Here is a 109,602-nt window from a genome sequence, read left to right on the forward strand (position 1 = left end):
GTCGGGGCCGGAGCCACACCCGCGGCATGGCTGATCAGGGCGCTTGGCAGCCAGAACACCGCCGCCCCAACCACTGCAACCGCCAGCGTGACATACAAGATCCCCCGCAGCCGTCCGGGATGGGGCATGCGCGAGGCAATCACATGATGCACCCGCTCGATGGCCTCGACCAATGTGTCGTCGTCAATCTCCAGCCGCTCTTCGGTGTCTTCGGTGGGCGCGTAAAGGGCAGGGCGCTTGCCGGGGTTGAGCCGGACCACAGCGGGCAGGGACCAATGCGCGATAAAGCGGGAGTCCTTGATATCCGAAAGTACGATCGAGGCACGCCCGAAGGACACCACGACTTCTTGCGCGGGCGCATCGGAGGTTTGCATCCAGCGGCCAGTGGCCTCCAGGCGATCATATTTCGGTAGGGAAACCATCTGCTACGTTTCTGTTTTTGTCATTTTGTCCGAAGATAAACGAAAGGGATGCAGGGTCAATCGAATGCAGCTCTGGGCTGTGTTCGAACTGTCTTGGGCGGGCGGATGGAAATCCGATTGCTGGGAGGGGGCAGTTTGCGCCATTATGCAGGGATGATCGTTTCACATGGCCGCCGCTATATTTTCGTGCATATCCCCAAGACCGGCGGCACGGCGCTGGCCTTGGCGCTTGAGGCGCGGGCGATGGCGCAGGATCTGATGCTGGGGGATACGCCCAAAGCGCAGAGGCGGCGCAAACGTCTTGCCGGTATTCCCACTGCGGGCCGCAAGTGGAAACATACGACGCTGGCGGACGGGATCGGCCTTTATACAGCGCAGCAGGCGCACAGCTATTTCACCTTCACGCTGGTGCGCAATCCGTGGGACCGGCTGGTGAGCTATTACCACTGGCTACAGGATCAGGCGTTCGCGCATCCGGCGGTGCAATCGGCGCAGCAGCATGATTTCCGCAGTTTCCTGTCCTTGCCGCATATCCAGCGCAGCCTGTCCGCGCATCCCTATACAAGCTATATGCAGTTGCCGGATGGCGAGGTCTGTTGTCGGGCATTTCTGCGGCTCGAGCATCTTGCCGAGGATATCGCCCCTCTGGAGGCGCATCTGGGATTTGCCCTCAGCCCGTTGCCCGTGGCCAACTCCTCGCGGCGGCGACGCGATTACCGCAGCTATTACGACAGCGCGCTGGCCGAATTGGTCGGGCAGGTCTGCGCGGCGGATATCGCGCGCTTCGGCTATCGCTTCGAGGATTAGCCACATGCCGGTCGCGGGCAAGTAGCAGGCAGGCGGTTGGCATAATCTGACACTGTCGCTGCCCTTAATTAACCTTAATTGCGCCCCTGATTTTCCATCACGGCAGGGTGAACTGGGCTGGCTCCCTCTTGGTCGGGGCGGTCTTGCGATGGAGATGGTTGTGTTTGGCTTGAAAGCGCGTCGGAATGAGAAAAGCTCTGTGCTGCGGTCTGGCATCGACACCCGCCCCAGTCTGCGACAGATGGTGCCGGTGCCGCAGGATGGCAGAACCGAAGGCATCTGTGCCGGAACGCTGATCCTGACAGAGCTGGGCTGGCGCACGGTGGAATCCCTGCAGGCCGGAGATGCGGTCATGACCTTCGATCACGGCTATCGCCCGGTGCGCAAGATCGCGCGGGGGCTGTCTCTGGCAGGGGGGGCGGACTGTCCGGATCACGGGCATGTCATGCATGTTCCGGTGGCGGCTCTGGGCAATCATAATCCGATGGTGCTGCAACCCGACCAGCATGTGATGATTGAAAGCGATCTGGCCGAAGAGGCGTTTGGCGACCCTTTCGTGCTGGTGCCTGCTGCCGCGCTAGAGGGCTATCGCGGCATCAGTGCCGCGCAAAGCGCCCAGAGGCTGTCGGTTTATACGGTGCAATTTGCCGATGACGAGGTGATCTATGTCAACGGGGCGGGGCTTGTGCATTGTGGGGGGCTGTCCAAGATCGGGCTGGAGCAGATGATCGGGGACAGCCTGCCGTCCTACATCTCGCTGCCGGTGCTGGCGGCGCGCGCCGTGGTCGATGCGCTGAAGGAGGCGGACGAGCAGTCCGCGCTTCTGGTCTAACACCCGGCACCGCCCCGCCGTCTTACAGCCGGTCTGCCGGAGATCCGGGCATCATGTCATAGGGATGCGCCCAGCCGGGCAGGGCGCTGATCCGGTCCAGCCAGCGCGCGATTGCGGGGTGGGTCTGGGCGCTATAGCCGAAGCCCTCGGGGTAATAGAGATAGGCGCAGCACGCGAAATCCGCGATGGAGGCGCTGCCGCCCACCAGCCAGTCCGATTTGGACAGATGGGTTTCCAGTGTCTGAAGCGCGGCCTGCACCCGCCCCGACAGCCAGTCGATGGCCGCATGCGGGCGTTTTTCTGCCGGAAGGAAATGCATCATAAAGCGCAGCGCCCCGAACTGGCTGGAGCCTTTGTGGTTATCCCAGAACAGCCAGCGCAGCACCTCGTCGCGGTTTTCGCCGCCGAAGCGTCCGGTCTGTTCGGCAATGCGGAGCTGCATCACCCCCGATTGTGCCAGAATTTCGCCCTCCAGATCGAGCACGGGGCATTCGCCCATCTCGTTCAGGGCGCGAAATTCGGGGCGACGGGTCTCGCCGTTGAAGAAATCCACATAGACCGGTTCCCAGTCGAAACCGGAAAGGGTCATCGTCAATGCGGCTTTATAGGCGTTTCCGGATTCCCCGAAACAATAGAGCTTTGCGGTCATGGCATCCTCTGGCCTGCTGGAACGGGTCCAGTATGCGCCCGAATGCCGCGAAGGTCACGCTTTGCGATCTGCCAGTTCGGCTTTGAACAGGCTCAGGCGCGCGGCAAGATTGTCGTCACGAAAGACCGAGCTGAAATTCTCGAAGAGGAAGGTCAGGGCCTCGTCTTGCGACAGCTCCGCGTCCTGCGCAAATCGCTGCAGGCGGCGATAGGCGTCATTGGTCATGGCAACGGGAAAGCGGCGGGTCAGTCGGAGACGTTTGGGCATGGAGATCCTGCGGTTTTCTTCCTTCTAGAGGCAGAATATGGCGGGATTTTGAAGCGCTGGAAGAACGACAACAGGGGGGCTGAGTTTTTGCCAAGAGTGGATTGGCCAAAGCCCCCCTGAGAACAGGCTGCCATGAAAAGGTGGCCGTTTGTCGGAATGGGTTACGAAAGGGATTGCATGAATGGTCAGGCGGCCGAACTTTCGGCGCGACGCGCCTCAAGCCGGTTTTCCCCTGACTCGATCTCTGCACTCAGCTCGTCAATAGCGGTTACAAGATCGTCGCGTTGCTGCTGCATTTCTTCAAGCCGGTTGCGCGCCAGTTTGAGCGTTTCGGTCAGCTGCGTCACCTGATTATCGCCAACGCTGTAAAGATCCAGAAGCTGGCGGATATCTTCGAGACTGAACCCGAACCGTTTGCCGCGCAAGATCAGCTTGAGTCGCGCGCGGTCGCGGCGGGTGAACAGTCGCTTTTGACCCTCTCGTATCGGGAACAGGAGTTCCTTACTTTCGTAGAACCGCAATGTGCGCGGGGTCACCTCGAAGGCGTCGCACATCTCGCGGATCGTCATCACTTCATTTTCCATCCGTGCCTCACACAGTTAATGCACAGGCAGCAGATGAATTTCCACCTATGCGATACTCGATATTTCAAAAGCAGCGCTGGTGGTGCAGCGCAACAATGCCCGACAAGATCGGTAGTAGGTATACATGAAAGGCTTTTTAAAAGGGGTAGATACGGACAAACTACCTATCCGCGATATGCATTCCCAAGCGTAAAAGATCAAGTTGCTTATATGTTACTGGCTCATGGCAAGCGCTTGTTCGCGCAAGTTGCGCAATTCCGATATAGTTTTGTCCAATTCGGCGCGTTGTTTCTCTAATGTGGCTAATTGCCGTTCCGACAGGTCCAAAAACACGCGTAATTGTTCTTCCGTGCCCTCGGTGTCGTAGATCTCCAGCCACTGGCGGAGTTCCTCCAGAGAAAAGCCAAATCTTTTGCCGCGCAGAATGATCGTCATCCGCGCGATTTCTCTTGGGCCATAAAAACGTTTTCGCCCCTCACGTGTGGGGGCGAGCAATTCGATATATTCGTAATATCGCAGGGTCCGAGGGGTGACTTCGAACTTTGCGCACATTTCCTTTAGGTTGAGCATTCGCCTTGCCATTCTTCTTTTCGGCGATACGCTAACAGCAATGGCCAGTATTTCAACCGCAATCAATGCGGGAATTCGTTGGGTGCGGCACTTGTGCTGCGGTGACGGCAGGCAGATAGTGTTAGCGTAGAAAGTCGGAGTTAGCACGTGAACACCACAAATAATCTAACAAATGACACGAAAAACGACAGTTTTCTGATGAAATCGTTTTTGGAAGGCCTGCCGCATTGCCGATCTTTGAATATGAAAGTCGTCGATGTGTCCTCGGGTAAGGCCCGTATGGTCTTGCCATATAACGAAAAGTTGATAGGAGATCCCGAAACCGGCGTCATTCATGGCGGGGCTGTTTCGGTGTTGATGGACACCTGCTGTGCCACGGCTGTCATGGCGCATCCCTCGCAGCCCCGAAGCACCGCAACGCTGGATCTGCGGATCGATTATATGCGTCCGGCCAAGCCGGGACAGAGCATTGTTGCCTCTGCAGAGGTCTATCATATCTCGCGCAGCATCGCCTTCGTGCGGGCCGTGGCGCATGACGAAAGCGACGCGTCGGGCGGTGTGCCGGTGGCGCAGGCCACGGCCGCCTTTACCGTCTATCTGCCCGAGGAGGCCAAAGCATGAAAACCCGTCTGTCTCCGGAACCTGTGCAGGTCATCAAGAAACGGCGCGACGAGGCGCTGCGGCAACTGGTGGCGGCGATCCCCTATATCAACTTCCTCGGGGTGGAATTCGACCGTCGTGGCGACGAGCTGACCGCGATCCTGCCGTTCAAGGAAAGCCTGATCGGCGATGCGTCGGTGCCGGCGCTGCATGGCGGGGCAACGGCGGCCTTCATGGAGATTACCGCGATTGTCGGTCTAAGCTGGTCCACCCTCTGGCCGGATTTCGAAACCGGAAAAGTGGCGCTGGACGGGCTGCCCCCCACGCCGAAGACCATCGATATCACGATGGATTATCTGCGTCCGGGCCTGCCGCGCGACGCCTATGCACGCGCCAAGATCACCCGTTCGGGGCGGCGGTATGCCAGTGTGTTTGTCGAAGCTTGGCAGGACAACCGCTTGCGGCCTATCGCGCAGGCGACGGGACATTTCCTAATGCCCGAACCGGCTGATCTGGCCGGCTAAAAGGAGCCTGCCCATGCCGGCTTCGCCCATCACCAACCGCCGTGTCTTGTCCATCGCCGTTCCGGTGGTGATTTCCAATGTGACGGTGCCTTTGCTGGGCCTCGTGGATACGGCGGTTGTCGGGCAGATCGGGCAGGCCGCGCCCATCGGTGCCGTGGGGGTGGGGGCGGTGATCCTGTCGTCGCTCTACTGGATCTTCGGGTTTTTGCGCATGGGTACGACAGGGCTTGTGGCGCAGGCGCATGGGCGGGGGGATGCGGTGGAAACCGCAGCCGGTCTTCTGCGGGCGCTGTTGCTGGCGCTTGTTGCGGGGGGCGGGCTCTGGATCGGGCAGCAGGCGCTGTTCGATCTGGCGTTCCGCCTTGCACCGGCCAGCGCCGAGGTCGAAAGCCTTGCCCGCACCTACCTGTCGATCCGCATCTGGGGCGCGCCTGCGACAATCGGGCTTTACGGGCTGATCGGCTGGTTGATCGCACTAGAACGCACGCGCACCGTTCTTATGATTCAGATTGTGATGAATGCGCTCAATGTGGTGCTGGATCTGGCGTTTGTTCTGGGGCTGGGCTGGGGGATCAAGGGCGTGGCCACGGCCAGCCTGATCTCCGAGATATTGGGCGCGGGGCTGGGTCTGTGGTTTGCGCGCGCAGCCTTCCTTCCCGCAGCCTGTGCGTTGGGCCGTCTGTTTGACCGTGCCGAACTGGGACGGCTGGTGCGGGTCAATACCGATATCATGATCCGCTCGGTTCTGCTGCAGGCCAGTTTCACCACCTTCCTGTTCATCTCGGCGGGGCGCGGGGATGTGGCTCTGGCGGCCAATCAGGTGCTGCTGCAATTCCTGCAGATCACCTCTTTTGCGCTGGACGGTTTTGCCTTCGCGGCAGAAAGCCTTGTGGGGCAGGCCGTCGGGGCGGGGTCGGTGGCGCGGCTACGACGGGCAGGCTGGCTGAACGGGTTCTGGAGCTTTGGTTTCGCCGTCCTTCTGGGGGTGGTCTTTGCCCTGCTCGGACCGCAGATCATCAATCTGATGGCGCGGGCCGAAGAGGTGCGTGCGCTCGCAAAACACTATCTGCCGTGGATGATGATCATGCCGCTGGCCAGCTTCGGCAGCTATATTCTGGATGGCATTTTTATCGGGGCCACACAGACCCGTGCCATGCGGGATGCGATGATTGTCTCTGTCGCCGTTTATGTGGCGGCGCTGTTCCTGATGGTGCCGCTTTGGGGCAATCATGGCCTCTGGGCGGCATTGATGGTGCTGAACCTACTGCGTGCGCTCAGCCTTGGGGCGCTTTATCCCCGCCTTGAAGCGCGCATCGTTTAGTTGACGATCTGCATGGCTTGCGCGGTGATCCACGCCACGGCGGCATAGCGGCCGGTTTTTGCCAGAAATACGATGGGCAGATAAAGCCAGAGCGACATCCGCAGGATGCCTGCGATCAGGCAGATTAGGTCTCCACCCGGGGCCCAGCTGAGAAACAGGATCCATAGGCCCCAACGGTCGAACCAGCGATGGCCGCGGTCAAGCTGCTTCTGGCTGGCGGGAAACCATTTGCGGTCACGCCAGCGGTTGACCTGCCGCCCTATGTAATAGGTGATCAGGGCGCCGAGCGTGTTGCCGATCCCCGCGATCAGGATCATCAATCCGATAGGTGCCGCCTGCGCGGTCTGCATTGCCACAAACACGATTTCGGATTGCGCGGGGATCGGAGTGGCCGCCAGAAGTCCGGAGAAGAACAGGCCGGTCAGGGAGGCGGATAGGTCGAACATAGGGGCTCCGTCGCAGGCATGGTGTGACCCTCGAAAGGGCACTCGTTGGGCCCGAAAAGCAAAACGGGCGATGACAGTAAAATGTCTCGCCCGTCGAGCCGGTTCCGTGAGTGATAAAACGGATCAGTTTGAGTCTTCTTCGCGCGGGTCGCGCGGGGGACGGCCAACGACGTCACGCAGGGCGTCAAGCTCGATGAAATTGTCGGCTTGGCGGCGCAGTTCGTCCGCGATCATCGGCGGCTGCGAGCGGATCGTGGACACGACCGATACGCGCACGCCTTGGCGTTGCAGCGCCTCGACCAGGGGCCGGAAATCGCCATCGCCGGAGAACAGGACCGCGTGATCAAGACGCGGAGCAAGCTCCATCGCATTGACGGCCAGTTCGATATCCATGTTGCCCTTCACCTTCCGGCGGCCCATGGAATCGGTGTATTCCTTGGCCGGCTTGGTGACCATCGCATACCCGTTGTAATGCAGCCAGTCGACCAGCGGACGGATCGGGGAATATTCTTCGTTCTCGAGCAGCGCGGTATAATAGAAGGCCCGAACAAGCTTGCCGCGGCGTTCAAATTCCTGACGCAACAGCTTGTAGTCGATATCGAACCCGAGCGACTTTGCCGCTGCGTAGAGGTTCGAGCCGTCAATGAACAGCGCAAGCCGTTCGTCTTTGTAGAACATGAAATCAAAATCCTTTCTATTTCACACTCGCTACAACACGGGCATCCAAAGTGGGGCCGGATGCCCAAAACTTCCCTACTCATTATTCGACGCGAGTGATACCGATCTCAGATAGCAATGCAGCTCGGTCATGGGTATCTGTCTAAATGGATAGTAACACGATTATCATCGCCTTCGGGGCCAATATGACATCCACTTTGGGTAGCCCATCTGATGCAATCAGGGAAGCCTTCAAACGGCTCTGCGTTGCGTCATTTCGTCCCGTGGCGATGTCTCGCTTTTATCGGTCGGCGGCCTATCCGGCGGGCAGCGGGCCGGATTTTGTCAACGCCTGTGGACTGTTCCGCGCTTCCGGCAGTCCTACTGACATATTGTATTTGCTGCATGAAATCGAAAGCGGTCTTGGCCGTGTGCGGCACGGGCGCTGGATGCCGCGGGTGATCGATATCGATCTGATTGATTGCGGTAACATCATTCATCCGTCCGATGTGACGTTGCGTCATTGGCGGGATTTGCCCTTCGAAGAGCAGCAAAAAGCTACTCCGGAGCAGTTGATTCTGCCGCATCCGAGGCTTGAGGATCGGGGATTCGTGCTGATTCCCATGCGGGAGATCGTCCCGAACTGGGTGCATCCGCTGACCGGACAGACACTGGAACAGCTTGTCGAGGCGCTTCCAGAATCACAAATTGCCGGGCTTTCCCCGCTTGTGGCCGACGATCTGCGCGAATGAGCGCTTGTCAACCGTGCTGTTTGTCCCTATGTAGGCAATTCAGACATTCCCCGAGATCCGACTGGAGTGACATATGGCCCGCGTGACGGTTGAAGATTGCGTTGACAAAGTCCCGAACCGTTTCGAACTGGTGATGCTTGCTGCCCATCGTGCACGCGAGATCGCCGCCGGTTCTGCCCTGACGGTTGATCGTGACAACGACAAAAATCCGGTTTGTGCGCTGCGTGAAATCGCGGATGAGACCCAATCCGCAGACGATCTGCGCGAACGTCTTATCGAGGCGAACCAGACCCAGATCGAAGTCGATGAACCCGAAGACGATCAGATGGCCCAGCTTATGGCAGGCGAGCCCGCCTCTGCCGACAAGCCGGCTGATGACGACATGAACGAAGAGCGGATGCTGCGCGCGCTGATGGAAGCGCAGGGCCGCGAATAATCTGATCTGTTGAATGGTATGCGGAACGGGCGTCAATGATCGAAGTCGAAGACCTGATCGCGCTCGTTCGCAACTACAACCCGCATACCGATGACGGGTTGATCCGTAACGCTTATGCTTACGGGCTGAAGATGCATGAAGGGCAGTTCCGCCGCTCGGGCGAGCCCTATTTCACGCATCCTGTCGCCGTTGCCGCGATCCTGACCGAGATGCGTCTGGATGATGCGACGATTGTCACGGCGCTTTTGCATGACACGATCGAAGACACCCGTGCCTCCTATGCCGAGGTCGCGGGGCTTTTCGGGGAACCTATCGCCGAGCTGGTCGATGGTGTGACCAAGCTGACCAATCTGCAACTGTCCTCATCCGAGACCAAACAGGCGGAAAATTTCCGCAAGCTGTTCATGGCGATGTCGAAGGATCTGCGGGTTATTCTGGTGAAGCTGGCGGACCGTCTGCATAACATGCGCACGATCAAGTCGATGAAGCCGGAAAAGCAGGCCCAGAAAGCCCGCGAAACCATGGAGATCTATGCGCCGCTTGCGGGCCGCATGGGGATGCAGTGGATGCGCGAGGAGCTGGAGGATCTGGCCTTCAAGGTGCTCAACCCCGAGGCGCGCACCTCGATCATCCGCCGCTTTGTCGGGCTGCAGAAAGAGACGGGGGATGTGATCCCCAAGATCTCGGGCGATATCCGTCTGCTGCTGGAAGAGGCCAAGATTGACGCCGATGTGTTCGGTCGGGCCAAGCGTCCCTATTCCATCTGGCGCAAGATGGAAGAGAAGCAGCTGGCCTTCTCGCGCCTGTCCGACATCTACGGGTTCCGCGTGATCACCAAGACCGAGGCCGAATGCTACCGTGTGCTGGGGCTGATCCACCACCGCTGGCGCGCCGTTCCGGGCCGGTTCAAGGATTACATCAGCCAGCCGAAAACCAACGGCTACCGCTCGATCCATACCACCGTGTCGGGTCGTGATGGCAAGCGCGTCGAGGTGCAGATCCGCACCCGCCAGATGCATGAGGTCGCCGAATCGGGGGTGGCCGCGCATTGGGCCTATAAGGATGGCGAGCGGTCCTCGAACCCCTTCGCGGTTGATCCGGCACAATGGATCACCACCCTGACCGAACGCTTCGGGGAGGGGGATCACGAGGAATTCCTCGAGAATGTCAAACTCGAGATGTATTCCGATCAGGTCTTCTGTTTCACGCCCAAAGGCGATGTCGTGAAGCTGCCCAAAGGGGCGACGCCGATCGATTTTGCCTATGCGATCCACACGCGGATCGGCAATTCCTGCGTCGGGGCGAAGGTGGATGGTATCCGTGTGCCGCTCTGGACAAGGCTCAAAAATGGTCAGTCCGTTCAGGTGATTACCGCTTCGGGGCAGCGGCCTCAGGCGACGTGGCTGGATATCGTGGGCACCGGTCGGGCGCGTGCGGCTATCCGCAAGTCGCTGCGCGAGGAAGACCGGACACGCTTTGTCAAACTGGGGGCCGAGCTTGCGCGTGTGGCCTTTGAACATGTCGGTCGTAAAGTCACTGATAAGGCGCTGCGCACGGCGGCACGGTCGCTCGGGCTGACCGACGAGACCGAGGTTCTGGCCCGTCTGGGTTCGGCCGAGATTGCCTCGGGCGATGTGATTGGCGTGCTCTATCCCGAGCTTGTGCACCGTCGTGAAGAAACGGTCGAACCGACGCGTGCCGTGATCGGGCTCGGGGCCGATCAGAGCTTTACCCGTGCGGGATGCTGTCAGCCACTGCCGGGCGAGCGGATCGTGGGGATTACCTATCGCGGGCGCGGGGTCGTGATCCATTCGATCGACTGCCCCGCTTTGGAAGATGTTGAAAGCGAACCCGAACGCTGGGTCGATCTGCATTGGCAGGGGGGGCAGCATCCGCCGGTCTATACGGCCTCGCTGAAGGTCACGATTTCCAATGACGCAGGGGTGCTTGGCCATATCTGCACGCTGGTTGGCCAGCAGAGGGCGAATATTTCCGATCTGAATTTTGTCGATCGGAAACCGGACTTTTACTCTTTGATTATAGAGGTGGAGTTGCGGGATATGGAACATCTGCACCGCCTGTTGACCGCGCTTGAAGCGGAAACAGATGTGGCACAGGTGGAACGTTGGCGCGATTTATCGCGCAAACCGTGACGATTGGCGGTTGCGTCTTACCTATAAGAAGGCGTTCATGGGGTCATGAGTGTCCGCATCGGGCGTTTCCCTGCGGATAGAAGGAAGTATTTCAGACGTGTTCAAGCGGCGTGAGAAAAAACCGATCCTGATCGCCGCGCGGGATGCTTTGTGGCCGCGCACGGGATGGTCCCGTGCGTTCCAGTATGTCAAGCACCGCATAAACCGTCTTCCCGACCGTCCCCAGCGCATTGCCCGCGGGATTGCGGCAGGTGTTTTCATCTCGTTTACGCCGTTTTTCGGGCTGCATTTCTTTGGGGCGGCTGCCATTGCGTGGCTGCTGCGCGGCAATATGATCGCCTCCATTCTGGGGACGTTTTTCGGCAATCCTCTGACCTTCCCGATCATCGCGGTTTTCTCGACGCAATTCGGGCGGCTGATTCTCGGGCAGGACCGTCCGCGTCAGGCTTTGGGGCAGGGCGGCTCTATCCTGACCCCCGATCCACAGGCGGCCAGCACGCTGGGCGAGGTTTTCGCGAGGGCAGGCCATGATCTGGTGCATAACTTCTGGGCGCTGTTTACACCTGCGCGACCGGAATGGGGCGGGTTGCACCAGTTTTTCTCCGATGTCTGGCTGCCCTATCTGGTTGGCGGGCTGCTGCCGGGGCTGATTGCGGCGGTGGTCATGTATTACGTCACCCTGCCGTTCATTTCGGCCTATCAGAACCGCCGCCGCGCCAAGCTGAAAGAGCGCCTTGAGCAGGCGCGTGCGAAACTGGCGGCCCGCTCGCGCGAACGCAGTGAACGGCGTGTCGCAGGGCGCACGAATGACACGGCTGCCAAGCACGAGGGCTGATCGGCCCATGTCAGATTGGGGTTCAATCTGGCGCATAGACACGCCATACTCTGCGCCGGATGATTGCCTTGAAGGTTGGCCCTGAAATGTCGAAGAAACTACGTCTTGGCGTGAATATTGATCACGTCGCTACAATCCGTAACGCGCGTGGATCGTCCTATCCCAGCCCGGTGCGGGCGGCGAAGCTGGCGGAAGCGGCGGGGGCCGACGGGATTACGGCACATCTGCGCGAAGACCGTCGCCACATCCGCGACAGTGATATCGAAGCTTTGCGGGCCGAACTGAGCACGCCGCTGAATTTCGAAATGGCGCCCACGCCCGAGATGCAGGCGATCGCGCTGCGTCATATCCCGCATGCCTGCTGCATTGTGCCCGAAAAGCGCGAAGAGGTCACCACCGAGGGCGGGCTGGATGTGGCCGCAGATCAGGCGCGGCTGACGGAATATGTGAAGCCGCTGGTCGATGCGGGGATCCGTGTGTCGATGTTTATCGGCCACGAACCCGCCCAGATCGAGGCTTCGGCCCGCATCGGCGCGCAGGTGATCGAGCTGCATACGGGCCATTACTGCGATATGCATTTCGCGGGCCGCTTTGACGAACGCGATGCCGAGCTGGAGGCGCTGGCGGCAGGGGCGGCCTATGCGGCCGAGCTGGGCCTGGAGGTGCATGCCGGCCACGGGCTGACCTATGACACGGTTTCGCCGGTGGCCGCGATCAAGCAGATCCGCGAACTGAATATCGGTCATTTCCTTATTGCCGAAGCGGTGTTTCTCGGGCTACGTCCCGCCGTTGAACATATGCGCCACCTGATGGATGCGGCGCGCGGATAAACGAGTTTTTGCGGAAATCATTCAATGAATTATCTACGTTACCTTGCCTGTTTTGTGGGCGTGTCGGTTCTGGCCTCGGTGCTGCTTGCGGTGCTTCGGACGGCTGGTGTGCCGCTTTCGGGGGCGGCTTTCGGTGCGGTGCCGATCCTGGTCGCCGCGATGGTCGAGGGGCAGGGCTTTGCGCGTAAATACCAGCGCAGTCCCCGTGCGGGCGAGGCGTGGGGTTTTGCACTGAAGGCCTTCGTTCTGGTGGCGCTTGTCGAACTGGGGCTGGGCACGCTGGCATGGTTTTTCCTGCCCGGGGCACAGGCGGGCGTTTCTGCTGGGCAACTGCCGTTGTTTCTGGCGATCATTTTCGGGCTGACGTTTCTGCTGGTGGTTCTCATCTCGCGCTTCTTCTTTAGCACCAGTGCGAAGAACTATCTGAAAGCGATGGAGAAAAAGGCGCAGAAGCTGGCCAAGAGACAGGCGAAGGCATGATTATCGGCATCGGCAGCGATCTGGCCAATATCGAGCGTATCCAGAATACGCTCGACCGTTTCGGGGACCGGTTCCGCAATCGCGTTTTTACGCCGGTAGAGCAGGCCAAGGCCGATGCGCGGGCGGATGTGGCGGGCACCTATGCCAAACGCTGGGCCGCGAAAGAGGCCTGTTCCAAGGCGCTTGGCACGGGCTTGCGCATGGGAATTTCGTGGAAGGATATGGCGGTGACAAACCTGACCACCGGCCAGCCCGTGATGGAACTGACCGGCTGGGCCGCCGAACGGCTTTTGCAGATCACGCCTGCCGGTCACGAGGCAGTGATCCATGTGACATTGACGGATGATCATCCTTGGGCGCAAGCCTTTGTTGTGATCGAGGCACGGCCTCTTTCCACCCCTTCCGGTGCTGGCCTTTCTTGACAGCGCGCGCGCATCGCGCGAAGGAAGGGCGCAACCCACAAAGGAGCAAGCCCCGAATGGCAGACAAGACGAAGTCCCAGAACGGTATCATCGAGACGATCAAGACGGTTTTCTGGGCCCTGCTCATTGCGGGCGTGTTCCGCACGCTCTTCTTCCAGCCGTTCTGGATTCCGTCGGGGTCCATGAAGGATACGCTACTGATCGGCGATTTCCTTTTCGTGAACAAGATGGCCTATGGCTATTCGCGCTATTCCTGCCCCTTCGCGGCCTGCCCGATTTCGGGGCGCATTCTGGCGCATGATCCCAAGCGCGGCGATGTGGTGGTGTTCCGTCACCCGACCAAGGGGGTCGATTTCATCAAGCGGGTGATCGGCCTGCCGGGAGACCGTATCCAGGTGCGCGAAGGTGTGCTCTATATCAACGATAAGGCCGTCAAACTGGAGAATGCACCCGATTTCACCGAGATCAAGGAACAGCAGGGTCCGCAAGGTCTGGTGCCGCGCTGTGCGAATGATCCGGTCGGGCAGGGGGGCACCTGTGTCAAAGAGCGCCAGCGCGAGACGCTGCCCAATGGCGTGACCCATGACATTCTCAATATCACAGATCAGGGCTTCTTGGATAATACCGAAGTCTTCACCGTCCCCGAAGGCGAGTATTTCTTCATGGGGGATAACCGCGACAACTCCGAAGACAGCCGTGTGCCGCTGCGCGCCGGTGGCGTGGGCTTCGTACCGGCAGAATATCTGGTGGGCCGTGCCGACCGGATCATGTTCTCTTCGGCAGGGCGGTCGCTCTTCTTCTTCTGGACCTGGCGTCCGGATCGTTTCTTCAAGGCAATCGAGTGAAACTCTCAAGCGACATCACAGACTTCATGGAGAGGCTCGGGCATCAGTTTGATAAGCCCGAGCTGATCATTCGTGCATTGACCCATGCGTCGATCTCGACCAAGACCCGCCCCGATAACCAGCGGCTGGAGTTTCTGGGCGACCGCGTTTTGGGGCTGACGATGGCCGAGGCGCTGTTTTCTGCCGATAAGGCCGCGACCGAAGGCCAGCTTGCGCCGCGTTTCAACGCGCTTGTGCGCAAGGAAGCCTGTGCTGAGGTCGCGCGCGAAATCGATCTGGGGGCGGTGCTGAAGCTGGGGCGGTCGGAAATGATGACCGGAGGCCGCCGCAAGGAGGCGCTTCTGGCCGATGCGATGGAGGCGGTGATTGCCGCCGTCTATCTGGATGCCGGTTTCGAGGTCGCCCGCGATCTGGTGCTGCGCCTTTGGGGCGAGCGGGTCGAATCCGTGGATGCCGATAGCCGCGATGCCAAGACATCCCTGCAGGAATGGGCGCAGGCCCGCCATCTTGCCCCGCCGAAATATGTGACCATCTCGCGCGACGGGCCGGACCATGCCCCCGTCTTCGAGATCGAAGCGCAACTTGAAAATGGCGAGACCGCCCGTGCCAAGGCCCGCGCAAAACGTCAGGCCGAACAGGCCGCAGCCCGAGCCCTGCTCGACCGGATGGAGAAAAAAGCATGACCGAAGAGACCCGCGCAGGCTTTGTCGCCCTGATCGGCGAGCCCAATGCCGGTAAATCGACGCTGCTGAACCGGATGGTGGGCGCGAAAGTGTCGATCGTCACGCATAAGGTGCAGACCACCCGCGCGCGTATCCGTGGTGTGGCGATGGCCGGTCAAAGCCAGATCGTCTTCGTGGATACCCCCGGTATCTTCCGCCCGCGCCGTCGTCTGGACCGCGCGATGGTGAAGGCTGCTTGGGGTGGGGCGGCAGATGCCGATGTGGTGGTTCTGCTGGTCGAGGCCCATCGTGGTTTGACCGGAGGTGTCGAGGCGATCATCGAGGCGCTGAAAGAGCGCGGTGGTGACCAGCCGGTGGCTTTGGCGATCAACAAGATCGACAAGGTGAAATCCGAGGATCTTCTGGCGCTGACCCAGAAGCTGAACGACGCTTTCCCCTTCGTGAAGACCTTCATGATCTCTGCCGAGCGTGGTCATGGCGTAGAAGACCTGCGCGAATGGCTGGCCGGCGAGGTGCCTAGCGGTCCGTGGCTCTATCCCGAGGATCAGATCGCCGATCTGCCGATGCGCATGATCGCCGCCGAGATCACCCGCGAGAAGCTGACCCTGCGTCTGCATGAGGAGCTGCCCTATCAGCTGACCGTCGAGACCGAGCACTGGACCGACCGTGAGGATGGCACCACCCGTATCGATCAGGTGATCTATGTCGCGCGTGACGGCCATAAGGGCATCGTGCTGGGCAAGGGTGGCGAAACGATCAAGGGCGTATCCACCGCGGCCCGCGCCGATCTTTGCGAATTCCTTGGCAAGACCGTGCATCTGTTCCTGCAGGTGAAAGTGCGTCCGAACTGGCTGGAAGAGCGTGACCGCTATTCCGAGATGGGTCTGGATTTCAAGGACGGCGATTGATGCTGACGGCGGAATTCTGGGTGAAGGCCTATCTCAAACGGCTCGAACTTGCGAATATTCCGGCCTATGTGACGGCGCATGGCAATGATGCCTCGGGCGCGGTGCTGGTGAAATGCACCCGCCTTGATGGCACTGCCGAGGCCTTCCAGCGCAGTTTCGATCTGATGACGGGTGCGCGCAAATGGATGTCTCTGGTGGCGGGGCCGGAGGCCGATGTCGATGCCTCGATCCGCAAACAGCGCAGCTTTGACCGTGACCTCTGGGTGATCGAGATCGAAAGCCGCGAGGGCGTGACCCTTCTGGATGAAGACGGTTTGATGGATTGAGATGGATTGGGTTGACCAAGGCACCATCCTGACCAGCCGTCCGCAGGGCGAGACCTCGCGCCTTATCGAGGTATTCACCGAAACCCATGGCCGCCACGCGGGTATCGTGCGGGGCGGGGCCTCGCGCAAGATGGCGGCGCATCTGCAACCGGGAAGCCATGTGTCCGTCCGGTGGCGGGCGCGTCTGGCCGATCAGCTTGGGGCCTTCACTGTCGAGCCGCTTAAATCGCGTGCGGGGGCGATGCAGGACAGGCTGGCGCTGCTGGGGCTGAATTCCACCTGCGCTCTGCTGGCTTTCGCATTGCCCGACCGTGAGGCGCATCCCGCCCTTTATCATCGCTCCGAGCCGCTGTTCGATGTGATCGGGCAGGCCCATGAGGGCTGGATATTGGATTACCTGCGCTGGGAGATGACCCTTCTGGAGGATCTGGGCTACGGGTTGGATCTGACGCGCTGTGCGGTGACCGGCAGTTTTGACGATCTGGCCTATGTCAGCCCCAAAACGGGTCGTGCGGTCAGCCGCGCAGGTGCGGGCGATTGGGCGCCGCGCCTTCTGCCCTTGCCGCAATTCCTGTTGGGGCAGGGGCCTGCCTCTCTGGCCGAGGTCGAAGAGGGGCTGGGGCTCACGGGCTATTTCCTGAACACCCATCTGGCCCCCACATTGGGCAACCGCCCTTTGCCTGCGGCACGGGCGCGTCTGGTCGAGGCGCTCGCGCGGCTTTAGGGCGCGGCTTCAGGGTGCGGGACGGTCGTCCAGCTTCAGCTGCAGCAGCACCAGATTGAGCCAGCGCCCGAATTTGCGCCCAACCTCGGGCATCCGGCCCGTTTCAACAAAGCCCAGCCGCTCATGCAGCTTGATTGATCCGGGGTTGTCTTCGGAAATCGCCGCCACCATCACATGTTTGCCCGCATCCCGCGCATGGGCAATCACCGCCTCAAGCAGCGGCGTCCCAAGCCCGCGCCCGCGCATCGACGGGTGCACATAGACCGAATGTTCGACGCTTAGCGCATAGCCGTCATGGGGGCGATAGGGGCCATAGCTGGCATAGCCCATAACCTTGCCGTCCAGCTCGGTCACAAAGACCGGAAAGCCCGCAGCCTGACGCTCGGCAATCCATGCGCGACGGTTCTCGGCATCAACCAGAACCTCGTTCCAGATGGCGGTCGTAGTCTGCACCGCGTCATTGTAGATGTCCAGAATATCTTCGGCATCACTCGCACGCGCGTCACGGATCATCGCATCCCCCTAATGTTTCCGCCCAGATTGCGCGGATTATGGGGCTATGCAATCAGAATCGGGGCCCGAAGGCCCCGATGTCGCAAGATCAGCCCAGCAGGCGGCGGGCGATCACCTGCGCCTGAATCTCGGCAGCACCTTCGAAGATATTCAGGATGCGAGCGTCACAAAGGATGCGCGAGATCTGGTATTCCAGCGCGAAACCATTGCCGCCGTGGATCTGCAACCCGTTGTCGGCGGCCGACCATGCCACGCGCGCACCCAGCAGTTTCGCCATGCCTGCCTCAAGGTCGCAGCGGTGGCCGTGGTCCTTCTCCCACGCCGAGAAATAGGTCAGCTGGCGGGCGATCATCGTCTCGGTCGCCATGATGGCCAGCTTGCCTGCCACCCGCGGGAATTCGATCAGCGATTTGCCGAACTGCTTGCGGTCGATGGCATATTGCATCGCCACCTCGCAGGCCGATTGCGCCACGCCAACGGCACGGGCCGCCGTCTGGATGCGCGCGGATTCGAAGGTCTCCATCAACTGCTTGAAGCCCTTGCCTTCCTCGCCGCCCAGAAGGTTCTCGCCCTTCACGCGGAAGCCGTCGAAGCCAAGCTCGTATTCCTTCATGCCGCGATAGCCCAAGACCTCGATCTCGCCGCCGGTCATGCCCTCGGTGGGGAAGGGGTTGTCATCGGTGCCCGGCGTCTTTTCGGCCAGAAACATCGACAGGCCCTTATAGTCGCTGGTCTCGGGATTGGTGCGCGCCAGAAGCGTCATCACATGGGTGCGCTGCGCATGGGTGATCCATGTCTTATTGCCGGTGATCACCCAATCGTCGCCCTCCTTTACCGCGCGGGTCCGCAAAGACCCCAGATCCGAGCCGGTGTTCGGTTCGGTAAAGACGGCGGTGGACAGGATCTCGCCCGAGGCCAGACCGGGCAGCCATTTCTGCTTTTGCTCTTCGGTGCCGCCGCAAAGGATCAGCTCTGCCGCGATTTCTGAGCGCGTGCCCAGCGAGCCCACGCCGATATAGCCGCGCGACAGTTCTTCGGTGACCACGGCCATCGCCGCCTTCGACATGCCGAAGCCGCCATATTCCTCGGGGATGGTCAGGCCGAAGACGCCAAGCTCGGCCAGTTCCTCGATGGTCTCCATCGGGATCAGCTCGTCCTTCAGGTGCCATTCATGGGCGAAGGGTTTCACCTTTTCCTCGGCGTAGCGGTAGAATTGCTCGCGCACCATCTCCAGCTCTTCGTCCAGACCGGAGGTGCCGAAGATCGAACGGCCCTGCAGCTCGCGCAACTCGGCAACCAGCATCTGGCGGGCCTCGGGGCTGTTGCCGCGGGTCATCAGTTCGCGGGCTTCTGCCGACGGGGTCCAGCTGATCTCCAGATCCGACAGGCGCGCGATCTCGCCCTGGCTCATCGGGATGCCACCCGCGATCTGGTTGAGATATTCGCCAAAGCCGATCTGCAGCAGCAGACTGTCGATCACACCCAGACCGTTCTCGCTGGAACGCAGCGCCCATGCCTGAAGCTGTTTGAGGCTTTCCTCATAGGTGGCCAGCCATGCCAGCGCATGCGCCTGAAACTGGTGCGCCTCCAGTGCGGCACCCGATACGCGCCCGTCAACGGTTACCTTGTGGCGCAGCGCCTCTTTGGCCTGCGAGACCAGTGTGGCGATCTCGGGCAGGGTTGCCCCCGTCACTGTCGTCAGATCCGCCAGAATGCCAGTCATGCTCATCTCCGCCCCATCATGCGCCATGAATCAGTCCTCCCTGAGTGGACTTCCTTGTAATCCTTTTGCGGTCGCAGCGCAATAAAAAACCAAAATAGAGTTACAATTTGATCCAATGTTACCCTTTGGAAAATATAGTCTCGACTATTCAAGCGCTTCTACGGGCTGTAAGCATGGTCACAAGATTGCGAGGAGGGGTGCAATGTTCGGGATGGAAATCTGGCAGCTTGCGGTGGCCGTCGGGGTGGCGGTGATTGCGGGCTTTGTAAAAGGTGCCATCGGCTTTGCGTTGCCGATGATCATGCTTTCGGCCTATGCCTCGATCTTCGACGCAGATACGGCGCTTGCGCTTTTGATCCTGCCGGTGACGGCCACCAATGTGGCGCAGGCGCTGCGGCAGGGCTGGCGGGCGGCTTGGGAGACGGCGGTGCAATACCGGCTGCATCTGGTCACGCTGCTGGTCTGTATCGCCATCAGCGCCAATTTCGTCACGGTGCTGCCCAAGGCGTTGGGCTATGCGCTGTTGGGCGTGCCGATCATCCTTTACACGGCGTCGGAAATTCTGGGCTACGGGCTACGCTTGCACACCCGCCATGCGAAACGCTTCGAGTTCTGGTCCAGCGTTGTGGGCGGCTTGTTTGGCGGGATCTCCGGCATCTGGGGGCCGCCGCTGATTGCCTATCTGATGTCGATGAAGGTCGAGAAGACCGAAGCCATGCGGATCATGGGCGTGTCCTTCTTTGCGGGCGGGGTGATGCTGACGGGCGCGCATCTGATGACGGGAGTGATGAATGCCCATACCTTCCCGATGTCGGCGCTTCTGGTGATTCCGTCTTTTGCTGGGCTGTGGCTGGGATTCTGGGCGCATGACCGGCTGAATGCGGTGCTGTTCCGGCGTGCGACCCTGTTTGTGTTGCTGCTGACGGGCATCAATCTGCTGCGCAAGGCGTTTATGGGCTAGTGTTGTGCCTGTGCGGCCTTCGCGCTATGCGAGGGGAAACCCCTGACAGGAGCCCAGCCCATGCCTATTGATCCCGTCGACCTCAGCGCCCAGCTGATCCGCTGCCCCTCTGTCACACCGCAGGAGGGGGGCGCTTTGGTGCTTTTGGAGGGCATGCTGAGCGAGGCGGGCTTTGCCTGCACGCGCGTGGACCGCGGCGGCGTGTCCAACCTCTTCGCCCGCTGGGGGGCGAAAAACGCGGCCAGGTCTTTCGGCTTTGGCGGCCATACCGATGTCGTGCCGGTGGGCGACGAGGCCGCTTGGACCAAGCCGCCGTTTTCCGGCCTGATCGAGGATGGGGTTCTTTGGGGGCGCGGGGCCACCGATATGAAAACCGGCGTGGCGGCCTTTGTTGCCGCTGCGGTGGATTTCGTGAAGGACACGCCACCTGATGGGGCGATTGTCTTCGTGATTACCGGCGATGAGGAAGGCCCCGCCAAGGATGGCACCGTGGCCGTTCTGGACTGGATGGAGGCTGAAGGCGAGACGATGTCGGTCTGTCTGGTGGGCGAGCCAACCTCTCCGGAAGTCTTGGGCGATATGATCAAGATCGGGCGTCGGGGCTCGGTAACGTTTGATCTTGTGGCCGAGGGCGTTCAGGGCCATGTCGCCTATCCGCATCGGGCCAAGAACCCGCTGCATGCGCTGGTGGATCTGCTGGGGCGCATGAATGCCCAGCCGCTGGACAATGGCACCGCGCATTTCGACCCGTCTTCCTTGCAGGTGACCACCATCGATTGCGGCAATACGGCCAGCAATATCGTGCCTGCTCGTGCGACGGCGCAGGTGAATATCCGCTTCAACGATGCCCATAGCGGGGCCTCGCTGACCGAATGGGCCGAAGGTCTGGTGGCAGAGGTCGCGGCAGCTACGGGTGTGAAGATCGGCCTGACGGCATCTATCTCGGGCGAAAGCTTCTATACCGCGCCGGGTCCTTTCGTCGAGCTGGTCTCTGATGCGATTGAGGCCGAATGCGGTCTCCGGCCGGAGCTCTCCACCTCGGGTGGCACTTCGGATGCGCGGTTTATCAAACACCATTGTCCGGTGCTGGAATTCGGTCTGGTCGGGAAAACCATGCATAAGGTCGACGAGCGGATCGAAACCTCTCAGATCACGCAGCTGAAGGCCGTTTATACCCGCATCCTTCAGGGCTATTTCGCATGAGAACCTGCGAAGAGGTCACTGATCTGGCGCAGGTCCACGCGCTGCGCCGCGCCGTTTTCATCGAGGAACAGGGCTATAGCGAGGCCGAGGAATTCGATGGCCGTGACGGCGACGCCCTGCAGATCCTGATGCGCGAGGGCGATCAGCCGATTGCCACCGCGCGGGTGTTTATCGAGGGCGAGACCGCCAAGATCGGGCGCATCTGCGTGGCGAAATCACATCGCGGCTTGGGGCTTGGGGCCGAGATCCTGCGCGATGCGATGACGCGGGCCAAGGCGAAGGGCTGCGCCAAGGCGATGCTTAGCGCTCAGGTGCAGGCGATCCCCTTCTATGAAAAACTGGGCTACACCGCCTATGGCGAGACCTATCCCGACGGCCATGTGCCGCATCGCGATATGGTGGCGCCGCTTTGATCTTTCCCGCGTGACGGAAATCGCGCGCCGTGATAGGCAAAAATCATGACAACACAGATTCCGTCCCGTGAGCAAATCCTCGATTGGCTCAATGATAACCCGACCACGACCTCCAAGCGTGATATTGCCCGTGCCTTCGGCATCAAGGGGCAGGCCAAGATCGAGCTGAAGCGCATCCTGCGCGAGATGGAGGACGAAGGGCTGGTCGAGCGCCGCCGCAAATCCTTCCGCGAGCCGTCCAAGCTGCCGCCGGTGACGGTGCTTGAGGTGCTGCGCCCCGACAGTATGGGCGATCTCTGGGCGAAGCCCCTGGAATGGGAAGGCGAGGGGGCCGAGCCTCTGATCCTGATGATCCCCAAGGCGGGCGAAGAGGCTTTGGGGCCGCATGACCGCGTGCTGGCGCGGCTGACCGAGACACCCGACGAGCAATATGATTACGAGGCCCGCCCCATCCGCAAGATCGGTTCGGCGGCGAAGAAGGTCGTCGTGGGTATCTTCCGCAAGACCGCCGAGGGCGGGCGGATCGTGCCGATCGACAAGGGGCAGGACAAGGAATGGCATGTGCCGCAGGCCGCCGCTATGGAGGCCCGCGACGGCGAGCTGGTCGAGGCCGAACAAAGCGCCCCGCGTGGCCGCATGGGCCTGCCGCTGGCGCGCATTATCGCGCGTTTAGGCGACCCGACCGCGCCCAAGGCCGTGTCGCTGATTGCGATCCATCAGCATGGTATCCCCGACCGTTTCCCCGATGAGGTGATCGCCGAGGCCGATGCCGCAAGGCCCGCCGGTATGGAGGGCCGTGAAGACCTGACGCATATGCCCTTTGTCACCATCGATCCGGGTGATGCGCGTGACCATGACGACGCCTGTTTCGTCGAATATGACCGCGATCCGGCCAATGAGGATGGCACGATCCTTTGGGTCGCCATTGCCGATGTCGCGCATTATGTGACGCCCAATTCCGAACTCGACCGCGAGGCGCGGATGCGCGGCAATTCGAGCTATTTCCCCGACCGCGTGGTGCCGATGCTGCCCGACCGTCTGTCGGGCGATCTATGCTCGCTGCATGAGGGTGTGTCGCGCGCGGTGCTGGTGGCGAAAATGACTATTGATGCCGATGGCAACAAGGTCCGCCACAGCTTCCACCGTGCGATGATCAAATCGGTCGCCTCGCTGGAATATGGTCAAGTGCAGCGCGCGCAGGATGGTAATCCCGACGAGCAATGCGAACCTCTGATGGAGGAGGTGATCGAGCCGCTTTACGATTGCTACGCCGCCCTTCTGCGGGCGCGGGCGCGTCGTCAGCCGCTGAACCTTGACCTGCCCGAACGCAAGATCGTGCTGTCCGACAGCGGCAAGGTGCTGTCGATCCAGTTCAAGGAACGGCTGGATGCGCATAAGCTGATCGAAGAATTCATGGTGCTGGCCAATGTGGCCGCCGCCGAGGAACTTGAACGCCTGAAACGCCCGCTTCTGTATCGCGTGCACGAAGAACCCAGTCAGGACAAGCTGGAGTCCTTGCGCGAGGTCGCGCAGGCTTCAGGCTTCAAGCTGGCCAAGGGGCAGGTTCTGCGGACCTCGCATCTGAACCACCTGCTGGAGCAGGCATTGAACAGCGATTTCAACGAGCTGATCAATATGTCTACGCTGCGGACCATGACGCAGGCCTATTACTACCCGCAGAATTTCGGGCATTTCGGTCTGGCGCTGAAATCCTATGCGCATTTCACCTCGCCGATCCGCCGCTATTCGGACCTGATCGTGCATCGGGCGCTGATCTCGGGGCATGGATGGGGCGATGATGGGCTGAGCCAATGGGATATCGAGCACCTCGAAGAGACGGCCAAGCAGATTTCCGATACCGAGCGCCGGTCGATGGCGGCGGAACGCGATACGACCGACCGCTATCTGGCGGCCTATCTGTCGGAACGTGTGGGCAACGAGTTCACGGGCCGCGTGTCGGGCGTGCAGGGCTTTGGCCTGTTCATCCGGCTGGATGAGACGGGTGCCGACGGGATGATCCCGATCCGTGCCATCGGCAACGAGTTCTTCCATTTCGACCGCGAGGCCCAGACGCTGACCGGTGCCGACACCGGCATCGAGATCACCGCAGGCATGCGGGTTCTGGTGCGTCTGGTCGAGGCCGTGCCGGTGACGGGTGGGCTGTTGCTGGATCTGTTGCAACTGGAAGGGGCCGAGCTGCCCTCGTCGCGCCGCTCGGCACGGCGCAAGGGGCGGCCCGGCACATCGGCCCCGCGCAAGATTGGCGCTCTGAAGGCCAAAACCCGCGCCAAAGCCCGTAAGGTCAAGCGCGAGCGGAAGTCAAAGTAACCACTCGATCGGCAGGAACGATCCTGCCACGATCAGGAAACGCTGCCACCACGAGGTATAGGGCTCGTGGTGCCAGATTTCCGTGCCCTGATCGGTGGTGCGTTCCCAGCGGATGCGCTTGTGTTCGCGCGTCAGTTTCCATGCCGCAGCGGGAATGACGCTTTCAAAGCCTTTATGCAGGTGCTCCGCCCAGTCCTTATCGTGGATCACGATCCCCATTTCGGTATTCAGCAGAAGCGAACGCGGATCGAAGTTGAAGGTGCCGATAAAGACCTTCTCGGTATCGACAGACAGGATCTTGGCATGCAGTTTCGTGCGCGCAAAGGGCGAGGTCCCGCGGCGGTGATGCCCGATCAGCCCACGGCGGAACTTGACATGTTCGTCATGGGCGAATTCATAGATCTCCACCCCGCCCGACAGCAGTTTGCGGCGCTGGCCCGAATAGCCGGTATGGACGATGGGCTTGTCCGAGGAGGCCAGCGAATTGGTCAGCACCCGCACCTTCACCCCTGCTTTGGCCAGTTTGATCAACTGGCGGCGGCCCGCATTGCGCGGCACGAAATAGGGCGAGATTATATCGAAACGGGTGGTAGGCGTGCCCATCGCCATATGCATATTGGGAAACAGCAGATTGCGGCGACGGGCGCGGCCCAGAACCTTTTCGGGGGCGTCATAAAGCAGCTTCACCTCGGCTTCACGCAGATTGGGGCGGCCTGCCTCCAGTTCCTCCGTGGTCGGGGTTTCGGCCAGAAGCGCCAGAAAGTTCTGCGCATCCTCACTTTTGACGCGCTCTGCATTCTGCGCCGCGCCTGTTCGGGTGTCCTCTAACAGCCGGTCGGGCAGGATGGTGTCTGCGGGCCATGTCGGTTCGGAATTCCAGTAGGTTTCGAATTCCTCGCGGGCCTCGCATGCGGCGCGGCCCATCACGAGCGCGTCGAAATCCATGAAGGTGCCCATGCGGGCGAGATCATTGTAATATTCATCCCCCACATTGCGCCCGCCAACCACGGCGGCGCGCCCATCGACCACCAGCGCCTTGTTATGCATGCGCCGGTTCAGGCGCCGGAAATCCATTGCATAGCCCAGAAGCCGCATGCCGCGCAGCGGGAAGGGGTTGAAAAGCCGCACTTCGATCCGAGGATGGGCATTCATCCACGCGATCCGCGCGTCAATCGGTTTGGTCGCGTTATCGTCGATCAGAAGGCGCACCCGCACACCGCGCTCCGCTGCTTTGTGCAGGGCCTCCAACATCAGGCTTCCGCAGGTGTCGGGACGCCAGAGATAGTATTGCACCTCGATACTATGTTCGGCCATCTCGATCAGCTTGAGGCGGGTCGCGAAGGCCTCGATGCCATCCGGAAGCGGAAGCACACCGGATATCGAGAGATCGGGCCAGATCCCTGCCAACCGCGTCTTTTCCGGCAAGGCGAGAACCTCGGGGGGCAGGTCGGGGCGTTCGGGGAGGCGCGTGCGTGTCCAGAGCCAGAGAAAAGCCATCAGGCCAAGGACGAGAATACCGAAAATCATAGGCCACCACGGTCTGTTACAGTGCAAAGCTAGCGCGTGGGGCAAAAATGGAAAGGGCCGGGAAATCCCGGCCCTTCTTAACGGTCTTCGCTCGGGGGTCAGCCGATCGCGACGGCTTTCACTTCGTCGTCGATATAGGGAACATATTGCTCGAAATTGTCCGAGAACATTTTCACCAGTTTGGCGGCCTGCGCGTCATAGGCGTTCGGGTCGACCCACGTGTCGCGCGGGTTCAGAAGCTTGGTGTCAACGCCAGCCACCAGAACCGGAACTTCGAAGCCGAAATTCGGATCTTTGCGGAACTGGACCGCATCCAGCGACCCGTCGAGTGCGGCATCTAGAAGCGCGCGGGTAGCCTTGATGGGCATACGCGAGCCTTCGCCGAACTTGCCACCGGTCCAACCGGTGTTCACCAGCCAGCAGGATGCACCATTCTTTGCGATCTTCTCGGCCAGCAGCTTGCCGTAGACTTCCGGACGACGCGGCATGAAGGGCGCACCGAAGCAGGTGGAGAAGGTCGGGATGGGCTCTACCACACCGATTTCCGTGCCCGGAGTTTTCGAGGTGAAGCCCGAAAGGAAGTGATACATGGCCTGTGCAGGGGTCAGACGTGCGATGGGCGGCAGAACGCCATAGGCATCGCAGGTCAGCATGATCACGTGTTTGGGGCTACCACCGACCGAGGTTTCCGACGCATTCGAGATGTAATGCAGCGGGTAGGCACAGCGCATGTTGTCGGTGATCGAGTTGTCTTCGAAGTTGAGATCCAGCGTCTCGGGATCGAAGGTCATGTTCTCGACCACGGTGCCGAACATCGAGCAGGTCGCGTAGATCTCGGGCTCGGCTTCGGCCGAGAGGTTGATCGTTTTCGCGTAGCAGCCGCCTTCGAAGTTGAAGATGCCCTCGTCCGACCAGCCATGCTCGTCATCGCCGATCAGCGTGCGCGACGGGCTTGCCGAAAGCGTGGTCTTGCCGGTGCCCGACAGACCGAAGAAGATGGCCGCATCATCGGGATTATCGATGGCGTGGTTGGCCGAGCAGTGCATCGGCATGATGCCATTGCCGGGCAGGATGTAGTTGAGAAGGGAGAACACGCCCTTCTTGTTTTCGCCCGCATATTCGGTGTTGCCGATGAGGATGAGCTTCTTCGAGAAGTTCAGCGCGATCACCGTTTCCGAGCGGCAGCCGTGGCGTTCGGGGTCGGCTTTGAAGCTCGGGCAGTTCACGATGGTGAATTCCGGCACAAAGCTGTCCAGCTCGGAACGCTCGGGGCGGCGCAGCATGGTGCGGATGAAGAGGTTGTGCCATGCGAGTTCGGATACCACGCGCACATCAAGACGATGCGCCGGATCGGCACCGCCGAACAGATCCTGCACGAAGTAGTCGCGGCCCGCCATATGCGCGAGCATATCGGCATGCAGCAGATCGAACTTGTCTTCGTCCATCGGATTGTTGTTTTCCCACCAGATGGTGTTCTCAACTTCGGGGGTGCGGACAACAAACTTGTCTTTGGGCGAGCGGCCGGTATGCGCACCGGTCGTGCAATAGAATGCGCCGCCCTTACCAAGGGTGCCTTCATTGCGTTTGAGCGCCTCTTCGACCAGCGCCGGCTCGATCAGGTTGTAATAGACATTGCCCAGTCCAGAAATGCCTTGATCTTCCAGGCGCTGTGCCGGGTTCACGTGTCCGATGATCATCTGTAGCTCCCGAATGCCGTCGTAGTGCGGCGGTTCAATGGAATCCTCCCGATCCATCCGGGCCTTGGACGGATCGCCTTCGGTGCCAGAAGTGCACCGGATAATCGACCATATACCACGCTAAAATCTTTAGGGAACACAGGGTGCGCTACCGTTAGCGTTATCATTTGCACTTTAGCGCAACCAAACCTGAGACATAGTGACACAATCTTGTCAGTTAACCCTAAATTGAGGCTTTTGGGATGCAATCGCAGGCGGAAACGATGCGCGTTTCAGCTTCGTGTTGATTCTTCCCCTATGGATGCCGATGATGTCGAATAACTATAACCGTCCGGAAGAATGAGGGGGCAGGCTCATGTCGCGAATTGCTTTGGTCGATGATGATCGCAATATTCTTACATCGGTAGCCATGACCCTTGAGGCGGAAGGCTTCGATGTCGAGACCTATAATGACGGTCAGGCAGCACTGGATGCGTTCAATAAACGTCTCCCCGATATGGCCGTGCTGGATATCAAGATGCCCCGTATGGACGGGATGGATCTGTTGCAGCGTCTGCGCCAGAAAACGACGATGCCCGTAATTTTCCTGACCTCGAAAGATGACGAGATCGACGAGGTTCTGGGGCTGCGTATGGGCGCGGATGACTATGTCAAAAAACCCTTCAGCCAGCGCCTTCTGGTCGAGCGGATCCGCGCGCTTTTGCGGCGTCAGGACGCGCTTGAGGGGCGGACGGAAACGGCTGTAACCGAAGAGACAAAGGTGATTACGCGTGGTGCGCTGGTGATGGACCCGCTGCGCCATTCGGTCAGCTGGAAGGGGAAGGACGTTACCCTGACCGTCACAGAATTCCTGCTGTTGCAGGCTCTGGCGCAGCGCCCGGGCTTTGTGAAATCGCGCGATCAGTTGATGGATGTGGCCTATGATGATCAGGTCTATGTCGATGACCGCACGATCGACAGCCATATCAAGCGCCTTCGCAAGAAAATGCGTAGCGTTGACGAGGATTTTTCGGCCATCGAAACGCTTTATGGCATCGGTTACCGTTATAACGAAGAATGAGCATCGCGGGACGGATCGGGTTGAGCCTTGGGATGAGTACCAAGAAACGGAACACGGAAACGACGGCGGTCGATCTGGGGGAGGACTGGGTCGCGGGCAGTGGCGCTGTCGATGATGGCATTGCCAAGCGACGCGAGAAGCGGAGCCTGATCTCGTTGAACCGCTCGCCTCTGGCGCGCAAGATCATCACCTTCAACCTTTTGGCAATGGTCGTGCTGGTGGCGGGGGTTCTGTATCTGAACCCGTTCCGTGACAGTCTCGTTGTGCAGCGCGAAAATGCGATTGTTGTCGAGGCCGAGCTGATCGCCGATGTGTTCGAGGCGAGACTGCCGAAGACTGCGCCGGTCAATCTGGCGGCGGGGGATGGTATCGATGTTGTCGATACGCTCTCAGGGGTCCAGCTTCCGGCGGGGTCTGCGCTGTATGTCTTTGATGCTGCTGGGAATCTTCTGATCAGTTCCGATGACGTGGCCACTGCGCCTGCGGCGGATGTAACGGGGCGGCGCGACGATACTCGCTCGACGCTGATCACCGATATTCTCGGGCGCGGCTGGGAGCTGGCCTCCTCGCTGATCCATCGCGGGGAGGGCGGCGCGCCGGTCAGCACGCAGGTCATCGCGCAGGATCTCAATGCCGAGCTGAGCCCCGGTGTGACCCGCATGGATACCCGTCGTGATATCAGTGGCGCGACAATTTTCTCTGTGGCAACAGGGATCTATCAGGATAACCGCATTGTGGGGTCGATCGCGCTGACCTCGGCTGCGGGCGAAATCGACCATCTGGTGCGGGTCGAGCGCGAGCAGGTTCTGCAGATGTTCGTGATCGCGATCATCGTGTCGATCGGGTTGTCTCTGGTGCTGGCGTCAACGATTGCCAACCCGATTTCCGATCTTGCCGCCGCCGCCGAGATCGGCAGCGAGCGTCATGCCCGCAAGATGAGCCCGTCGCGCGTGCGCATCCCCGATCTGTCGGCCCGCCCCGATGAGATCGGTCGCCTTTCCGGTGCGTTGCGCGGCATGGTCACGGCACTTTACGACCGTATCGACGCCAATGAACAATTCGCCGCCGATGTCAGCCACGAGATCAAGAACCCGCTTGCCAGCCTGCGCTCTGCCGTGGCGTCGCTGCGCATGGTGAAAAAGGAAGAGCATCGCGAGAAGCTTCTGGATGTGATCGACCATGACGTGCGTCGTCTGGACCGGCTGGTTTCCGATATTTCCAATGCCTCGCGCCTTGATTCCGAATTGGTGAAAGAGGAAGAAGAAGCCTTCGACCTGATTCATACGGTCGATAACCTCGCGCAGTATCTCGGGGCTCAGGCGAAGGAAAAAGGGGTTGATTTCATCACCGACCTGCCGTCGGACCCGATCATTATCAATGGTCTCGAAGGGCGTCTGGCGCAAGTCTTCGTCAACCTGATCACCAATGCGATTTCCTTCAGCGAAGAGGGGGATGCCGTGCGGGTCTGGGCGCGCAAGCGTGACAACCGCGTGCTGGTGGTGGTCGAGGATACGGGGCCGGGTATTCCGGAAGAGGCGCTGTCGAAAGTGTTCAAGCGGTTCTATTCGCAGCGGCCCGAGGGGCAATTCGGCGACCATTCCGGTCTTGGGCTGGCGATCTCGAAGCAGATCGTGGAGGCGCATGGCGGTGTGATCTGGGCCGAGAATATCCGTCCCACCGATGCCGATGTCACCTCCGAGCCTCTGGGCGCGCGCTTCGTTGTCGGCCTGCCGTTCTAAGCCCAGATGAGTGTTCGCCACAATCTGCATGCAAGCTGTGTGGCCCTTGATGCGCAGCACGCTGTGCTGATTATGGGCGCGTCCGGCAGCGGGAAATCGACGCTCGCACTGCGGCTTATGGCCTTCGGGGCACATCTTGTCGCGGATGACAGAACCGACCTCCGATGCGAATCTGGACAGATACTGGCATCGGCGCCGTTGGCGATCCGCGGGCGCATAGAGGCGCGCGGCGTCGGGATTCTATCTGCGGATGCTTTGAGTGATGCAATTCTCTCTCTGGTTGTGGATCTCGACCGGATCGAGACAGAAAGGCTTCCGCCGCAGCGCAATATCTCTCTCTACGGGGTCTCTCTGCCTCTTGTGCTGCAGGCGCAACATAGTCATCTTGATGCAGCGATCTGGCAATTTCTGAAAGCCGGGAGAGTGGCGTGACCGAAGCGGCCCATTGTGGAACAGACGAGCGAAGCCAGCGTGTTGTGCTGGTCACCGGCCCTTCGGGAGCGGGGCGCTCGACTGCGATTGCGGCGCTTGAGGATCTTGGTTACGAGACCATCGACAATCTTCCGCTTTCGATGGTGCCGCGTGTGCTGGACGGGCCGGTGCTCCAGCCGATTGCGTTGGGAATCGATGTCCGGAACCGCGAGTTCAGTGCAACCCGTTTGATCGAGCTGATCGACCGCCTGACGCGCGAACCCGAGATCCAGCTCGAAGTGCTTTACATGGATGCGGACGCAGCCGTTCTGCAGCGCCGTTACTCCGAGACGCGCCGCCGTCATCCGCTGTCGCCCGATGATGCGCCCGAAGAAGGCATCCTGCGCGAGATTGATCTGTTGGTGCCGATCCGTGTGCGGGCGGATATCCTGATCGACAGTTCCACGATGACGGTCCATGATGCCCGCGCCGAGATCAATCGCCTGTTCGATCAGCGTAAGTCGGCAGGATTGGCGGTCTCGGTGCATAGTTTCAGCTATAAGCGTGGGGTGCCGCGCGGGCTTGATGTGATGTTCGATTGCCGCTTTCTGGCCAATCCGCATTGGCAACCGGAATTGCGGCCCAAGGACGGGCGTGACCCGTCTGTGGCCGCACATGTGGCCGCAGATCCACGCTATCGTGACTTCTTCGACAAGGTGATGGGGCTTCTTCTTTTCACTTTGCCTGCCCATGTTGAGGAAGGGAAAACACATTTGGCCGTAGGCTTTGGATGTACAGGGGGCAAACACCGCTCGGTTGCCCTGACGGAAGCTGTCTCTGGTGCTCTTGCAGAGGCGGGGTGGCACGTGTCTAAACGCCACAGAGAATTGGAACGGCGGGGGGTAGAGCTGCCCGCATCTGGAACGGGAAACGGCGCTTGATCGGGATCGTGATTGTCGCTCATGGTGGATTGGCCCGCGAGTATCTCGCGGCGGTGGAGCATGTCGTGGGGCCGCAGATGGGCATCCGCGCCATCACGATCGAGGATGGCCATGACCGCGCAGAAAAGCAGATCGAGATTCGGGCTGCGGCGGATTCTGTGGATAGCGGCGACGGAGTTGTCGTGGTGACCGATATGTTCGGCGCGTCCCCGTCCAATCTGAGCCTGAAAGCCTGCGAGAATTGCGAGCGCGAGATCATTTATGGTGCCAATTTGCCACTATTGATCAAGCTTGCGAAGTCCAGAAGCCTTGGTGTGCATGCCGCTGTCGAAGCGGCTCTTGATGCAGGGCGTAAATATATCAATAGTTACTCTGCCTATGGGAGCAGGGAAGGAATGCATGGCGCATCAGGAGCTTAAGATCATAAACGAGAAGGGGCTGCATGCGCGTGCCTCTGCCAAATTCGTTGAGGTCGTTGAAAGGTTCGACGCCCGTGCCGAGGTCTCGAAAGACGGGATGAGTGTTTCGGGGGATTCTATCATGGGGCTGTTGATGCTGGCTGCTTCACGTGGAACGTCCATCGAGGTTCAGACAAGCGGACCGGAAGCCGACGCGCTGATCCAGGCGCTTTCCGCCCTTGTGGGCGACTATTTCGGCGAGGGGTTCTAGCCCGCGCGTCGCGCAGTGCAAACCAAGAGGTCTGTCATGAACCAGATGCCGCAATCTGAGTTGAAAGGGGCCGGGGTGACGGGGCAGTCTTCTGTCTTGCAGCGCGACAGGACTGCCGAAGACATCCGGACGGACGAAGGGTTCCAGACGGTTCAGAAGCCCTATGACAAGCGCCGCCTGTCCTATGCGGGCACCTTCACCAATCCGTTCAAACGTCTGGTGATCCGGCTTGTCGAGTGGGCCACAGCCAAGGTGCAGATCCTGCGTGTCATACGGCAGTTCGAAGCGCGCGGTATCCCCGCGGGGCAGGCCTTCTGGGCGCAGGCGTTGGAGATCATGGGGATTACGGTGACGACGCCCGCCGAGGAGATCGCGCGTATTCCGGCCAAGGGGCCCTTGGTGATCGTGGCCAATCATCCGCATGGTCTGGTGGACGGGATGGTGCTGGCCGAGGTGATCGGGCGGGTGCGCGGGGATTACAAGATCCTGACACGCAATTTGCTGACCGGTCTTCCCGAGATCGCGCAATTCATGATCCCCGTGCCCTTCGCCCATGAACCGAATGCGCGCGAGGAGGGGTTGAAGATGCGGGCCGACGCCATGCTCCATCTCAAGCGTGGCGGCTGTATCGTGTTGTTTCCGGCAGGGTCTGTGGCGGCCTCCGACAGTTTCTTCGGCCCGGTGGTCGAGAAAGAGTGGAACCCCTTTACCGCGAAAATGGTGGCGCGTTCGAAAGCGCAGGTGCTGCCGGTCCGTTTCCCGACGCATAATTCGCGGCTTTACCAGATTGCCAATCAGCTTTCCGCGACGTTGCGTCAGTCTTTGCTGCTTTACGAGATCCGCGCGGCGTTTCACAAGCCGCAGCGCCCTATCATCGGGCATGTCAAACAGCCCGACGAGATGGCAGAGGCGCTTGGCAATCCGCGTCAATGGCTTGCGGATATGCGCGAGGAGACGCTGTCCCTGCGCGGGTAAAAAAAGCCCGGCATGACCCGGGCTTCGTGTCAGCGTGTCGGGACCGGCGTTTCGCCGCGATAATCATAAAAACCGCGACCCGATTTGCGCCCCAGCCATCCGGCTTCGACATATTTCGTCAGCAGCGGGCAGGGGCGGTATTTGGTATCGGCCAGCCCGTCATGCAGCACGTTCATGATGGCGAGGCAGGTGTCGAGACCGATGAAATCCGCCAGCTCCAGCGGCCCCATCGGATGTGCCGCGCCCAGTTTCATCGACTGGTCGATCGAGATCACATTCCCCACGCCCTCGTAAAGCGCATAAACCGCCTCATTGATCATCGGGATCAGGATGCGGTTCACGATGAAGGCCGGGAAATCTTCGGCGCTTGCATGGGTTTTGCCAAGCTTCTCAACAACTTCCTTCAGTGCGCTGAAGGTGACATCATCGGTGGCGATGCCGCGGATCAGCTCGACAAGCTGCATCACCGGCACAGGGTTCATGAAATGGACCCCCATGAATTTCTCGGGCCGGTCGGTGCGCGAGGCGAGGCGCGTGATCGAGATCGACGAGGTGTTCGAGGCCAGAATCGTATGCGGCGCGAGATGCGGTAGCAGATCTTCGAAAATGGCGGATTTGACCGATTCGCGTTCGGTTGCGGCCTCGATGATCAGATCCATCGGCCCCAGATCGGTCAGGGTGAGCGTTGTCGAAATCTTGGACAGAGCCGCGTCGCGTTCTTCGGCCGTGATTTTTTCACGTGAAACCTGCCGGTCCAGATTCTTGCGAATCGTCGCAAGGCCCTTATCCAGCCCGTCTTGTGAAATATCGTTCAGCAGAACCTCAAACCCGGCAAGCGCGAAGACATGGGCAATCCCGTTGCCCATCTGCCCTGCACCTACGATGCCAACTGTCTGAATCGTCATGGCGATCCCCCTCTCATTTCTGCAACTGCACAGTAGGGTGCCAAAGGCTTTCGCCGCAAGGGGAAAGCTTATGGTCAATCCGGTGTGCCAAATTTTCACCTTAGTGGTTTGGTAAGGGGTTTGTAGCAGACTGCTCTCGGGTGATTAGAGACTGAGGTGGGAGATGGCCTTCGAATATCCGGGCGATGGAGCCCTTGATTACTTCCCGTGCAGATACGGAAAGTCCAAGTTGTTGTTTCGTGGGCCGCGGCGTCGGCTTGACGTTCCGTTCGTATCCGCGATTGGCGGGTCCGAAACCTATGGTAAGTTCGTAGAGACGCCTTGGCCGGAACTGGTCGAACAGAAGATCGGTATGCAGGTCGTGAATTTCGGCTACCTCAATGCCGGTATCGACGTATTTCTACACGAGCCGCAGATGACCGAAATTCTGCAAAAATCGCATGTCAGCGTGATCCAGCTGATGGGCGCGCAGAATATGTCGAACCGGTTCTACGCCGTGCATCCGCGCCGGAATGACCGTTTCTTGCGCGCTTCAAATCTGATGCGCGCGGTCTTCAACGATGTGGATTTCACCGAATTCAACTTTACGCGCCATATGCTGACAGCCCTGCAACGCCGCGCACCCGACCGGTTCGACTCGCTGGCGCAGGAATTGCAGATGGCGTGGGTCTCGCGGATGAACAAGCTGCTGGACCGCATTCCGGGACGCAAGGTGCTGCTATCGCTGCATGATTACGGCGATCCGGCACAGAATGATCCGTTGGGGCCAGAGCCGTTGATGGTGACGAAAGATATGCTGGATCAGGTGCGTGCCCGCGCCGATGTCGTGGTCGAGATCGAGCCGTCGATGCAGGCGCGCCGCTCGGGGACCGAGGGGATGCATTTCGCCGCGATGGAAGAGCCCGCAGCTCTGACCATGCCGGGACCGCAGGTGCATGACGAAATCGCCGAGGCGCTTGCCCCGGTTCTGGCAAAGATGATCTGATGCAAAAAGGGGGGCGTAAGGCCCCCCTTTCTAGCTTTCGCTGATCTAGTGGATCAGATTTTCGAGGTGAGTTCCGGAACAGCCGTGAAGAGATCCGCCACCAGACCGTAATCGGCCACTTGGAAGATCGGTGCTTCTTCGTCCTTGTTGATCGCGACGATCACCTTGGAATCCTTCATCCCCGCCAAGTGCTGGATCGCACCCGAAATACCGCAGGCGATATAAAGATCGGGGGCAACGACCTTGCCGGTCTGACCCACTTGCCAATCATTCGGCGCAAATCCCGAGTCGACGGCGGCGCGCGATGCACCAACTGCCGCGCCCAGCTTGTCGGCCAATGCGGAGATGATCGCGAAATCCTCTTCCGACCCAACGCCGCGGCCACCCGAGACCACGATTTTGGCAGAGGTCAGTTCGGGACGGTCGCTTTCGGCAACGCGGTCCTCGACCCAAGCGGACAGGGCTTTGTCGCCCGTTGCCGCACCGGCTTCGATGGCGGCTGCTCCGCCTGCCGGAGCCGCTTCGAAAGATGCGGTGCGCACGGTCAGAACTTTGGTCGCATCCTTCGACTTCACGGTCTGGATGGCGTTTCCGGCATAGACGGGGCGTTCGAACGTATCGGCATCGATAACGGCCGTCACATCCGAGAGCACCATCACGTCCAGCAGGGCCGCCACGCGCGGCAGTACGTTTTTGGCCGAGGCTGTCGAGGGCGCAACGATATGGCTGAACCCGCCCGCCATCGCGACGATCAGATCGGCCAGCGGTTCGGCGAGACCGTGGGCATAGGCCGCATCATCGACATTCACGACCTTGCTGACACCCGACAGTCCGGCCACGGTGGAGGCATCCACACCTTCACCCGCGACCAGAACGGTCACGTCGCCCAAGGCCACAGCCGCCGAAAGCGCCTTTGCGGTGGCGTCCAGCGCGACCTCTTTGCCTGCGATTTCTGCAATCAGAAGAACAGCCATTACAGAGCCCCCGCTTCTTTGAGTTTCGTCACCAGCTCGTCGACCGACCCGACCTTCACGCCTGCGGCGCGGCCTGCGGGCTCGGCAGTTTTGACGATTTCGAGACGCGGCGCGACATCGACGCCGTAATCGGCCGCGGTTTTCGCTTCCAGCGGCTTTTTCTTTGCCTTCATGATGTTGGGCAGCGACGCATAGCGCGGCTCGTTCAGGCGCAGGTCGGCGGTAATGATCGCGGGAAGCTTGACCTTGATGGTCTGCAAGCCGCCATCGACCTCGCGCGTCACCTGTGCCTCGTCACCGGTGATTTCCACCGAAGACGCGAAGGTGGCCTGCGACCAGCCCAGCAGGGCCGAAAGCATCTGGCCCGTAGCATTCATATCATTATCAATGGCTTGTTTGCCAGCAATCACCAAGCCGGGGGCCTCTTCGGCCACCACTTTGGCCAGAATTTTGGCGACAGCGAGCGGCTCGATATCGGTGTGAACATCCTCGGCGGCCTCAACAAGGATCGCACGATCCGCGCCCATGGCGAGTGCGGTGCGCAGCGTGTCCTGCGCCTGCTTGACGCCGATCGACACCACGACGATCTCCGTCGCCGCGCCCTTTTCCTTCAGGCGGATCGCCTCTTCCACGGCGATTTCGTCGAACGGGTTCATCGACATTTTCACATTCGCCAGATCGACACCGCTCCCATCCGCTTTTACACGGACTTTCACGTTATAATCGATCACGCGCTTGACGGGTACGAGGACCTTCATATGCGTGGTGCTCCCTTAGTTTTCTGGCCCTTACGGGGCTTAAATTGGAGTTCGGGGTTATTGTTACAACGCGGCGCTGCAGAGAAACAGGGGAAAACCGACCCACCTTAGTCTCGCTGCGGCATGGAGTCGCGTCTGCTATACGGAATGTTTCTGCTACCGGTTCGCGCCGGGAACCCAGAGGATATCGCTGCGCCCTTCGTCATTGGCCATCCGCGCTGCGGCAAAGAGCCAATCCGATAGACGATTGAGATATTTGACAGAATGTGGGTTGACCTGTTCCACCTCCATCAGGGCCACGGCTTCGCGTTCCGCGCGGCGGGCCACGGTGCGGGCATGGTGGAGATGCGCCGCGCAGGCCGTGCCGCCGGGGAGGATGAAGCTGCGCAGGGGCTCCAGCACGGCGGTCATTGCGTCAATTTCGGTCTCCAGCCGGTCGGTCTGGCTTTGGAGGATACGCAAGACCTCGTAGCCCGCTTGCTCATCGCGCTCCGGATCGGGCCGCGCCAGATCGGCACCGAGGTCGAACAGGTCGTTCTGGATGCGCGCAATCTGGTCCTGCAGATCGCCTTGGGCATGGAGCCGCGCCAGCCCGAGCACGGCGTTCAGCTCATCGACCGTGCCATAGCTGTTTACGCGCGCAGAGGATTTCGCGACGCGTTGCCCGTCGACCAGCGCGGTTTGTCCGCCATCGCCGGTGCGGGTGTAAATCTTGTTCAAGACGACCATCTGGTTCCTCTTTCCGAACAGGGTGTTACGTCGGGCGCATCTTAGGGCGTCAACCTTTGCTTGCAAGCCAATCAAGGGCACGCACCGGCAAAAATCGGCGGGCAATGGCCATAATATGGGTCGGAACCGTGATCGCATAGCGTGCGCGTGGATGCTGTGCGGTGAGCGCGGTCAGGATTTTCCGTGTAACGGCAGAGGCCGGAAGCTCGAATCTGTCGGGGCCCTGTTTGGGTTCATAAAGGCGTTTGAGCAGGCTCGCTTCATATTGTGCGCGGCGCGGCGAGGCGCGCCAGTCGATCCAGCGTTCGAAATGCGGGATCGAATTGGCGCGGATGCGGGAGGTAATGGGGCCGGGTTCGATCAGCACGAACTTGATGCCGGTGTCCTTCATTTCCTGCCGCATCACATCGGTCAGCCCCTCAAGGGCGAATTTTGTTGACACATAGGCCGCCCGCCAGCGCACGCCCACTAGGCCAAGCACCGAGGAACATTGCAGAATACGCCCCTCGCCATTCTCGCCCTGCTGGCGCATCACCTTGATCGCGCGGCAGGTCAGATCATGCAGGCCGAAGAGGTTGGTCTCGAAAATCTCGCGCAGTGCCCCTGCGGGCAGGTCTTCGGCGGCACCGGGGCAGGCGAAGGCCGCATTGTTGTAAAGCGCATCCAGCCGCCCGCCGGTCAGCTCCAGGGCCTGTGCGAAACCGCGTGCGATAGAGGTGGGGTCGGCCATGTCGAGTTGCACGCATTGCAGCCCCTCGGCACGCAGCCTGTCGCAGTCTTCGGGTTTGCGGGCACTGGCGATCACGGTCCAGCCTGCCGCTTTCAGCCCATGCGCCGCATCATAGCCGATGCCGGAAGAGCAGCCTGTGATCAGGATGGTTTTGGCCATGCCGGTTCTCCTTGAAATGACGGAAACTGCGTAGGCACTCCTGCACAGGGGCGCAAGAAAAAGCCGCAGCCTGTGGGACTGCGGCCTTGCGCCTGCTGTCTGGAACGGCGGATTAATTGGCGGGCGAGAGGAAGCGTTTGGACACCCATCCCTCGATGCCATCGCCTTCGATGCGGATTTTTGCCCAGCCGCCGTTCTGGGCAATCATCTGGACTTCCTCGCCGCGTGTGACCCCATCGACGCGCTGATACGAGGCCGCAGGCCCCGACCGCACATTGAGCGCGCCAGCCGTCACCCGCCAGACCTGCATATCGGCCGGAGTCTCCTGACCAAAGGTGCTGGCTGCCTCGGCGTGGAGGTCGCGATACTCGGGCGAGCTGCGCAGGGCAGGGCCGGGCATCGGTTTCGGAAAGGCGCGGGTAATGGCGGCGGATTTCGGCGTATGTACCGGCGCGGCGGCGTCTTGCGGGACCGTGGCTGCCGCCGCAGGGGTGACAAGCGCGGCATTCACCGTTTCATCGGTCAACACGGCGGCTTGGATCAGCCCGCTTGCAGCCTGCGCGCCTGTGGCCGGTGCCTTTGCCTGTGCGATCTGTGCCGGTTTGTCCTCGCGGCCCGCAATCACCATGACTAAAAAAAGAGCGACTAACGTATTGAACGTCAATTTCAACATTTAACAATTCCCCCTGTCCGCGGGTCTGGCAGGACCCACGGATGATAACATGCCCGTGATTGCGCTTTCGGGGCTAACGCGTCAAGGCCGTTCGGGTTCCGCAGCAGTTTGAAATTGCGGCTGGACCGAAAGCCGCTGCCGCTTTAGAGATTTGGCCCATGAGCGAGCATGATGATGAGATTCCTTCGGCGCTGTCCTCCGAGCCGTTAAGCCGTGCAATCGGCGACCGGTATCTGACCTATGCGCTATCCACGATCATGCACCGGGCGCTGCCCGATGCACGAGACGGGCTGAAACCCGTGCATCGCCGCATTCTTTATGCGATGCGCGAATTGAAACTGTCCTCGACGGGGGGCTTCCGGAAGTCGGCCAAGATTTCCGGTGACGTGATGGGCAACTATCACCCTCACGGCGATGCGGCGATCTATGATGCGATGGCGCGTCTGGCGCAGGATTTCGCCATGCGCTATCCGCTGGTCGACGGTCAGGGTAACTTCGGCAATATCGACGGCGATAACCCCGCCGCCTCGCGCTATACCGAGGCGCGGATGGCCAAGCCCTCGGAAAGCCTGTTGGAAGGGCTGGCCGAGAACGCCGTTGATTTTCGCCCCAATTATGACGGCACGCTGGAAGAGCCGGTGGTTCTGCCCGCCGCCTTCCCGAACCTGCTGGCCAATGGGGCTTCGGGGATTGCCGTAGGGATGGCGACCAATATCCCGCCGCATAACCTTGACGAGCTGGTCGAGGCCTGTCTGGCGATGATTGCCAAGCCCGCGATCGAGGATGACGCGCTGATCGACTTTATCCCGGGCCCGGATTTCCCGACCGGCGGCGTGATCGTCGAGCCGCGCGAGAATATCCTGACCGCTTATCGCACGGGGCGCGGCGCGTTCCGTCTGCGGGCGAAATGGGAGGTCGAGGACCTTGGTCGCGGCCAATGGCAGGTGATTGTCACCGAGATCCCCTATCAGGTGCAGAAATCCAAGCTGATCGAGCGTCTGGCCGAGGTCATCCAGACCAAGAAGGTGCCGGCGCTGGCCGATGTGCGCGATGAATCCGCCGAGGATGTGCGCATTGTGCTCGAGCCCAAGACCAAGACGGTCGCGCCCGAGATGCTGATGGGGATGCTGTTCAAGAATTCGGATCTCGAGGTCCGGTTCTCGATGAATATGAACGTGCTGATCGACGGGCGGGTGCCCAAGGTCTGCTCGCTCAAGGAGGTGCTGCGGGCGTTTCTGGATCACCGCCGCGATGTGCTGTGCCGTCGTTCGCAGCATCGTCTCGACAAGATCGCCCACCGCCTTGAGGTCCTGAACGGCTATATCATCGCCTATCTCAACCTTGACCGCGTGATCGAGATCATCCGCACCGAGGATGAGGCCAAGCCCGCGCTTATGCGCGAGAATTGGGCCGTGACCGATGGCGCGCCTGTCTTCCTGACGGAAGTGCAGGCCGAGGCGATCCTGAATATGCGCCTGCGGTCCTTGCGCCGCCTCGAAGAGATGGAGCTGCGGCAGGAACGCGATAACCTTCTGGCCGAACGGGCAGGTCTTGAAGAGCTTCTGGGCTCGGAGAAGCTGCAGTGGAAGGCCATCGGCACCGAGCTGAAGGATATGCGCAAGCAATTCGGCAAGGGGACTGCGATTGGCGCCCGCCGCACCAGCTTTGCCGATGCGGGCGAGGTCGAGGAGGTACCGATCGAAGCGATGATCGAGCGCGAGCCGATCACCGTGATCCTGTCGCAGATGGGCTGGATCCGCGCGATGCGGGGCCATAATGCGCTTGATGCCGAAGTGAAGTTCAAGGATGGCGATGGCCCGCGCTTTGCGCTGCATGCCGAGACGACCGACCGCATTGTGATGCTGGGCGCGAATGGTCGCGCCTATACCGTGCTGGGGGCCAATCTGCCCGGCGGGCGGGGTATGGGCGAGCCGGTCCGTCTGATGGCCGATATCCCGAACGAGGTGGAGATCACCCATGTTCTGGTGCCGAAAGAGGGCGAGAAATATCTGCTGGCCTCGACGGCGGGGGACGGGTTCATCTGTCCGGCAGAAGAGCTGATCGCCCAGACCAAGAGCGGCAAGCAGGTGCTGAATGTGAAAGCCCCTGACCAGACCGCGGCCTGTGTGCCGGTGTCTGGGGATATGGTGGCCGTGGTGGGCGAGAACCGCAAGGTGCTTGTCTTCCCGCTGGGCGAGCTGCCTGAAATGGCGAAGGGCAAGGGCGTGCGCCTGCAGAAATACAAGGATGGCGGCTTGTCCGACATCCGCACGTTCACAGCCGCCGAGGGCCTGAGCTGGAAGGATCCGGCAGGGCGCACCCGTACCGAGACAGATCTTTCGGAATGGGAAGCCAAACGGGCGACGGCGGGGCGTATGGCCCCGCGCGGGTTCCCGCGCGACAATAAGTTCAACTGATCGGGGAGGGGGCGTCACGGTGCCCCTTGACCGCATGAGCCATAAAAAAGGCGGCCTTTCGGGCCGCCTTTTCGTTGATGTCCGGTGGATCAGGCGGCCACGGCCAGAGGGGCAACGCCCAGCTCGGTATGGACCTTTTCGATGACGGCCTCGGGCAGACCGAGCGCATTTGCGAATTCTTCGAGGTAAGCGGTGTCTTTCGCACAGTCAGGGTCTGCGGCCATTACCGACACGGCATAGGCCTGCGGCTCCAGACCCGACGGGATCTTCGAGGTCAGGCGCTCGATATCGATAGGGGCCTCCAGCACGTGTTTGACAAAGGCGCGTTCTTCGCCATGCATGCCGTCAAGTTTGGACAGAAGTCTTTCACGCTCGGTCTGGTCGATGACCTCATCGGCCTTGGCGGATTGCAGCAGTGCTTTCACCAGAACAGCGGCCGCGACATTCTGCGCGGGGGAGGGCTTTTTCCACGGTTCTGCACCGCTGGCGAAAGCCGAGTTCAGCTCTTCACCGAAGGATCGTTCCGAGGTGACGCGCTGCGCCGGTGTCTTGCCCAGACATTCACTGCTGGTCGCATCGGAGAGCTGTTCCAGCAATTTGCCAAGCCCGCCACGCGCGCCGCACATATTGCGCGACAGTTGCGAGATCGCATCGCTCATTCCGCCACTGCCGGCAGAGCTGGAGCGATGGCGCACCAGCGAGGCGCTGCGGCCCAGACGTTCCAGCATGGCGCCCATGCTGTTGCCGCTGAACTGGCCGAGGTGATTCACTTTGCCGCCCAGCAGATTGGCAATGCGCTCTTCGCCGGTGCCGTCAACGTCACCATTCAAGAGACCACCAGAGCCACCAATCTCCCCCCTGCCCGCACGGGCAAGATTGGAGCCGCCTTTTGCTTGGGACATTCCCAAGGCAACTTTGGCGAGTGTTCCGACGAATGACATGATGGCCTCCTGCAGTATCAGATATGACGAGTGTATGACGTAGCTTACGAAAAGTCAGGGGGAGGGGTTCCTCTCCTGTGGGACTGTGACTTGCGGGCTACGCAAGAATTCGCCACTCGAGCGTATGAAATGAACAATTTGCACAAATATCATGCCGGATTTCGCATTTTGTGCAATCTTCCTGACGCAGGGTTCGGCCCTGCCGTGCGCTTTTGTCGCGCTTGGCCGATGACGGCGGACCCCGTTGGGAAGACGGCGCGGGAAGCTTCTGTATGCTCCGGCAGGAAAACTATGGCTGAAAGCAGCGCGAATGCACTTATCCCGCTTGATTTTTCTGCTGTGGGGAAATATCTAGCCCGCGATATTGTCACGGGCCTTCAGCCGGCCCCCCAAACCAGAGGCGTCCCGCGAGATGGCAAAGGAAAAGTTTGAACGTAACAAACCGCACGTCAACATCGGCACCATCGGCCACGTTGACCACGGTAAAACCACGCTGACCGCTGCAATCACCAAATATTTCGGTGACTTCAAAGCCTACGACCAGATCGACGGCGCACCGGAAGAAAAAGCACGCGGCATCACCATCTCGACCGCACACGTCGAGTACGAGTCGGAAACCCGCCACTACGCGCACGTCGACTGCCCCGGCCACGCTGACTATGTGAAAAACATGATCACCGGTGCGGCACAGATGGACGGCGCGATCCTGGTTGTGAACGCAGCTGACGGCCCGATGCCGCAGACCCGCGAGCACATCCTGCTGGGCCGTCAGGTTGGCATCCCGTACATGGTCGTTTACCTGAACAAGGTTGACCAGGTGGATGACGAAGAGCTGCTGGAACTGGTGGAAATGGAAGTTCGTGAACTTCTGTCGTCCTACGACTTCCCCGGCGACGATATTCCGATCATCAAGGGTTCGGCTCTGGCCGCTCTGGAAGGTCGCGATCCGGAAATCGGCGAGAACTCGATCCGTGAGCTGATCGCAGCTGTCGACGAATACATCCCGACCCCGGCACGTGCTGTTGACCAGCCCTTCCTGATGCCGATCGAAGACGTGTTCTCGATCTCGGGCCGTGGTACCGTTGTGACCGGTCGTGTCGAGCGCGGCGTGATCAACGTTGGCGACGAACTGGAAATCGTTGGTATCCGCGACACCAAGAAAACGACCTGCACCGGTGTGGAAATGTTCCGCAAGCTGCTGGATCGTGGTGAAGCAGGCGACAACATCGGCGCCCTGCTGCGCGGTATCGACCGTGAAGGCGTTGAGCGTGGTCAGGTTCTGTGTAAGCCGGGTTCGGTCAAGCCGCACACCAAGTTCGAAGCAGAAGCCTATATCCTCACCAAAGAGGAAGGTGGCCGTCACACGCCGTTCTTCGCGAACTACCGTCCGCAGTTCTACTTCCGCACGACCGACGTCACCGGGACCGTTACGCTGCCGGAAGGCACCGAGATGGTTATGCCGGGCGACAACCTGAAGTTCGAAGTCGAACTGATCGCACCGATCGCAATGGAAGACGGTCTGCGCTTCGCAATCCGCGAAGGCGGTCGTACCGTTGGCGCAGGCGTTGTGTCGAAAATCCTCGCATAATCCTTCGGGAGAATGCGCGATACGGAAGGGCGGCCTTTGGGCCGCCCTTTTGCTTTGCGCCCCTTGTGGTCTGGCAGGGGAGGGGCGCTGCCCCTCTTGGGGCCGGGGCGGCCCCAATTCACCCCGGGATATTTCAAGCAGCTGGAAAGGGTTGACCTGTGGCGGGGAAGAAAATGACACCGAGGGGCGATTCCTTGAAAATGTCTCTTGATTTCCCTCTTGGGGGTCTGTATCTCCCGCTCACGGCCTAGGGGTATAGCTCAGTTGGTAGAGCATCGGTCTCCAAAACCGAGGGTCGCGGGTTCGAGTCCCTCTGCCCCTGCCAGTCCTTTCCTTCGATGAAGTGCTCATGTTGGCGGGCTGGTGACGGTCGGCGCTACAGGAGTGTAGCGGCGCGTGAATGTAGCCAGCCTGTTTCGGGCGACTAGAGGAAGATGGCATAATGGCAAATCCCCTTCGGTTCTTGCAGCAGGTGCGTTCGGAAACCGGCAAGATTTCTTGGCCGTCGCGTCGCGAGGTGGTGCTGACCTCGGTTATGGTTCTCGTCTTGACGGCGCTGACGGCGTTGTTCTTCTCGGGGGTCGATTTCGTAATTCGACTGGGAGTCGGCCAGCTGATCGGCTGATCTTCCAATAGGGTGGAGCGGGCTTGAAAAAGCCCTGCGACGTCTGTATGGGAGCATGACTCTCCGGAAAAGGGCGTGCATCGATTCGGATCGTGCGCGCTCGTTTTGTTTCGGTGTCGGGGTCGGGCCGCAAGGCAACGGCGCGACAAAATGGGAATTCGCGGCGTCTTGGGCGTCGAATGAGGAAAAGGCAGGCTCGAGCATGGCGAAGCGTTGGTATTCGGTGATGGTTCTCTCGAATTTCGAGAAGAAGGTTGCCGAGCAGATCCGGCAGTCCGTTGCCGAGAAGGGCCTTGAGGACGAGATCGAAGAAGTTCTCGTTCCGACCGAAGAAGTGATCGAAGTGCGCCGTGGCAAGAAAGTCACCTCGGAGCGCCGCTTCATGCCAGGCTATGTGCTGGTGCGGATGGATATGACCGATCAGGGCTATCACCTGATCAACTCGACCAACCGTGTGACGGGCTTCCTTGGCCATCAGGGCAAGCCGATGCCGATGTCGGATGCGGAAGTGAACCGCATGCTGAACCGCGGTGGGAGCGCTTCGGCCGAGAAGGCCGAGCCGCGCAGCCTGATCACCTTCGAGGTGGGCGAGAATGTGAATGTGACCGACGGGCCCTTCGAGGGCTTCTCGGGTATGGTCGAGGAAGTTGACGACGTTGCGAGCCGCCTGAAAGTGACGGTATCGATCTTCGGTCGTCCGACCCCGGTCGAGTTGGAATTCACTCAGGTGCAGAAAATCGCCTGAGCGAGTGTGGGAGGTGTCGGGAATGAGCCCGCGCCGTGACCACTAAACTTGCCCTTCGGGGCAGAGTGATGAAGGAGCAGCCAAATGGCTAAGAAAGTGGTTGGGCAGCTGAAGCTGCAAATCGCAGCGGGTTCCGCGAACCCGTCCCCGCCCGTCGGTCCCGCACTGGGTCAGCGCGGCATCAACATCATGGAATTCTGCAAGGCGTTCAACGCCAAGACGCAGGAGATGGACAAGCAGGCGAAGATCCCGACGGTCATCACCTACTATGCCGACAAGTCGTTCACTTTCGAAGTGAAGCAACCGACCGCGTCGTTCTTCATCAAGCAAGCTGCTGGCCTGAAGCCGGTTGGCAAGCGTAACCGCCCGAAGGGGTCGGTTGCACCGGGTCGTGAAGTTGCAGGCACCATCACCGCAGCCCAAGTCCGTCAGATCGCGGAAGCGAAAATGTCGGACCTGAACGCCAACGACATCGAAGGCGCGATGAACATCATCCTCGGCTCCGCGAAGTCGATCGGTATCGAGGTGAAAGGCTAAGTCATGGCAAAGCTCGGTAAACGCACCAAAGCCGCACGCGAAGCATTCGCAGGCAAAGAACTGATCACCGTCGAGGACGCAGTTGCACTGGTGAAAACCAATGCAAAAGCAAAATTCGACGAGACGCTCGAAATCGCAATGAACCTTGGCGTTGATCCGCGTTACGCAGACCAGATGGTCCGTGGCGTTGTGACCCTGCCGAACGGCACCGGTAAAACGGTTCGTGTTGCTGTTTTCGCACGTGGCCCGAAAGCTGACGAAGCCAAGGCTGCAGGCGCGGACATCGTTGGCGCAGAAGACCTGATGGAAACCATCCAGTCGGGCAAGATCGAATTTGATCGCTGCATCGCGACCCCGGACATGATGCCGATCGTCGGCCGTCTGGGTAAGATCCTCGGCCCGCGCAACCTGATGCCGAACCCCAAAGTCGGCACCGTGACCATGGACGTGAAAGCGGCCGTGGAAGCTGCCAAAGGTGGTGAAGTCCAGTTCAAAGTCGAAAAAGCCGGTGTGATCCACGGCGGCATCGGCAAGGTGTCCTTCTCGGAAGAGCAGCTGGCACAGAACGTTCGCGCGTTCGTGGAAGCTGTTGCAAAAGCCAAACCGGCTGGTGCAAAAGGCAACTACCTGAAAAAGGTCTCGATCTCCTCGACCATGGGTCCGGGCGTGTCGATCGACCTGACTTCGGCAACCGGCAACTAAGCACGGTCCGGAAAGATAGGGGAGGGGCGGTCTTCGGGCCGCCCTTTCTTTTTATATGTTGAGCGAAAATTAAAGCTTCACAAGTGTTGCGTGACGGTGTAGGAACGCAGCCTGTTGCACCTCTGGCCTGATGGTCATGGTGGAACGATTCGTCCGAGACGGTGGGTGGGGTGCAAACCTGATAAATCCTGCCTGAGACGGGAAGGACCAGATTTCCAAGGTGCTTTGCATGAAGCCCCAAAGGTGATCTTGGACGGACCGTTGCGGACCCCGAGTCGGGGCAGCTGCCCCGGCAAAATGAGCCGGAGGGTCAAACCTCCCAACTTGGAGTGTAACTGTGGATAGAGCCCAGAAAGAGAAAGTGGTCGACGAGCTCGGCCAGATCTTCGAAAGCTCTGGCGTCGTGGTGGTTGCCCACTACGAAGGCCTGACGGTTGCTGAAATGCAGGACCTGCGCGCGAAAATGCGTGAAGCGGGCGGGTCTGTGCGCGTTGCCAAGAACAAGCTCGCCAAGATCGCCCTTGCGGACAAGCCGTGCGAAAGCATCGCTCAGTACCTCACGGGCATGACTGTGCTTTCCTATTCCGAAGATCCGGTCGCAGCTGCGAAAGTGATCGTGGAATACGCCAAAGGGAACGAGAAACTCTCGATCCTCGGCGGTGCTATGGGGAATGATGCACTTGACGTCGCCGGTGTTAAAGCCGTTGCAGCTATGCCGTCGCGTGAAGAGCTTATCGCTCAGATCGTGTCGTGCCTGGGTGCACCCGCTTCGAACATCGCCGGTGCCATTGGCGCGCCTGCTTCGAACATCGCGGGCATTCTCTCGACCATCGAAGAGAAAGCTGCGTAAGCAAACTGTTATGGCCTTCGTTGTGGCTTGAAGCCCGACGTTGGAAAACCCAAATCTTAGGAACTGAGTAAAATGGCTGATCTGAAAAAACTCGCCGAAGAAATCGTTGCTCTGACGCTGCTGGAAGCGCAAGAGCTGAAAACCATCCTGAAAGACGAGTACGGCATCGAGCCGGCAGCCGGTGGCGCCGTGATGATGGCTGGCCCGGCAGCAGCTGCTGAAGCGGCTGAAGAAAAAGACGAATTCGACGTCGTTCTGGTTGACGCTGGTGACAAGAAAATCAACGTCATCAAAGAAGTTCGCGGCATCACCGGTCTTGGCCTGAAAGAAGCCAAAGAACTCGTTGAAGGCGGCGGCAAAGTCAAAGAAGGCGCCAACAAAGCGGAAGCTGAAGAAATCAAGAAAAAGCTCGAAGAAGCAGGCGCAAAAGTCGAACTCAAGTAATTGGGTTCGGTGCGTATGCATCGAGTTTGACACTAGGCTGGGTCCGGAGTTTCCGGGCCCAGCCGAACCTGTCTCGGAGAGTGCTTTTGCTGAAAAGTGTTCTCCAAGGCGGCGTTCGCGGCTCGGGAGCTGACCGGTGGGACGGTTGGCAGGTATGGAGCCGCCCCCCTTATCGCCAGGCGTTGCGCAATGGGCCCCGACATTGCGCCGCACGCGAAAAGACGAAAGGTGACGACGAGCATGGCTCAAGCTTACGTTGGTCAAAAGCGCATTCGCCGCTACTACGGTAAGATCCGCGAAGTCCTCGAAATGCCGAACCTCATCGAGGTTCAAAAAGCATCCTATGATCTGTTCCTGCGCTCCGGCGAAGGGGAGGGGCATCTGGATGGCGAAGGCATCAAGGGTGTTTTCCAGTCGGTTTTCCCGATCAAAGATTTCAATGATAATGCGATTTTGGAGTTCGTGAAATACGAGCTCGAAAAGCCGAAATACGACGTTGAGGAATGCCAGCAGCGCGACATGACCTACAGCGCCCCGCTGAAGGTCACCCTGCGCCTCATCGTATTCGATGTCGACGAGAACACCGGTGCGCGTTCCGTGAAGGACATCAAGGAACAAGACGTGTTCATGGGCGACATGCCCCTGATGACCAAAAACGGGACCTTCGTCGTGAACGGGACCGAGCGGGTTATCGTCAGCCAGATGCACCGTAGCCCGGGCGTGTTCTTCGACCATGACCGCGGCAAGACCCATTCTTCGGGCAAGCTGCTGTTCGCATGCCGGATCATTCCGTATCGCGGGTCGTGGCTCGATTTCGAATTCGACGCCAAAGACCTCGTGTTCGCACGGATCGACCGCCGCCGGAAACTGCCGGTGACGACGCTGCTCTATGCGCTTGGTATGGATCAGGAAGGCATCATGGATGCCTATTATGACACTGTAACCTACACCTCCAAAGGGCGTCAGGGCTGGGTCACCAAATTCTTCCCCGATCGTGTGCGTGGCACCCGTCCGACCTATGATCTGGTCGATGCGGATTCGGGCGAAGTGATCTGCAAAGCGGGCGACAAGATGACCCCGCGTATGGTCAAGAAGATCAAGGACGAAGGTCAGATCACCGATCTTCTGGTGCCCTTCGACCATATTCTGGGTCGCTTCTGCGCCAAGGATATCGTCAATGACCAGACCGGCTTCATCTATATCGAAGCAGGCGACGAGCTGACCGCGGAATATGACCGCGATGGCGATCTGGTGGGTGGTTCGGTCAAGACCCTGATCGATAATGGCATCACCGAGATTCCGGTGCTGGACATCGATAACGTCAATGTCGGTCCCTATATCCGTAACACGCTGGCAGCCGATAAGAACATGAACCGCGATGGCGCGCTCATGGATATCTACCGCGTCATGCGTCCGGGTGAGCCGCCGACCGTCGAGGCCGCGTCGAACCTGTTCGATTCGATGTTCTTCGACAGCGAGCGTTACGATCTTTCCGCTGTTGGCCGCGTGAAGATGAATATGCGTCTGGATCTGGATGCCCCCGATACCCAACGGACGCTGCGTCCGGCAGATATCGTGGCCTGCATCAAGGGTCTTGTGGAGCTGCGCGACGGCAAGGGCGAGATCGACGATATCGACCACCTCGGCAACCGTCGTGTCCGTTCGGTCGGCGAGCTGATGGAAAACCAGTATCGCGTCGGTCTGCTGCGCATGGAGCGTGCGATCAAGGAACGTATGTCCTCGGTCGAGATCGACACCGTGATGCCGCAGGATCTGATCAACGCGAAACCGGCAGCGGCGGCTGTGCGTGAATTCTTCGGCTCCTCGCAGCTGTCGCAGTTCATGGACCAGACCAACCCGCTCTCGGAAGTCACGCATAAGCGTCGTCTCTCGGCCCTCGGCCCGGGCGGTCTGACGCGTGAACGTGCAGGCTTCGAGGTGCGCGACGTTCACCCGACCCATTATGGCCGGATGTGTCCCATTGAGACACCGGAAGGTCAGAACATCGGTCTGATCAACTCGCTGGCAACCTTCGCCCGTGTGAACAAATACGGTTTCATCGAAACCCCGTATCGCAAGGTTGAAGACGGCAAGGTCACGGATGACGTGGTCTATATGTCGGCTACCGAAGAGATGCGCCACACCGTGGCTCAGGCAAACGCTGACCTCGACGAGGAAGGCCGCTTCAAGAACGAACTCGTCTCGACCCGTCAGGGCGGCGAATTCATGCTCAACCCGAACGAAGCGGTCGATCTGATCGACGTTTCGCCGAAGCAGCTTGTTTCGGTCGGTGCGGCACTGATTCCGTTCCTTGAAAACGACGACGCGAACCGCGCCCTGATGGGGGCGAACATGCAACGTCAGGCCGTGCCGCTGATCCGTGCCGAAGCGCCCTTCGTGGGTACCGGTATGGAAGCGACCGTGGCGCGCGATTCGGGGGCTGCGATCTCGGCGGACCGTTCGGGCATCATCGACCAGGTCGATGCGGCACGTATCGTTATCCGTGCGACCGAAGACCTCGAGCCGGGTGATCCGGGCGTTGACATCTACCGTCTGCGCAAGTTCAAACGTTCGAACCAATCCTCCACCATCAACCAGCGCCCGCTGGTGAAAGTGGGCGAGTCGGTCGTGAAGGGTCAGGTTATCGCTGACGGTCCCTCCACCGATCACGGCGATCTGGCCATCGGCCGGAACGTGGTCGTGGCCTTCATGCCGTGGAATGGCTACAACTACGAAGACTCGATCCTGATCTCCGAGCGTATCCACAAAGACGACGTGTTCACCTCGATCCATATCGACGAATACGAAGTTGCGGCCCGCGATACGAAGCTTGGTCCGGAAGAGATCACCCGCGATATCCCGAACGTCGGTGAGGAAGCCCTGCGCAACCTCGACGAAGCCGGCATCGTCTATATCGGTGCCGAAGTCGGCCCGGGTGACATTCTTGTCGGTAAGATCACGCCGAAGGGTGAAAGCCCGATGACGCCGGAAGAAAAACTTCTGCGCGCCATCTTCGGTGAGAAAGCGTCTGACGTGCGCGATACCTCGCTGCGTCTGCCGCCGGGTGCCTATGGGACCATCGTGGAAGTCCGCGTCTTCAACCGTCATGGTGTGGACAAGGACGAACGTGCGCTGCAGATCGAGCGTGAGGAAGTCGAACGTCTGGGTCGCGACCGCGATGACGAGCTCGCCATTCTCGAGCGCAACATCTACGCCCGTCTGCGTTCGATGATCATCGGCAAGACTGCGGTCAAGGGCCCCAAAGGCATCAAGCCGGGTTCCGAGATCACGGTTGACCTGCTGGCAACCCTGTCGCGCGGCCAATACTGGCAGCTCGCACTGGAAGACGAAGCCGACGCGAAAGAAGTCGAGGCTCTGAACGACCAGTACGAGGCGCAGAAGAAGGCGCTGGATCTGCGTTTCGAAGACAAGGTCGAGAAAGTCCGTCAGGGCGACGATCTGCCTCCGGGCGTGATGAAGATGGTCAAGGTCTTCGTGGCTGTGAAGCGCAAGCTTCAGGCAGGCGACAAGATGGCAGGCCGCCACGGGAACAAGGGTGTTGTGTCGAAAGTCGTTCCGGCTGAAGACATGCCGTTCCTGGCCGATGGTACGCCGGTCGACCTCGTTCTGAACCCGCTGGGCGTGCCTTCGCGGATGAACGTCGGTCAGATCCTTGAAACCCATATGGGTTGGGCCTCGCGCGGTCTGGGCCTTCGCATCGACGAGGCGCTGAAAGACTATCGCAAGTCGGGCGACCTGACGCCGGTGCGCGAAGCGATGCGCTATGGCTATGGCGACGAGACCTATGAGGACGCCTTCGCCGAGATGGAAGACGAGCGTTTCGTGGAAGCGGCAGAGACCGTGCGCACGGGGGTTCCGATTGCCACGCCGGTCTTCGACGGTGCGAAGGAAGAAGACATCAACGACGCGCTGCGTCGTGCGGGCTTCGACACTTCGGGTCAGTCGGTGGTCTTCGACGGTCGGACCGGTGAGCAATTCGCTCGTAAGGTCACCGTGGGCGTGAAGTACTTCCTGAAGCTTCACCACCTCGTCGACGACAAGATGCACGCGCGTTCGACCGGTCCGTACTCGCTTGTTACCCAGCAGCCGCTGGGTGGTAAGGCGCAGTTCGGTGGTCAGCGTCTCGGGGAGATGGAGGTCTGGGCTCTGGAAGCTTATGGCGCCGCCTACACCCTGCAAGAGATGCTCACCGTCAAGTCGGATGACGTGGCAGGCCGGACGAAGGTCTATGAATCGATCGTCAAAGGCGAGGACAACTTTGAAGCCGGCGTGCCGGAATCCTTCAACGTTCTCGTCAAAGAGGTCCGGGGCCTTGGCCTCAACATGGAACTCCTGGATGCGGAGGATGACGAGTAAGGGGGCTTCCCCCTTACTTTCCCCCGCCTCTGCTGCCCCCTAACAAGGATTTTCAGATGAACCAGGAAATCACGACCAATCCGTTCAACCCGCTGGCACAGCCCAAGCAGTTTGACGAGATCAAGGTGTCGCTGGCATCGCCGGAACGGATCCTCTCGTGGTCCTACGGCGAGATCAAAAAGCCGGAAACCATCAACTACCGCACGTTCAAACCCGAGCGTGACGGTCTGTTCTGCGCCCGTATCTTTGGCCCGATCAAAGACTACGAATGTCTTTGCGGCAAATACAAGCGCATGAAATATCGCGGCGTTGTCTGCGAGAAATGCGGTGTGGAAGTCACACTGCAAAAGGTCCGTCGCGAGCGTATGGGCCATATCGAACTGGCCGCGCCCTGCGCCCATATCTGGTTCCTCAAGTCGCTGCCCTCGCGCATCGGCCTGATGCTGGACATGACGCTGCGTGACCTCGAGCGTATTCTCTACTTCGAAAACTATGTCGTCATCGAGCCGGGTCTGACCGACCTGATGTATGGCCAGCTGATGACCGAAGACGAATATCTCGACGCGCAGGACCAGTATGGCGCAGATGCTTTCACCGCCAACATCGGTGCTGAAGCGATCCGCGAGATGCTGGCAGGGATCGATCTGGAAGCCACCGCAGAGACCCTGCGCGAAGAGCTGAAAGAAGCGACCGGCGAGCTGAAGCCGAAGAAGATCATCAAGCGTCTGAAGATCGTCGAGAACTTCCTCGAGTCGGGCAACCGTCCCGAGTGGATGGTGCTGACCGTTCTTCCGGTGATCCCGCCGGAACTGCGTCCGCTTGTGCCGCTGGATGGTGGCCGCTTCGCGACCTCGGATCTGAACGATCTGTATCGCCGCGTGATCAACCGGAATAACCGTCTGAAGCGCCTGATCGAACTGCGTGCGCCCGATATCATCGTGCGTAACGAAAAGCGTATGCTGCAGGAATCGGTCGATGCGCTGTTCGACAACGGCCGTCGTGGCCGCGTGATCACGGGCACCAACCGTCGCCCGCTGAAATCGCTGTCGGATATGCTCAAAGGTAAGCAGGGCCGCTTCCGTCAGAACTTGCTCGGTAAGCGCGTCGACTTCTCGGGTCGTTCGGTTATTGTGACCGGTCCGGAACTCAAGCTGCACCAGTGTGGTCTGCCGAAGAAGATGGCTTTGGAACTCTTCAAGCCCTTCATCTATTCGCGCCTCGAGGCCAAAGGCCTGTCGAGCACCGTGAAACAGGCGAAGAAGCTTGTCGAAAAAGAGCGTCCGGAAGTTTGGGATATCCTCGACGAGGTCATCCGCGAACACCCCGTCTTCCTGAACCGCGCACCGACGCTGCACCGTCTTGGCTTCCAGGCGTTCGAACCGACGCTGATCGAAGGTAAGGCCATCCAGCTGCACCCGCTTGTCTGCTCGGCGTTCAACGCGGACTTCGACGGTGACCAGATGGCTGTGCACGTCCCGCTGAGCCTTGAAGCCCAGCTGGAAGCGCGCGTCCTGATGATGTCGACGAACAACGTTCTGTCGCCCGCAAACGGCGCGCCGATCATCGTTCCGTCGCAGGATATGATCCTTGGTCTTTACTACCTGACCATGGAGCGCAAAGGCATGAAGGGCGAAGGCATGGTCTTCGGCTCGATCGAAGAGATGGAGCACGCGCTGAACGCGGGTGAGCTGCATCTGCATGCCAAGATCCACGCCCGCGTGAAGCAGATCGACGAGACCGGCAACGAAGTGTTCATCCGCTTCGAGACCACTCCGGGCCGTCTGCGCCTTGGGTCGCTCTTGCCGCTGAACGCGAAAGCACCCTTCGATCTGGTGAACCGTCTTCTGCGGAAGAAAGACGTGCAGAATGTCATCGACACCGTCTACCGTTATTGCGGCCAGAAAGAGTCGGTGATCTTCTGTGACCAGATCATGTCGATGGGCTTCAAGGAAGCGTTCAAGGCAGGGATCTCGTTCGGTAAGGACGATATGGTGATTCCGGATACCAAATGGACCATCGTCAATGATGTCCGCGATCAGGTGAAGGATTTCGAACAGCAGTATATGGACGGCCTGATCACTCAGGGCGAGAAGTATAACAAGGTTGTCGATGCATGGTCGAAATGTAACGATCAGGTCACCGAAGCCATGATGTCGACCATTTCGGCTGCGAAATATGACGAGAACGGTGCCGAGATGGAACCGAACTCGGTCTATATGATGGCCCACTCCGGTGCACGGGGCTCGGTCACGCAGATGAAGCAGCTGGGCGGTATGCGCGGTCTTATGGCCAAGCCGAACGGCGAGATCATCGAGACGCCGATCATCTCGAACTTCAAGGAAGGTCTGACCGTTCTTGAATACTTCAACTCGACCCACGGCGCCCGTAAAGGTCTGTCGGATACGGCACTGAAGACGGCAAACTCGGGTTACCTGACCCGTCGTCTGGTGGACGTGGCGCAGGACTGCATCGTGCGTGCGCATGATTGCGGTACCGATAAGGGGATCACGGCTTCGGCCGCGATCAATGACGGTGAAGTGGTTGCGCCGCTGTCCGAGCGTGTTCTGGGCCGTGTGGCTGCAGATGACGTTCTGGTTCCGGGCTCGGACGAGGTGCTGGTGCGCCGCAACGAACTGATCGACGAGCGTAAAGCCGATCAGATCGAGGCGGCCGGCGTGCAGTCGATCCGTATCCGTTCGGCGCTGACCTGTGAGGCGGAAGAGGGCGTTTGCGCACTCTGCTATGGTCGTGACCTTGCGCGCGGTACCATGGTTAACCAGGGCGAGGCCGTCGGTATCATCGCGGCACAGTCCATCGGTGAACCCGGGACCCAGCTGACGATGCGGACCTTCCACATCGGCGGTGTGGCTCAGGGTGGCTCGCAATCCTTCCTCGAGGCAAGCCAAGAGGGTAAGATCGAGTTCCGCAATCCGTCGCTCTTGGAAAACGCCAATGGTGAGCAGATCATCATGGGCCGGAACATGCAGATCGTGATCGTCAATGACCACGGCGAGGAACTGGCAAGCCACAAGGTCGGCTATGGTACCCATGTCTTTGTGAAAGAAGGCGATGTGGTCAAGCGCGGCACCAAGCTGTTCGAATGGGACCCCTATACCCTGCCGATCATCGCCGAGAAGGCCGGTAAAGCGAAGCTCGTGGACCTCATCGCGGGTCTGTCGCTGCGCGAGGACACGGACGAAGCAACCGGTATGACGCAGAAGATCGTGTCCGACTGGCGTTCGTCGTCGCGTGCAAAAGACCTCAAGCCGGAGATCTTCATCGTTGATCAGGATGGCGAGCCGGTCCGCAATGATGCGGGTCACCCGGTGATCTATCCGATGTCGGTCGATGCGATCCTTTCGGTTGACGAGGGGCAGGACATCCGTGCCGGTGACGTGGTCGCCCGTATCCCGCGCGAAGGCGCGAAGACGAAGGACATTACCGGTGGTCTGCCGCGTGTGGCCGAACTCTTCGAAGCCCGTCGTCCGAAGGATCACGCGATCATCGCCGAGATCGATGGCTATGTGCGCTTTGGGAAAGACTACAAGAACAAGCGCCGCATCGCGATCGAACCGCGTGAAGAAGGTCTGGATGCCGTCGAATACATGGTGCCGAAAGGCAAGCACATCCCGGTGCAGGAAGGCGACTTCGTGCAGAAGGGTGACTACATCATGGACGGTAACCCGGCACCGCATGACATTCTGCGCATCATGGGGATCGAGGCTTTGGCCGGATACCTCATCAACGAAGTGCAGGACGTCTATCGTCTGCAAGGTGTGAAGATCAACGATAAGCATATCGAAGTGATCGTGCGCCAGATGCTGCAGAAGATCGAGGTGCTGGATTCCGGCGACACCACGCTTCTCAAGGGCGAGCATGTCGACAAGGTCGAGTTCGACGAGGTCAATGCCAAGGCAGAGGCCCGTGGGGTTCGTCCGGCGCATGGCGAGCCGGTTCTGCTGGGGATTACCAAAGCCTCGCTGCAGACCCGTTCGTTCATCTCGGCGGCGTCCTTCCAGGAAACCACCCGCGTTCTCACCGAGGCATCCGTCCAAGGTAAGCGCGACAAGCTGGTTGGCCTGAAAGAAAACGTCATCGTGGGTCGTCTGATCCCGGCAGGGACGGGCGGGGCCACCAGCCAGGTCCGTCGTGTGGCAAGCGAGCGCGACAGCGTCGTGATCGAAGCCAAGCGCGCCGAGGCAGAGCAGGCGGTTGCGCTTGCTGCACCGTCGAACACCGATAGCGGTGCCGATTTCGGTGTTGTCGAAACGCCGGAAAGCCGCGACTGAGACCGGTCTGACTGAACTGGCATGGGGCCTCGCTGCATCAGCGGGGCCCTTTGTCGTGAACGTGTATAGCGGTCGGGCTGCGTCCCCGTTAGAGACAGCGCAAGATATACATGACATGGCTGTCACCCCAGTGTTACAGGGGAATGGCAAGAGCGCGATCAAGAAACGAATGCTGCGGTAGATGACAGAGCTGACGATAATAATTCCCGCCAAGAACGAAGCCGAGAATATTGCGGCGCTGGTCGATGAGATCCATAGTGTGTGTGAGGCACGGTATGACTACGAGGTGATCGTCATTGATGACGGTTCTACCGATGCGACCGGACAGATCCTCGCGGAGCGCCTGCAAAGCGATGCGCGGTTGCGGCTGTTGTCCAACCGGCAGTCTGGTGGGCAAAGTGCGGCCGTCCATAGCGGTGTGCTTGCTGCGCGCGGGCGGATCTGCTGCACGCTGGATGGCGACGGGCAGAACCCGCCCCCCGACATTCCGAAACTCGTCGATGCGCTGCTGGCCGATCCCGAGGCGGGGCTTGTTGCGGGCCAGCGGGTCGGGCGGCAGGATACATGGTCGAAGCGCTATGCTTCGAAATTTGCCAATGCGCTGCGGGCGCGGGTTTTGCAGGATGGCACGCGCGACACGGGCTGTGGCCTTAAGGCGTTCCGCCGCGATGCGTTTTTGCTGATGCCTTTCTTCAACCATATGCACCGCTATCTGCCCGCGCTCTTCGCGCGCGAAGGGCTACGGGTGCTTCTGGTCGATGTCAGCCATCGCCCGCGTCTTGGCGGGCAGTCCAACTATAACAATTTCCAGCGTGCGATGGTCGGGATTGTCGATCTGTGCGGTGTGGCATGGTTGCTGCGCCGGAAAAAGACCGCCCGCCCGACCGAGATTCTGGTCAAGGAGACCGGCCTATGATCGACCATCTGTTGAAGCTGTTCCATGTCGAGAATGGCACAGAGCTGGCGTGGGTGCTGTTCGGCCTGTCGGCACAGCTGATGTTTACCGCGCGCTTTCTGGTGCAATGGATCGCCTCTGAAAAGGCACAGGATTCGGTGATGCCGGTGGCGTTTTGGTATTTCTCGCTTCTGGGCGGGGTGATGCTGCTGTCTTACGCGCTTTATCGCCATGATCCGGTCTTCGTGCTCGGGCAGGCGCTTGGGGTGGTGATCTATTCACGTAATCTATGGCTGATCCATGCAAAACGCCGTCGTGACAGCTGAGAAGGCATGGTGGCCGCGCGCGCTGGCGGTTGTCGCGCTGATTACGGCGCTGCGGCTGCTGGCGCTGGCCTTCAACAAGGCAGAGCTCTTTGTTGACGAGACCCAATATTGGTTCTGGGGCCAGAATTTCGATTTCGGGTACTATTCCAAGCCGCCGCTGATCGGCTGGCTGATCCGTGCGGTAACCGATCTGGCTGGCAGTTCCAGCCCGTTCTGGGTGCGGATGCCCGGAGCGGTGCTGCACGGGCTGACGGCGCTGATCCTCGGGCTGACGGCCGCGCGGCTCTTCGATGCGCGCACGGCCTTCTGGACCGCGCTGACCTATGTGACCCTGCCATTCGTGGCGCTCGGGTCGTTGCTGATATCGACCGATACCGTCATGGCGCCGTTTTTTGTCGGCGCGATCCTGTTCTTTGTCCGGACCTGCCAGACGCGCGGGGCAGGGAGCGCGGTGCTGACGGGGCTCTGTGCCGGTGCGGGCTTCATGGCGAAATATGCCGCGATCTATCTGATCCCCGGCGCGCTACTCGCGGCGCTTGTCCTGCGCGACTTCCGCCCCGGCTGGCGCAACAGTCTGTTGATGGTCGTGGCCTTCGGGGGGGTGATTGCGCCCAATGTGCTCTGGAACCTGACCCATGACCTGACGACCGTCGAACATACGATGGATAATGCGGGCTGGGTGCGAACGGGGGCCCATCTGAACTGGGGGTCGCTGGGGGAATTTTTTGCCGGCCAGTTCGGGGTGTTCGGGCCGGTGTCCATGCTGGCCCTGCTATGGGGCTATCTGCGTCCGGCCAATGGCCCGCAGAAGGCGCTGGCGCTGCTGTCGATCCCTGCCTTGGCGGTGGTTCTGGTGCAGGCGTTGCTGGACCGTGCCTATGCGAATTGGGCGGTCGGTGCCTATTTCGCGGGGACCATTCTGGCGGTTTCGGTGCTGGCACCGCGCTGGCGCAGGATCGCCGTTGCCGTCAATCTGGTGCCCTGTGTGCTGCTGCCTGTCCTGACACTGCTGGCCCCCTGGCCGGAGGTTGGCGGCAAGCCGCTTCTGCAGCGCTATCTTGGCCGCGCCGAATTGAGCAAGGCGGCATTATCGCTGGCCCATAGCGCCGGTCTGCCACTGCTGTCGGACAATCGCGATGTTCTGGCCGATCTGTTCTATCAGGGGCGCGATGGTCAGGTGCCGATCTATGCCGTGCCGCCCGAGGGACGTCCACGCAGCTATTACGAACAGATGCGCGCCATGCCCGAGGGGTTAGGGCCAGTGCTTCTGATTGCTACGCAACCACCCGCAGCCTGTCAGGGGGGCGAAAGCGCGGCACTTCCGCGCAGCGGCTACTGGGCGCGCTATGATATGCGGGCGTGGTATGTTGAGGCGGAGTGTCTGTATGCGCGCTAATACCTATCGCCGGACCGGTCTTTGGCTTTTGATCATGTGGACGGTGGCGGTCTGTCTGTTCGAAGCCTTTCCGCAGATTGATCTCTGGGTGACGGCGTTATTCTACACGCCAAAGCTCGGGTTTACGGCGGGGTGGCTGGATCCGGTGCTGGAATATCTGCGGCAACGGATCTGGGATCTTTCGGTCCTTCTGGCCGTGGTCTCGCTGGTCATGGTCGGGCTCTGCGCCGTCTTGCGCCGCCCGCTGCTGCGCCTGACCTTGCGCGATTGGGCATGGATCATGCTCAGCTATCTCATCGGGCCGGTGATCTTGGTCAATGGCCTGTTCAAAGCCTATTCGGGGCGCGCCAGACCTGCCGAGATCCTGCCTTTCGGCGGCGAACACCTGTTTACACGGGCGTGGCAATTCGCGGATCAATGCACAAGTAACTGCTCCTTCGTTTCGGGCGAGGGGGCGGCGGTCGTGATTCTGTCCTTGGGGCTCTGGCTGGTCGGGCGGCGCTGGTGTGGCGCGCGCGGTCAGGCCCGCGCGACAGGCTGGGCGTGGGGGCTTTCGGTCTTTGTGCTGCTACAACGCCTTGTTACAGGACGACATTTCCTGTCGGATCTGACATTTGCGGCGCTGATATCGCTGACAATCGCCTGGGCGCTCTGGGGGCTTTTGCAGAACGGCGGCCAACGCCGTGCAGAGTTGACAAAGGCGGGGCAAGAGCCTATACGCCGCCCATCCCCACGGGCCTGAAAACCGTGTGGGAGACTGAAACATCGGTGGTATCACTCCGGACCCATGTCCGTCCTCCCGTGTTTCGCACGCAGTCTTCCGAAGCGACATGCGGACGGAGATTGCGATTTGGCGTTTGTGCGAATGGGCGCATGACGCTGTCGAGAAGTGGCGCCATCATCCCGGTGGCGAGTATTGACAACCTGATAGAAAGCGAACGGGGAACCGAATGCCGACAATCCAGCAGCTGATCCGCAAACCGCGTCAGCCGAAAGTGCAGCGCTCTAAGTCGCAGCACCTCCAGCAGTGCCCGCAAAAACGTGGCGTCTGCACGCGTGTGTACACCACCACGCCGAAGAAACCGAACTCCGCTATGCGTAAAGTCGCCAAAGTGCGTCTGACGAATGGCTTCGAGGTCATTTCCTACATCCCGGGCGAAAAGCACAACCTGCAAGAGCACTCTGTTGTTCTGATCCGCGGCGGCCGTGTGAAAGACCTTCCGGGTGTCCGTTACCACATCCTGCGCGGTGTGCTGGATACCCAAGGTGTTAAAGATCGTCGTCAACGTCGCTCCAAATACGGCGCGAAGCGTCCGAAGTGATCGTAGGAAAGGGATACACATATGTCTCGTCGTCACGCCGCTGAGAAGCGCGAAGTTCTCCCGGACGCCAAATTTGGTGACCGCGTTCTGACCAAGTTCATGAACAACCTGATGATCGACGGTAAGAAATCTACCGCCGAACGCATCGTCTACAACGCACTGGATCGCGTCGAAGGCAAGCTCAAGCGCGAGCCGATCGAAGTGTTCCACGAAGCCCTCGACAACGTGAAGCCGGCTGTTGAAGTCCGTTCGCGTCGTGTGGGTGGTGCAACCTACCAAGTTCCGGTCGAAGTTCGTCCGGCACGCCGCGAGGCGCTGGCAATCCGCTGGCTGATCTCGGCTGCACGTGGTCGCAATGAAAACACCATGGAAGAGCGTCTTGCAGGCGAACTTCTGGACGCGGTGAATTCGCGCGGTACGGCAGTTAAGAAACGCGAAGACACGCATAAAATGGCCGACGCGAACAAAGCGTTCAGCCATTATCGCTGGTAAACCCAACGGAAGGACGCCCTATGGCACGCGACTATCCCCTTCAGCGGTACCGCAACTTCGGGATCATGGCCCACATCGATGCGGGCAAGACCACCACGACGGAGCGGATCCTCTACTACACCGGCAAGTCCCACAAAATCGGCGAAGTCCACGACGGCGCCGCAACCATGGACTGGATGGAGCAGGAGCAGGAACGCGGCATCACGATCACGTCTGCTGCGACCACGACTTTCTGGCAGCGTCAGGAAGATCCGACCGCAGAAGGCACCTCGGACACCAAGTACCGCTTCAACATCATCGACACCCCCGGCCACGTGGACTTCACCATCGAGGTGGAACGTTCGCTGGCCGTGCTTGACGGCGCAGTTTGCCTTCTCGACGCCAACGCAGGCGTTGAACCGCAGACCGAAACCGTTTGGCGTCAGGCTGACCGCTACAAGGTTCCGCGGATCGTGTTCGTCAACAAGATGGACAAGATCGGTGCGGATTACTTCAACTGCGTCAAAATGATCAAGGACCGCACCGGTGCCACCCCGGCACCCGTCTGTCTGCCGATCGGCGCAGAAGATAAGCTTGAAGGCATCATCGACCTGATCAAGATGGAAGAATGGGTCTGGAAAGGTGAAGACCTCGGCGCAAGCTGGGCTCGTGAACCGATCCGTGCCGATCTTCAGGACATGGCAGACGAGTGGCGCGCCAACCTCATCGAGATTGCTGTAGAGCAAGACGATGATGCGATGGAAGCCTATCTCGAAGGCAACGAGCCCGACGAGGACACCCTGCGGAAACTGATCCGTAAGGGCACCCTGTCGCTTTCGTTTGTGCCGGTTTTCGCCGGTTCGGCCTTCAAGAACAAGGGCGTCCAACCGCTGCTGAACGCGGTTATCGACTTCCTTCCCTCGCCGCTCGACGTGCCCGCCTATACCGGCTTCGCACCCGACGACGAGACCGAAACGCGTAACATCGAACGTCATGCGTCCGATGAGGAACCCTTCTCGGGTCTCGCGTTCAAAATCATGAACGACCCCTTCGTGGGCTCGCTGACCTTCACCCGTATCTACTCGGGCGTGCTGAAGAAGGGCGATTCTGTCCTGAACTCGACGAAGGGCAAGAAAGAGCGCATCGGTCGTATGATGATGATGCACGCGATCAACCGTGAAGAGATCGAAGAAGCATTCGCAGGCGACATCATCGCACTGGCTGGCCTCAAAGAGACCACCACCGGTGACACCCTCTGTGATGCATCCAAGCCCGTCGTTCTCGAAACGATGACCTTCCCGGAGCCGGTGATCGAGATCGCCGTGGAACCGAAGTCCAAAGCCGACCAAGAGAAAATGGGCATCGCCCTGGCTCGCCTGGCAGCAGAAGACCCGTCCTTCCGCGTCGAGACCAACTTCGAATCCGGTCAGACCATCATGAAGGGCATGGGCGAACTTCACCTCGACATCCTTGTTGACCGCATGAAGCGCGAATTCAAGGTCGAGGCGAATATCGGTGCTCCGCAGGTGGCGTATCGCGAGACCATCTCGATGCCGGCAGAGATCGACTACACGCACAAGAAACAAACCGGTGGTACCGGTCAGTTCGCGCGCGTGAAACTGGCGATCACTCCGACCGAGCCGGGCGAAGGTTACTCGTTCGAATCGAAAATCGTTGGTGGTGCTGTTCCGAAGGAATACATCCCGGGCGTCGAGAAGGGCATCCAGTCGGTTATGGACTCCGGTCCGCTGGCAGGCTTCCCGGTTATCGACTTCAAGGTCGCTCTGCTTGACGGCGCGTTCCACGATGTCGACTCGAGCGTTCTGGCCTTCGAAATCGCAACCCGTGCCGCAATGCGCGAAGGTCTTCGTAAGGCCGGTGCAAAGCTGCTCGAGCCGATGATGAAAGTGGAAGTCGTGACGCCGGAAGAATATACCGGTTCGATCATCGGCGACCTGACCTCGCGTCGTGGTATGGTTCAAGGGCAAGACACCCGCGGCAACGCGAATGTCATCAACGCCTTCGTCCCGCTCGCCAATATGTTCGGCTACATCAACAACCTGCGCTCCATGTCTTCGGGCCGCGCAGTGTTCACGATGATCTTCGCGCATTACGAAGCCGTTCCGCAGAACATCTCGGACGAAATCCAGAAACAATACGCCTGATCTATATGCGTCCGCGGTAGCCCCGCGGGCGCACCCCTTAGATCAGTACCCTGTGACAGGAGGCCATTATGGCAAAGGAAAAGTTTGAACGTAACAAACCGCACGTCAACATCGGCACCATCGGCCACGTTGACCACGGTAAAACCACGCTGACCGCTGCAATCACCAAATATTTCGGTGACTTCAAAGCCTACGACCAGATCGACGGCGCACCGGAAGAAAAAGCACGCGGCATCACCATCTCGACCGCACACGTCGAGTACGAGTCGGAAACCCGCCACTACGCGCACGTCGACTGCCCCGGCCACGCTGACTATGTGAAAAACATGATCACCGGTGCGGCACAGATGGACGGCGCGATCCTGGTTGTGAACGCAGCTGACGGCCCGATGCCGCAGACCCGCGAGCACATCCTGCTGGGCCGTCAGGTTGGCATCCCGTACATGGTCGTTTACCTGAACAAGGTTGACCAGGTGGATGACGAAGAGCTGCTGGAACTGGTGGAAATGGAAGTTCGTGAACTTCTGTCGTCCTACGACTTCCCCGGCGACGATATTCCGATCATCAAGGGTTCGGCTCTGGCCGCTCTGGAAGGTCGCGATCCGGAAATCGGCGAGAACTCGATCCGTGAGCTGATCGCAGCTGTCGACGAATACATCCCGACCCCGGCACGTGCTGTTGACCAGCCCTTCCTGATGCCGATCGAAGACGTGTTCTCGATCTCGGGCCGTGGTACCGTTGTGACCGGTCGTGTCGAGCGCGGCGTGATCAACGTTGGCGACGAACTGGAAATCGTTGGTATCCGCGACACCAAGAAAACGACCTGCACCGGTGTGGAAATGTTCCGCAAGCTGCTGGATCGTGGTGAAGCAGGCGACAACATCGGCGCCCTGCTGCGCGGTATCGACCGTGAAGGCGTTGAGCGTGGTCAGGTTCTGTGTAAGCCGGGTTCGGTCAAGCCGCACACCAAGTTCGAAGCAGAAGCCTATATCCTCACCAAAGAGGAAGGTGGCCGTCACACGCCGTTCTTCGCGAACTACCGTCCGCAGTTCTACTTCCGCACGACCGACGTCACCGGGACCGTTACGCTGCCGGAAGGCACCGAGATGGTTATGCCGGGCGACAACCTGAAGTTCGAAGTCGAACTGATCGCACCGATCGCAATGGAAGACGGTCTGCGCTTCGCAATCCGCGAAGGCGGTCGTACCGTTGGCGCAGGCGTTGTGTCGAAAATCCTCGCATAATCCTTCGGGAGAATGCGCGATACGGAAGGGCGGCCTTTGGGCCGCCCTTTTGCTTTGCGCCCCTTGTGGTCTGGCGGGGGAGGGGCGCTGCATTTGGTCGATGCCCTTCTGAGCGTTGTTCCTGCCCGCGACGCGCGCTAGATAGAGGGCAGTCCCCGAAGGAGCGCGCCGATGCCTGCCAGCCCGATCAAACTCTCGCATATCCTGACCGGTCCTGCGGCGGCCACTGATCTGCAAGGGGCGGATGAGGCACAGATCGTTGAAGCCCTGCGCGACGAGCGCCTGGCCTGGGTGCATCTGGATGGCACCCATCCCGAAGCGCAGGACTGGATCCGGCAGGAGTTGGACTATCTTGAACCGCAAGCGGTGGAGGCCCTGCTTGACCGAGATACGCGCCCGCGCACCACGGTGATCGGCGAGGGCATTTTGCTTATCCTGCGTGGGATCAACTTCAATGACGGGGAAGATCCCGAGGACATGGTGTCGGTCCGTATCTATGCCGATGCACGGCGGATCGTGACCATTGCGCGCAAGCGGGTCCGCGCGATCGAGCGGATGGATGATGCGATCAGGGCGGGGCGGGTGCCTGGTGATGCAGGGCTGTTCGTTGTGCGCCTGACCGAGGATATCGTCGAACGGATCGGCACGTTCCAGAGCGAGTTGGACGAACATGCCGAGACGCTGGAGGATAAGGTCTATGGACAGGGCGGGGACCATTTGCGGCGCGATGTGCTGGATCTGCGGCTGCAGGTCATCGCGATCCGGCGCTATCTCGGGCCGCAACGCGATGCGCTGTTGAAGGCGGCACAGTCGAATTGCCCCCTTGTGACATCCGAGGTCCGGCGGGAACTGGAAGAAGAAGCCGTGAAAATGACGCGGATTTCGGAAGATATGGACGAGCTCCGCGATCAGGCGCAGGTGCTGCGCGAAGAGCTTTCGACCCAGCTTTCGGATCGGGTGAACCGCAATACGTTCGTGCTGTCCGTGGTGTCGGTAATTTTCCTGCCGCTCGGGTTTCTGACGGGGCTTTTCGGGGTGAATATCGGCGGAATGCCGGGGTTGAATGACGATAATGCCTTCATGTGGCTTTGCCTGTGGTGCATCGGGCTGGTGCTGGTGCAGCTGGTCTTCATGTGGCGGCTGTTCACGCTGGGCCGTCAATAGGCGGGCCATCAATAGGAGGGAGGGTCGGCCGTTGCCCGTGGCGGCAACGGCGATTGGCTCAGGCGGCTTCGGCGCGACGGTGATGGGGGCCTTCCTCCACCTCTTCGATGATCTTGCCCACGAAAGCCTTCAGATCACCGGGATTGCGCGAGGTGATCAGCCCCAGATCATTCACCACCTCCGCATCGCGCCACTGCGCACCGGCATTGAGAAGGTCTGTCTTGATTGACGGGTAGGAGGTGACGTGGCGCCCCGCAACAACCCCCGCCTCGATCAGGAGCCAAGGTCCGTGACAGATGGCGGCGACGATTTTCTTGGCGTTAAAAAAGTTGCGGATCAGATTTACCGCCTCCGGCTTCGTTCGGAGAATATCGGGGTTGATCTGACCACCCGGCAGCACAATCGCATCAAACTCTTCCAGTTTGACATCGCTGATCGCAAGATCGCTGGCAACGGTTTCGCCCCAATCCTTTTCGTCCCAACTGCGGATCGCGGCCCCGTCGGGCGAGGCCACCACCACCTGCGCGCCTGCCTCGCGGAGCGCATCCCGTGGAACCATCAGTTCGGACTTCTCGAACCCGTCCGTCGCGATGATAAGGATTTTGCTGTCGGTGATCTTGGGCATGGTCTATTCCTTTTGCGATGGGTGTTGCGATGGGTGGGCCGTTTTGCAGCGGGTGCTGCGCGGGCCCTGATTGCCGACCCAACGCAAGGGCGCGAGGCTTGTTCCGCTGGGCCTCACGCGCGATGGAGGTGGACGGCCCTTCGCGCCCCCCTTCCGGCCCGTGGCACGAAGGAGCCAAGAAAAAATACGGCAACGGGCCAGTACGGGTTGACAGAATCCTTTATCGGGCCTATTGGCGCAGCCTGATCTATCCATAAGATCTAAAGGTTCGAAGCAGGCACCACATACGGTGCTGTCTGCCTCTCAACCTTCACGCCATGCGAGAGGCATGACATATGAACGGTCAAAACATCCGCATCCGGCTGAAGGCGTTCGATTACCGCGTACTGGATGCCAGCACGCAGGAAATCGTGAACACCGCAAAGCGTACGGGTGCACAGGTTCGCGGTCCCATCCCGCTGCCGAATAAAGTTGAGAAATTCACGGTTCTCCGTGGTCCGCACATCGACAAGAAGTCGCGCGACCAGTGGGAAATCCGTACGCATAAGCGTATGCTCGACATCGTCGACCCGACCCCGCAAACCGTTGACGCACTGATGAAGCTCGACCTCGCCGCTGGCGTGGATGTCGAGATCAAGGTCTAAGGGAGAGTCACGATGCGGACTGGTGTTATCGCCAAGAAGCTGGGCATGACCCGGCTTTTCCTTGAAGACGGCAAGCAGGTTCCTGTTACCGTTCTTCAACTCGACAACCTGCAAGTCGTTGCTCAACGTACCACCGATCGCGATGGTTATGTTGCAGTGCAGCTGGGTGCAGGCGACGCAAAAGCAAAGCGCGTGAGCGCGGCTGAGCGTGGTCACTTCGCGAAAGCTTCCGTTGCGCCCAAGCGCAAGGTTGCTGAATTCCGCGTATCCGAAGAAAACCTGATCGAAGTCGGTTCGGAAATCGCTGCAAACCACTACAATGAAGGCCAGTTCGTGGATATCGCGGGCACCTCCATCGGTAAAGGTTTTGCGGGTGCGATGAAGCGCCACAACTTCGGCGGTCTGCGTGCATCGCACGGTGTGTCGATCTCGCACCGTTCGCACGGTTCGACCGGTCAATGTCAGGATCCGGGTAAGGTCTTCAAAGGCAAGAAGATGGCTGGCCATCTTGGTGCCGTTCGTGTGACCACCCAGAACCTGCAAGTCGTTCGCACCGATGCAGAGCGCGGCCTGATCCTTGTTAAAGGTTCGGTTCCGGGTTCCAAAGGCGGTTGGGTCACGATCAAGGACGCGGTCAAGAAACCGCTGCCCGAGAACGTTCCGATGCCGGCGGCTCTGAAAGGCGCGGCTGCTCCTGCCGAAGAAGCTCCGGCAGAAGGGGGTGAAGCATGAAACTTGATGTGATCAAGCTCGACGCTGGCAAAGCTGGCGATATCGAACTGGCAGACGACATCTTCGGTCTCGAGCCGCGCGCAGACATTCTGCACCGCGTTGTTCGCTGGCAGCGTGCGAAAGCACAAGCCGGTACGCACTCGACGCTCGGCAAGTCGGACGTGTCCTACTCGACCAAGAAGATCTACCGCCAAAAAGGCACCGGTGGCGCACGTCACGGTTCCAAGAAGGCTCCGATCTTCCGTCACGGTGGTGTGTACAAGGGTCCGACCCCGCGTTCGCACGCGCACGATCTGACGAAGAAGTTCCGCGCTCTGGGTCTGAAGCATGCTCTGTCGTCCAAAGCGGCAACCGGCAATCTGGTGGTTCTCGAGGATATCAACCTCGGCGAATCGAAAACCAAAGCGCTGGCTAAAGCGGCTAAGGAACTGGGCTGGAAAAAGGTCCTGATCATCGACGGTGCTGACGTGAACGATAACTTCGCGAAAGCAGCTCGTAACATCGAAGGTATCGATGTTCTGCCGTCGATGGGCGCCAACGTTTATGACATCCTCAAGCGTGAGACCCTGGTTCTCACCAAAGCGGGCGTCGAAGCACTGGAGGCTCGCCTGAAATGAGCGCGAAACCCGAACATTACGACGTGATCGTCAAGCCGATCATCACCGAAAAAGCGACGCTGGCGTCGGAAAACGGTGCGGTTGTCTTCGAAGTCGCCAAAGACTCCTCGAAGCCCGAGATCAAGGCAGCGGTCGAGACCCTCTTCAATGTCAAGGTGAAAGCCGTCAACACGACGATCACCAAAGGCAAGAACAAGCGTTTCCGCGGTATCGCGGGCAAGCGCTCGGACGTGAAGAAGGCCTATGTGACCCTCGAAGAAGGCAACACGATCGACGTGACCACCGGTCTGTGATCTGTTGATCCTTATGACTTCGGAGAGCCCCTGCATTTGCGGGGGCTTTTCTTTTCGCGATAGGGCAGGGGGCTAGAGAATAGCGTCTTGCATCAAGGGCTTGGCTTGTGGCCTTAAATATAAGGTCACAAAGCGCCAAATGGGCCAATTCAGCAGTAGACGGATTGGCTTCTTTTTGGTAGCTACGCGCATCGCCAGAGGCTTCGGATTCGTCCGGGGCCGGTTGGCGTTGTTATCTGGGGACCTTAGGGGCCCTTCACATAAGGCGGTACAACCCGCCTTCAGCTAACGGAAGACAGAAAGCATGGCACTTAAGTCGTATAAACCGACTACGCCGGGCCAGCGTGGGCTGGTTCTGATCGACCGTTCGGAGCTTTGGAAAGGCCGTCCGGTCAAAGCCCTCACCGAGGGTTTGACGAAGACTGGTGGCCGGAACAACACCGGACGCGTCACGATGTGGCACAAGGGTGGTGGCGCGAAGCGTCTCTACCGTATCGTTGACTTCAAGCGTCGCAAATTTGACGTTCCGGCTATCGTCGAGCGCATCGAATACGACCCGAACCGGACCGCGTTCATCGCGCTGATCCGCTACGAAGATGGCGAAGCCGCTTATATCCTCGCACCGCAACGTCTCGCTCTCGGCGATAAAGTTGTGTCGGGCGAGAAGGTCGATATCAAGCCGGGTAACGCAATGCCGTTCTCGGGTATGCCGATCGGTACCATCGTTCACAACATCGAACTGAAGCCGGGTAAAGGCGGTCAGATCGCACGCGCAGCTGGCACCTATGCCCAGTTCGTGGGTCGTGATGGTGGCTACGCTCAGATCCGTCTTTCCTCGGGCGAGCTGCGTCTTGTGCGTCAGGAATGCATGGCCACCATCGGTGCCGTGTCGAACCATGACCACTCGAACCAGAACCTCGGTAAAGCAGGTCGTAAGCGTCACATGGGCGTCCGCCCGACCGTTCGCGGCGTTGCAATGAACCCGATCGACCACCCGCATGGTGGTGGTGAAGGCCGGACCTCCGGTGGCCGTCACCCGGTTACCCCGTGGGGCAAGCCGACCAAGGGCAAACGCACCCGTACGAACAAGTCGACGGATAAATATATCCTGCGCTCGCGTCACGCGAAGAAGAAGGGTCGTTAAGATATGTCTCGTTCTGTTTGGAAAGGCCCCTTCGTCGATGCCTATCTGCTGAAAAAAGCAGAGAAAGCGCGCGAGTCGGGCAAAAGCGAAGTGATCAAGATCTGGTCGCGTCGCTCGACCATCCTGCCGCAATTCGTTGGCCTCACCTTCGGGGTCTACAATGGTCAGAAGCACATCCCGGTCGCTGTGACCGAGGAAATGATCGGTCAGAAGTTCGGTGAATATTCGCCGACCCGTACCTATTACGGTCACGCTGCTGACAAGAAAGCCAAGAGGAAGTAATCGTCATGGGTAAGGAAAAGAATCCGCGCCGCGTGGCGGATAACGAAGCAATGGCAAAATCGCGCATGCTTCGCACCTCGCCGCAGAAACTGAATCTCGTTGCAGCGATGATCCGCGGCAAGAAGGTCGACAAGGCTCTGGCCGATCTGACCTTCTCGAAGAAGCGTATCGCGATCGACGTGAAGAAGTGCCTGCAATCGGCTATCGCCAATGCGGAAAACAACCACGGTCTGGACGTTGACGAGCTGGTCGTCGCGGAAGCATGGGTTGGTAAGAACCTGGTCATGAAGCGCGGTCGCCCGCGTGCCCGTGGTCGCTTCGGCAAGATCATGAAGCCGTTTTCGGAGCTCACCATCAAGGTGCGTCAGGTTGAGGAGCAAGCATAATGGGTCATAAGGTAAATCCGATCGGTATGCGTCTCCAGGTCAACCGCACCTGGGACAGCCGCTGGTTCGCTGAAAGCAAGGATTTCGGTGATCTTCTTCTGGAAGACATCAAGATCCGCGAGTTCATCAAGCACGAAGCGAAACAAGCTGGCATCTCGCGCGTGATCATCGAGCGCCCGCACAAAAAGTGCCGTGTGACCATTCACGCAGCACGTCCGGGTGTGATCATCGGTAAAAAAGGCGCCGATATCGAAGCTCTGCGCAAGAAGCTTGCAAACTTCACCGACAGCGAACTTCACCTGAACATCGTTGAAGTCCGCAAGCCGGAAATCGACGCGCAACTGGCCGCAGAGTCCATCTGCCAACAGCTCGAGCGTCGTGTGTCCTTCCGTCGTGCGATGAAGCGTACCGTTCAGAACGCGATGCGCATGGGTGCACTTGGTATCCGTGTAAACGTTGCCGGCCGTCTGGGCGGTGCCGAGATCGCGCGTACCGAATGGTATCGTGAAGGTCGCGTTCCGCTGCACACGCTGCGTGCGGATATCGACTATGCACATTGCGAGGCAATGACCCCCTACGGGATCATCGGCGTCAAAGTGTGGATCTTCAAAGGCGAGATCATGGAACATGATCCGCAGGCACGTGAGCGCAAAGCTGCTGAAGCCCAAGAGGGTCCGGCACCGCGCGGTCCGCGCCGTGAGCGCGAGCGCTGAGGGGTATTAGACCATGTTGCAACCGAAACGGACGAAGTTCCGCAAACAGCACAAAGGCCGGATCCACGGTGAAGCCAAAGGCGGCACCGATCTGAACTTTGGTCACTTTGGTCTGAAGGCGATTGAGCCCGAGCGTGTTACCGCACGCCAGATCGAAGCTGCCCGTCGTGCAATCAACCGTCACATGAAGCGCCAGGGCCGCGTTTGGATCCGGATCTTCCCGGATACCCCGGTCACCGCGAAACCGACCGAAGTCCGTATGGGTAAAGGTAAAGGTTCCGTGGATTTCTGGGCAGCGAAAGTGAAGCCCGGCCGCGTGATGTTCGAAATCGACGGCGTGAACGAGACCATCGCACGTGAGGCCCTGCGCCTTGGTGCTGCGAAGCTCCCGGTCGCGACCCGCATCGTCGAGCGTCAGGACTGGTAAGTCCGGTCCACCTAAATTGAAGCAAGGCGCGGGGGATTTCTCTCCCGCGCCTTGTTTTATTCCAACACCCCTTGCCAGATTGGCTCGATGATGGTAGTTGGCCGGTGTTCCTGGCAACAGGATCGACATAACCCACCAGAATCAGGGTCACCCCAAGCGTGTATACGCACGCAAGCGGGGCCCTCTGGTGCCATTTAAAGGACCAAAGGCATGAAAGCCCAAGAACTCAAGGCCAAGACGGCCGATGAGCTCCGTGACGAGCTTGTCGCGCTGAAAAAGGAAGCGTTTAACCTCCGCTTTCAGGCAGCCACCAACCAGCTGGAAAACACCGCTCGCATGCGCGCCGTCCGTCGTGACGTTGCTCGCGTGAAAACCGTGTTGACCCAAAAAGCTGCTGAAGCTGCTGCGAACTGAGGAATCTTCCCATGCCCAAACGTATCCTTCAAGGCGTCGTGACCTCGGACAAGAACGAACAGACGATCACCGTCTCTGTCGAGCGCCGTTTCACGCACCCCGTTCTGAAAAAGACCATTCGTAAATCCAAGAAGTATCGTGCGCATGACGCGAACAATGCTTTCAAGGTAGGTGACACTGTTCGTATCGAAGAGTGCGCGCCGATTTCGAAGACCAAGCGCTGGACGGTCGTCGTCGAAGCCTGATTTCCGCAAGGAATTCAGGCCCGGCGATAAACACCAGTTTATCGAAACCCTGGGGCGCCAACTGCATGGTCGTCTCCAAAGGTCGGGAGTAACCCTATGATCCAGATGCAGACCAATCTGGATGTTGCTGACAATTCCGGTGCTCGGAAAGTTCAGTGCATCAAGGTTCTGGGTGGTTCGCACCGTCGCTATGCGTCGGTCGGCGACATTATCGTCGTCTCCGTCAAGGAAGCCATTCCGCGTGGCCGTGTGAAAAAAGGGGACGTGCGTAAAGCCGTCGTCGTTCGCACCGCCAAAGAAGTTCGTCGTGAAGATGGCACCGCCATCCGTTTCGACTCGAACGCAGCAGTTATCCTGAACAACAACGGCGAGCCCGTTGGTACCCGTATCTTCGGACCGGTTGTTCGCGAACTGCGCGCCAAGAACTTCATGAAAATTATCTCGCTTGCTCCGGAGGTGCTGTAATGGCTGCTAAACTCCGCAAAGGTGATAAGGTTGTTGTTCTGTCCGGTAAGGACAAAGGCAAACAGGGTGAGATCACCTCGGTTATGCCGGCTTCGAACAAAGCCGTGGTCGATGGCGTGAACGTCGCGATCCGTCACACGCGCCAAACCCAAACGAGCCAAGGTGGCCGTCAGCCGAAGGCAATGCCGATCGACCTGTCGAACCTCGCTCTGCTGGATGCAAACGGTAAAGCAACCCGCGTCGGCTTCCGCATGGAAGACGGCAAAAAGGTTCGTTTCGCCAAGACCACGGGGGACGTTATCTGATGCTCGACCTCGCAACTTACACTCCGCGCCTGAAAGGCGAGTACGAATCCAAGATCCGTGCTGCCATGAAGGAAGAGTTTGGTCTGAAAAACGACATGATGATCCCGAAGATCGAAAAGATCGTGATCAACATGGGCGTTGGCGAAGCCACGAAAGACACCAAAAAAGTCAAGCAAGCCGCTGAAGAGCTGACGCTCATCGCCGGTCAGAAGGCTGTCATGACGAAAGCGAAGAAGTCCATCGCAGGCTTCCGCGTTCGTGAAGAGATGCCGCTTGGCTGCAAGGTGACCCTGCGCGGCACCCGTATGTACGAATTCCTCGACCGCCTGATCAACGTGGCACTGCCGCGCGTCCGCGACTTCCGCGGCGTGAAGCCGTCCTTCGATGGGCGTGGTAACTTCGCAATGGGTCTCAAAGAACAGATCGTGTTCCCCGAGATCGATTTCGACAAAGTCGACGAAGTTCTGGGTATGGACATCATCATCGTGACCACGACCAATGATGACGCGCAGGCGAAGTCGCTTCTGAAGCACTTCAACATGCCGTTCTCGGCCTGATCGCGAGGAGAGTGAACAATGGCTAAGAAATCCATGGTTGCGCGCGAAGTGAAGCGTGAGCGTCTTGTTAAACAATACGCCGCGAAACGCGCCGCACTGAAAGAAGTCATCGCCGATCAGGATCGTCCGATGGAAGAGCGCTTCAAAGCTTCCCTGAAGCTGGCAGAACTGCCGCGCAACTCCTCGGCTGTCCGCTTGCACAACCGTTGCCAGCTGACCGGTCGTCCCCACGCTTACTACCGTAAGCTCAAAGTCTCGCGTATCAAGCTGCGTGACCTGGCCTCCTTCGGTCAGATCCCCGGCATGGTCAAGTCGAGCTGGTAAGGAGGTCTCGTATGTCTATGAACGATCCTCTCGGCGATATGCTGACCCGCATCCGCAACGCGCAAATGCGCGGCAAGTCCACCGTCAAAACCCCCGCGTCGAAACTGCGCGCTTGGGTTCTCGACGTGCTTGCAGCGGAAGGCTACATCCGCGGCTACGAGTCGACCACCGACTCGCGCGGTCTGCCTGAAATCACCATCAGCCTGAAATACTACGAAGGCACCCCGGTCATCCGCGAACTCAAGCGCGTATCGACCCCGGGCCGTCGTGTGTACATGGCTGCGAAAGACGTCCCGTCGGTCCGTCAGGGCCTCGGCGTTTCCATCGTCTCCACGTCCAAGGGCGTGATGTCGGATGCAGATGCTCGCAACGCCAATGTTGGCGGCGAAGTCCTCTGCACCGTCTTCTAAGGAGGTAGCCGATGTCTCGTATTGGTAAGAAGGCAGTGGAACTTCCGAGCGGTGTGACCGCTTCGGTGTCCGGCCAGACCATCGAAGTGAAAGGCCCGAAAGGGACCCGTCACTTCACCGCCACCGACGATGTCAGCCTTTCGGTTGAAGGTTCTTCGGTTTCCGTGACCCCGCGTGGCCTGTCCAAACGTGCGCGTCAGCAGTGGGGTATGGCCCGCTCGATGATCGCGAACCTTGTGACCGGCGTCACCGTTGGCTTCAAGAAAGAGCTCGAAATTCAGGGTGTGGGTTACCGCGCCACGATGCAGGGCAACACTCTGAAGCTGGCACTGGGCTATTCGCATGATGTGGACTTCGCTGTTCCGGCTGGTGTGACCATCACCTCGCCGAAAAACACCGAGATCGTCATCGAAGGCATCGACCAACAGCTCGTTGGTCAGGTTGCTGCGAATATCCGCGAGTGGCGTGCGCCCGAGCCCTATAAAGGCAAAGGCATCCGCTACAAGGGTGAGTATGTCTTCCGTAAGGAAGGCAAGAAGAAGTAAGGGGCGCGAAAATGGCGAACAAGAAAAGAGAACTGTTCCTGAAGCGCCGCCTGCGCGTGCGGAACAAACTGCGCAAAATGGCCAATGGCCGTGCGCGTCTGTCGGTTCACCGCTCGTCGAAAAACATCAGCGTCCAGCTGATCGACGATCTGAACGGTGTGACCCTTGCAGCGGCTTCGACCCTCGAGAAGGATCTGGGCCTCGTTGGCAAAAACAACGTGGAAGCAGCGACCAAGATCGGTGCAACCATCGCGGAACGTGCCAAGGCTGCAGGCGTCGAAGAGTGCTATTTCGACCGTGGCGGTTTCCTGTTCCACGGGAAAATCAAGGCACTGGCCGATGCAGCTCGCGAAGGCGGTCTGAAGTTCTGATCCTCTCTGCCTTCGGGCAGGGTGATCGAAATCTTGCGAAGGGCGCCGCAATGCGCCCTTCGATTTTAGAGCAGGGGGCAACCCCTCGATGATCCAGGGATGCAAATCCACTTGGATTGGGAAAAGGACTTCGGTCCATATCAGGAGATGTTTTCATGGCAGAACGTGAAAACCGCCGGGATCGCCGCGAGCGCGAAGAGACCCCGGAATTCGCAGATCGTCTTGTCGCGATCAACCGCGTGTCGAAAACCGTCAAAGGCGGTAAACGTTTCGGCTTCGCAGCACTCGTCGTCGTTGGCGACCAGCGCGGCCGCGTCGGTTTCGGCAAAGGCAAAGCGAAAGAGGTGCCGGAGGCAATCCGTAAGGCGACCGAGCAAGCAAAGCGCAACATGTTCCGTGTTCCGCTGCGTGATGCGCGTACCCTGCACCACGATATCGAAGGCCGTCACGGCGCTGGCCGCGTGATCATGCGCACCGCACCTGCCGGTACCGGTATCATCGCGGGTGGTCCGATGCGTGCCGTCTTCGAAATGCTGGGCGTTCAGGACGTGGTTGCCAAGTCGACCGGTTCGCAGAACCCCTACAACATGATCCGTGCGACGCTTGATGCGCTTCGTCAGGAACAAAGCCCCCGTAACGTCGCGGCTCGCCGTGGCAAGAAAGTGGCTGACATCCTGAAGAAGCCGGAAGCCGAATCGGCTGACGCGTAAGGAGATCAGGACATGGCTACTATCGTTGTGAAACAAATCGGTTCGCCGATCCGCCGTCCCGCTTCTCAGCGCGCTACGCTGAAAGGCCTCGGTCTGAACAAGATGAACCGCACCCGCGAGCTCGAAGACACCCCCGCCGTCCGCGGCATGGTGAACTCGATCCCGCACCTCGTTGCGATCATCGAAGAAAAAGCCTGATTTTATTCAGAGTTTTTGACAAAGCGCCCCGGCATCGTCCGGGGCGTTTTTGTACCTGTCTCCCTTTCCAGAGGTATGAAGATGGATATGAAAGACCAGAAGGCCGAGACCTTCCAGATTTTCGCCGAGATTGCCAAGATGGATGCTGTGCCCGCCGAAGGCGTCGTGGCGTTCCAGTTTGTCATGGATGATGACGGGGCGAATTGGGACGACCTGTCCGATGCGGCCGAGGCCCTTGGGTATGGCGTCGAGTTTTACGAGGCGCAGGATGACGAGGATGAGGCCGTGGCCGAGATCACGACGCCGGTTATCACGCTGGATGCCGAGACCCTCTGGGCACATGAGGAAAAGCTGACGCTTCTGGCGTCCATTCATGGTTTCGCGCCGGATGGCTGGGCCTTTTCGGGACGCTGACAGATGAGGGCATTCCTTACTGGTTTGGCGGCGGCAGTTCTGCTTGGTGGCTGTATGGCATCGCAGGCACCCGAGACCTACACACGCGACACCTATGCCGTCAGCGCGGTGCCTGCGTGGTCGTCCGCACCTGCGTCGGCGGTGCCTGTCTCGGCGGTTCCTGTCTTGGCGGGCGGTGCGGTGCATCGGGTGAGCGTCTCCAAAGGGTCGAGCCCGCTTTGGGATCAGGACGCGGTGATGGAGCGGCAGATTGCGCGAAGGGCTACAAAGAGCTGTGGCTCTGCGGGCTATCGCGAAATCGGTCGCGTGCTGGCCAGTGTCTACCAGATCGGGGGCGGGACCCAATTCAATTATGACGTGACAATTCAGTGTCGCACGTGATGCAAAGCGGTTGCTTGCAGGGCAGGGCCTCTGCTATAGCGACCCGTGGCTCCTTCGGGGGCCTCGAATCAATTGCGTAAGCAAAACAAGAAATGCCGAGTCTGGCCCAGCTACGCTTCTGGGGTCATGTCCGGCGAGAGGAGAAGCGATATGAAACTTCACGAACTCCGCGATAACGCGGGCGCAGCCCAGAAGAAAAAACGCGTTGCACGCGGTCCGGGCTCGGGCAAAGGTAAAACCGCTGGTCGCGGTATCAAAGGTCAGAAGTCGCGTTCGGGCGTTGCACTGAACGGCTACGAGGGTGGCCAAATGCCGCTCTACCGTCGTCTGCCGAAGCGTGGCTTCACCAAGCCGAACGCCAAGCATTTCGCGGTTGTGAACCTCGGCCTGATCGAGAAATTCATCGAAGCGGGCAAGATCGATGCGAAAGCAGAGATCAATGAAGACGTGCTGGTTGCTTCGGGTCTCGTGCGTCGTAAACTGGACGGCGTGCGCGTTCTGGCAAAAGGCGAAGTCAAATCCGCTCTGACCCTGAACGTCACCGGTGCTTCGAAATCGGCTGTTGAGGCTGTCGAAAAAGCAGGCGGTAAACTCACCGTTGCGGCTGCCGCTGCCGAGTAAGGCTGAATAAGCTGTTGTGAGCGGGCGCGTGCCCGCTTACATAGGCATAGGTTTTCTGGCGCCGCCGATCGGGAACCCGGTCTGGCGGCGCTGACATGAAAGAGACAGGCATATGGCATCTGCTGCAGAGCAAATGGCGGCGAACCTCTCTTGGGGCGCCCTGGGCAAGGCCACCGAGCTTCGCCAACGGATTTTCTTCACCATCGGTCTGCTGATCATCTACCGGTTGGGGACCTATATCCCTGTGCCGGGGATCGACGCACAGGCCCTGCGCGACTTTATGGAGAACGCAGGCTCGGGTCTCGGGGGCATCCTGTCGATGTTCACCGGCGGTGCGCTTGGCCGCATGGGTATTTTTGCTCTGGGCATCATGCCGTATATCTCGGCCTCCATCATCGTTCAGTTGCTGGCCGCTATGGTTCCGGCGCTGGAGCAGATGAAGAAAGAGGGCGAACAGGGCCGCAAGAAGATCAACCAGATTACCCGCTATGGCACCGTGGCCCTTGCGACCTTCCAGGCCTTCGGTCTGGCAAAATCGCTGGAAGCCGGTGGGTTGGCGCATGATCCGGGCATGTATTTCCAAGCGGCTGTGGTGATCACGCTGGTTGGCGGCACCATGTTCCTGATGTGGGTCGGCGAACAGATCACGTCGCGCGGTATCGGTAACGGCATCTCGCTGATCATCTTCGTCGGCATCGTGGCCGAGATTCCTGCGCATTTCGCCAGCTTCCTTGCGCAAGGCCGTGCGGGGGCGATCTCGCTTCCGGCAACCATTGCCGTGATCGTCATGATCATTGCTGTCATCGGCTTCGTGGTCTTCATGGAACGCGCTCTGCGCAAGATCCATATTCAATATCCGCGCCGTCAGGTGGGGATGAAAATCTATGATGGCGGCTCGTCGCACCTGCCGATCAAGGTGAACCCCGCAGGTGTTATCCCTGCGATCTTCGCCTCGTCGCTTCTGCTGCTGCCGACCACCATTGCGACATTCTCGGGCGGGAATACCGGCCCCGTGATGTCGACCATTCTGGCTTATTTCGGGCCGGGTCAGCCGCTTTATCTGCTGTTCTACGTGGCGATGATCGTGTTCTTCGCATATTTCTACACGGCGAACGTTTCTTTCAAATCGGATGAAGTCGCGGACAATCTCAAGAACCAAGGCGGTTTTATCCCGGGCATCCGTCCCGGCAAGAAAACCGAAGATTACCTTGATTACGTGGTTTCGCGTGTGCTGGTGATCGGTTCGGCATATCTGGCGGCGGTCTGCCTGCTGCCGGAAATCCTCCGCTCTTCGCTTTCGATCCCGTTCTATTTTGGCGGCACCTCGGTTCTGATCATCGTTTCTGTGACGATGGACACGATCAATCAGGTGCAGTCGCATCTTCTTGCGCACCAATACGAAGGTCTGATCGAAAAATCTCAACTTCGTGGTAAGCGCAAGAAGTCCGGTCGTAAGGCCCCCGCGCGCCGCTGAAAGGAAAGACATCATGACCAATATCATCTTGCTTGGCCCGCCCGGGGCCGGCAAAGGCACCCAGGCAGGTAAGCTTGTCGCAGATCGCGGGATGGTCCAGCTGTCCACTGGCGATATGCTGCGCGAGGCTAAGACCTCCGGCACCGAGATGGGCAACAAGGTTGCCGAGGTGATGGATCGTGGCGAGCTGGTCACCGATGATATCGTGATCGGCCTGATCGAAGAGAAGCTGTCCTCGGACGAGGGCAACGGCTTCATCTTCGACGGCTTCCCGCGCACGTTGGGGCAGGCGGATGCGCTGAACGCGCTTCTGGCGCGTATGGGGCAGAAGCTGGATGCCGTGATCGAGCTGGTTGTCGATGATGCCGTTCTGGTGAATCGCATTGTCGGGCGCGCCGAAGAGGCCCGTGCGGCAGGTCAGCCGGTCCGTAAGGATGACAATGCCGAAGTCTTCGGCGACCGCCTGCGCGAGTATTACAAAAAGACCTCGCCGCTGATCGGTTATTATTATCACGCGGGCGATCTGTTCCGCGTTGATGGTCTGGCTGAAATCGGCACGGTCTCGGCGCAGATCGCGGCGATCCTTGATCAGCAAGAATAATGCATAGAGAGGCTTGACCTGAAGGAGGATACCTCGTAGGTGCAAGTCTCTCTTATGAGAATCAATTTTTCGATGGGTCAGTCGGTCTGTCGGAATCAGGGTCCGGAACATGAGGTTTCGGGCCATCTGTTGTGAAAAAAGGTTCTGGTACTACGGAACCGCAACGTGAAGGAAGAACGCTTTGGCACGTATTGCTGGCGTCAACATTCCGACCGGGAAACGCGTCCCGATCGCATTGACCTACATCACCGGTATCGGCAACGACACCGCCCGTAAAATCTGCGAAGCCGTCAACATCGACGTGACCCGTCGTGTGAACGAGCTGTCGGATGCGGAAGTCCTTTCGATCCGCGAATATATCGACGCAAACCTCACCGTTGAAGGTGACCTGCGCCGTGAAGTTCAAATGAACGTCAAACGTCTGATGGACCTGGGCTGCTACCGCGGTCTGCGTCACCGCCGGAACCTGCCGGTTCGCGGTCAGCGTACCCATACCAATGCTCGTACCCGTAAGGGCCCGGCAAAAGCCATCGCTGGCAAGAAGAAGTAAGGGGAGGCTTGACACATGGCACGTGATAAGGTCCGCACGAAGCGTAAAGAGCGCAAGAACATCGCCGCTGGTGTTGTTCATGTGAACTCGTCGTTCAACAACACCAAGATCCTGATCTCTGACGTTCAGGGCAACGCCATCTCGTGGTCGTCCTCGGGCACCATGGGCTTCAAGGGTTCGCGTAAATCGACCCCCTACGCCGCTCAGATGGCTGCAGAAGATGCTGCACGCAAAGCACAAGAGCACGGTCTGCGCACCGTAGACGTCGAAGTTCAAGGCCCCGGTTCGGGTCGTGAATCGGCTCTGCGCGCACTGGCTGCTGTCGGTCTGGCTGTCACCTCGATCCGTGACGTCACCCCGATCGCGCATAACGGCTGCCGTCCGCCGAAGCGCCGCCGCGTCTGATTTCTGAATTCCGGTTGGGCCGTGTGGGATTTCCCGCGCGGCCCAATCGTGTCCGCATTCTATCCTCGGGCGTTCCCTGCTTAGGACATGGGCTGGGAACAGGTATGGAGGCACTGCATGATCCACAAGAATTGGGCCGAGCTGATCAAGCCGACGCAGCTGGAAGTAAAACCGGGTAACGATCCGGAGCGTCAGGCTTCGCTCGTTGCAGAACCGCTTGAGCGTGGTTTTGGTCTCACCCTGGGGAACGCGCTGCGCCGCGTTCTGCTGTCCTCGCTGCAAGGCGCGGCCATCACCAGCGTACAAATCGACAATGTGCTCCACGAGTTCTCCAGCGTGGCCGGTGTGCGTGAAGACGTCACCGACATCGTGCTGAACCTCAAGGGCGTGTCGCTGCGTATGGATGTCGAAGGCCCCAAACGCGTGTCGATCTCGGCCAAAGGTCCGGGCGTTGTGACCGCTGGCGACATCTCCGAGACCGCAGGCATCGAAGTTCTGAACAAAGAGCATGTCATCTGCCACCTTGATGATGGTGCCGACCTGTTCATGGAGCTGACCGTCAATACCGGCAAAGGCTATGTCGCTGCCGATAAGAACCGTCCGGAAGACGCGCCCATCGGTCTGATCCCGATCGACGCGATCTATTCGCCGGTGAAAAAGGTCGCCTACGAAGTCACCCCGACCCGTGAAGGTCAGGTGCTGGACTATGACAAGCTGACCATGAAGATCGAAACCGATGGCTCGATCACGCCGGAAGACGCCGTGGCTTTTGCTGCGCGTATCCTGCAGGACCAGCTGTCGATCTTCGTCAACTTCGAAGAGCCCGAATCGGCGTCGAAGCAGGACGCGGAAGACGGCCTCGAGTTTAACCCGCTCCTTCTCAAGAAGGTCGACGAGCTGGAACTCTCGGTCCGTTCGGCAAACTGCCTCAAGAACGACAATATCGTCTATATCGGCGACCTCATCCAGAAAACCGAAGCCGAGATGCTCCGCACCCCGAACTTCGGCCGCAAGTCGCTGAACGAGATCAAGGAAGTGCTTTCGGGCATGGGGCTGCATCTCGGGATGGAAGTCGAAGACTGGCCGCCGGAAAATATCGAAGATCTGGCCAAGCGTTTCGAAGATCAGTTCTGATCTTCCGCTTACAGGCTTGACGGATAGGGGGGCGTGGGCTACACGCCCCCCATTCAATGCCAGCACAGGCTGGGAATATCGGGCTCCGCCCCAACTGAGGCACCGGCACGCATCGGTCGCCCTGACAAAGCAAAACGCAATTACGGAGAATTCACATGCGTCACGCTCGCGGTTACCGCCGTCTCAACCGTACCCATGAACACCGCAAGGCGCTGTTCTCGAACATGGCTGGCTCGCTCATCGAGCACGAGCAAATCAAAACCACCCTGCCGAAAGCAAAAGAGCTTCGTCCGGTGATCGAAAAGCTGATCACGCTGGCAAAGCGCGGCGACTTGCACGCACGTCGTCAGGCAGCAGCCCAGCTGAAGCAGGACAAAGACGTGGCCAAACTCTTCGAAGTTCTCGGCCCGCGTTTCAAAGACCGTCAAGGTGGCTATGTTCGCGTTCTGAAAGCCGGCTTCCGTTATGGCGATATGGCTCCGATGGCGATCATCGAGTTCGTCGAGCGCGATTCCTCGGCAAAAGGTGCTGCAGACCGTGCGCGCCTCGAAGCTGAAGAAGCAGCGGCAGAATAATCGGACCTTTCGGTCTGATAAGATCAAACCCCGCCCGTTTGGGCGGGGTTTTTCAATGGTTTATTTAAGATTTTAGTGGAAAGCTGAAATAGGGGGCGCCGCAACTGGTGAAGTGGCGCATTATTTGGTGCGCTGTTTGATTTCTTGGCAGACCGGTAGGCCTTTGGCTTGGGCTGGCTGCTTCTTTTAGTTAAACGTTAGGCTGCCATGTCTTTTGATTCTAAAACGCAAGGTCTGCTTGATGAGCTCAACGAGCTCGCGCCAGCCGGATTTATGGTTGGTTTGCACGTCCGTTTTGCGCAGGCACGCATTTATCATACGAGTTATGATCCCAAATGGATCCAGCTTTACAACGAGCGGTCCTATTATCTGCGCGATCCCGTGGTCTTCTGGGGGATTTCCCATACGGGGCGGGTCCGCTGGAGCGAGATCCGGTTTCCCGATCCTTTCGGCATCTTCGAGCAGGCGCGCCGTTTCGGGCTGAATTACGGTGCGGTTGCGGGGGTCGGGCCGATGTCGTCGCGTTCGATCGTCGGGATTTCCCATACCGGGCGTGAATTTACCGATGACGAGCTGGCCACGCTAGAGCGCATCACCCATATCCTGCACGAGCATCACGAGGAAAGTCTTTCGCTGACCGATGCGCAGGCAGAGGCGCTGCGCCTTCTGGCCGCAGGGGACCGGCATACAGCGGCGGCGGCGCGTCTGGGCATTACCGAAAGCGCGTTCAAGGCGCGGCTCAAATCGGCGCGTATCCGGTTGAGTGCCCGCACCACGTCAGAGGCGATCCGCAAGGCGCGTGAACATCGCCTGATCTAGGGGGTCCTTTTGGCGCGTAGCTTGGCGAACCAGTCGATCCGTTTGCGCATCTCGCGTTCGAACCCGCGGTCGGGCGGGTCGTAAAGCTGCGTTCGCGGGACGTTGTCGGGGAAGTAGTTCTGGCCGGAGAACCCGTCTTCGGCATCATGGTCATAGGCATAGCCCTCGCCATAGCCTTGCTCTTTCATCAGGCTGGTCGGCGCATTGAGGATATGTTTCGGCGGCGGGGCCGACCCCGTCTGCTTCGCCAGCGCCCGCGCCCCTTTATAGGCCACATAGCCCGCATTGGATTTCGGGGCCAAGGCCAGATAGATCACTGTCTGCGCCAGCGCCAATTCGCCTTCAGGCGAACCGATACGCTCGTAGATTTCCCATGCATGCAGCGCGTGGCTTTGCGCCTGCGGGTCGGCCAGCCCGATATCTTCCACCGCCATGCGCACGAACCGCCGCGCCAGATAGCGCGGGTCTTCGCCGCCCTCCAGCATCCGCGCATACCAGTAGAGCGCGGCGTCAGGGTCGGAGCCGCGCACCGATTTATGCAGCGCCGAGATCAGGTTGTAATGCTCGTCTCCCGTCTTGTCATATTGAGCCGCGCGGCGTTGCAGGCGTTGGGCCAGCTCTTTGGCATCCATCGGCTGACTGGTGCGGATGGCGGCCACCTGTTCGACAAGGTTCAGCATCGCGCGCCCGTCGCCATCGGCCATAGCCACCAGCGTGGCACGCGCCTCCTCGGTCAGGGGCAGGGGCGTCCCGCGGGCGGCTTCGGCGCGGGTCAGCAGCTCGCCCAACGCGGCTGCATCCAGCCGGTGCAGCACCATCACCTGCGCGCGGGACAGAAGGGCGCGGTTCAGCTCGAAGCTGGGGTTCTCGGTGGTCGCTCCCACCAGCACGATGGTGCCATCCTCCATATGTGGCAGGAAGCCGTCCTGCTGGGCCTTGTTGAAGCGGTGGATCTCGTCCACGAATAGCAGCGTGCCCTGACCCGCGCGCTGGCGGGTCTTGGCGGCGTCAAACACCTTGCGCAATTCGGGCACACCCGAAAAGATCGCGCTGATCTGGACGAAGTGGCGGTCGGAGGCATCCGCCAGCAGCCGCGCGATGGTTGTCTTGCCCACCCCCGGCGGCCCCCAGAGGATCATCGAGGACAGTTTGCCAGTGGCCAGCATCCGCCCCAGAGGCGCATCGGGGGCAAGAATATGCGTCTGGCCGATCACCTCGCTCAGGTCTTTCGGGCGCAGGCTATCCGCCAAAGGCCGGTCGCGCGATTCGCTGGCGCGGGCGGGCGGCGTGGAGGCGGGCATCTCGGGGCTATTGTCGAACAGATCACTCATATCGGCACAGTAATCCCGATATTGCACGAGATGAATACGGGATTTGCGGTGCATTGACGGTTTGAATATGGCACAAGCGCGCAGGCAAGGCGCGGGCCGACCGGTTGACATCGGCCCGTATGCGGGGTTTGAGCGCCCACGACAGGAGACGCGGATGTTGATGACGGTAGTACAAGTGGCGCTGGGTGGCGCGATCGGGGCATCGGGGCGCTATCTGTCCGGCGTGGCGATCTTGCGGCTGATCGGGCCGCAACAGATCCCGTTGGGGGTGATCTTCGTCAATATCGTCGGCTCGTTTCTGATGGGCGCGCTGATCACCTTTCTGGGGCAGAAGGAACTGACCCACTGGAACGCCTTTCTGGCGACCGGTATTCTGGGCGGGTTCACCACCTTCTCCTCTTTCTCGCTGGAGACCTGGACGCTGATCGAGCGCGGAGAGACCGGTCTGGCGGGTGTCTATGTCGCGATTTCGCTGATCGCGTCTCTTCTTGGATTGATTTTCGGAGTGCATGTAATGCGCTGGGTGCTGGCATGAGCAAGGTTCAAAACATCAAAGTCGACGCGGATGGGGCAGAGATGCGGCTGGACCGCTTTCTCAAGAAGCGCTTCCCGCAGATCACACAGATCATGGTCGAAAAGCTCTGCCGCAAGGGGCAGATCCGCGTGGATGGCGGGCGGGTGAAACCGGCCCATCGTCTGGAGGAAGGGCAAGAGGTGCGCGTGCCGCCGCTGCCCGAGGAACGTCCCGAGCCGAAGATCGATGGCGCCGCGCGCGGGCCAATCACGCCCGAGCAGGAGAAGATGATCCAGTCCTGTGTGATCTGGAAAGACGAGCATATCATCGCTCTCAACAAGCCGCCGGGGCTGCCGTCGCAGGGTGGCTCGGGGCAGGGGCATGTCCATGTGGACGGCCTCGCTGAGGCGCTGATGTTCGGCTACAAGGAGCGCCCCAAGCTGGTGCACCGTCTGGATAAGGATACCTCGGGGGTGCTGCTGCTGGCGCGCACCGACCGCGTGGCGCGCCGCCTGTCCGAGGCCTTCCGCCGCAAGACCACCCGCAAGATCTACTGGGCTGCCGTGGCCGGTGCGCCGCAGCCGAAATTCGGCACCATCCGCTATGGTCTGGAAAAGCAGGGCGGGCACGGGCCGCATGGTGCGGGCGAGAAGATGATCTGCGTGCATCCGGCCAAGATGAACGAACATCCCGAGGCCAAGCGCGCCACCACCGATTATTTCACGCTGCATATCCTTGGGCAGCGCCTGTCATGGGTCGCGCTGGTGCCGATCACGGGGCGCACCCACCAGTTGCGTGCGCATATGGCCGAGCTGGGCAACCCGATCGTGGGGGATGGCAAATATGGCGGCTCGGGGCAGGACAATATGGGCGATGGCTGGGGGGCGCAGCTGGGCGGCGAAGTGTCGCGCAAACTGCATCTGCATGCCCGCCAGATCAGTTTCGATCACCCCATCACCGGCAAGCGCATCACCCTTCAGGCGCCTCTGCCCGAGCATATGAAGCGGACATGGAAGCTCTTGGACTGGCACGAGAATGACGTGCCCGCCGATCCCTTCGAGGATATGATGTGATGCTGGCCATTTTCGACGTCGATGGCACGATATCGGACAGTCAGCACCATATCACCCATGCGATGGCGATGGGGTTCGAAGCCGTTGGGCTGACGCCGCTGCCGACATCCGAAGTGCTGTCGATCGTCGGGCTGTCCCTGCCCGAGGCGCTGGTGCGACTGTTGCCCGAGGCCTCGCAGGAGATCCGCGATGCGGTGGTTGCGGGCTATAAAGCCAGTTACAAATCCGCCCGTGCCGCCAGTCCGGCCCCGCTTTATCCGGGCGCGCGGGAGCTGCTGGACCGTCTCCACCGGCGCGAGGATACCGTTCTGGCTGTGGCCACCGGAAAGTCGCGTCGCGGGTTGCGGGCGCTGGTGGAATATCACGGGCTGGAGACGCATTTCCAGTCGCTGCAATGCGCCGATGACCACCCGTCGAAGCCGCATCCCTCGATGGTCGAGGCGGCATTGCTCGAGACGGGGATGAGGGCGGATCAGGCGGTGATGATCGGCGATACCAGCTATGACATCCAGATGGGGCGGGCAGCGGGCGTCTGGACCATCGGTGTGTCCTGGGGCTATCATCCTGTCGAGGCGCTGCGCGAGGTGGGGGCCGACCGTATCGTGACGGATTTTGACGAGCTTGAGGAGCTTCTGGGCAATATGGCGGAGGCGCAAAAATGAGCACCTGGACTGCGAAACGTTTCTGGAAAGAGACCACCGTTACGGCGCAGGATGACGGCTTCGGCGTGGCGCTGGATGGGCGTGCGGTGAAAACCCCCGCCAAGGCACCGTTTGCCGTGCCAAGCCGCGCATTGGCGCAGGCGATCGCTGCGGAATGGGAGGCGCAGGAGGGCGAGATCCGGCCCGAAACCATGCCGCTGACCCGTGCTGCCAATGCCGCAATCGACAAGGTTGCCAGCCAGCATGCCGAAGTTGCGGCCTATATCGCCGAATATGGCGGCACCGATCTGCTGTGTTATCGTGCGACGACGCCCGCCGTTCTGGCCGAGCGTCAGGCGCAGGGCTGGGACCCGCTTCTGGCATGGGCCAAAGACCGTTTCGGGGTCGTGCTGAACGTGACACAGGGGCTTTTGCCGGTGGCGCAACCGGAGGCGGATCTGCAGGTTCTGCGTGCCCATGTGGCGGCTCTGACGCCTTTCCAGCTTTCGGCGCTGCATGATCTGGTCGGAATCACGGGGTCGTTGATTCTCGGGCTGGCAGTCATCGAGGGCCATCTGCAGGCAGAATCTGCCTTCACGCTTTCGCGGATCGACGAAAGCTTTCAGGCCGAAGAGTGGGGGCAGGACGAAGAGGCCCATCTTGCAGATATGGTCAAAAAACAGGCGCTACTGGATGCCGAGCGGTTTTGGCTTTTATTACATGGTAAATAAGCCTGTCTAAATGGCTAGGTTTTCGATTTCTTCCTGAGCATTTGCCTATTCGCTGAGCGATTTTCTTGGTTGAAAGTGGATTGGTCCCTTGACCTCCGCGCGGTAACTCGCTCACAATTCTGGCACTGGGGATAACCTCACAGTCTCTTGCGGAGACATGACCGGAATAGAACCGCTTAAGAACCGCTCAAAAGAGTGGCAACTCAGGAAGAGGTAATAATGACTAAACTTGCACTTCTCGGCGCATTGGCCGCGACCGGTCTGACCGCCGGCATCGCGTCCGCTTCGACGCTGGATGATGTGAAGGCGCGCGGCACGCTCAACTGTGGCGTGAACTCGGGTCTGGTGGGCTTTGCAACGCCGGATGCGAATGGCAACTGGACCGGCTTCGACGTCGCGATCTGTAAAGCCGTTGCTGCCGCCGTTCTGGGCGATGCCAGCAAGGTCACCTATGTGCCGGTATCCAGCCAGAACCGTTTCACGGCGCTGAGCTCGGGCGAAATCGACCTGCTGTCGCGCAATACCACCTGGACCTTCTCGCGCGATGTCGACCTGAAACTCGATTTTGCGGGCGTGAACTATTATGACGGTCAGGGCTTCATGGTCCGCAAGGATCTGGGCGTGACCTCGGCCAAGGAACTTGATGGTGCGACCGTCTGTATCCAGACCGGCACCACCACCGAGCTGAACCTTGCCGATTATTTCAAAGCCAATGGCATGACCTATAATCCGGTTTCGGTCGACACCAACTCGGAAGGCGAACAGCAATTCCTCGCGGGGGCCTGTGACGCCTATACCACCGACGCGTCGGGTCTGGCTGCCACCCGTGCCGCTTTCGCCAATCCGGGCGATTACATCATCCTGCCGGAAATCATCTCCAAAGAGCCGCTTGGCCCGTCGGTGCGTCATGGCGATAACCAGTGGGGCGACATCGTCCGCTGGACGCTGAACGCGCTGATCGCCGCCGAGGAATACGGCATCACCTCGACCAATGCCGACGAGCTGGCCAGCTCGAGCGAGAATCCGGAAATCCGCCGGATTCTGGGTACCGAGGGCGATCTGGGCAAGATGTTCGGTCTGGACGCGGAATGGGCCAAGCGCGCCATCAAGGCGGGCGGCAACTATGGCGAGATCTTCGCGGCCACCATCGGTGAATCCACGCCGATCGGTCTGGCGCGCGGGCTGAACGCACAGTGGACCCAAGGCGGTCTGCTTTACGCGCCGCCCTTCCGCTAAGCACAACGCGAGAAGGGGCGCAGGGCAACCGGGCGCCCCTTTTCCATTCCAATAAAAACAAGCCTGCAGGCGAGGCAACGACCTCATTGGCGACCAATCCGCCGCTCTGCCGGATACAGGGGTATAATTCATGTCAAATGCGCATGATGGGCCGGAGCGTGGCTTCCGGCTCAGCGATCTCATATACGATACGCGCTACCGGTCTCTGACCATCCAGATCATCACGTTGATCCTCGTGATGCTTGGCGTGCTCTGGCTCGTCGATAACGTGATCGCGAATTTCGCGCTGCTGGGCAAGGATTTCAATTTCAGCTTTCTGGGGCAGCGGGCGGGCTATGACATCGCCCAGACCCTGATCCCCTATAGCAATGACGACACCCATGCCCGCGCGGCGCTGGTGGGGCTGCTGAACACGCTCTGGGTCTCGTTCCTTGGCTGTGTGGCGGCCACCATCCTCGGCGTGGTCGCGGGGATCCTGCGGCTGTCGAAAAACTGGCTGATCTCGCGCCTGATGACGATCTATGTCGAAGCGTTCCGCAATGTGCCGGTGCTGCTCTGGATTCTGGTGGCTGTGGCCGTGCTGACCGAGTTGACGCCGTCGCCTGCGGCCTATCGCGGCGAGCATCCTGCGGCCTCGATGCTACTGTTTGATACGGTGGCCTTCACCAATCGCGGCACCCATATTCCGGGGGTCGAATTTTCCCGCGGTCTGGGCGTGATCGACACACCGCTTGCGCCGATCTCTTTGAACTTCCTCGCCTTCGCCGCTGTGGTCTTGCTGTCGCTCTGGGCCAATCGCAAGCTGCGCGCCCATGCGGCCCGCGTGCAAAGCGCCACGGGTCTGCGTCCTGCGACATGGTGGAAATCGGCTCTGGTCCTGTTCGTGCCTGCCATCGTCCTGCTGGCGGCGCTCGGCATGACGCTGAACCCGCCTGTGCTCGAGCGGTTCAACTTTACCGGTGGGGTGGATGTGTCGAACGCGCTGGTCGCGCTGTGGCTGGGTCTGACGCTCTACACCGGTGCCTTCATCGCGGAAATCGTCCGTGCGGGCATCATGTCGGTGTCGCGCGGGCAGTCCGAGGCGGCATTTGCCCTCGGGCTGCGTCCGAACCGCACGATGAAGCTGGTGATCCTGCCGCAGGCGCTGCGGGTGATCGTGCCGCCGCTGATCTCGCAATATCTCAACCTGACCAAGAACTCCTCGCTGGCGATTGCCGTAGGCTATATGGACCTGCGCGGAACGCTGGGCGGGATCACGATGAACCAGACCGGTCGCGAGATCGAGGCCATCCTGTTGATGATGCTGATCTATCTTGCTGTCTCGCTGGCCATTTCCGGCGTGATGAACCTCTATAACCGGTCTGTAAAGCTGAAGGAGCGGTGAGATGAGCGATACACATGCACAAACCGTGGCCTATGTGCGCGACACCATGTTGCCGCAGCAAGAGCCGCCTTCGGCCCAGTCCGGCGCGGTGAAATGGCTGCGCGAGAACCTGTTCTCCGGCTGGAGCAACACCGTCCTGACCCTTCTGGGGCTGGCCGTCGTCTATATGTTTGTTATGCATTTCTATGCGTGGTTCCTGCATGGCGTCTGGAATGCCGATAGCCTGTCGCAATGTCGCAAGATCATTGCCGATACATGGGGCGAGGGCGCGAACGGTGCCTGCTGGGCGGTGATCAAGCATCGCTGGAACCAGATCATCTTCGGCTTCTATCCGAGCGATCTCTACTGGCGTCCGACCCTGACCTTCGTGCTGCTTTTCGTCGCGATTGCGCCGGTGCTGTTCTCGCAGTTGCCGCGGATGCTGCTGGCCTTCTCGGCGGCCTATCCGCTGCTGGCCCTATGGCTGCTGTGGGGCGGCTCTCTCTGGCCGGTGATCATGATCGCCGTGGGCTTTGCGCTGGGGTTTGCCGCGCTGCGTCTGGTGACGCCGCTGAACAAGGTCTTGGCGGTGGCGGCGGCCATTGTGCTGCCGGTGCTGTTCTGGCTCTATGCCACCGATCCGGTCGATGCCGCGCTGTCCGCAGTGCTGCCCGTCGCCATCACGCCGGTAGGCTCGAACCAGTTCGGGGGCTTCCTGCTGGCCATCGTGATCGGGGCAGGGGGCATCGGCCTGTCGCTGCCCTTGGGCATCATGCTGGCGCTTGGCCGCCAGTCGAATATGTTCCTGATCAAGACGCTCTCGGTGATCTTCATCGAGTTCATCCGTGGCGTTCCGCTGATCACGCTGCTGTTCGTGGCCTCGACCCTGCTGAACTACTTCCTGCCGCCGGGCACCAGCTTCGACATCATCCTGCGGGTGATGATCCTGGTGACGCTCTTCTCGGCGGCCTATATCGCAGAGGTGATCCGTGGCGGTCTGGCAGCCTTGCCGCGTGGCCAGTACGAGGCCGCCGATGCGCTGGGTCTGGATTACTGGAAAGCGCAACGGCTGATCATCCTGCCGCAGGCGCTGAAGATCTCGATCCCGGGCATCGTGTCGACCTTCATTGGCATGTTCAAGGATACGACGCTGGTGACCTTCGTGGGCCTCTATGATCCGCTGAAATCCATCCCCGATGCAATCCGCAACAACTTCGAATGGAAGGGCATCTATTGGGAACCCTTCATCTTCGTGGGGGTGATCTTCTTCCTCTTCAACTTCGGCATGTCGCGCTACTCGATGTATCTCGAGCGCAAGCTGAAACGTGACCACCGATAAGGAGGCCAGAGACTAATGGCTGATATGACTATGGCACCTGCTGCTAATCCGAAGGCTTCCGACGAGGTCGCAATCCGTATCGAGGGCATGAACAAGTGGTACGGCCAGTTCCACGTTCTGCGCGACATCAATCTGACCGTCACCCGTGGCGAGCGGATCGTGATCGCTGGCCCCTCGGGGTCGGGGAAATCCACCATGATCCGCTGCATCAACCGTCTGGAAGAACACCAGTCGGGCAAGATCATCGTGGACGGCACCGAGCTGACCAATGACCTCAAGAACATCGACAAGGTGCGCTCGGAAGTCGGGATGGTGTTCCAGCACTTCAATCTTTTCCCGCATCTGACGATTCTGGAAAACTGCACGCTGGCACCGATCTGGGTCCGCAAGATCCCGAAGAAGCAGGCGGAAGAAACCGCGATGCATTTCCTTGAAAAGGTGAAGATCCCCGATCAGGCCCATAAATATCCGGGCATGCTTTCGGGCGGCCAGCAGCAGCGTGTGGCGATTGCCCGCTCGCTGTGCATGATGCCGAAGATCATGCTGTTCGACGAGCCGACCTCGGCGCTTGACCCCGAGATGATCAAGGAGGTGCTCGACACCATGATCGAACTGGCGGAAGAGGGGATGACCATGCTCTGCGTGACCCACGAGATGGGCTTCGCGCAATCCGTGGCTGACCGCGTGATCTTCATGGCCGATGGCCAGATCGTGGAACAGAACAACCCGCATGACTTCTTCCACAACCCGCAGTCGGAACGCACCAAGCAGTTCCTGAGCCAGATCCTCAATCACTGAGACTGGCGTCGGTTAGGGCGCGGAGGGGGCATCGCCCCCGACCGGATCGGCTTGGGGTTCAATGCCCCAAGCCGATCCGGCTCCCACTGTCGGATACCCTCAGGGCCGTGGGGCGCGTTCCCATCGGCCCTTTTCCATGCCCTTGCTCATGGCAGCAGGCGGCAGGCGCCGCGGGTAAATCCATCCCGGTCGGGCAACCGCCTGAAAGAAAAGCGCCCCGAAACCTGCCGAAGCCGCCAGCGACAGAGGCTTCGGCCTGCAGGCCCGAAGAGGTCACCGCAGAGTTGATATGGCGGCTTAGCCGCGGCGGCTGGGGGTGAAGAAATCGATCACCGACCCGCCGCCCGGTTTCAGCTCGGCCCAGCTATCGATCTGGAAATCCACCACCAGCGTTGCACAGGTCACATAGCGGCGGAAATCCGAGGAGAGCGGCACCCGCGCGGGCAGGCTCGCAGCAAAATCCGCAATGCCGGGATTATGTGCCAGCATCATGACCGTCGGCATATGTGCCTGCCGGAGCGTGGCCAGCAGCTGTGCGGCATTGGCCTGATAGAGTTCGGGGATGAAATGTTCGGCTGGCAGGCTCTCCAGAACCGCGCCTTTGACCCGCGCCCATGTCTCTTTTGTGCGCGCCGCAGGCGAGCAGAGCACTTCTTCCGGCTCCAACCCGCGCGAGGCCAGAAAATCCCCCAGCTCGGTTGCCGCAAAGCGGCCTCGCTGATTGAGGGGCCGGTCAAAATCATCTTGGGTCGGGTCGTCCCAGCTGGACTTGGCATGTCGCGTCAGGATCAGGCGGCGATACCCGGCAGGAGTCGTCATAAGGCAAGCCCTTCTGTCTAAGGTGAAATTGTGATCACTTGGCAGTCCGGATCACAGGCTCACTGTGCCAAGCCTGCCCTGATGCGGCAAGCCCCCTCGGAAGGGAGCTTGCGATTTCCGTCGCGGCGCGTCAGGCCGTTTGCGGCTTTACGCGCGGCGTGCTGGAGCGGATCATCGATCCGGCGCCGCCTTCGGTAAAGAGCTCCAGTAGGCAGGCATTGTCCACACGCCCATCCAGAATGACCACCGCCCGCACACCTGCCTCCACGGCGGCCAGCGCGGTTTCGGTCTTGGGGATCATGCCGCCTGCGATCGTGCCATCGGCGATCATGGCCCGTACTTCCTCGGGGGTCATCTGCGTGACGACCTCACCGGCCTTGTTTTTCACGCCTTTCACATCGGTCAGCAGAAGTAGGCGGTCGGCCTTCAGCGCGCCAGCAATGGCACCGGCTGCGGTATCGCCATTCACGTTGAAGGTCTCGTTATCCTTCATGCCGGTGGCAACAGGGGCGATCACCGGAATGATGCCCGCATTATACAGATCGCGGATCACCTGCACATTCATCTCGACGGGGCGGCCCACAAACCCCAACTCGGGGTCATCGGCCTCGCAGACCATCAGGTCGTCATCCTTGCCGGAGATCCCTACGGCACGCCCGCCCTCATCCATGATCGCCTGAACGATGCGTTTGTTTACAAGGCCGGTCAGCACCATCTCGACCACTTCGACCGTGGCCTTGTCGGTGACACGCTTGCCGCGCACCCAATCGGATTTGATGCCCAGCTTGTCGAGCATCTCGTTGATCATCGGACCACCGCCATGCACCACCACGGGGTTCACGCCGACCTGTCGCATCAGCACGATGTCGCGGGCGAATTGCGCCATGGCGTCATCATCGCCCATGGCGTTGCCGCCAAATTTCACAACGACGACGGCTCCGGAATAGCGCTGCAGATAGGGCAGGGCTTCGGAAAGGGTGCGGGCGGCGGCGGGCCAGTCTTGTTTCATGGTCTGGGGTCTCATGCGCTGTCTCCGTGAAGATGAACCTTGTTAGGACGTTCTGCGCGAAGTGTGAAGAGCATGCGACAGAACGTGAGGCCTTGCGGTTCCCGACAGAACTACTAGGTCTTGTCTGTATCTATCAGGAGAGTCGTATCATGGACGAACGCAAGGTGATCCTACTGACCGGAGCCAGCCGCGGGATCGGCCATGCCACCGTGAAACGGTTCGACCGTGAAGGCTGGCGGGTGCTGACCTGCTCGCGGCAGCCTTTCGACCCGCGTTGTCCCTGGGGCGGCGAGGATGACCATATCCAGCTGGATCTGGCCGACCCCCAGCAGACGATGAATGCCATTGCCGAAATCCATAACCGTCTCGATGGCAAGCTACATGCGCTGGTCAATAATGCGGGGATCTCGCCCAAAACCAAAGAGGGCGGGCGGCTTTCCGCGCTGGAAACCGATCTGCGGACATGGGGGCAGGTGTTCCATGTGAATTTCTTCGCCTCCATCGTGCTGGCACGCGGGCTGAAGGAGGAACTCTGCGCGGCGAAAGGCTCGGTGGTCAATGTGACCTCGATCGTGGGTTCGCGGGTGCATCCCTTTGCGGGGGCGGCCTATGCCACGTCCAAAGCAGCCCTCAAGGCACTGACCCGCGAAATGGCCCATGATTTCGGGCCTCTGGGGGTGCGTGTCAATGCCATCGCCCCGGGCGAGATCGAGACCTCGATCCTGTCGCCCGGCACCGAGAAAATCGTCGAGAATATCCCGATGCGCCGTCTGGGCCAGCCTTCCGAAGTGGCCGATCTGATCTATTATCTCTGTTCGGAGGCCTCAAGCTATGTCACCGGTACCGAGATCGAGGTCAATGGCGGCCAACACGTCTGAACAGGGCGCCCGAAGCCGGCCAAAGGGGCGGTCTTCGCGAGGCGCAAGGGGCTCGATGCCCCGATGTGCCGAGGCCCCCAGAAACAATCACCAATGCGGCGGGCGCTGGTCGGCCAGCGGGATCGCGCTGCTGTCGTCATATTCGCGCTGCGCCTCGCGCTCCAGAAGCATCGACACCCGATGCTCCAGCTTGGTGATCTGCCCGTCCTGACGCGCCACCACATCCGACAGGTCCTCGACCATGCGGGTCAGATGGGCCAGTTTCTCTTCCAGTTGCGTGCTGCGATCCATTCCGCTCTCCACTGCCAAGGGTGGCCGAGCCACCCGAAAGGTCTGGCGCGCTTATGCCATGCCTGCGCGCGAAGGGAAATCATCATTCCAACCGCCCCCCAAAGCCTTGCCCCCTTTGGCGCAAGCCGCTATTGCCTTGGCCACAACCAGTATTGGGAAAGACCATGGCCAAGCAGAAGAAACAGCCCCGCCCCAAGGCCGAAGCGCCGAAAGGCTTCCGCGATTACTTCGGTTCGGAAGTGACCGAGCGTCAGGAGATGCTCGCAACCATTGCCGAGGTCTATCGTTCCCATGGGTTCGACCCGCTGGAAACCTCGGCTGTGGAAACCGTCGAGGCGCTTGGCAAATTCCTTCCCGATGTGGACCGCCCCAATGCCGGTGTTTTCGCGTGGCAGGAAGAAGACGACGGCAAATGGCTGGCGCTGCGCTATGATATGACCGCCCCCTTGGCGCGAGTCGCGGCGCAGTTCCGCAATGACCTGCCCAGCCCCTATCGCCGCTATACGATGGGCCCCGTCTGGCGCAATGAAAAACCCGGTCCGGGCCGTTTCCGCCAGTTCTATCAATGCGATGCCGATACGGTTGGTTCGGGCACTGTGGCCGCCGATGCCGAGATCTGCGGCATGCTCTCCACCGCGCTCGAAGCTGTGGGTATTCCACGCGGCGACTACCTTGTGCGCGTGAATAACCGCAAGGTGCTGAACGGCGTGATGGAGGTCGCGGGCGTGCTGGACCCGTCTGATCCGACCCGTTTCGAGGAAGAGCGCGGCACCGTCCTGCGCGCCATCGATAAATTCGACAAATTCGGCGAAGAGGGCGTGCGCCTTCTGATGGGCCCCGGTCGTCTGGACGAGTCGGGCGATTTCACCAAGGGCGCAGGCCTGACCCCCGAGCAATGCGATATCGTCATGGGCTTCATGTCCGCCAAACGCGCGACCGGCACGGCCACGGCGGCGCGTCTGCGCGAATTGGTCGGCGGCTCGGTGATTGGTGCCGAGGGCGTGAATGAACTCGAACAGATCGCGGAACTGCTGGATATTCAGGGCTTTGGCTCGGACCGCATCGAGATTGATCCGTCCGTCGTGCGCGGTCTTGGCTATTACACCGGCCCCGTTTTTGAAGCCGAACTCACCTTTGAAATCCTTGACGAAAAGGGCCGCAAGCGTCAGTTCGGCTCGGTCTCGGGCGGCGGACGCTATGATGATCTGGTGAAACGCTTCACCGGCCAAGAGGTGCCTGCGACGGGTGTGTCGATTGGGGTGGACCGCCTGCTGGCCGCGCTGCGTGCCAAGGGCCGGATCGGTGCCAGCCATCAGGGCCCCGTTGTGATCACGGTCATGGACCGCGACCGGATGGGCGAATACCAGCTGATGGCGGCAGAGCTGCGCGCCGCCGGTATCCGCGCCGAAGTCTATCTGGGCAACCCCAAGAACTTCGGTAACCAGCTGAAATACGCAGATAAACGCGAAAGCCCCGTGGCGGTGATCCAAGGCTCGGATGAGGCGGATCGTGGCGTGCTGCAGCTTAAGGATCTGGTGCTTGGCGCGAAGCTTGCGCAGGAAGCCAGCCTTGAGGAATGGAAATCGCAGCCCGCTCAGGTCGAGGTCTCGCGTGCCGATCTGGTGGCCGAGACGCGTAAGATGCTGGCCCGTTACGAGGTGAAATAATGGCGACCAAGACCGAGGCCCGCGCCACCGGCCAGCGCATCCTGCAATCCTTCCTTTCGGCAGGGGCGCAAGAGATCCAGCCCGATATCCTGCAACCCGCCGAGGTGCTTCTGGACCTTTACGGCGAGGATATCCGCGCCCGCGCCTATGTCACCCATGATCCGGGGCAGGGCGAGATGATGCTGCGCCCCGATTTCACCGTGCCCGTGGTGCAGGCGCATATGGCGGGCGGTGCCGAGCCTGCGCGTTATTGCTATCTGGGCGAGGTCTTCCGCCGTCAGGATCATCTTGGGTCCGCCCGCGCGGTGGAATACCAGCAGGTGGGCTATGAGGTTTTCGACCGCGAGGACCCCGAGACCGCCGATGCCGAGGTTTTCGCGCTCTTCAACGGGCTTCTGTCGCGTCTGGGTCTGACGGCCACCATCGGTGATCTCGGTATTCTGCGCGCAGCGGTCGACGGGCTTGATACGATGCCCGCCCGTAAGGCGGCGCTCTCGCGTCATATCTGGCGGCCCGCGCGGTTCCAGAAGCTGCTTCAGCGTTATGCGGGGCTTGTGCCCGTGCCCGAGACGCGTCGTGAGACGCTGGGCGGTATGCGTTCCGAGGCGCCTTGGATCGGGTTGCGGTCCTCGGGCGAGATGGAGCTGCGGATTTCCGTGCTGAAGGAAGAGGCCGAGGCCGCGCCGATTTCCCGCGCCGATGTGGATAAGCTGGATGCGCTCTTTGCGCTGAATTGCGCCGCCGAGGATGCGCCTGCCGCATTGCGGGCGCTGGATATTCCGGCGATTGCTCCGGCGATCGAGCGGCTGGAAACGCGTCTGGCGGCCCTCAAGGCCCGCCGGATCGATCTGGGGGCTTTGCGCTTTGACGCAAGCCACGGGCGTTCCACGATGGAATATTACGACGGCTTCGTGTTCAGCTTTGCCACCGAGAACCCCGATATGCCGCCCGTGGCCACCGGTGGGCGCTATGACGCGCTAACCCGAATCTTGGGCCATGGCGCCGAGATTCCGGCTGTGGGCGGCGTGATCCGTCCGGGCGTATTGGCAGATCTGGAGGCAGGCCGATGAGCATGATCAAGCTGGGTGTGCCGTCGAAGGGGCGGCTGATGGAAAAGACCTTTGCGTGGTTCGCGGAGCGCGGCGTGACGCTGAAACGCACGGGGTCCGACCGCGAATATGCGGGTGCTGTGGAAGGGGCCGAGGGCGTTGAACTGGTGCTGCTGTCGGCCTCCGAGATCCCGCGTGAACTGGCGGCAGGGCGCATCCATCTGGGCGTCACGGGGTCCGATCTGGTGCGTGACAAGCTGGTCGATTGGAACAAGCAGGTGGTCGATCTGGCACCGATGGGCTTTGGCCATGCCGACCTGATCATCGCTGTGCCCGATTGCTGGGCCGATGTCGATACGCTGGAAGACCTTGATGCGGTGGCCCATGCTTTCCGCGTGACCCACGGCATGCGGCTGCGGATTGCCACGAAATACCACCGTCTGGTGCGCGAATTCCTGACCCGCGAGGGTGTGGCGGATTACCAGTTGGTCGATAGCCAAGGCGCGACCGAGGGCACGGTGAAGAACCTCACCGCCGAGGCGATTGCCGATATCACCTCCTCGGGCGAGACCCTGCGTGCCAACCACCTCAAGATCCTGTCGGACGGCATGATCCACCAGTCGCAGGCAACGCTCTTTGCCTCCCGCTCGGCGGACTGGGGTTCGGTTTCTGACAATTTCGCCCGCTTTGCGGCGCAGCTACAGGTCGAGACGCAGGATCTGTGACAGGAAAGGCGCCCTAGGGCGCCTTTTTCAATAGCCGCGTGTCCGGTCGACCTGATGCAGCAGGGGCCGTCCGGCCTCGGCCCGCGCGATGTTTTCGGCCACCATTTTTGACGCCGTCTCTGGGCGGGTAGCGGCGGCGATATGCGGGGTCACGGTCACGCGGGGATGCGCCCAGAAGGGATGCGCCTCGGGCAGGGGTTCCACACGGAAGACATCCAGCACCGCATGGCCGATCTGCGCTGCATCCAGCGCGGCCAGCAGGGCGTCGTCCACCAGCACCGTACCGCGTCCGGGGTTCAGGATCACCGCCCCCTCGGGCAGAAGCGCCAGACGCGCGGCATCCAGCAGATTGGTGGTCTCGGGCGTTTGCGGCAGGATCGTCACCAGCACCTCGGCGCTGGAGAGCGCCTGCGTCAGACCCGCCTCGCCATGTAGGCAGGTGAGGCCGTCAATGGCCTTGGCACTGCGGCTCCAGCCGGTCACATCAAAGCCCACCTGCGCCAGCATTCTTGCACAGGCCTGCCCCAAAGCCCCCAAGCCCAGCACGGTCACTTTGCGGTCTGATGCCAGAGGGGCCGCACGGTCATTGCGCCAGACGCCATCCTGATGGGCGGCAAAGAAGCCCAAACCCAGATGGTGGTGCATCACATGGCCCAGCACCCATTCCACCATGCCCTTTTCCAGCCCCTCATCGACCATCCGGCACAAGGGCTGGGTAAGAGTGGTATTGCCCACGATCTTCTCGACCCCCGCCCAAAGCGACAGCACAGCGCGGGCCTTGGTATAGGGGCTGAAGTCCTGCAAAGGGCCTGCGGGCGCATAGACGATATACTCCACCAGCGCAGGGTCCAGCCCTTCGTGATAGGGGATGAGCTCGGCGTGGAGGCCCTTGTCCTGCAAGGCTTTCGGAAGGCAGTGGCGGTAATCGTGCCAGTCGTCTTCGGTGGCGGCAAAGAGGATACGGGGCATGAAAGGCTCCTATCGGGGGCGATGGATATGGGCGCTTTGCACAAGGCCGAAGGCGGCAAGCAGGATCATCATCGCGGTTCCGCCATAAGATACAAGCGGAAGCGGCACACCCACCACCGGCATCAGCCCCATCACCATCGCCATATTGATGGCGAAGAACAGGAAGAAGGTGCCTGCGATCCCCAATGTCAGCAAGGAGGAGAACCTGTCCTTGTTCCGCAAGGCCGAATACACCGAAAAACCGATGATCCCCGCATAAAGGCATAGCAGGGAGAAAGCACCGACAAAGCCGAATTCCTCGGCCAGTGTGGTGAAGATAAAGTCGGTATGTTTCTCGGGCAGGAAGTTCAGCCGCGATTGCGTGCCCTGCATATAGCCGCGCCCGTGCAGCCCGCCCGACCCCAGCGCGATCTGGGCCTGCATGATATTATAGCCCGCCCCCAGAGGGTCGGCACCCGGATCAAGGAAGGTGTCGATGCGTTTATACTGGTAGTCATGCAGAAGCTGCCAGTCGGTGCCGCGGCTTTCCATGACGGTAAAGACAAGCGCGCAGACAATGGCGATAACCGTGCCGAAATACCAAAGGCTGACACCGGCGCAGAACATCACCAGCCCGCCCCCCGCAACCAGCAGCACGGCGGTGCCCAGATCGGGTTGGGTCAGCACCAGAAAGGTGGGCAACAGGATCAGGATCACGGGGATCAGCACCCAGATCGGGCGCGACACCTTCTTGACGTCCAACCAGTCATAATAGGCCGCCAACAGCATCACAGCGGCGATCTTCATCAACTCGGAAGGCTGGATACGGACCGGCCCGATTTCCAGCCAGCGCTGCGCCCCCATGCCGATCGCCCCGAACAGCTCCACCGCCAGAAGCAGCAGCAGTGCCACCAGATAGATCAGCGCCGAGACATTGCGCCAGAACCAGATCGGCGTGAAGCCCACGATGAACATCGCCGCGATGCCGATGCCGAAACGTTCCATCTGCGGCTCGGCCCATGTGTGGATATCCCCGCCCGCCACGGAATAAAGCATCAGAAAGCCCACCGAAGCGACCGCCGAAAGCAGGATTACCAGCGGCCAGTTGATGAACAGGATCTTGCGCAGACCCGTGGGGACGGTTTTGAGATTGGATTCAAGATAGCTCATGCAATGGTCCTCACATCTCAGGCGCGGCTGGTGCCGGAGGGTTTGGCCAGATCGGGATCAACCAGATTCAGCTTCGAGAACCGCTCTTCGATCTGGGCGCGCTGGCTTTTGGGGTAGGCATCCAGCGGCGGCAGGCCACCTGCCAGTGCAAACAGCATGACATCGCGTGCAATCGGGGCTGCCGCGGTCGAGCCGCCCATCCCGTGTTCGACCACCACCGAGACCGCATAGCGCGGATTATCGACCGGTGCGTAGCATACGAACAGCCCGTGATCGCGGCGCTTCCACGGCAGCTGGTCATTGCGGATCACCCCGCGCGCCCGTTCGGCGGCGGTGATGTTCCGCACCTGACTGGTGCCGGTTTTGCCCGCCATACGCCATTCGGCCTTGACCACTTTGGATTTGGCCGCCGTGGCATGGACACCATTGACCACCGCGTCCATCCCGCGCCGGACATTATTGAGCATGGCGTCCGGCATGTTCAGATGTGCGGGCTCGGGGCGGGGCACTTCGATGCCGTTCTTGGACTTGATGATATGGGGCGTGATTTCCTTGCCCGAGGCGATGCGCGCCGCCATGATGGCCAGTTGCATCGGCGAGACAAGCACATAGCCCTGACCGATCGAGGCGTTGACAGAATCGCCCACCTGCCAGTCCTTGCCGAAACGGTCGCGTTTCCAGGCGCGCGTCGGGGCGATACCGTCTTTGACAGCCGACATCGGCAGGTCCGGTTTCTGCCCGAAGCCAAGCCGTTCGGCCATGGCCGACATTCGGTCGATCCCGACCCGCTGGGCCAGTTCGTAATAATAGCAGTCGCAGGACTGTTCGAGGCTCTGCATCATGTTCAGATAGCCGTGGCCCGCATGTTTCCAGCAGTGGAAACGGCGACCGGAAATTTCGGTAAAGCCGCGGCAATAGATTTTCTCGTCCGGCGTCACCAGACCGGCCTCCAGCGCGGCCAGCGCCGTGACCATCTTGTAGGTGGAGCCCGGCGGGTAGAGGCCCTGCACGGTCTTGTCGGCCAGAGGGCGGTGGTCATCTTGGGTCAGGGTCTTGTAATCATTGACAGAGATGCCACGCACAAAGAGGTTGGCATCGAAAGACGGGGCCGAGGCGCAGGCCAGCACATCGCCATTGGTCACGTCGATCACCACGCAGGCGGCGGATTCATCGCCCATCCGTTGCAGGGTGAAATTCTGTAATTTGTAATCCAGCGTCAGTTGCACATTCTCGCCCGGCGTGCCCTCGCGGCGGCCAAGCTCGCGCATTTCGCGGCCCGCGCTATTGACCTCAACCTGACGCTGACCGGCTTTGCCGCGCAATTCGTCTTCCAGTTTGGCTTCAACGCCCAGTTTGCCAAGCTGGAAGCCCGGCAGCATCAGAACGGGGTCTGGGTTCTCGATCTTGGACAGGTCATAGTCGGAAACCGGCCCGACATAGCCCAGAATATGTGCGAAATCCTCGTGGCGGGGGTAAATGCGCGACAGCCCCACCTCGGGGGTGACACCCGACAGGGCCGGCGCATTTACCGCCACGCGCGAAAACTCCTGCCAGCTGACACGGTCGGCCACGGTCACCGGCACGGTGCGCGGACGTTTGCGCAATTCGGCCAGCATATCCGTGACCTGTTCATCGGTCATCGGGATCAGCTCGCGCAGATCTGCCATCACCCGATCAAGGTCATCGACATCCTCGCGCGTGATCGAGATCCGGTAAAGCTGTTCATTTCCGGCAATCAGCAGGCCATTCCGTTCGTAGATCAGACCGCGCGTGGGGGGGATCAGCCGGAACTTGACCGAGTTGCCCTCGGCCAGCATCCGGTAATTCTCGGAATCCTCCAGCTGCATCTTGCGCATCCGCATGGTGAGAATGCCCATCACACCAAGCTGGATGCCGCCCAGCATGAGACCGCGCCGTGTGATGCGGCCCTGACTTTCCCGGATCGTCTTTTCGGTCTGTTTCATGCGCTGTCCTTTTCAGAAAATCCTGACAGGAATATCGGTGCGGGCACGGGGCGCGTGCCCGGGGGAAGGCGGCCTTGCGGGCTAGACACTATGGCCCAGATCATCAACCTCGCCCGGAACCGCCCGCTTGAGCCCGAAGGCCAGCCGCGACAGTCCGATCACGACCGGATAGGCGATCAGCGTGGTCAGGGCCTGCAGCAGGACACGCCCGAGCGGCGGTTGGTCAAGCATCAACACGGTCATGACCAGACGTTCCAGCAAGACCATCGCCACAAGAATAACCGCAGTCATCGCGATTTCGACGGCAAAGGGCATCTCGCGCAGGCGCAATTCGCGCTTGCGCAGCCATTCGGTGGCCAGAAGCACGATCAGGGTCCACAGCCCCGGCACCCGCCAGAACACCAGATCCTGCACGAAAAACACCGCGATGATCAGCAAAGCGGGCACATAATCGGGGCGGCGCTGAACCCATGCCAGAGCGAAGGCAAGGGTCAGGTCGGGGCCGGGAATGCCGTGATAGGTGGGCGAAACGGGCAGCAGCCGGATGAAGATGATGGCCGAGGCGATCACCAAAAACAGGCATCGGTGCATCCATATCCGCGAGGTCAGCGGGTCAACCATTGCTTTGCCCGTTCTGTGCCTGCGGGGCCGGTGGCAGCGCCTGCTGTTCGCTGTCGATCTTGCCGATCGGGGGCGGGATCAGCGCCCCGACGCCTTTCAGCTGCTCTGCCGGATGCGACCGCAGCACTTTGAGATATTCGAGGCGCTCGTAATCGGCAGACAGCCGGACGCGCAGCCGACCGTTGCGCTCGACAACCTGTCCGACCAGCAGACCGGCAGGGAACACACCGCCATCGCCCGAGCTGACCACGCGGTCACCGGCCTGAATACGGTCGGGATGTTCAAGGAAATCAAGCGGCGGGAAAGGCGAGTTGTCGCCCGACATGATCGCTCTCTGGCCCGAAGGCTGCAAGGTCACCGGAATGCGCGAGGAGGAATCGGTCAGCAGCACCACCCGCGAGGTGGTCTTGCCGACGCCCGAGATACGCCCCACAAGCCCCAGACCATCCATCGTCGCCCAGCCATCCACGATCCCGTCGCGCGAGCCGATATTCAGCAGCACCGACTGCCGGAAGGGCGAGCCGCTATCGGCCAGCACCACGCCCGACACCGAGGTCAGCTTTGGATCAAGCCGGACATTGTTCTGTGCCAGAAGCTTGTCGTTTTCCTGCCGGAGCTGGACGGCGGCCTCTTTCCACGCCTTCATCTGCTGCAACTCGCGGCGCAGTTCCTGATTCTGGTCGTAAAGCCGTGCGTAGGACTGGAAGCCCTCGACCATATCCAGAAACTTGGTCACCGGCACCATCGCCCAGTCAAAGGTCGGAACGTATCTGTCGATGAAAGCCGAACGCAGCCGCTCGACTCGCGGGTTATCCACGCGCCACAGAATGACCGTCGCCACAAGGGCGAGTGCGAGAATGGCAATGACAATCCGGCGCAGCGGGCCGAGATAGTCCTCTTCGTCGCGGTGTCTTGCCACGTCCTTCTCCGGAAGCTGGGTGAGCCTTGGCCGTATCTCATGCCGATCAGGCGAGGTATATAACGAAAACGGGCGCCCCGCTCAACGCAGCAGACGCCCGCCCATGATCACATTCGCACGCGAGGCAGCCTTAGCTGTCGAAGTCGATCACGTGACGCAGTTGTTTTTCATATTCCAGCGCCTTGCCGGTGCCCAGGGCCACACAGTTCAGCGACTGGTCGGCAATCGAGATCGACAGGCCGGTCTGTTCCCGCAGCGCCAGATCCAGTTCGCCCAGCAGCGCGCCGCCCCCCGTGAGCATGACGCCACGGTCCACGATATCGGCTGCCAGATCCGGCGGGGTGGTCTCCAGCGCCTGCATCACGGCATCACAGATCTGCTGCACCGGCTCGGCCAGTGCTTCGGCGATCTGGGCCTGGGTGATCTCTACCTCTTTCGGCACGCCGTTCAGGATGTCGCGCCCGCGCACCGAAAGCGATGCGCCACGCCCGTCATCGGGCATACGGGCCGACCCGATGGTGGTCTTGATCCGCTCTGCGGTGGCTTCCCCGACAAGCAGGTTCATATTGCGACGCAGATAGGCGATGACCGCCTCATCCATCCGGTCGCCGCCCACACGCACCGAGCGGGCATAGACGATATCGCCCAGCGAGAGCACTGCGACTTCGGTCGTGCCGCCGCCGATATCGACCACCATCGAGCCGGTGGGATCGGTGATCGGCATGCCCGCGCCGATGGCCGCCGCAATCGGTTCGGCAATCAGACCGGCGCGGCGGGCACCGGCGGAGATCAGCGACTGACGGATGGCGCGTTTTTCAACGGGGGTTGCACCTTGGGGCACACAGCAGATGATTTTCGGTTTGGACAGGGTCGAACGGCGGTGCACCTTGCGGATGAAATACTTGATCATCTCTTCGGCGCTGTCGAAATCGGCAATGACGCCTTCGCGCATCGGCCGGATGGCTTCAATGGACCCCGGCGTCCGGCCCAGCATCAGCTTGGCATCCTCGCCCACGGCCAGAACCTGCTTTTTGCCGTCCTTGACGTGATAGGCTACAACGGAGGGCTCGTTCAGTACGATGCCACGCCCTTTCACGTAGACAAGCGTATTCGCCGTCCCGAGGTCGATCGCCATGTCCGATGAAAAGATTCCGCCCAAGCTAACCATGTTTCGTCCTGCACTGCCCTGTAAATGCCTTGGCGACTCAGGTGGTCGCCCCCAAGCCCGTATAGTCAAGGATGACGAGGGCGGAAAGTCTAATTGCCCTCACGACATTGCAATGATGCACCTATCCGCCCATCACATGGTTGCGAGTGGCCTATACGCGATATTCAGCCGGTAAAAGGGCAGGATTCCGCGCGAAAACTGTCACTTTCCGAACATGCCTGAAAATCACGCGATGGTGTCGGACCTCGGGCTTTTGCTGCGGGTTGGGGTCGGGCAGGAGGGGACATGACCAATAGCATGATCTGGACAGGGACCGCGCAGATCCGGCCCGCCACCGCCACCACCGGACGTATCGCTGCGATCGAATGGGCGAAAATCGCTTTCGCACTGTCGATTGTCTGCCTGCATACGGGGATATTTGCCGACCTGTCCCGCCCGCTGAATATCCTGATCGGGAATAATTTCGCACGGCTGGGTGTGCCCTTTTTCTTCTTCGTAACGGGGTTCTATTTCCAGACGCAGGTTGCACGCGGGATCACGGGATTGCTGCGCCGGATGGCGGGGCTTTATGTGATCTGGACGCTGGTCTATATGCCGTTCTGGTTGCCGCAGGCCAATATGCAGCTTTTCGTCACCAATCTTGTGGTGGGCTACTGGCAGCTCTGGTATCTGTTGGCCGCCCTGATCAGCGCGGTCATGCTGTCTCTTTTGCGGGGGCTTTCCGCCCGTATGCTGCTGGCGCTGGCCTTGGCGATTTTGGCGCTGGGGGCGGTGCTGCAATATGGGCAGCGGGTGGACCAAAGCCCCGCCTTTGGCAGCTTGCCCATTTCGGCAGACGGGGCGCTGGCGCGTAACTTCCTGTTTTTCGCGTTTCCGTTCATGGCATTGGGAGATGTGACCGCGCGTTTTTCGGGCGCTTGGGCCCGATTGGGAAAGACAAGAAAACGCGTGATTTTCTGGGCGGCGGCGGGCCTGTTCGTGCTGGAAGTCGGGGTAAACGACTTTTTGTTCAATGCCGTTGGTCCGTTCGATATCTTCCTGTCCAGCGCGGCCTTCATCCCGTTCCTGTTCCTGACGCTGCAAAGCCGGAATTGGGGCGGAAGGGGGCAGATATCCTCCGCGTGGTCCACGGGGATCTATCTGGTGCATGTGCTGTGGATCGATATTCTGGCGCTGATCGTGCCGGATCTGCCCTATCTGGCCAAGGGGGTGGCGGTGATCGCGCTATCTCTGGCCTCTGTGCCGCTGTTGCGCCGGATCAATCGGGCGGTGCCCGTGCTTTAGAGGGCTAGGGCGCAAGACAAACGGCGCGGAAAACTCCGCGCCGTCATCCGTTGTGGCAATCGGTCAGGTCACTCTTTGAACGACACCGTTTTCATATCGGCATCCGGTGCTGTCTTGGTGCGGCGCACGATCAGACGGTTGAGCGCGCCGACATAGGCTTTGACCGAGGCCAGAATGGTGTCGGTATCGGCGGCCGAGCCGGTCACGATGCGGCCATCCTCTTCGAGACGCACCGAAACGGTGGCCTGTGCATCGGTGCCATCGGTTACGGCCTGCACCTGATAGAGCTTCAGGCGCGCGCCATGCGGGAAGATCTGCTTGACCGCGTTGAAGCAGGCATCTACGGGGCCATCGCCTTGGCAATGCGCGGTTTTCTCAACGCCATTCACGGTCATCACCAGATCGGCCTCTTGGCCGTCCGACCCGCAGATCACGCGCAGTTTCTTCACTTGCAGATGGTCTTCGCCGGTATTGGCGGCGCTATCGGTCATCAGCGCGATCAGATCCTCGTCATAGACCTCTTTCTTGCGGTCGGCCAAAGCCTTGAAGCGCACGAACACGTCCTGCAACTGGTTATCGGCCAGATCGTAACCCAGTTCCTTCAGCTTGGAGCGCAGCGCGGCACGGCCCGAATGCTTGCCCATCGCGATATTGGTCTCGGTGATGCCGATATCGGCGGGCTTCATGATCTCGAATGTCTCGACGTTTTTCAGCACGCCGTCCTGATGGATGCCCGATTCATGCAAGAAGGCGTTCTTGCCGACGATCGCCTTGTTGAACTGCACCGCAAAGCCCGAAACCTGACTCACACGACGCGAGAGGTTCATGATCTTGGTGGTGTCGATCTTGGTCTGATAGGGCATCAGGTCGCGGCGGACGCGCAGCGCCATGACGACCTCTTCCAGCGCGGTATTGCCCGCACGTTCGCCCAAGCCGTTGATCGTACATTCGATCTGGCGGGCCCCTGCCGAGACAGCGGCCAAGCTGTTCGCCGTCGCCATGCCGAGGTCATTGTGGCAATGGGTCGCAAAGATCACATCCGACGCGCCCGGAACCTTTTCCAGGAGCATGCGGATGATCTCTGCCGATTCGTCGGGCAGGGTGTAGCCCACGGTATCGGGGATGTTGATCGTGGTGGCGCCCGCCTTGATCGCGGTTTCGACCACGCGGCACAGATAGTCCCGCTCGGTGCGGATCGCATCCATCGCCGACCATTGCACGTCCTCGCAGAGGTTGCGGGCATGGGTGACAGTCTCGAAGATCCGCTCGACCATCTCGTCCTGATTGAGCTTGGTGATCTCGCGGTGGCTGGGCGAGGTGCCGATGAAGGTATGGATACGGGGGCGGGCGGCGTGTTTCACGGCCTCCCAGCAGCGGTCGATATCCTTGTAATTGGCGCGGCTGAGGCCACAGATCACCGAATTCTTGGCGTTTTTCGCAATGTCGCTGACAGCGGCGAAATCGCCTTCGGACGCGATCGGGAAGCCTGCCTCGATAATATCCACGCCCATTTCATCGAGCAAACCGGCGATTTCGAGCTTTTCGTTATGGCTCATCGTCGCACCCGGCGATTGCTCGCCGTCGCGCAGGGTGGTGTCAAAGATCAGAACTTGGGAATTATCGGTCATGTTCGCAGCCATGGTTGTCTCCTCGTAAACGGCTCTTAACGCGATTGGACCCCGATGGCCAGCAATCCGCTTGGGCATCGGGTGGCTTGGGCGCTGGCTACCTCCGAGCGGTCGCGCCCAAGGGCACGCTCAGAGGCGCGTAAGAAGAAGGAGAAGGCCGCGCAGCGCGCCGGCACCAACCGTCGGGCCACGCCCTTGGGCGGCCTGCGAGGTGAGAGTATTTGCGCTGCATGTCATCATGGGCTGGACTATAGGCATCAGATCCGTATTGAAAAGCGAAAAATGGCCGTATCGGTCCTTTTTTAGGGTTGAATTCATGCTGCACTGCGGCAATTTCAGGTAGGGAGCAGTAGGGGACAGCGATGCGCGCATTGATCATCGGCGATACGGGCGGGATAGGCGAGGCCCTGCGGGACCGTCTGGAGCGGGGCGGGCACGAGGTCTTGGGCCTTTCGCGCGCCCGTGACGGTTTCGACATCTCGGAAGAGGCCAAGATCGAGGCGGTCATATCGGGGCTGGATGGCACGTTCGATATGGTGGTCATCGCTTCGGGCATTCTGGGCACACCGGAAAAGTCGCTTGCGACGCTGAAAGCCGACGAGATGATGCGCCTTTTCGCGGTGAATGCGATGGGGCCTGCCTTGGTGATGAAACATGTCACCCGCCTCTTGCCGAAAGACAGCCGCGCCCATCTGGCAGTCCTGTCGGCGCGGGTCGGCTCGATTGGCGATAACTATCTGGGCGGGTGGTATTCCTATCGTGCCTCCAAAGCGGCGCTTAACCAGCTTGTGCGCACGGCCTCTATCGAATTGCGGCGCAAATTTCCCGAACTCGTGGTGGCGGCGCTGCATCCCGGTACGGTCGCCACGGCCTTCACCAGCAATTACACGATGGATAAGGTTTCGCCGGATGAGGCGGCAGAACGGCTGCTTTCGGTGCTTCAGGGTTTGACGCCGGAACAAAGCGGTGGTTTCTGGGATTATTCCGGCAAATCAGTAGAGTGGTGAACATATGAAGACGGCGATCGTGACAGGGGCGGCCTCGGGGATCGGACGGGCGATTGCGCTGCGTCTGGTCAAGGAGGGGTGGCAGGTTGCGGCGCTGGATATCGACGAGGCCGCGCTTGCGACCTTACCACATGAGATGGCGCTTTGGGATTTTGCCTGCGATCTGGCCGATGAGGCGTCGGTGAAATCGGCGGTGGAGCAGGCGGGGTTCGACCGGCTGGATCTGCTGGTGAATAATGGTGGTCCCGCCGATCCGTTTTCCGGCCCGATCGAAACTATGACGCTGGCCGATTGGGATCACTGGATCGAACCGCATCTGACAGGCACCTTCCTGATGGTGCGCGAATGTGCGCCCGCCTTGCGCGCGGCGCGGGGGGCTGTGGTGAATATGGCCTCCACCCGTG

At 60.2% G+C, this 109,602-nt stretch carries 123 protein-coding genes and 1 tRNA gene (2 of these 124 running past the window's edge); 94 read left to right on the forward strand and 30 right to left on the reverse strand.

Annotation, left to right across the window (positions count from 1 at the left end; genetic code table 11):
- Positions 1-422: the beginning of a hypothetical protein gene (locus tag WDB86_RS12620; protein ID WP_339108153.1), read on the reverse strand. The gene continues 598 nt to the left of window position 1, outside the view; 422 of the gene's 1,020 nt are visible here — the first part of the coding sequence; the start codon lies at positions 420-422; its stop codon lies off the left edge, out of view.
- A 153-nt stretch (positions 423-575) separates the two neighbouring features.
- On the opposite strand from WDB86_RS12620, the gene WDB86_RS12625 reads away from it, so the two are divergent.
- Positions 576-1,229 carry a sulfotransferase family 2 domain-containing protein gene (locus WDB86_RS12625; protein ID WP_406737048.1) on the forward strand — a complete coding sequence of 218 codons (654 nt, stop codon included), beginning with the start codon at positions 576-578 and terminating at the stop codon, positions 1,227-1,229.
- Positions 1,230-1,428: 199 nt separating this feature from the next.
- Positions 1,429-2,061, forward strand: coding sequence for a Hint domain-containing protein (locus WDB86_RS12630; RefSeq protein WP_406736081.1), 633 nt, complete (start codon positions 1,429-1,431; stop codon positions 2,059-2,061).
- Between the two features lie 22 nt (positions 2,062-2,083).
- Here WDB86_RS12630 and WDB86_RS12635 read toward each other — a convergent pair whose 3' ends face one another.
- The 4 genes from WDB86_RS12635 to WDB86_RS12650 form a co-directional block, all read right to left on the reverse strand.
- Positions 2,084-2,710 carry a glutathione S-transferase family protein gene (locus WDB86_RS12635; RefSeq protein WP_406736082.1) on the reverse strand — a complete coding sequence of 209 codons (627 nt, stop codon included), beginning with the start codon at positions 2,708-2,710 and terminating at the stop codon, positions 2,084-2,086.
- A 54-nt stretch (positions 2,711-2,764) separates the two neighbouring features.
- On the reverse strand, positions 2,765-2,977 hold the full coding sequence (locus tag WDB86_RS12640) for a hypothetical protein (protein ID WP_339108150.1): 213 nt from the start codon (positions 2,975-2,977) through the stop codon (positions 2,765-2,767).
- 185 nt (positions 2,978-3,162) lie between these two features.
- Positions 3,163-3,561, reverse strand: coding sequence for a MerR family DNA-binding transcriptional regulator (locus tag WDB86_RS12645; RefSeq protein WP_339108149.1), 399 nt, complete (start codon positions 3,559-3,561; stop codon positions 3,163-3,165).
- Between the two features lie 213 nt (positions 3,562-3,774).
- On the reverse strand, positions 3,775-4,143 hold the full coding sequence (locus WDB86_RS12650) for a MerR family DNA-binding transcriptional regulator (RefSeq protein ID WP_406737049.1): 369 nt from the start codon (positions 4,141-4,143) through the stop codon (positions 3,775-3,777).
- 231 nt (positions 4,144-4,374) lie between these two features.
- On the opposite strand from WDB86_RS12650, the gene WDB86_RS12655 reads away from it, so the two are divergent.
- Genes WDB86_RS12655 through WDB86_RS12665 form a run of 3 tightly spaced genes read left to right on the forward strand, consistent with a single transcriptional unit; the run spans position 4,375 to position 6,576 of the window.
- Positions 4,375-4,752 carry a PaaI family thioesterase gene (locus WDB86_RS12655; RefSeq protein WP_339108148.1) on the forward strand — a complete coding sequence of 126 codons (378 nt, stop codon included), beginning with the start codon at positions 4,375-4,377 and terminating at the stop codon, positions 4,750-4,752.
- Entirely contained in the window at positions 4,749-5,255 is a 507-nt protein-coding gene (locus WDB86_RS12660; RefSeq protein WP_339108147.1) for a PaaI family thioesterase, read from the forward strand. Before WDB86_RS12655 ends, WDB86_RS12660 begins: the two co-directional genes overlap by 4 nt.
- A gap of 13 nt (positions 5,256-5,268) precedes the next feature.
- The gene (locus WDB86_RS12665; protein WP_406736083.1) at positions 5,269-6,576 is read left to right on the forward strand and encodes an MATE family efflux transporter; all 1,308 of its coding nucleotides are present in this window, start codon (positions 5,269-5,271) and stop codon (positions 6,574-6,576) included.
- Here the strand turns inward: WDB86_RS12665 and WDB86_RS12670 are convergent.
- Both WDB86_RS12670 and WDB86_RS12675 read right to left on the reverse strand, forming a co-directional pair.
- The gene (locus WDB86_RS12670; protein ID WP_339108145.1) at positions 6,573-7,022 is read right to left on the reverse strand and encodes a YqaA family protein; all 450 of its coding nucleotides are present in this window, start codon (positions 7,020-7,022) and stop codon (positions 6,573-6,575) included. The genes WDB86_RS12665 and WDB86_RS12670 overlap by 4 nt on opposite strands.
- Before the next feature lie 123 nt (positions 7,023-7,145).
- Positions 7,146-7,700 carry an NYN domain-containing protein gene (locus WDB86_RS12675; RefSeq protein WP_339108144.1) on the reverse strand — a complete coding sequence of 185 codons (555 nt, stop codon included), beginning with the start codon at positions 7,698-7,700 and terminating at the stop codon, positions 7,146-7,148.
- 146 nt (positions 7,701-7,846) lie between these two features.
- Between WDB86_RS12675 and folK the strand changes: the two genes are divergently transcribed.
- The 12 genes from folK to recO all read left to right on the forward strand — a co-directional run bounded on the left by folK (position 7,847) and on the right by recO (position 17,073).
- Positions 7,847-8,431 (forward strand): 2-amino-4-hydroxy-6-hydroxymethyldihydropteridine diphosphokinase, encoded by a 585-nt coding sequence (folK, locus tag WDB86_RS12680; protein WP_406736084.1) that lies wholly within the window; start codon positions 7,847-7,849, stop codon positions 8,429-8,431.
- 73 nt (positions 8,432-8,504) lie between these two features.
- Complete coding sequence (gene rpoZ, locus WDB86_RS12685; protein ID WP_339108142.1) at positions 8,505-8,867, forward strand: DNA-directed RNA polymerase subunit omega; 363 nt, start codon at positions 8,505-8,507, stop codon at positions 8,865-8,867.
- 35 nt (positions 8,868-8,902) lie between these two features.
- A complete protein-coding gene (locus WDB86_RS12690; protein WP_339108141.1) occupies positions 8,903-11,020 on the forward strand; it encodes a bifunctional (p)ppGpp synthetase/guanosine-3',5'-bis(diphosphate) 3'-pyrophosphohydrolase in 2,118 nt (705 codons plus the stop codon).
- A 97-nt stretch (positions 11,021-11,117) separates the two neighbouring features.
- A complete protein-coding gene (locus WDB86_RS12695) occupies positions 11,118-11,855 on the forward strand; it encodes a DUF2062 domain-containing protein (RefSeq protein WP_339108140.1) in 738 nt (245 codons plus the stop codon).
- A gap of 86 nt (positions 11,856-11,941) precedes the next feature.
- Positions 11,942-12,685 carry a pyridoxine 5'-phosphate synthase gene (locus WDB86_RS12700; protein ID WP_339108139.1) on the forward strand — a complete coding sequence of 248 codons (744 nt, stop codon included), beginning with the start codon at positions 11,942-11,944 and terminating at the stop codon, positions 12,683-12,685.
- Between the two features lie 24 nt (positions 12,686-12,709).
- Positions 12,710-13,165 carry an ABZJ_00895 family protein gene (locus WDB86_RS12705; RefSeq protein WP_339108138.1) on the forward strand — a complete coding sequence of 152 codons (456 nt, stop codon included), beginning with the start codon at positions 12,710-12,712 and terminating at the stop codon, positions 13,163-13,165.
- Positions 13,162-13,587: a holo-ACP synthase gene (acpS, locus tag WDB86_RS12710; RefSeq protein WP_406721253.1), complete on the forward strand. Its 426-nt coding sequence runs from the start codon at positions 13,162-13,164 to the stop codon at positions 13,585-13,587. The genes WDB86_RS12705 and acpS overlap by 4 nt, the downstream gene beginning before the upstream one ends.
- A 56-nt stretch (positions 13,588-13,643) precedes the next feature.
- A complete protein-coding gene (gene lepB, locus WDB86_RS12715; protein ID WP_339108136.1) occupies positions 13,644-14,432 on the forward strand; it encodes a signal peptidase I in 789 nt (262 codons plus the stop codon).
- Complete coding sequence (gene rnc / locus WDB86_RS12720) at positions 14,429-15,115, forward strand: ribonuclease III (protein ID WP_339108135.1); 687 nt, start codon at positions 14,429-14,431, stop codon at positions 15,113-15,115. Before lepB ends, rnc begins: the two co-directional genes overlap by 4 nt.
- Positions 15,112-16,023, forward strand: coding sequence for a GTPase Era (gene era / locus WDB86_RS12725; RefSeq protein ID WP_339108134.1), 912 nt, complete (start codon positions 15,112-15,114; stop codon positions 16,021-16,023). Before rnc ends, era begins: the two co-directional genes overlap by 4 nt.
- The gene (locus WDB86_RS12730) at positions 16,023-16,349 is read left to right on the forward strand and encodes a DUF1491 family protein (RefSeq protein ID WP_406736085.1); all 327 of its coding nucleotides are present in this window, start codon (positions 16,023-16,025) and stop codon (positions 16,347-16,349) included. Before era ends, WDB86_RS12730 begins: the two co-directional genes overlap by 1 nt.
- A gap of 1 nt (position 16,350) precedes the next feature.
- Positions 16,351-17,073 carry a DNA repair protein RecO gene (recO, locus tag WDB86_RS12735; protein WP_406736086.1) on the forward strand — a complete coding sequence of 241 codons (723 nt, stop codon included), beginning with the start codon at positions 16,351-16,353 and terminating at the stop codon, positions 17,071-17,073.
- 9 nt (positions 17,074-17,082) lie between these two features.
- On the opposite strand, the gene WDB86_RS12740 is transcribed toward recO, so the two are convergent.
- Entirely contained in the window at positions 17,083-17,586 is a 504-nt protein-coding gene (locus tag WDB86_RS12740; protein ID WP_406736087.1) for an N-acetyltransferase family protein, read from the reverse strand.
- Positions 17,587-17,674: 88 nt separating this feature from the next.
- The gene (locus WDB86_RS12745; RefSeq protein WP_406736088.1) at positions 17,675-19,336 is read right to left on the reverse strand and encodes an acyl-CoA dehydrogenase family protein; all 1,662 of its coding nucleotides are present in this window, start codon (positions 19,334-19,336) and stop codon (positions 17,675-17,677) included.
- Positions 19,337-19,511: 175 nt separating this feature from the next.
- Here WDB86_RS12745 and WDB86_RS12750 point away from each other — a divergent pair, with 175 nt between their 5' ends.
- Genes WDB86_RS12750 through rnr form a run of 4 tightly spaced genes read left to right on the forward strand, consistent with a single transcriptional unit; the run spans position 19,512 to position 24,214 of the window.
- Positions 19,512-20,270 carry a sulfite exporter TauE/SafE family protein gene (locus WDB86_RS12750; protein WP_339108129.1) on the forward strand — a complete coding sequence of 253 codons (759 nt, stop codon included), beginning with the start codon at positions 19,512-19,514 and terminating at the stop codon, positions 20,268-20,270.
- Positions 20,271-20,330: 60 nt separating this feature from the next.
- Entirely contained in the window at positions 20,331-21,473 is a 1,143-nt protein-coding gene (gene dapE, locus WDB86_RS12755) for a succinyl-diaminopimelate desuccinylase (protein WP_406736089.1), read from the forward strand.
- Complete coding sequence (locus WDB86_RS12760; RefSeq protein ID WP_406736090.1) at positions 21,470-21,886, forward strand: GNAT family N-acetyltransferase; 417 nt, start codon at positions 21,470-21,472, stop codon at positions 21,884-21,886. The genes dapE and WDB86_RS12760 overlap by 4 nt, the downstream gene beginning before the upstream one ends.
- A 45-nt stretch (positions 21,887-21,931) precedes the next feature.
- The gene (gene rnr, locus WDB86_RS12765) at positions 21,932-24,214 is read left to right on the forward strand and encodes a ribonuclease R (protein ID WP_406736091.1); all 2,283 of its coding nucleotides are present in this window, start codon (positions 21,932-21,934) and stop codon (positions 24,212-24,214) included.
- On the opposite strand, the gene WDB86_RS12770 is transcribed toward rnr, so the two are convergent.
- Complete coding sequence (locus tag WDB86_RS12770; RefSeq protein WP_406736092.1) at positions 24,206-25,741, reverse strand: phospholipase D-like domain-containing protein; 1,536 nt, start codon at positions 25,739-25,741, stop codon at positions 24,206-24,208. The genes rnr and WDB86_RS12770 overlap by 9 nt on opposite strands.
- 98 nt (positions 25,742-25,839) lie before the next feature.
- Entirely contained in the window at positions 25,840-27,438 is a 1,599-nt protein-coding gene (locus WDB86_RS12775) for a phosphoenolpyruvate carboxykinase (RefSeq protein WP_339108124.1), read from the reverse strand.
- Between the two features lie 355 nt (positions 27,439-27,793).
- On the opposite strand from WDB86_RS12775, the gene WDB86_RS12780 reads away from it, so the two are divergent.
- Genes WDB86_RS12780 through WDB86_RS12810 form a run of 7 tightly spaced genes read left to right on the forward strand, consistent with a single transcriptional unit; the run spans position 27,794 to position 33,233 of the window.
- Complete coding sequence (locus WDB86_RS12780; RefSeq protein WP_339108123.1) at positions 27,794-28,498, forward strand: response regulator transcription factor; 705 nt, start codon at positions 27,794-27,796, stop codon at positions 28,496-28,498.
- A 32-nt stretch (positions 28,499-28,530) separates the two neighbouring features.
- On the forward strand, positions 28,531-30,237 hold the full coding sequence (locus tag WDB86_RS12785) for a sensor N-terminal transmembrane domain-containing protein (protein ID WP_406721244.1): 1,707 nt from the start codon (positions 28,531-28,533) through the stop codon (positions 30,235-30,237).
- A 6-nt stretch (positions 30,238-30,243) separates the two neighbouring features.
- Positions 30,244-30,669 (forward strand): HPr kinase/phosphorylase, encoded by a 426-nt coding sequence (locus WDB86_RS12790; RefSeq protein WP_406736093.1) that lies wholly within the window; start codon positions 30,244-30,246, stop codon positions 30,667-30,669.
- Complete coding sequence (rapZ, locus tag WDB86_RS12795; protein ID WP_406736094.1) at positions 30,666-31,589, forward strand: RNase adapter RapZ; 924 nt, start codon at positions 30,666-30,668, stop codon at positions 31,587-31,589. The genes WDB86_RS12790 and rapZ overlap by 4 nt, the downstream gene beginning before the upstream one ends.
- Entirely contained in the window at positions 31,586-32,008 is a 423-nt protein-coding gene (locus WDB86_RS12800) for a PTS fructose transporter subunit IIA (RefSeq protein ID WP_339108119.1), read from the forward strand. Before rapZ ends, WDB86_RS12800 begins: the two co-directional genes overlap by 4 nt.
- On the forward strand, positions 31,989-32,258 hold the full coding sequence (locus WDB86_RS12805) for an HPr family phosphocarrier protein (RefSeq protein ID WP_406736095.1): 270 nt from the start codon (positions 31,989-31,991) through the stop codon (positions 32,256-32,258). Before WDB86_RS12800 ends, WDB86_RS12805 begins: the two co-directional genes overlap by 20 nt.
- Before the next feature lie 45 nt (positions 32,259-32,303).
- On the forward strand, positions 32,304-33,233 hold the full coding sequence (locus WDB86_RS12810) for a lysophospholipid acyltransferase family protein (RefSeq protein WP_406737050.1): 930 nt from the start codon (positions 32,304-32,306) through the stop codon (positions 33,231-33,233).
- A gap of 29 nt (positions 33,234-33,262) precedes the next feature.
- Here WDB86_RS12810 and WDB86_RS12815 read toward each other — a convergent pair whose 3' ends face one another.
- The gene (locus WDB86_RS12815) at positions 33,263-34,138 is read right to left on the reverse strand and encodes a 3-hydroxybutyryl-CoA dehydrogenase (RefSeq protein ID WP_406721242.1); all 876 of its coding nucleotides are present in this window, start codon (positions 34,136-34,138) and stop codon (positions 33,263-33,265) included.
- A gap of 163 nt (positions 34,139-34,301) precedes the next feature.
- Here WDB86_RS12815 and WDB86_RS12820 point away from each other — a divergent pair, with 163 nt between their 5' ends.
- A complete protein-coding gene (locus tag WDB86_RS12820; protein ID WP_406736096.1) occupies positions 34,302-35,123 on the forward strand; it encodes a DUF6473 family protein in 822 nt (273 codons plus the stop codon).
- A gap of 53 nt (positions 35,124-35,176) precedes the next feature.
- Here the strand turns inward: WDB86_RS12820 and WDB86_RS12825 are convergent, their stop codons facing one another.
- From WDB86_RS12825 to WDB86_RS12845, 5 genes are all read right to left on the reverse strand, one after another.
- On the reverse strand, positions 35,177-36,097 hold the full coding sequence (locus tag WDB86_RS12825) for an FAD-binding protein (RefSeq protein WP_339108114.1): 921 nt from the start codon (positions 36,095-36,097) through the stop codon (positions 35,177-35,179).
- Positions 36,097-36,855, reverse strand: a complete 759-nt coding sequence (locus WDB86_RS12830) for an electron transfer flavoprotein subunit beta/FixA family protein (RefSeq protein ID WP_339108113.1) — start codon at positions 36,853-36,855, stop codon at positions 36,097-36,099. The genes WDB86_RS12825 and WDB86_RS12830 overlap by 1 nt, the downstream gene beginning before the upstream one ends.
- 156 nt (positions 36,856-37,011) lie before the next feature.
- Positions 37,012-37,584: a cob(I)yrinic acid a,c-diamide adenosyltransferase gene (locus WDB86_RS12835; protein WP_339108111.1), complete on the reverse strand. Its 573-nt coding sequence runs from the start codon at positions 37,582-37,584 to the stop codon at positions 37,012-37,014.
- Positions 37,585-37,633: 49 nt separating this feature from the next.
- Positions 37,634-38,473 carry an SDR family NAD(P)-dependent oxidoreductase gene (locus WDB86_RS12840; RefSeq protein ID WP_339108110.1) on the reverse strand — a complete coding sequence of 280 codons (840 nt, stop codon included), beginning with the start codon at positions 38,471-38,473 and terminating at the stop codon, positions 37,634-37,636.
- A 112-nt stretch (positions 38,474-38,585) separates the two neighbouring features.
- Positions 38,586-39,146 (reverse strand): SH3 domain-containing protein, encoded by a 561-nt coding sequence (locus tag WDB86_RS12845; RefSeq protein WP_406736097.1) that lies wholly within the window; start codon positions 39,144-39,146, stop codon positions 38,586-38,588.
- A gap of 158 nt (positions 39,147-39,304) precedes the next feature.
- Between WDB86_RS12845 and parC the strand changes: the two genes are divergently transcribed.
- Positions 39,305-41,563 (forward strand): DNA topoisomerase IV subunit A, encoded by a 2,259-nt coding sequence (parC, locus tag WDB86_RS12850; RefSeq protein ID WP_406736098.1) that lies wholly within the window; start codon positions 39,305-39,307, stop codon positions 41,561-41,563.
- 89 nt (positions 41,564-41,652) lie between these two features.
- Here the strand turns inward: parC and WDB86_RS12855 are convergent, their stop codons facing one another.
- Positions 41,653-42,504 (reverse strand): DUF533 domain-containing protein, encoded by an 852-nt coding sequence (locus tag WDB86_RS12855; protein ID WP_406721236.1) that lies wholly within the window; start codon positions 42,502-42,504, stop codon positions 41,653-41,655.
- A 412-nt stretch (positions 42,505-42,916) separates the two neighbouring features.
- Here WDB86_RS12855 and tuf (WDB86_RS12860) point away from each other — a divergent pair, with 412 nt between their 5' ends.
- From tuf (WDB86_RS12860) to WDB86_RS12950, 19 genes are all read left to right on the forward strand, one after another.
- A complete protein-coding gene (gene tuf, locus WDB86_RS12860; RefSeq protein WP_339108092.1) occupies positions 42,917-44,092 on the forward strand; it encodes an elongation factor Tu in 1,176 nt (391 codons plus the stop codon).
- A 249-nt stretch (positions 44,093-44,341) separates the two neighbouring features.
- Positions 44,342-44,417: transfer RNA gene (locus WDB86_RS12865), tRNA-Trp, on the forward strand.
- 117 nt (positions 44,418-44,534) lie between these two features.
- Positions 44,535-44,717: a preprotein translocase subunit SecE gene (secE, locus tag WDB86_RS12870; RefSeq protein ID WP_339108106.1), complete on the forward strand. Its 183-nt coding sequence runs from the start codon at positions 44,535-44,537 to the stop codon at positions 44,715-44,717.
- A gap of 202 nt (positions 44,718-44,919) precedes the next feature.
- A complete protein-coding gene (nusG, locus tag WDB86_RS12875; RefSeq protein WP_339108105.1) occupies positions 44,920-45,462 on the forward strand; it encodes a transcription termination/antitermination protein NusG in 543 nt (180 codons plus the stop codon).
- An 84-nt stretch (positions 45,463-45,546) separates the two neighbouring features.
- Complete coding sequence (rplK, locus tag WDB86_RS12880; RefSeq protein WP_339108104.1) at positions 45,547-45,999, forward strand: 50S ribosomal protein L11; 453 nt, start codon at positions 45,547-45,549, stop codon at positions 45,997-45,999.
- Between the two features lie 3 nt (positions 46,000-46,002).
- Positions 46,003-46,701, forward strand: a complete 699-nt coding sequence (rplA, locus tag WDB86_RS12885) for a 50S ribosomal protein L1 (RefSeq protein WP_339108103.1) — start codon at positions 46,003-46,005, stop codon at positions 46,699-46,701.
- A gap of 337 nt (positions 46,702-47,038) precedes the next feature.
- Positions 47,039-47,551 (forward strand): 50S ribosomal protein L10, encoded by a 513-nt coding sequence (rplJ, locus tag WDB86_RS12890; RefSeq protein ID WP_339108102.1) that lies wholly within the window; start codon positions 47,039-47,041, stop codon positions 47,549-47,551.
- 72 nt (positions 47,552-47,623) lie between these two features.
- Entirely contained in the window at positions 47,624-47,995 is a 372-nt protein-coding gene (rplL, locus tag WDB86_RS12895; protein ID WP_339108101.1) for a 50S ribosomal protein L7/L12, read from the forward strand.
- Positions 47,996-48,235: 240 nt separating this feature from the next.
- Entirely contained in the window at positions 48,236-52,372 is a 4,137-nt protein-coding gene (rpoB, locus tag WDB86_RS12900; RefSeq protein WP_339108100.1) for a DNA-directed RNA polymerase subunit beta, read from the forward strand.
- A 56-nt stretch (positions 52,373-52,428) separates the two neighbouring features.
- The gene (gene rpoC, locus WDB86_RS12905; protein ID WP_339108099.1) at positions 52,429-56,661 is read left to right on the forward strand and encodes a DNA-directed RNA polymerase subunit beta'; all 4,233 of its coding nucleotides are present in this window, start codon (positions 52,429-52,431) and stop codon (positions 56,659-56,661) included.
- A gap of 181 nt (positions 56,662-56,842) precedes the next feature.
- Complete coding sequence (locus WDB86_RS12910) at positions 56,843-57,577, forward strand: glycosyltransferase family 2 protein (RefSeq protein WP_339108098.1); 735 nt, start codon at positions 56,843-56,845, stop codon at positions 57,575-57,577.
- The gene (locus tag WDB86_RS12915) at positions 57,574-57,882 is read left to right on the forward strand and encodes a lipid-A-disaccharide synthase N-terminal domain-containing protein (RefSeq protein WP_339108097.1); all 309 of its coding nucleotides are present in this window, start codon (positions 57,574-57,576) and stop codon (positions 57,880-57,882) included. The genes WDB86_RS12910 and WDB86_RS12915 overlap by 4 nt, the downstream gene beginning before the upstream one ends.
- Entirely contained in the window at positions 57,872-59,278 is a 1,407-nt protein-coding gene (locus WDB86_RS12920; protein ID WP_406736099.1) for an ArnT family glycosyltransferase, read from the forward strand. Before WDB86_RS12915 ends, WDB86_RS12920 begins: the two co-directional genes overlap by 11 nt.
- Entirely contained in the window at positions 59,268-60,020 is a 753-nt protein-coding gene (locus tag WDB86_RS12925) for a phosphatase PAP2 family protein (RefSeq protein ID WP_406736100.1), read from the forward strand. Before WDB86_RS12920 ends, WDB86_RS12925 begins: the two co-directional genes overlap by 11 nt.
- Positions 60,021-60,228: 208 nt before the next feature.
- Positions 60,229-60,600, forward strand: coding sequence for a 30S ribosomal protein S12 (rpsL, locus tag WDB86_RS12930; RefSeq protein ID WP_096433949.1), 372 nt, complete (start codon positions 60,229-60,231; stop codon positions 60,598-60,600).
- 21 nt (positions 60,601-60,621) lie between these two features.
- Positions 60,622-61,092, forward strand: coding sequence for a 30S ribosomal protein S7 (rpsG, locus tag WDB86_RS12935; protein ID WP_339108094.1), 471 nt, complete (start codon positions 60,622-60,624; stop codon positions 61,090-61,092).
- Between the two features lie 20 nt (positions 61,093-61,112).
- Positions 61,113-63,236 (forward strand): elongation factor G, encoded by a 2,124-nt coding sequence (gene fusA, locus WDB86_RS12940; protein WP_339108093.1) that lies wholly within the window; start codon positions 61,113-61,115, stop codon positions 63,234-63,236.
- 68 nt (positions 63,237-63,304) lie between these two features.
- Positions 63,305-64,480, forward strand: coding sequence for an elongation factor Tu (gene tuf, locus WDB86_RS12945; RefSeq protein ID WP_339108092.1), 1,176 nt, complete (start codon positions 63,305-63,307; stop codon positions 64,478-64,480).
- Between the two features lie 171 nt (positions 64,481-64,651).
- On the forward strand, positions 64,652-65,644 hold the full coding sequence (locus WDB86_RS12950; protein WP_406736101.1) for a zinc transporter ZntB: 993 nt from the start codon (positions 64,652-64,654) through the stop codon (positions 65,642-65,644).
- 58 nt (positions 65,645-65,702) lie between these two features.
- Here WDB86_RS12950 and WDB86_RS12955 read toward each other — a convergent pair whose 3' ends face one another.
- Positions 65,703-66,269, reverse strand: a complete 567-nt coding sequence (locus WDB86_RS12955; protein ID WP_339108090.1) for a type 1 glutamine amidotransferase domain-containing protein — start codon at positions 66,267-66,269, stop codon at positions 65,703-65,705.
- A 335-nt stretch (positions 66,270-66,604) separates the two neighbouring features.
- On the opposite strand from WDB86_RS12955, the gene rpsJ reads away from it, so the two are divergent.
- The 30 genes from rpsJ (at position 66,605) to WDB86_RS13105 (ending at position 83,025) form a co-directional block, all read left to right on the forward strand.
- The gene (rpsJ, locus tag WDB86_RS12960; protein WP_339108089.1) at positions 66,605-66,913 is read left to right on the forward strand and encodes a 30S ribosomal protein S10; all 309 of its coding nucleotides are present in this window, start codon (positions 66,605-66,607) and stop codon (positions 66,911-66,913) included.
- Between the two features lie 12 nt (positions 66,914-66,925).
- The gene (gene rplC, locus WDB86_RS12965; RefSeq protein ID WP_339108088.1) at positions 66,926-67,645 is read left to right on the forward strand and encodes a 50S ribosomal protein L3; all 720 of its coding nucleotides are present in this window, start codon (positions 66,926-66,928) and stop codon (positions 67,643-67,645) included.
- The gene (rplD, locus tag WDB86_RS12970) at positions 67,642-68,262 is read left to right on the forward strand and encodes a 50S ribosomal protein L4 (RefSeq protein ID WP_339108087.1); all 621 of its coding nucleotides are present in this window, start codon (positions 67,642-67,644) and stop codon (positions 68,260-68,262) included. The genes rplC and rplD overlap by 4 nt, the downstream gene beginning before the upstream one ends.
- Positions 68,259-68,555 carry a 50S ribosomal protein L23 gene (locus WDB86_RS12975; protein ID WP_339108086.1) on the forward strand — a complete coding sequence of 99 codons (297 nt, stop codon included), beginning with the start codon at positions 68,259-68,261 and terminating at the stop codon, positions 68,553-68,555. Before rplD ends, WDB86_RS12975 begins: the two co-directional genes overlap by 4 nt.
- A gap of 304 nt (positions 68,556-68,859) precedes the next feature.
- Positions 68,860-69,699 carry a 50S ribosomal protein L2 gene (gene rplB / locus WDB86_RS12980; protein WP_339108085.1) on the forward strand — a complete coding sequence of 280 codons (840 nt, stop codon included), beginning with the start codon at positions 68,860-68,862 and terminating at the stop codon, positions 69,697-69,699.
- A gap of 3 nt (positions 69,700-69,702) precedes the next feature.
- Positions 69,703-69,981, forward strand: a complete 279-nt coding sequence (gene rpsS / locus WDB86_RS12985) for a 30S ribosomal protein S19 (RefSeq protein WP_339108084.1) — start codon at positions 69,703-69,705, stop codon at positions 69,979-69,981.
- A gap of 5 nt (positions 69,982-69,986) precedes the next feature.
- Positions 69,987-70,367 (forward strand): 50S ribosomal protein L22, encoded by a 381-nt coding sequence (gene rplV / locus WDB86_RS12990; RefSeq protein ID WP_339108083.1) that lies wholly within the window; start codon positions 69,987-69,989, stop codon positions 70,365-70,367.
- Entirely contained in the window at positions 70,367-71,080 is a 714-nt protein-coding gene (gene rpsC, locus WDB86_RS12995) for a 30S ribosomal protein S3 (protein ID WP_406736102.1), read from the forward strand. The genes rplV and rpsC overlap by 1 nt, the downstream gene beginning before the upstream one ends.
- A gap of 13 nt (positions 71,081-71,093) precedes the next feature.
- Positions 71,094-71,507, forward strand: coding sequence for a 50S ribosomal protein L16 (rplP, locus tag WDB86_RS13000; RefSeq protein WP_339108081.1), 414 nt, complete (start codon positions 71,094-71,096; stop codon positions 71,505-71,507).
- A 210-nt stretch (positions 71,508-71,717) separates the two neighbouring features.
- Complete coding sequence (gene rpmC, locus WDB86_RS13005; protein ID WP_339108080.1) at positions 71,718-71,921, forward strand: 50S ribosomal protein L29; 204 nt, start codon at positions 71,718-71,720, stop codon at positions 71,919-71,921.
- Positions 71,922-71,932: 11 nt separating this feature from the next.
- A complete protein-coding gene (gene rpsQ, locus WDB86_RS13010; protein WP_339108079.1) occupies positions 71,933-72,166 on the forward strand; it encodes a 30S ribosomal protein S17 in 234 nt (77 codons plus the stop codon).
- A gap of 96 nt (positions 72,167-72,262) precedes the next feature.
- On the forward strand, positions 72,263-72,631 hold the full coding sequence (gene rplN, locus WDB86_RS13015) for a 50S ribosomal protein L14 (RefSeq protein WP_339108078.1): 369 nt from the start codon (positions 72,263-72,265) through the stop codon (positions 72,629-72,631).
- The gene (rplX, locus tag WDB86_RS13020; protein ID WP_339108077.1) at positions 72,631-72,936 is read left to right on the forward strand and encodes a 50S ribosomal protein L24; all 306 of its coding nucleotides are present in this window, start codon (positions 72,631-72,633) and stop codon (positions 72,934-72,936) included. Before rplN ends, rplX begins: the two co-directional genes overlap by 1 nt.
- Entirely contained in the window at positions 72,936-73,493 is a 558-nt protein-coding gene (gene rplE, locus WDB86_RS13025; RefSeq protein WP_339108076.1) for a 50S ribosomal protein L5, read from the forward strand. Before rplX ends, rplE begins: the two co-directional genes overlap by 1 nt.
- Positions 73,494-73,511: 18 nt before the next feature.
- Positions 73,512-73,817, forward strand: a complete 306-nt coding sequence (gene rpsN, locus WDB86_RS13030; RefSeq protein ID WP_339108075.1) for a 30S ribosomal protein S14 — start codon at positions 73,512-73,514, stop codon at positions 73,815-73,817.
- Positions 73,818-73,828: 11 nt separating this feature from the next.
- Positions 73,829-74,227, forward strand: coding sequence for a 30S ribosomal protein S8 (gene rpsH, locus WDB86_RS13035; RefSeq protein WP_339108074.1), 399 nt, complete (start codon positions 73,829-73,831; stop codon positions 74,225-74,227).
- An 11-nt stretch (positions 74,228-74,238) separates the two neighbouring features.
- Positions 74,239-74,772, forward strand: a complete 534-nt coding sequence (gene rplF, locus WDB86_RS13040; protein ID WP_339108073.1) for a 50S ribosomal protein L6 — start codon at positions 74,239-74,241, stop codon at positions 74,770-74,772.
- An 11-nt stretch (positions 74,773-74,783) separates the two neighbouring features.
- Positions 74,784-75,143 carry a 50S ribosomal protein L18 gene (rplR, locus tag WDB86_RS13045; RefSeq protein WP_339108072.1) on the forward strand — a complete coding sequence of 120 codons (360 nt, stop codon included), beginning with the start codon at positions 74,784-74,786 and terminating at the stop codon, positions 75,141-75,143.
- Positions 75,144-75,298: 155 nt separating this feature from the next.
- Entirely contained in the window at positions 75,299-75,853 is a 555-nt protein-coding gene (rpsE, locus tag WDB86_RS13050) for a 30S ribosomal protein S5 (RefSeq protein ID WP_339108071.1), read from the forward strand.
- A 12-nt stretch (positions 75,854-75,865) separates the two neighbouring features.
- Entirely contained in the window at positions 75,866-76,051 is a 186-nt protein-coding gene (rpmD, locus tag WDB86_RS13055) for a 50S ribosomal protein L30 (protein WP_339108070.1), read from the forward strand.
- A gap of 87 nt (positions 76,052-76,138) precedes the next feature.
- Positions 76,139-76,465, forward strand: coding sequence for a ribonuclease E inhibitor RraB (locus WDB86_RS13060; protein ID WP_339108069.1), 327 nt, complete (start codon positions 76,139-76,141; stop codon positions 76,463-76,465).
- A 54-nt stretch (positions 76,466-76,519) separates the two neighbouring features.
- Positions 76,520-76,846 (forward strand): hypothetical protein, encoded by a 327-nt coding sequence (locus WDB86_RS13065; protein ID WP_406736103.1) that lies wholly within the window; start codon positions 76,520-76,522, stop codon positions 76,844-76,846.
- Between the two features lie 150 nt (positions 76,847-76,996).
- Entirely contained in the window at positions 76,997-77,467 is a 471-nt protein-coding gene (gene rplO, locus WDB86_RS13070) for a 50S ribosomal protein L15 (RefSeq protein ID WP_339108067.1), read from the forward strand.
- A 112-nt stretch (positions 77,468-77,579) separates the two neighbouring features.
- Positions 77,580-78,941: a preprotein translocase subunit SecY gene (gene secY / locus WDB86_RS13075; RefSeq protein WP_339108066.1), complete on the forward strand. Its 1,362-nt coding sequence runs from the start codon at positions 77,580-77,582 to the stop codon at positions 78,939-78,941.
- 13 nt (positions 78,942-78,954) lie between these two features.
- Positions 78,955-79,542 (forward strand): adenylate kinase, encoded by a 588-nt coding sequence (locus WDB86_RS13080; RefSeq protein WP_339108065.1) that lies wholly within the window; start codon positions 78,955-78,957, stop codon positions 79,540-79,542.
- A gap of 181 nt (positions 79,543-79,723) precedes the next feature.
- A complete protein-coding gene (rpsM, locus tag WDB86_RS13085; RefSeq protein WP_339108064.1) occupies positions 79,724-80,092 on the forward strand; it encodes a 30S ribosomal protein S13 in 369 nt (122 codons plus the stop codon).
- Positions 80,093-80,107: 15 nt separating this feature from the next.
- Positions 80,108-80,497 (forward strand): 30S ribosomal protein S11, encoded by a 390-nt coding sequence (rpsK, locus tag WDB86_RS13090; RefSeq protein ID WP_339108063.1) that lies wholly within the window; start codon positions 80,108-80,110, stop codon positions 80,495-80,497.
- Positions 80,498-80,614: 117 nt separating this feature from the next.
- On the forward strand, positions 80,615-81,631 hold the full coding sequence (locus tag WDB86_RS13095) for a DNA-directed RNA polymerase subunit alpha (protein ID WP_339108062.1): 1,017 nt from the start codon (positions 80,615-80,617) through the stop codon (positions 81,629-81,631).
- Positions 81,632-81,786: 155 nt separating this feature from the next.
- Complete coding sequence (gene rplQ / locus WDB86_RS13100) at positions 81,787-82,206, forward strand: 50S ribosomal protein L17 (protein ID WP_339108061.1); 420 nt, start codon at positions 81,787-81,789, stop codon at positions 82,204-82,206.
- Between the two features lie 207 nt (positions 82,207-82,413).
- Complete coding sequence (locus WDB86_RS13105; protein WP_406736104.1) at positions 82,414-83,025, forward strand: autoinducer binding domain-containing protein; 612 nt, start codon at positions 82,414-82,416, stop codon at positions 83,023-83,025.
- On the opposite strand, the gene WDB86_RS13110 is transcribed toward WDB86_RS13105, so the two are convergent.
- A complete protein-coding gene (locus WDB86_RS13110) occupies positions 83,022-84,356 on the reverse strand; it encodes a replication-associated recombination protein A (protein ID WP_406736105.1) in 1,335 nt (444 codons plus the stop codon). The genes WDB86_RS13105 and WDB86_RS13110 overlap by 4 nt on opposite strands.
- A 154-nt stretch (positions 84,357-84,510) precedes the next feature.
- On the opposite strand from WDB86_RS13110, the gene crcB reads away from it, so the two are divergent.
- From crcB to WDB86_RS13150, 8 genes are all read left to right on the forward strand, one after another.
- Positions 84,511-84,891 carry a fluoride efflux transporter CrcB gene (gene crcB, locus WDB86_RS13115; protein WP_406736106.1) on the forward strand — a complete coding sequence of 127 codons (381 nt, stop codon included), beginning with the start codon at positions 84,511-84,513 and terminating at the stop codon, positions 84,889-84,891.
- Positions 84,888-85,943 (forward strand): RluA family pseudouridine synthase, encoded by a 1,056-nt coding sequence (locus WDB86_RS13120; RefSeq protein ID WP_339108058.1) that lies wholly within the window; start codon positions 84,888-84,890, stop codon positions 85,941-85,943. The genes crcB and WDB86_RS13120 overlap by 4 nt, the downstream gene beginning before the upstream one ends.
- Positions 85,943-86,605, forward strand: coding sequence for an HAD-IA family hydrolase (locus WDB86_RS13125; RefSeq protein ID WP_406736107.1), 663 nt, complete (start codon positions 85,943-85,945; stop codon positions 86,603-86,605). Before WDB86_RS13120 ends, WDB86_RS13125 begins: the two co-directional genes overlap by 1 nt.
- Positions 86,602-87,315, forward strand: a complete 714-nt coding sequence (locus WDB86_RS13130; RefSeq protein ID WP_406736108.1) for an ATP12 family chaperone protein — start codon at positions 86,602-86,604, stop codon at positions 87,313-87,315. The genes WDB86_RS13125 and WDB86_RS13130 overlap by 4 nt, the downstream gene beginning before the upstream one ends.
- A 219-nt stretch (positions 87,316-87,534) precedes the next feature.
- The gene (locus WDB86_RS13135; RefSeq protein ID WP_406721228.1) at positions 87,535-88,551 is read left to right on the forward strand and encodes an amino acid ABC transporter substrate-binding protein; all 1,017 of its coding nucleotides are present in this window, start codon (positions 87,535-87,537) and stop codon (positions 88,549-88,551) included.
- A 130-nt stretch (positions 88,552-88,681) separates the two neighbouring features.
- Entirely contained in the window at positions 88,682-89,935 is a 1,254-nt protein-coding gene (locus WDB86_RS13140) for an amino acid ABC transporter permease (RefSeq protein ID WP_406736109.1), read from the forward strand.
- Position 89,936: 1 nt separating this feature from the next.
- Complete coding sequence (locus tag WDB86_RS13145; RefSeq protein ID WP_406721226.1) at positions 89,937-91,253, forward strand: amino acid ABC transporter permease; 1,317 nt, start codon at positions 89,937-89,939, stop codon at positions 91,251-91,253.
- Positions 91,254-91,268: 15 nt separating this feature from the next.
- Positions 91,269-92,051, forward strand: a complete 783-nt coding sequence (locus WDB86_RS13150) for an amino acid ABC transporter ATP-binding protein (RefSeq protein WP_339108052.1) — start codon at positions 91,269-91,271, stop codon at positions 92,049-92,051.
- A gap of 297 nt (positions 92,052-92,348) precedes the next feature.
- Here the strand turns inward: WDB86_RS13150 and WDB86_RS13155 are convergent, their stop codons facing one another.
- Together WDB86_RS13155 and argB are read right to left on the reverse strand one after the other, a co-directional pair.
- Positions 92,349-92,870: a SixA phosphatase family protein gene (locus tag WDB86_RS13155; protein WP_406736110.1), complete on the reverse strand. Its 522-nt coding sequence runs from the start codon at positions 92,868-92,870 to the stop codon at positions 92,349-92,351.
- Between the two features lie 130 nt (positions 92,871-93,000).
- Positions 93,001-93,894: an acetylglutamate kinase gene (gene argB, locus WDB86_RS13160; RefSeq protein ID WP_406736111.1), complete on the reverse strand. Its 894-nt coding sequence runs from the start codon at positions 93,892-93,894 to the stop codon at positions 93,001-93,003.
- A gap of 134 nt (positions 93,895-94,028) precedes the next feature.
- On the opposite strand from argB, the gene WDB86_RS13165 reads away from it, so the two are divergent.
- Positions 94,029-94,757 carry an SDR family NAD(P)-dependent oxidoreductase gene (locus WDB86_RS13165; RefSeq protein WP_406736112.1) on the forward strand — a complete coding sequence of 243 codons (729 nt, stop codon included), beginning with the start codon at positions 94,029-94,031 and terminating at the stop codon, positions 94,755-94,757.
- An 87-nt stretch (positions 94,758-94,844) separates the two neighbouring features.
- Here the strand turns inward: WDB86_RS13165 and WDB86_RS13170 are convergent, their stop codons facing one another.
- Positions 94,845-95,048 carry a SlyX family protein gene (locus WDB86_RS13170; protein WP_339108049.1) on the reverse strand — a complete coding sequence of 68 codons (204 nt, stop codon included), beginning with the start codon at positions 95,046-95,048 and terminating at the stop codon, positions 94,845-94,847.
- A gap of 164 nt (positions 95,049-95,212) precedes the next feature.
- Here WDB86_RS13170 and hisS point away from each other — a divergent pair, with 164 nt between their 5' ends.
- Genes hisS through hisG form a run of 3 tightly spaced genes read left to right on the forward strand, consistent with a single transcriptional unit; the run spans position 95,213 to position 98,489 of the window.
- Complete coding sequence (gene hisS / locus WDB86_RS13175) at positions 95,213-96,715, forward strand: histidine--tRNA ligase (RefSeq protein WP_406736113.1); 1,503 nt, start codon at positions 95,213-95,215, stop codon at positions 96,713-96,715.
- Positions 96,715-97,785: an ATP phosphoribosyltransferase regulatory subunit gene (locus tag WDB86_RS13180; protein WP_406736114.1), complete on the forward strand. Its 1,071-nt coding sequence runs from the start codon at positions 96,715-96,717 to the stop codon at positions 97,783-97,785. The genes hisS and WDB86_RS13180 overlap by 1 nt, the downstream gene beginning before the upstream one ends.
- Positions 97,782-98,489 (forward strand): ATP phosphoribosyltransferase, encoded by a 708-nt coding sequence (hisG, locus tag WDB86_RS13185; protein ID WP_406721223.1) that lies wholly within the window; start codon positions 97,782-97,784, stop codon positions 98,487-98,489. Before WDB86_RS13180 ends, hisG begins: the two co-directional genes overlap by 4 nt.
- A 27-nt stretch (positions 98,490-98,516) precedes the next feature.
- Here the strand turns inward: hisG and WDB86_RS13190 are convergent, their stop codons facing one another.
- The 6 genes from WDB86_RS13190 to WDB86_RS13215 form a co-directional block, all read right to left on the reverse strand.
- A complete protein-coding gene (locus WDB86_RS13190; RefSeq protein ID WP_406736115.1) occupies positions 98,517-99,458 on the reverse strand; it encodes a 2-hydroxyacid dehydrogenase in 942 nt (313 codons plus the stop codon).
- Between the two features lie 9 nt (positions 99,459-99,467).
- Entirely contained in the window at positions 99,468-100,607 is a 1,140-nt protein-coding gene (gene rodA, locus WDB86_RS13195; protein WP_406736116.1) for a rod shape-determining protein RodA, read from the reverse strand.
- A 17-nt stretch (positions 100,608-100,624) separates the two neighbouring features.
- Entirely contained in the window at positions 100,625-102,571 is a 1,947-nt protein-coding gene (gene mrdA, locus WDB86_RS13200) for a penicillin-binding protein 2 (protein WP_406736117.1), read from the reverse strand.
- An 81-nt stretch (positions 102,572-102,652) separates the two neighbouring features.
- Positions 102,653-103,192: a rod shape-determining protein MreD gene (locus WDB86_RS13205; RefSeq protein WP_339108042.1), complete on the reverse strand. Its 540-nt coding sequence runs from the start codon at positions 103,190-103,192 to the stop codon at positions 102,653-102,655.
- A complete protein-coding gene (mreC, locus tag WDB86_RS13210) occupies positions 103,185-104,111 on the reverse strand; it encodes a rod shape-determining protein MreC (RefSeq protein WP_339108041.1) in 927 nt (308 codons plus the stop codon). Before mreC ends, WDB86_RS13205 begins: the two co-directional genes overlap by 8 nt.
- Positions 104,112-104,241: 130 nt before the next feature.
- Positions 104,242-105,279 (reverse strand): rod shape-determining protein, encoded by a 1,038-nt coding sequence (locus WDB86_RS13215; protein ID WP_339108040.1) that lies wholly within the window; start codon positions 105,277-105,279, stop codon positions 104,242-104,244.
- 285 nt (positions 105,280-105,564) lie between these two features.
- Here WDB86_RS13215 and WDB86_RS13220 point away from each other — a divergent pair, with 285 nt between their 5' ends.
- Positions 105,565-106,563 (forward strand): acyltransferase family protein, encoded by a 999-nt coding sequence (locus WDB86_RS13220; RefSeq protein WP_406736118.1) that lies wholly within the window; start codon positions 105,565-105,567, stop codon positions 106,561-106,563.
- A 68-nt stretch (positions 106,564-106,631) separates the two neighbouring features.
- On the opposite strand, the gene WDB86_RS13225 is transcribed toward WDB86_RS13220, so the two are convergent.
- On the reverse strand, positions 106,632-108,191 hold the full coding sequence (locus WDB86_RS13225) for a 2-isopropylmalate synthase (protein WP_339109537.1): 1,560 nt from the start codon (positions 108,189-108,191) through the stop codon (positions 106,632-106,634).
- A gap of 362 nt (positions 108,192-108,553) precedes the next feature.
- On the opposite strand from WDB86_RS13225, the gene WDB86_RS13230 reads away from it, so the two are divergent.
- Together WDB86_RS13230 and WDB86_RS13235 are read left to right on the forward strand one after the other, a co-directional pair.
- Positions 108,554-109,198 (forward strand): SDR family NAD(P)-dependent oxidoreductase, encoded by a 645-nt coding sequence (locus WDB86_RS13230; RefSeq protein ID WP_339108038.1) that lies wholly within the window; start codon positions 108,554-108,556, stop codon positions 109,196-109,198.
- Between the two features lie 4 nt (positions 109,199-109,202).
- A protein-coding gene (locus WDB86_RS13235) for an SDR family oxidoreductase (protein WP_339108037.1) crosses the window boundary here: on the forward strand, positions 109,203-109,602 show its 5' portion. 305 nt of this gene lie beyond the right edge of the window; the window shows 400 of its 705 coding nt (coding positions 1-400); its start codon is at positions 109,203-109,205; the stop codon falls past the right edge of the window.

It is taken from the genome of Thioclava sp. GXIMD4215 (genome assembly GCF_045291555.1).
Classification (GTDB): Bacteria; Pseudomonadota; Alphaproteobacteria; order Rhodobacterales; family Rhodobacteraceae; genus Thioclava; species Thioclava litoralis.

What these genes read in the sequence shown, in the direction of transcription:
- WDB86_RS12625 (WP_406737048.1), top strand. Translation starts at nt 576, where the DNA reads ATGATCGTTTCACATGGCCGCCGCTATATTTTCGTGCATATCCCCAAG.
- WDB86_RS12635 (WP_406736082.1), bottom strand. Translation starts at nt 2,710, where the DNA reads ATGACCGCAAAGCTCTATTGTTTCGGGGAATCCGGAAACGCCTATAAA.
- WDB86_RS12640 (WP_339108150.1), bottom strand. Translation starts at nt 2,977, where the DNA reads ATGCCCAAACGTCTCCGACTGACCCGCCGCTTTCCCGTTGCCATGACC.
- WDB86_RS12645 (WP_339108149.1), bottom strand. Translation starts at nt 3,561, where the DNA reads ATGGAAAATGAAGTGATGACGATCCGCGAGATGTGCGACGCCTTCGAG.
- WDB86_RS12650 (WP_406737049.1), bottom strand. Translation starts at nt 4,143, where the DNA reads ATGGCAAGGCGAATGCTCAACCTAAAGGAAATGTGCGCAAAGTTCGAA.
- WDB86_RS12655 (WP_339108148.1), top strand. Translation starts at nt 4,375, where the DNA reads ATGAAAGTCGTCGATGTGTCCTCGGGTAAGGCCCGTATGGTCTTGCCA.
- WDB86_RS12660 (WP_339108147.1), top strand. Translation starts at nt 4,749, where the DNA reads ATGAAAACCCGTCTGTCTCCGGAACCTGTGCAGGTCATCAAGAAACGG.
- WDB86_RS12665 (WP_406736083.1), top strand. Translation starts at nt 5,269, where the DNA reads ATGCCGGCTTCGCCCATCACCAACCGCCGTGTCTTGTCCATCGCCGTT.
- WDB86_RS12670 (WP_339108145.1), bottom strand. Translation starts at nt 7,022, where the DNA reads ATGTTCGACCTATCCGCCTCCCTGACCGGCCTGTTCTTCTCCGGACTT.
- WDB86_RS12675 (WP_339108144.1), bottom strand. Translation starts at nt 7,700, where the DNA reads ATGTTCTACAAAGACGAACGGCTTGCGCTGTTCATTGACGGCTCGAAC.
- folK (WP_406736084.1), top strand. Translation starts at nt 7,847, where the DNA reads ATGGATAGTAACACGATTATCATCGCCTTCGGGGCCAATATGACATCC.
- rpoZ (WP_339108142.1), top strand. Translation starts at nt 8,505, where the DNA reads ATGGCCCGCGTGACGGTTGAAGATTGCGTTGACAAAGTCCCGAACCGT.
- WDB86_RS12690 (WP_339108141.1), top strand. Translation starts at nt 8,903, where the DNA reads ATGATCGAAGTCGAAGACCTGATCGCGCTCGTTCGCAACTACAACCCG.
- WDB86_RS12700 (WP_339108139.1), top strand. Translation starts at nt 11,942, where the DNA reads ATGTCGAAGAAACTACGTCTTGGCGTGAATATTGATCACGTCGCTACA.
- WDB86_RS12705 (WP_339108138.1), top strand. Translation starts at nt 12,710, where the DNA reads ATGAATTATCTACGTTACCTTGCCTGTTTTGTGGGCGTGTCGGTTCTG.
- acpS (WP_406721253.1), top strand. Translation starts at nt 13,162, where the DNA reads ATGATTATCGGCATCGGCAGCGATCTGGCCAATATCGAGCGTATCCAG.
- lepB (WP_339108136.1), top strand. Translation starts at nt 13,644, where the DNA reads ATGGCAGACAAGACGAAGTCCCAGAACGGTATCATCGAGACGATCAAG.
- era (WP_339108134.1), top strand. Translation starts at nt 15,112, where the DNA reads ATGACCGAAGAGACCCGCGCAGGCTTTGTCGCCCTGATCGGCGAGCCC.
- WDB86_RS12730 (WP_406736085.1), top strand. Translation starts at nt 16,023, where the DNA reads ATGCTGACGGCGGAATTCTGGGTGAAGGCCTATCTCAAACGGCTCGAA.
- recO (WP_406736086.1), top strand. Translation starts at nt 16,351, where the DNA reads ATGGATTGGGTTGACCAAGGCACCATCCTGACCAGCCGTCCGCAGGGC.
- WDB86_RS12740 (WP_406736087.1), bottom strand. Translation starts at nt 17,586, where the DNA reads ATGATCCGTGACGCGCGTGCGAGTGATGCCGAAGATATTCTGGACATC.
- WDB86_RS12745 (WP_406736088.1), bottom strand. Translation starts at nt 19,336, where the DNA reads ATGGCGCATGATGGGGCGGAGATGAGCATGACTGGCATTCTGGCGGAT.
- WDB86_RS12750 (WP_339108129.1), top strand. Translation starts at nt 19,512, where the DNA reads ATGTTCGGGATGGAAATCTGGCAGCTTGCGGTGGCCGTCGGGGTGGCG.
- dapE (WP_406736089.1), top strand. Translation starts at nt 20,331, where the DNA reads ATGCCTATTGATCCCGTCGACCTCAGCGCCCAGCTGATCCGCTGCCCC.
- WDB86_RS12760 (WP_406736090.1), top strand. Translation starts at nt 21,470, where the DNA reads ATGAGAACCTGCGAAGAGGTCACTGATCTGGCGCAGGTCCACGCGCTG.
- rnr (WP_406736091.1), top strand. Translation starts at nt 21,932, where the DNA reads ATGACAACACAGATTCCGTCCCGTGAGCAAATCCTCGATTGGCTCAAT.
- WDB86_RS12770 (WP_406736092.1), bottom strand. Translation starts at nt 25,741, where the DNA reads ATGATTTTCGGTATTCTCGTCCTTGGCCTGATGGCTTTTCTCTGGCTC.
- WDB86_RS12775 (WP_339108124.1), bottom strand. Translation starts at nt 27,438, where the DNA reads ATGATCATCGGACACGTGAACCCGGCACAGCGCCTGGAAGATCAAGGC.
- WDB86_RS12780 (WP_339108123.1), top strand. Translation starts at nt 27,794, where the DNA reads ATGTCGCGAATTGCTTTGGTCGATGATGATCGCAATATTCTTACATCG.
- WDB86_RS12785 (WP_406721244.1), top strand. Translation starts at nt 28,531, where the DNA reads ATGAGTACCAAGAAACGGAACACGGAAACGACGGCGGTCGATCTGGGG.
- WDB86_RS12790 (WP_406736093.1), top strand. Translation starts at nt 30,244, where the DNA reads ATGAGTGTTCGCCACAATCTGCATGCAAGCTGTGTGGCCCTTGATGCG.
- WDB86_RS12805 (WP_406736095.1), top strand. Translation starts at nt 31,989, where the DNA reads ATGGCGCATCAGGAGCTTAAGATCATAAACGAGAAGGGGCTGCATGCG.
- WDB86_RS12810 (WP_406737050.1), top strand. Translation starts at nt 32,304, where the DNA reads ATGCCGCAATCTGAGTTGAAAGGGGCCGGGGTGACGGGGCAGTCTTCT.
- WDB86_RS12815 (WP_406721242.1), bottom strand. Translation starts at nt 34,138, where the DNA reads ATGACGATTCAGACAGTTGGCATCGTAGGTGCAGGGCAGATGGGCAAC.
- WDB86_RS12820 (WP_406736096.1), top strand. Translation starts at nt 34,302, where the DNA reads ATGGCCTTCGAATATCCGGGCGATGGAGCCCTTGATTACTTCCCGTGC.
- WDB86_RS12825 (WP_339108114.1), bottom strand. Translation starts at nt 36,097, where the DNA reads ATGGCTGTTCTTCTGATTGCAGAAATCGCAGGCAAAGAGGTCGCGCTG.
- WDB86_RS12830 (WP_339108113.1), bottom strand. Translation starts at nt 36,855, where the DNA reads ATGAAGGTCCTCGTACCCGTCAAGCGCGTGATCGATTATAACGTGAAA.
- WDB86_RS12835 (WP_339108111.1), bottom strand. Translation starts at nt 37,584, where the DNA reads ATGGTCGTCTTGAACAAGATTTACACCCGCACCGGCGATGGCGGACAA.
- WDB86_RS12840 (WP_339108110.1), bottom strand. Translation starts at nt 38,473, where the DNA reads ATGGCCAAAACCATCCTGATCACAGGCTGCTCTTCCGGCATCGGCTAT.
- WDB86_RS12845 (WP_406736097.1), bottom strand. Translation starts at nt 39,146, where the DNA reads ATGTTGAAATTGACGTTCAATACGTTAGTCGCTCTTTTTTTAGTCATG.
- parC (WP_406736098.1), top strand. Translation starts at nt 39,305, where the DNA reads ATGAGCGAGCATGATGATGAGATTCCTTCGGCGCTGTCCTCCGAGCCG.
- WDB86_RS12855 (WP_406721236.1), bottom strand. Translation starts at nt 42,504, where the DNA reads ATGTCATTCGTCGGAACACTCGCCAAAGTTGCCTTGGGAATGTCCCAA.
- tuf (WP_339108092.1), top strand. Translation starts at nt 42,917, where the DNA reads ATGGCAAAGGAAAAGTTTGAACGTAACAAACCGCACGTCAACATCGGC.
- secE (WP_339108106.1), top strand. Translation starts at nt 44,535, where the DNA reads ATGGCAAATCCCCTTCGGTTCTTGCAGCAGGTGCGTTCGGAAACCGGC.
- nusG (WP_339108105.1), top strand. Translation starts at nt 44,920, where the DNA reads ATGGCGAAGCGTTGGTATTCGGTGATGGTTCTCTCGAATTTCGAGAAG.
- rplK (WP_339108104.1), top strand. Translation starts at nt 45,547, where the DNA reads ATGGCTAAGAAAGTGGTTGGGCAGCTGAAGCTGCAAATCGCAGCGGGT.
- rplA (WP_339108103.1), top strand. Translation starts at nt 46,003, where the DNA reads ATGGCAAAGCTCGGTAAACGCACCAAAGCCGCACGCGAAGCATTCGCA.
- rplL (WP_339108101.1), top strand. Translation starts at nt 47,624, where the DNA reads ATGGCTGATCTGAAAAAACTCGCCGAAGAAATCGTTGCTCTGACGCTG.
- rpoB (WP_339108100.1), top strand. Translation starts at nt 48,236, where the DNA reads ATGGCTCAAGCTTACGTTGGTCAAAAGCGCATTCGCCGCTACTACGGT.
- rpoC (WP_339108099.1), top strand. Translation starts at nt 52,429, where the DNA reads ATGAACCAGGAAATCACGACCAATCCGTTCAACCCGCTGGCACAGCCC.
- WDB86_RS12910 (WP_339108098.1), top strand. Translation starts at nt 56,843, where the DNA reads ATGACAGAGCTGACGATAATAATTCCCGCCAAGAACGAAGCCGAGAAT.
- WDB86_RS12915 (WP_339108097.1), top strand. Translation starts at nt 57,574, where the DNA reads ATGATCGACCATCTGTTGAAGCTGTTCCATGTCGAGAATGGCACAGAG.
- WDB86_RS12925 (WP_406736100.1), top strand. Translation starts at nt 59,268, where the DNA reads ATGCGCGCTAATACCTATCGCCGGACCGGTCTTTGGCTTTTGATCATG.
- rpsL (WP_096433949.1), top strand. Translation starts at nt 60,229, where the DNA reads ATGCCGACAATCCAGCAGCTGATCCGCAAACCGCGTCAGCCGAAAGTG.
- rpsG (WP_339108094.1), top strand. Translation starts at nt 60,622, where the DNA reads ATGTCTCGTCGTCACGCCGCTGAGAAGCGCGAAGTTCTCCCGGACGCC.
- fusA (WP_339108093.1), top strand. Translation starts at nt 61,113, where the DNA reads ATGGCACGCGACTATCCCCTTCAGCGGTACCGCAACTTCGGGATCATG.
- tuf (WP_339108092.1), top strand. Translation starts at nt 63,305, where the DNA reads ATGGCAAAGGAAAAGTTTGAACGTAACAAACCGCACGTCAACATCGGC.
- WDB86_RS12950 (WP_406736101.1), top strand. Translation starts at nt 64,652, where the DNA reads ATGCCTGCCAGCCCGATCAAACTCTCGCATATCCTGACCGGTCCTGCG.
- WDB86_RS12955 (WP_339108090.1), bottom strand. Translation starts at nt 66,269, where the DNA reads ATGCCCAAGATCACCGACAGCAAAATCCTTATCATCGCGACGGACGGG.
- rpsJ (WP_339108089.1), top strand. Translation starts at nt 66,605, where the DNA reads ATGAACGGTCAAAACATCCGCATCCGGCTGAAGGCGTTCGATTACCGC.
- rplC (WP_339108088.1), top strand. Translation starts at nt 66,926, where the DNA reads ATGCGGACTGGTGTTATCGCCAAGAAGCTGGGCATGACCCGGCTTTTC.
- rplD (WP_339108087.1), top strand. Translation starts at nt 67,642, where the DNA reads ATGAAACTTGATGTGATCAAGCTCGACGCTGGCAAAGCTGGCGATATC.
- WDB86_RS12975 (WP_339108086.1), top strand. Translation starts at nt 68,259, where the DNA reads ATGAGCGCGAAACCCGAACATTACGACGTGATCGTCAAGCCGATCATC.
- rplB (WP_339108085.1), top strand. Translation starts at nt 68,860, where the DNA reads ATGGCACTTAAGTCGTATAAACCGACTACGCCGGGCCAGCGTGGGCTG.
- rpsS (WP_339108084.1), top strand. Translation starts at nt 69,703, where the DNA reads ATGTCTCGTTCTGTTTGGAAAGGCCCCTTCGTCGATGCCTATCTGCTG.
- rplV (WP_339108083.1), top strand. Translation starts at nt 69,987, where the DNA reads ATGGGTAAGGAAAAGAATCCGCGCCGCGTGGCGGATAACGAAGCAATG.
- rpsC (WP_406736102.1), top strand. Translation starts at nt 70,367, where the DNA reads ATGGGTCATAAGGTAAATCCGATCGGTATGCGTCTCCAGGTCAACCGC.
- rplP (WP_339108081.1), top strand. Translation starts at nt 71,094, where the DNA reads ATGTTGCAACCGAAACGGACGAAGTTCCGCAAACAGCACAAAGGCCGG.
- rpmC (WP_339108080.1), top strand. Translation starts at nt 71,718, where the DNA reads ATGAAAGCCCAAGAACTCAAGGCCAAGACGGCCGATGAGCTCCGTGAC.
- rpsQ (WP_339108079.1), top strand. Translation starts at nt 71,933, where the DNA reads ATGCCCAAACGTATCCTTCAAGGCGTCGTGACCTCGGACAAGAACGAA.
- rplN (WP_339108078.1), top strand. Translation starts at nt 72,263, where the DNA reads ATGATCCAGATGCAGACCAATCTGGATGTTGCTGACAATTCCGGTGCT.
- rplX (WP_339108077.1), top strand. Translation starts at nt 72,631, where the DNA reads ATGGCTGCTAAACTCCGCAAAGGTGATAAGGTTGTTGTTCTGTCCGGT.
- rplE (WP_339108076.1), top strand. Translation starts at nt 72,936, where the DNA reads ATGCTCGACCTCGCAACTTACACTCCGCGCCTGAAAGGCGAGTACGAA.
- rpsN (WP_339108075.1), top strand. Translation starts at nt 73,512, where the DNA reads ATGGCTAAGAAATCCATGGTTGCGCGCGAAGTGAAGCGTGAGCGTCTT.
- rpsH (WP_339108074.1), top strand. Translation starts at nt 73,829, where the DNA reads ATGTCTATGAACGATCCTCTCGGCGATATGCTGACCCGCATCCGCAAC.
- rplF (WP_339108073.1), top strand. Translation starts at nt 74,239, where the DNA reads ATGTCTCGTATTGGTAAGAAGGCAGTGGAACTTCCGAGCGGTGTGACC.
- rplR (WP_339108072.1), top strand. Translation starts at nt 74,784, where the DNA reads ATGGCGAACAAGAAAAGAGAACTGTTCCTGAAGCGCCGCCTGCGCGTG.
- rpsE (WP_339108071.1), top strand. Translation starts at nt 75,299, where the DNA reads ATGGCAGAACGTGAAAACCGCCGGGATCGCCGCGAGCGCGAAGAGACC.
- rpmD (WP_339108070.1), top strand. Translation starts at nt 75,866, where the DNA reads ATGGCTACTATCGTTGTGAAACAAATCGGTTCGCCGATCCGCCGTCCC.
- WDB86_RS13060 (WP_339108069.1), top strand. Translation starts at nt 76,139, where the DNA reads ATGAAAGACCAGAAGGCCGAGACCTTCCAGATTTTCGCCGAGATTGCC.
- WDB86_RS13065 (WP_406736103.1), top strand. Translation starts at nt 76,520, where the DNA reads ATGGCATCGCAGGCACCCGAGACCTACACACGCGACACCTATGCCGTC.
- rplO (WP_339108067.1), top strand. Translation starts at nt 76,997, where the DNA reads ATGAAACTTCACGAACTCCGCGATAACGCGGGCGCAGCCCAGAAGAAA.
- secY (WP_339108066.1), top strand. Translation starts at nt 77,580, where the DNA reads ATGGCATCTGCTGCAGAGCAAATGGCGGCGAACCTCTCTTGGGGCGCC.
- WDB86_RS13080 (WP_339108065.1), top strand. Translation starts at nt 78,955, where the DNA reads ATGACCAATATCATCTTGCTTGGCCCGCCCGGGGCCGGCAAAGGCACC.
- rpsK (WP_339108063.1), top strand. Translation starts at nt 80,108, where the DNA reads ATGGCACGTGATAAGGTCCGCACGAAGCGTAAAGAGCGCAAGAACATC.
- WDB86_RS13095 (WP_339108062.1), top strand. Translation starts at nt 80,615, where the DNA reads ATGATCCACAAGAATTGGGCCGAGCTGATCAAGCCGACGCAGCTGGAA.
- rplQ (WP_339108061.1), top strand. Translation starts at nt 81,787, where the DNA reads ATGCGTCACGCTCGCGGTTACCGCCGTCTCAACCGTACCCATGAACAC.
- WDB86_RS13105 (WP_406736104.1), top strand. Translation starts at nt 82,414, where the DNA reads ATGTCTTTTGATTCTAAAACGCAAGGTCTGCTTGATGAGCTCAACGAG.
- WDB86_RS13110 (WP_406736105.1), bottom strand. Translation starts at nt 84,356, where the DNA reads ATGAGTGATCTGTTCGACAATAGCCCCGAGATGCCCGCCTCCACGCCG.
- crcB (WP_406736106.1), top strand. Translation starts at nt 84,511, where the DNA reads ATGTTGATGACGGTAGTACAAGTGGCGCTGGGTGGCGCGATCGGGGCA.
- WDB86_RS13120 (WP_339108058.1), top strand. Translation starts at nt 84,888, where the DNA reads ATGAGCAAGGTTCAAAACATCAAAGTCGACGCGGATGGGGCAGAGATG.
- WDB86_RS13125 (WP_406736107.1), top strand. Translation starts at nt 85,943, where the DNA reads ATGCTGGCCATTTTCGACGTCGATGGCACGATATCGGACAGTCAGCAC.
- WDB86_RS13130 (WP_406736108.1), top strand. Translation starts at nt 86,602, where the DNA reads ATGAGCACCTGGACTGCGAAACGTTTCTGGAAAGAGACCACCGTTACG.
- WDB86_RS13135 (WP_406721228.1), top strand. Translation starts at nt 87,535, where the DNA reads ATGACTAAACTTGCACTTCTCGGCGCATTGGCCGCGACCGGTCTGACC.
- WDB86_RS13140 (WP_406736109.1), top strand. Translation starts at nt 88,682, where the DNA reads ATGTCAAATGCGCATGATGGGCCGGAGCGTGGCTTCCGGCTCAGCGAT.
- WDB86_RS13145 (WP_406721226.1), top strand. Translation starts at nt 89,937, where the DNA reads ATGAGCGATACACATGCACAAACCGTGGCCTATGTGCGCGACACCATG.
- WDB86_RS13150 (WP_339108052.1), top strand. Translation starts at nt 91,269, where the DNA reads ATGGCTGATATGACTATGGCACCTGCTGCTAATCCGAAGGCTTCCGAC.
- WDB86_RS13155 (WP_406736110.1), bottom strand. Translation starts at nt 92,870, where the DNA reads ATGACGACTCCTGCCGGGTATCGCCGCCTGATCCTGACGCGACATGCC.
- argB (WP_406736111.1), bottom strand. Translation starts at nt 93,894, where the DNA reads ATGAGACCCCAGACCATGAAACAAGACTGGCCCGCCGCCGCCCGCACC.
- WDB86_RS13165 (WP_406736112.1), top strand. Translation starts at nt 94,029, where the DNA reads ATGGACGAACGCAAGGTGATCCTACTGACCGGAGCCAGCCGCGGGATC.
- WDB86_RS13170 (WP_339108049.1), bottom strand. Translation starts at nt 95,048, where the DNA reads ATGGATCGCAGCACGCAACTGGAAGAGAAACTGGCCCATCTGACCCGC.
- hisS (WP_406736113.1), top strand. Translation starts at nt 95,213, where the DNA reads ATGGCCAAGCAGAAGAAACAGCCCCGCCCCAAGGCCGAAGCGCCGAAA.
- WDB86_RS13180 (WP_406736114.1), top strand. Translation starts at nt 96,715, where the DNA reads ATGGCGACCAAGACCGAGGCCCGCGCCACCGGCCAGCGCATCCTGCAA.
- hisG (WP_406721223.1), top strand. Translation starts at nt 97,782, where the DNA reads ATGAGCATGATCAAGCTGGGTGTGCCGTCGAAGGGGCGGCTGATGGAA.
- WDB86_RS13190 (WP_406736115.1), bottom strand. Translation starts at nt 99,458, where the DNA reads ATGCCCCGTATCCTCTTTGCCGCCACCGAAGACGACTGGCACGATTAC.
- rodA (WP_406736116.1), bottom strand. Translation starts at nt 100,607, where the DNA reads ATGAGCTATCTTGAATCCAATCTCAAAACCGTCCCCACGGGTCTGCGC.
- mrdA (WP_406736117.1), bottom strand. Translation starts at nt 102,571, where the DNA reads ATGAAACAGACCGAAAAGACGATCCGGGAAAGTCAGGGCCGCATCACA.
- WDB86_RS13205 (WP_339108042.1), bottom strand. Translation starts at nt 103,192, where the DNA reads ATGGTTGACCCGCTGACCTCGCGGATATGGATGCACCGATGCCTGTTT.
- WDB86_RS13215 (WP_339108040.1), bottom strand. Translation starts at nt 105,279, where the DNA reads ATGGTTAGCTTGGGCGGAATCTTTTCATCGGACATGGCGATCGACCTC.
- WDB86_RS13220 (WP_406736118.1), top strand. Translation starts at nt 105,565, where the DNA reads ATGACCAATAGCATGATCTGGACAGGGACCGCGCAGATCCGGCCCGCC.
- WDB86_RS13225 (WP_339109537.1), bottom strand. Translation starts at nt 108,191, where the DNA reads ATGACCGATAATTCCCAAGTTCTGATCTTTGACACCACCCTGCGCGAC.
- WDB86_RS13230 (WP_339108038.1), top strand. Translation starts at nt 108,554, where the DNA reads ATGCGCGCATTGATCATCGGCGATACGGGCGGGATAGGCGAGGCCCTG.